Here is a 115343-nt window from a genome sequence, read left to right as displayed (position 1 = left end):
CGCGCGGGACGGGCTGACGAGCGGCATCCAGCGGGCGCGCAGACCCGGCTCCTGCCACCCGGGTTGCGCTCAACGACGACCGCGGATGCAGGCCGCCGTCAATAACTCGCCTCGATTCGTGCCATGGCGTCGATCAGGATCGGCGAGGGTTGGCACTGCCCACCGGCCGCTCGCGGCTCGACAAGGGGGGCCCCTGGGGGGGGGGGGCCTGGGGCGGGGGGCCGGGCGGGTACCACCGGACTCCCTGCCCGTTGCTGCCCAGGTCGGCCGGCCGGCAAGGCCTGCTCGTGCAGCGCCCTGCCGCCGGATCCCGACCCATGGTCGCCGCATGTCTTGCTGGCAGATGTCAGGGCGGACCCGCGCGGCCCGCGCCCCCCCCTCGCCCGACAACCGCATCGACAGCCCCTGTGCTAGCCTTCCCCCGCCGCGTGGGAGAGACCGGATTAGTCCGGCGCCGAAGGAGCAACCGCCCCGGAAACTCTCAGGCCAAAGGACCGCACGGCAGCGCAAGCATCTGGAAAGAGGCGTCGCCCGCGACGTCCGCCGAAGGGGTCACGCTCTCAGGCAACCGAGACAGATGGGGCACACGGGACACGCGCCGCGTTTCCCTGCCTCAGCCCGTCCTCGGAGTCCTGTATGAGCACCACGCCGTCTGTCGTTTCCGATTTCCAGCATCGCCACATTGGCCCCTCGCCCCAGGAAACCGCGGAAATGCTCGCGGCGGTGGGCGCGTCGTCGCTCGATGAGCTGATGGCACAGACGGTCCCGGGCTCGATCCGCCAGAAGGCTCCGCTGGATGTGGGCCCGGCATTGTCCGAACCTGAGGCGCTCGCACGCATGCGCCAGATCGCTGCGCGCAACCAGGTGATGACCTCGCTGATCGGCCAGGGCTACCACGGCACGCACACGCCGCTGGTCATCCTGCGCAACATCCTGGAAAACCCGGCCTGGTACACCGCGTACACGCCGTACCAGCCGGAGATCAGCCAGGGCCGGCTGGAGGCGCTGCTGAACTATCAGACCATGATCACCGAACTGACCGGCCTGGATGTCGCCAACGCCTCGCTGCTGGACGAAGGCACTGCCGCCGCCGAGGCGATGGCGGTGGCCCAGCGCAGCGTCAAGACCAAGCTGAATGCCTTCTTCGTCGATGCCGACTGCCACCCGCAGACCATCGCCGTGCTGCGCACCCGCGCCGAGCCGCTGGGCTGGACCGTGGTGGTGGGCGATCCGGAGAAGGACCTCGACCCGACGCTGGTATTCGGCGCGCTGCTGCAATACCCCGGCTCGCAGGGCGCGCTGCGCGACCATCGCGCGGTGATCGCGAAGCTCAAGGCGGCCGGCGCGCTGGCGATCATGGCGGCCGATCCGCTGGCGCTGTGCATGCTGACGCCGCCGGGCGAACTCGGTGCCGACATGGCGATCGGCTCCACCCAGCGCTTCGGCGTGCCGATGGGCTTTGGCGGCCCGCACGCTGCCTACATGGCGGTGCGCGATGCGCTCAAGCGCTCGATCCCCGGCCGCCTGATCGGCGTGTCGATCGACAGCCGCGGCAAGCCGGCCTACCGCCTGGCGCTGCAGACCCGCGAGCAGCATATCCGCCGCGAAAAGGCCACCTCCAACATCTGCACCGCGCAGGTGCTGCTGGCGGTGATCGCCTCGATGTACGCGGTCTACCACGGCCCCAAGGGGCTGCGCGCCATCGCGGAAGGCGTGCACCGGCGCGCCGCGACGCTGGCCGCCGGCCTGGCCAAGCTCGGCTTCGCTCCGCGCAGCGCGCAGTTCTTCGACTGCATCACGGTGGACGCCGGCGAGCGCCAGCAGGCCATCGTCGAGCACGCGCTGGCCGCGAAGATCAATCTGCGCGTCCTCGATGGCGGCGCGCTGGCGATCAATGTCGACGAGACCACCACGCCAGCCACCATCGAGGCCGTCTGGCAGGTCTTTGGCGGCGCGCTCGGCTATACGGACGTGGAAGCCGGCGCCGCCAGCGCCATCCCCGCCGCGCTGCTGCGCCAGGGCGATTGCCTGAAGCACCCGGTGTTCAGCCGCTACCACTCGGAAACCGAGATGCTGCGCTACCTGCGCAAGCTGGCGGACCGCGACCTGGCGCTGGACCGCGCGATGATCCCGCTGGGCTCCTGCACCATGAAGCTCAACGCCACCGCCGAGATGATCCCGGTCACCTGGCCCGGAGTTCGGCGCGCTGCACCCGTTCGCGCCGGCCGACCAGGCGCACGGTTACGCCGAGATGTTCGAGGACCTCAAGCGCTGGCTGTGCGCGATCACCGGCTACGACGCGGTCTCGCTGCAGCCCAACTCGGGCGCGCAAGGCGAGTACGCCGGCCTGCTGGCCATCCGCGGCTACCACCTGGCGCGCGGCGAAGGCCATCGCCGGGTCTGCCTGATCCCGTCCAGCGCGCACGGCACCAACCCGGCCTCGGCGCAGATGGTCGGCATGGACGTGGTGGTGGTCAACTGCGATGCGCACGGCAATGTCGACGTGGCCGACCTGCGCAGCAAGGCGGAGAAGCACTCGGCCAACCTGGCCGCGCTGATGGTCACCTACCCGTCCACCCACGGCGTGTTCGAGGAAGCGATCAGCGAGATCTGCGCCATCGTCCACCAGCACGGCGGCCAGGTGTACCTGGACGGCGCCAACATGAACGCGCAGGTCGGCCTGTCGCGCCCCGGCGACTACGGCGCGGACGTCAGCCACCTGAACCTGCACAAGACCTTCTGCATCCCGCACGGCGGCGGCGGCCCGGGCATGGGCCCGATCGGCGTCAAGGCGCACCTGGCGCCCTTCCTGCCCGGCCATCCGGTGCTGGACGGCGGCAGCGCACCGGTGGGCCCGGTGTCGGCCGCGCCCTATGGCTCGGCCTCGATCCTGCCGATCAGCTATGCCTACATCCTGATGATGGGCGGCGCCGGCCTGACGCGCGCCACCGAGATCGCGATCCTCAACGCGAACTACATCGCGGCGCGCCTGGATGCGCACTTCCCGGTGCTCTACAAGAACGACCGCGGCCGCGTCGCGCACGAATGCATCGTCGATCCGCGCCCGCTCAAGGACAAGGCCGGGGTGACCGTCGACGACATCGCCAAGCGCCTGATCGACTACGGCTTCCACGCGCCGACCATGAGCTTCCCGGTGCCCGGCACGCTGATGATCGAGCCGACTGAATCGGAAGCGAAGGTCGAACTCGACCGCTTCTGCGACGCGCTGATCGCGATCCGCCAGGAGATTGCGGCGGTCGAGGCCGGCAAGTACCCGGTCGAGCAATCGCCGCTGCGCCACGCGCCGCACACCGTGCATGACCTGGTGGACGACTGGCAGCGCCCGTACAGCCGCGAGGAAGGCGTGTTCCCGGCGGGCGTGGACCGGATGGACAAGTACTGGTGCCCGGTCGGCCGCGTCGACAACGTCTGGGGCGACCGCAACCTGGTGTGCATCTGCCCGACGCCGGACGAGTACCGCGACGAAGCGGCCTGAGCCGCGCGCCGCCCGGCGACAGCATTGCGGCAGAACCCGTGCGACGCGCTATAAAACGCGCGTCCCATCGATGGCTGCCCGTATGCGCTTGCTTGCCCTGCTGATCGCCGGTGCGTCATGCCTGTTCATTCCGGCGCTGGTGGCCGCAGCCGACCTGGAACCGCTGCTGGCGCGCAGCACCTTCGAGGCGATCAAGATCTCGCCGACGGGCGAGCACTACGCCGCCACGGTCCGCCTGCAGGACCGCACGGTCCTGGTGATCTTCCGGCGCAGCGACATGCAGCCGCAGGCACGCGTCAGCGGTGCCGAAGGGTCGGACATCGCCGGCTTCTGGTGGGTCAATGACCAGCGCGTGGTGGTCGCGATGGCCGACCGGCTGGGATCGCTCGAAACCCCGGTGCCGACCGGCGAACTGCACGCGATCAATGCCGATGGCAGCGGCGCACGCACACTCGTGGGCATCGGCAAGGACCCGGTCGGCAGCGAGCGGATCAACATCCTGGGCGATTTCAGCGGCGCCTACCTGGTCGACACCCTGGTCGACGACGACCGCCATGTGCTGATCGCGCGCACCGACTACGGCAGCGCCGACCCGCTGACCCGCGTCGAGCGGATGAACGTGGTCAGTGGCAAGCGGCGCCTGGTCGCCCGCGCGCCGGTGCGACGTGCGCATTTCGTGATGGACACCCGCGGGCAGATCCGCTTCGCCATCGGCGCCGGCAGCGACAACGCCACCCGTTTGTACCATCGCACCGCCGACGACGCCGACTGGCAGCTGCTGAATGACGAGAACAGCAGTGGCCGGGCGGAGTTCCCGCTCGGGTTTTCCGCCGACGACAGCATCGCCTACCTGCAAGTCGAGCAGGCGCAGGGACCGGACACCATCGAGGCCTGGAACATCGCGACCGGCGCGCGCCGCCCGCAGGTGCGCGATCCGCGGGTCGACCCCTACGAGATCGTGAGCGACGCCCAAGGCGCGGTGGTCGGCACGCGCTTCATGGACGACGGCATCCGCACGGTCCATTTCGACTCGGAATCCGTCCAGGCGGAGGCCCAGCGCCGGCTCGAACGGACGTTCCCGGGCGCCGTGGTGCGCATCGCATCGCGCACGCGCGACGACCGCCTCTGGGTCCTGCGGGTATCCAGCGACCGCGATCCCGGCCGTTTCTTCCTGTTCGACACCGAGGCACGCAAGGCCGAATTCATCTTTGCGCTGGGCAAGGCGGAAGCCGACGCGATGCGTCCGGCCCAGGCCGTCGACATCGAGGCGAGCGACGGCCTGGCCTTGCGCGGCTACCTCACGCGTCCGCAGGCGGCGGACCAGGCGGGACCCCTGGTGCTGCTGGTGCACGGCGGGCCGTTCGGCGTGTTCGACAGCTGGGAGTACGACCTGGATACCCAGGTGCTGGCGCTCGCGGGCTACAGCGTGCTGCGGGTCAATTACCGCGGATCCGGCAACTACGGCCGTGCGCACATGCGCGCCGGCGCCCGCGAGTGGGGCGGGCGCATGCAGCAGGACCTCGCGGACGCCGCGCGGTGGGCAATCGCTCGCGGCATCGCCGATCCGGAGCGGATCGCGCTCGTTGGCGGCAGTTACGGCGGGTACGCGGCGCTGATGGGCGCGGTCGCCGAGCCTGAGTTGTTCCACTGCGTGGCGGGCTACGTGGGCGTCTACGATCTGACCCTGGTGGCGCGCAAGAACGCGCGGACCGCCGGGTGGACCAAGCGCTGGACCGAGGACTGGGTGGGGTCGGGTGAGTTGCTGGAGCAACGCTCGCCCACCCGGCTGGCCGACCGCATCCGCGTGTCGGTGCTGCTGGTCGCGGGCGAGGAGGATCCGGTGGCGCCGGTGGTCCACACCCAGCGCATGGAGCGCGCGCTGAAAGCGGCCAAAGTGCCAGTGGAGACCCTTTACGTCCCCCGCGAGGGGCACGGCTTCTACCTCGAGGCGAACCAGCGCGCCTACTACGAGCGCCTGACCGCTTTCCTGGACCGGCACATCGGCCAGGAGAAGTAGGACTCATCAGCCTGGCGAAGCTGTCGCGCGCCATTGATTTGCGTTGCCGCGCGGCGGTTCTCCGGATGCGTGCGCAAGAACCCGGAACGCGTGCAGCCACCATGCGCCTTCGCGCCGCAGGCCGGGACGTCTCGAAGCGATCGCCACTCGACTCCTGCAAGTGCAATCAGTCAGTCGCGCCAAGCCCTTCGGATTCCCCGACGCCGGGTTATCTTGGACCTTCTGGAAACTCGTGGAGCAGGCATGCCGGTCAGGAACTCCACCGAGGTGGCGCAGCGCGTGCTGGCGCTGATGGCAATCATCGACGAAGCGCGTCGGGAGCAACTGGACGTGATGCACGTTTGGGTTGCCCGCCATGGTATCGCCCGCTACTTCACGCCCAACGAGGTCCAGTTCATGGCGGCGCGGGGGCACGCCGCCAAGGCAGTTCGGGTGGATTTCAGCTGGCGGGCCGAGGGCCTCATGGTGCTCATCTGGGCACTTGGGGGTCTGGACGAATGCCCGCCCCTGGACCAGCCGCTGACGAATATCGCCAGCCCGTTGATCGAACTGGCAGCGCGATCGCCCGAAGAATTCTTCGCGGGCGCGCGCCTGCGCCCGCTTCCCGAGCTAGAGACGCTGGATCGCACTCTGATGGATGCATCGGCGAAGCTGCGGGAGACGCGTATGCGTGGCCTTCCTGATCCGGCAGGCCTGGACTTCGTGGTGGTCTACGAACGCAGTAACGCAATCGCCTGGGTGCTCGACAGTCGCGAGGGGTGGGACTAGATTGCCGCCCGGGAACCCGGGCCGCGACCTTTTGGACAGCGGCCTCGCCCACGGGAAAGCCCACCCGCTGTCGCACCGCTGCAGTCGCTGATCCGCCCGCATTGGCGGGTGGGCCACGGCCTTATTCGAAGCCGTTGGCGAAGATCGCGTTGCCGGCCGGCAGAGCACCCGTCACCGCGAAGTTGCCGGTCGCGTAGGCGTCGACGGTATTCGCACCCGGTTCCTCGGTCCGATTGTCCGTGTAGATGCCGAGTGCCTGGGTCAGCACCATGTCCAGGCCGTTGTAATCGCCCCATTCGAAGCCATCGCTCGGCTTGGGCATGTTGATGCTGGTCAGGCGCGTCGGGGCGCTCCAGGTATCGCCGCCGTTTTCCGAATAGCTGTAGTAGAAGTCGACGCCGGTGCGATTGGCACTGTTTCGGGTGTCGTAGAAGACCACGTGCACACGGCCATTGTTGTCCACCTTGAGCCAGGGGTGGAAGCGATCCACCGTGTTGGCGTCGGCGGTGGCGTGCGGCGTGCGCACCTGCCAGGTGCTGCCGCCGTTGCGCGACCACGCCACCCGGATGCGCGCGTGGTTGTTGGCCGCGGTGCCGCTGGTGGCAGCAGTCGAATCGGTGAAGGCCACGTAGATCGTGTCGCGAAAAGCGCTGTTGCTGAGGTCCACGTCCGCCGAGGTGTAGATGAAGGCGTGGCGGGCCGTCATCGCGGGAATCGGGAAGTCGAAGGAGCCCTGGGTGTTGGCCACCACCACCGGGGCCGCGAAGCTGGCACCGCCGTCGGTGGATTTCAGCAGCACGATCTGCTTCACGCCATCAGCCGGATAGAAGTAATAGACGTTGCCGGCGGTGTCGGACGTCAGGTCGCAGCCGATGCCGGTCGGCGCGCTGTTGAAAGTGACCGGGGAACTGAAGCTCACGCCCATGTCGGTGGAGCGCGAGAACTTCTGCACGTTGTTGAGGTGCCAGCAGATGTAGACGTTCTCGTAGCGCGGCGACGCGGCATGCGTATCGACATGCAGGTATTCCTTGTCGACCTGCGAGTTGGTCGTGGGCACGACGACATTCGTGCTCCAGGTTTGGCCGTTGTCGGTCGAGCGGTACACGTAGACGCCGTTGCCGAGGGTGGCCGTGTACGCGCGCGTCCCGCTGCCGGACCAGGCCACCGTCGGGTCGCAGCAGATGTCGGCTCCCGGCAAATCGCCGGCGCGGGTCCAGGTGCTGCCCGAATCGGCCGAGTACCACATGGTCTGGCCCTGGTACGGACCATTGGAACCGGCGATGACCCGGCTGGTGTTGACCGGATTGATCGCGATGGCGGTTTCGGCGCCGCCATGGGCCGGGCCGCTGACGCGGATCTCGCTGGCGAGCGCGGCCTTGCGCCACTGCTGCTCGGTCTTGCCGCGGACCAGCGCCACCTCGAAGCTGCCATCCTCGGCCACGCGCACTTCGCGGTACAGGCGGCCGTCGATCAGATAGCCGTGGTACTTGCGTTCGAAGCGCTGCAGGGCGCTGCGCGGGTATTGCCCCGGACCCTGCGTGCGCATTTCCCGGTTGGCGCGGCGGAGTTCGACTCGGAAGAAGGCCGGGATCGGGTCCCGGGCGCTTCGCTCATCGTCCGACAGCAGGGCGACATCCGCGGCGGTCAGTTGGTAATTGCGGTCATCCCACGGGCCGATCAGGGCCAGCGCCGCATAGTCGACGCTCGCGTCGACGCCGCGGGTGGCATCGACCGGGTGCGCGGCGCCGACCGGCCCGGAGTGCAATGCGAGGCAACACGCAGCCAACAGGATGAGCGCGTGGGGCAGTGCACGAGAAATCGACATGGCGGAGGCTCGGGCGAATCCCGACCGGGATCTGAGGCGCAAAGCATACGCGACCGTCACAGTCTCCATCGTATGCGCGCGCCGCACTCCACCCGACTCGCGAGTTGCCCGCGCTACTCCGCCGCTTCGGCTTCCTCGCGCCCCTGCTGGCGGATCAGCGCCACTTGGCGCGCGTCCTCGATGGATTCCATCACCGCGTTCACGTCCGCGGTGTGCTCGTCGAACACGAAGCGGCCGGTGAGCTCGCTGTCCGGTTGCAAGTGGCCGCCCTCGAACAGCGCCCACATCTCCTCGCCGAAGTAGGTCTCCATCAGCTCCGGCGCAAAGCGCGCGAGGCTGGCGCGCAGGTTGTGCACATCGCGCAGGAGCATCGCGCGGGCATTGTTGTTGCCCGCGGCGCTGACCACCTGCGGCAGATCGATGATCACCGGACCGGTCGGCTCGACCAGCACGTTGAACTCGGACAGATCGCCATGGATCAGGCCGAGGCAGAGCATGCGTACGACATCGCGCACCAGTCGCGTGTGGTAGTCCACGGCCTGCGCAGGCGTGAGTTCAACCTCGCCCAGGCGCGGTGCGGGATCGCCGTGTTCGTCGGTGACCATCGCCATCAGCAGCACGCCGTTGAAATAGCCGTGCGGGCGCGGCACCGACACGCCGGCCTCGGCCAGCTTGTACAGCGCATCCACCTCGGTGTTTTTCCAGGCCACTTCCTGCTCGCGGCGGCCGAACTTGCTGCCGCGGTTGATCGCGCGTGCCTGGCGGCTGCCGCGGATCTGGCGCCCTTCCTGGTACTGCACGCGCGCCTGGAAGCTGCGCTGCGCCATGTCCTTGAAGACCTTGGCGCACAGGCGCTCGTCGCCGCGGCGGACGACGTAGACGGTCGCTTCCTTGCCGCTCTTCAGCGGCAGCAACACCTCGTCGATCAGGCCGTCGTCCAACAGCGGCTGCAGGCCCTTGGGGGTTTTCATTGATTGCGGCTCAAAGCGGTCAGCCGGCCATTATGACGCATGGGGCCGGCGGGAACGGCGCGCGGCCCGGTGTACGCGCAGCGCGCGTTCACCGGGTAGTGGCCGCGAGCGCCTGCTGAGCAGTGCAGTGCGTCACAGAACCCCGCTGATCAGTCCCACGCCGACGAAAACCAAGCCCACCGCCACGATGCGCTGCACCAGCGGCAGCTTGGCCTTTTTCAGCCAGCGCGTACCGAGCCAGGCCCCGGCGAATGCCGCGACGCAAGCAGTTCCGACCAACTGCAGCAGCCCTTCCGGTGCCGTCGCCAGCAGCGCGGCCTGGTTGCCGCCATACAGCGCAAGCCGGCTGAGGTCGATGGCGATGGCGATGACCACACCGGTGGCGACGAAGGAAGTCGCATCCAGTCCACACTTGACCAGGAACATCGAGCGCAATGCGCCCTGATGGCCGGACAATCCGCCGAAGAATCCACTGAGCAGCCCGCCCAGCGGCATCCAGCGCGGCGGCAACTGGGCGTGCTTGATCTTCGGATGTCCTTCGATCACCACGAAGGCGAGGATCAGGGCTCCGATCACCGCCTTGACCGGTTCGACCGCCAGCGCGTGGCCGGCCAACGCGTAATTGAACCACGGCGGCAGCTGCGACAACTGCCCCAGCAGCCAGGCGCCCGCGAAGGCCGCCGGCACCGCGGTGGGCAGGAACTGCAGCAACACGCGGCGATCAGCCGCGCGCGCCAGCAGTGCGCCCTTGAACAGGTTGTTGGCCAGGTGCACCAGCGCGGTGGCAGCGATTGCGACTGGCAGCGGCGCGAACAGCGCGAACGCCGGCAGCAACAGCGTGCCCAGGCCGAAACCGGAATACAGCGTCAGCAATGAAGCGCCGAAGGCAACGACGGCGATCAGGAGGTAGTCCATCGGGTGCTCGGTCGCGCAGCGCACAGAAGTGGGTCGCAGGATCCCGACTTGGAGGGCACGAGGGCAAGAGGGCACGAGGGCACGGAAAAGCGCAACTTCGCGTCGTCCTGCTTTTGCGTGCCCTCGTGCCCTCGTGCCTTCGTGCCCTCGTCTCTCAGCCGCGCATCCAGCGCGCCACACGCCCGGCCAGCGGCGCCGGTTGCTTGAGCCAGCCGAAGTGACCCGGCCTGCCATCGACCTCGAGCATTTCCCCTGCCTCCGCGTGGCCGACGATGTGCAGCAAGTGCTTGAGCGATTCGAATGGCGTGTAGGCATCGCCCGGCATCGCGATCCCGAGCACTGGCGTGCGCAGTCCACGCAGCGCATCTCGCCAGCCGCCATCCGGCCAGATCGATTCGGCAAAGCTGCCATGGCCTACCAGGTGCGCCCACTCGCGCATCAGCCGCGCACCCTGGCGCCCACCGAAGCGCAGCCAGTCGCCCGGGTAGTAGCCGCACCAGCGGCTGGAGCGATCCGCAGCCAGACCCAGCAGGCGCACCATCCAGCGGGCGCCGCCGCGGTAGTTGCGCCACCAGGGCGTGCCGCTGGCGACCAGCGCCACACCAGCCAGCGGCTGATCGATCCGGCGCGCCTGGTGCAGCAGCAGAGCATGCCCGCCGAGCGAGTGGCCCAGGCCGAAGATCGGCGCCTGCGGACAGTGCGCCCGCAGGGCCTGGACCGCATGCGCGATCTCGCCGTCGACCAGATCGGCGTAGCCCCAGTCGACGCCGCGCCGCGCACGCACCGGGCTGCGTCCCACGCCACGCAATTCCACCACCGCGGCCTGCAGCCCCTGCGCCGCCAGCGATTCCGCCAGCCGGCGATACACCCCGGCGGGTGTACCCAGCGCCGGCACCACCAGCACCACCGGCATGTCCGCACGCTCGCCCGGGTACCAGGTCAGCGGCGCCAAAGCCGCCGCGCCGCGGCCAGCGTCTGCATCCAGCGACAGGAGCTCGGGCCCGGCCATCAGGCGTACCCGTAGACCAGCGCCTGGGTGGACACCACGCGCTCACCGACCACCTCGCCGCGCAGGAAAGCGCGCCCGGCCGCGATCACGCCGTCGTCGTTGACGATCTTGTGGTGGCCCAGTCCCTGCACGCTCATGAGTCGCGCACCCGGCCAGAACCGGGCATAGCGCTCGCCCTCCTCCCACGGCACATCGACGTCTGCCAGATCGTGGACGATCAGCGCCGGCTGCGCCAGGTGCGGCGCCACGCGGTGGATCGCCAGCGCGTCCATCTCGCGCCCGGTCTGCTGCTCCAGGCGTCGCTGCATCGCCGCGCGCAGGTCTTCCGGCAAGGCGATCGCACGCGCAAAGCGACGCGAGGCCGCGGCACCATCTGCCGCCGGCGCAATCAGCACCGCACGCGAGGCCACCATCCCCTCGCGCATCGCCACCGCAATCGCCGCACCGCCCAGCGAATGGCCGATGGCCGCGGCGAATGGACCGTAGTGCCGCCCGACCGCGAGCACCGTGTCGGCGAATCCGGGCAGCGTGATCTTTGCCGGCCCGTTGCGCCCGTGCCCAGGCTGGTCGAAGGACAGCACCGCGTAGCCTTCCGCGCGCAGCATCTGCACCCACGGCAGGAAGCGCAGGCCGAAGCTCGACCAGCCGTGGCTCAGAAGCACCGTTGGCTGTTCGCCGACCTCGCCCCAGGCGTAGGTCGCAATCGCGTCGCCCGCGACCTTGATCCGCTGCATCCGCGCGCCGCCAAGGTCCGCCTGAGCCGCGCGGCTGCGCGAACTGCCCATCGGCGTGGTGAACAGGTCCAGCGCCCGCTCCGCGGTGTGCTGCGGCGCGAACACGCTGCCCAGGCTTACTGCGGCACGGATCGACCACGGCACCTGACTGGACCGAACGGTCGTGCTTTTTTGCGTCGAAACTGTGGCCATCTCTGTCGTCTCCTGGAGCACCCGGTGGGTGCGCTGCGCCGCCATCAGCGCGGTTCAATCGTGGTTGGAAGGGGTTTCGATCAGACTGTCGATCAGGCGGTTCACGCCCGCCTCGACGCGCGCCACCGCGCGCTCCACACCCGCCAGCTTGACCTCGAACTGGAAGGCGAGCATCAGCCCGTGGACTTCGAATGCGACCTGCTCGGGATCGGTGTCGGCGTGCAAATGTCCCTGCTCCACCGCGATCCGCACCGCGCGTGCGATCTCCCGCAGCAGGTGCGCGATATGCCCCATCACGCGCTCGCGCACCGGACCGGGCTGGTCGTCGAACTCCAGCAGCGCCGCACCGATCGGGCAGCCGCGGTTCTCGCCGTAGCGCAGGGTGCGCCGCTTCCAGCCATCGAGGATCGCGCGCAAACGCGGCAGCCCGCGCCGCTCGCGCACTGCCGGCACGAATACCTCGTCGGTGAAGATCTTCGCGGCCGCGTCCAGCACCGCCAGTTGCAGGTCTTCGCGCGATCCGAAATGCGCGAACACCCCGCTCTTGGACATGCCCGCCGCCTCGGCCAGGGTGCCGATGGTCAGCGCGTCCAGGCCACTGCGATCAGCCAGCTCCACCGCCCGCGCGAGGATCAGTTCGCGGGTGGCGGCGCCTTTGCTGGGGAGAACGGTAGCGTACATGACGAAACAATAGCACGACCGTTCGTGTTTATTTGCTGAACGATCGCAAAGGTCAGGACATGGACACCATGTCAACCGCGGTGGACAGTCCGGTGACTGCTACTTATCCTCCCCAGATGCTCACCATCGTCGAGAGCAGCACATTCAAGGTGTGGTTCGCTGCCCTGCGGGACCGCGGAGCACGTGCGCGGATCGCCGTGCGGATCCGTCGGCTCAGTATCGGCAATCCAGGTGACGCCAAGCCGGTCGGCGACGGCATCAGCGAGTTGCGGATCGACCATGGCCCGGGTTACCGGGTCTACTTCGTGCGTCGCGGCGCACTGCTGGCCATCCTGCTCTGCGGCGGCGACAAGTCCACGCAGGACTCAGACATCGCAAAAGCAAAGCGGATCGCTCAGGACTGGGAGAGTGACCAATGACTGAATCCTTCACCCGTTGGGACGCCGCAGAACATCTGCAGTCCGAAGACGACATTTCCGCCTATCTGGATGCAGCGATGGAATCCGGCGATCCTGCGCTGATTGCCGCCGCCTTGGGCGACGTCGCCCGCGCACGCAACATGATGCAGTTGGCGCGGGATACCGGCCTGACCCGCGCCGGTCTTTACAAGGCCCTTTCCGGCGACGGCAACCCCAGCTTCGCCACGGTCATGAAGGTCGCCAAGGCATTGGGACTGCGGCTGAAGTTCGCGCCTGCGCCGGCGCCCGACCGTGCCGCCTGACACCGCCGGCAGCCCCGGCCAACGCCCCAGGAGTATTCGATGCATCGGCTCAGCGACTGGATCCGCCACCTCTGCCGCCGCCCGCTGCCGCGCGATCCGCTCGCACGCCGGCGTTTCCTGCAGCAGGCCGCGTGGAGCACCGCCGGACTGGCCATGGCCCCGGCCTTGCTGACGCCCGCCGGCGCGCAGGCGCCGCCGCGCGCGCGCTTCGTCGCCGAGCCCTTCTCGCTCGGCGTGGCCAGCGGCTATCCGCACCCGCATGGCTTCTCGCTATGGACGCGCCTGGCACCGGCGCCGCTGCTGCCGGACGGCGGGATCCCGGGTGACGACCGCATCTCGGTGCGCTGCGAGATCGCCGACGACGAGGGCTTCAAGACCATCCGCCGGACCATCGCCTTCGAAACCTCGACCGATGTCGGCCACAGCGCGCACCTGGATGTGGACGGACTGGAGCCCGGGCGCACCTACTTTTACCGCTTCCTGTGCGAGGACGCGGTCAGCCCGGTCGGCCGCACGCACACCCTGCCGGCGGCCGGAAGCCGCCTGGACCGCTACCGCATCGCCTTCGCCACCTGCCAGAACTACGAGCACGGCTACTTCAGCGCCTACCGCCAGATGCAACGCGACCAGCCGGACCTGGTGCTCTTCCTCGGCGACTACATCTACGAAAGCCAGTGGGGCAACCCGATCCGCCGCCACCACGGCGGCGAGGCCAACACCCTGGCCGGCTACCGCATGCGCCACGCGCAATACAAGCTGGATCCGGACCTGCAGGCGATGCACCGCCAAGGGCCGTGGGCCTTCGCCTGGGACGATCACGAAGTCGACAACGACTACGCCGGCGAGCAGTCGGAGAACCTGGATCCGGGCTTCCTGCTGCGCCGCGCAGCCGCGTACCAGGCCTACTTCGAACACATGCCGGTGCCGCGCCGGATGTTCCCGCGCGCCAGCGAAATGCGCATCTACTCGCACCTCGACATCGGCGATCTGCTGCGGATCTACCTGCTCGACGACCGCCAGTACCGCACGCCGCAGCCTTGCCCGCGGATCAACCGGCACGCCTCGCAGGTGCTGCCCAACTGCAGCGAGCTGCGCGACCCCGCGCAGACCCTGCTCGGCCGCGCGCAGGAGGAATGGCTGGCCGCGCGCTTCAAGGAAAGCCGCGCGCACTGGAACCTGATCGGCCAGCAGACCCTTTTCGCACCGATGGACGAACTGCCCGGCGCCGAACTCGGCACCTGGACTGACGGCTGGGACGGCTACCCGCTGTCGCGCCAGAAGGTGCTGCAGCAGATGCAGGCCGCCAGGCTCAGCAACCCGGTGTTCGCCGGTGGCGACCTGCACTGCGCGATCGTGGCCGATGTGCCCGGAGATCCGACACGTTTCGACTCGGCGACGGTAGCGAGCGAGTTCGTCGGCACCTCGCTCAGCGCCGACGCCCGCCCCCAGGACTACTACACCGCGCTGCAGCCGGAGAACCCGCACCTGCACCAGCTCCGCTCGGACCAGCGCGGCTACACCCTGCTCGACTTCGGCCGCGAGCGGCTGGAAGCCACCCTGCAGGTGGTCAGGGACGTCCACGTGCGCGAGGCGGAGTTCGAGGTGCAGGCGCGCTATGTGGTCGAGGACGGGAGGCCGGGGCCGCGCAGGGTTTGATCTTGGGGGATGTTGACCTGATCTGATGGCGGGTGGGCGCTGGTCGCCTTCGCATCTGTGGAGGCGGGCTCCGCTCGAGATCTTCTGGCTGCTGGCTGCTGGCTGCTGGCTGCTGGCTGCTGGCTGCTGGCTTCTGGCTTCTGGCTTCAGAAAGCGAAAGCGTTTCGGCCTGGCGGCCGAGTAACTTTTCTTTGAAGTGGCCAAAGAAAAGTCACCAAAAGAAAGGCCACCCCGCGTCCGCGCCCCGTGTGCGTCGTGCACACGGGGTCCCTGGGGTGCTCAGGAAGCGCAGGCCGCTGCGCAACTCGCACATCCCTGCGCTCGGACATGCTCGCTGTCCCCTGCGCTTCGCTCCGCTCCTCGGCGCTCCCGAGGGGCCCCATTGTTCCTTCGACCCGGCTTCCTGCCTGGTTCTTGAGGTGTGGCGGGTCAACCGGCTTGCGGGTCTTGAGCAGAAGGAAGCCTGGTTCTTGTCGCTGTCGCTTGGCTGCGAGCTCCTGGCTGTCGCTGTCGCTGTCACCGTCGCGGTCGCGGCTGCTTGCTGTTTGTGGGAGCGGGCTCCGCCCGCGATCTTCTTGCTTTTCGTTTTTCGCCTTTGGCCTTTGGCATCGAGAGCAAGAGCGTTTCGGCCTGACGGCCGAGTGTCTTTTCTTTGAGTGGCCAAAGAAAAGTCACCAAGAGAAAGGCCACCCCGCGTCCGCGCTTGCCGCGCGTCGTGCGCGGCAAGTCCCCTGCGGTGCTCACGAAGCGCAGGCCGCTGCGCAACTCGCACGTCCATGTGCTCGGACATGCTCGCTCCTGATTCGTACCAATCCTCATCGCCGATGGACCGGCGATGCGAAAAGCGTTCGGACAAGGTCCGAACCCACAGATGCCGCGAGCTTGCTGTGCGTGGGATTGGACCTTGTCCAAACGCTGTTGCTCTTGGGGCGCTTCCGCGATGAGGATTGGTACGAATCAGGTGCTCGCTTTCCCCTGCGCTTCGCTCCGCTCCTCGGCGCTCCCGAGGGGCCCCATTGTTCCTTCGACCCGGCTTCCTGCCTGGTCCTCGAGGCCAGCTTCTTGATCGATTTGCTCGACGGGGGTCGAGAGCGAAGCGTTATCAGCCGAGCAGAGCTGCTGGCTCTGCTGCTGGCTCTGGCTTCCTTCCGCACAAGACCCGCAAGCCGGCCGACCCGCCACACCTCAAGAACCAGGCAGGAAGCCGGGTCGAAGAAACCCGGGGCCCCTCGGGAGCGCCGAGGAGCGGAGCTGGATCAAGGGGAAAGCGAGCATGTCCGAGCACAGGGATGTGCGAGTTGCGCAGCGGCCTTGATCCGGCGAGCACCGCAGGGGACCCCGTGTGCACGACGCACACGGGGCGCGGACGCGGGGTGCCCTCTTTCTTGGTCACCTTCTTTCTGGGCAAGCAGAAAGAAGTGACTCGGCCGCCAGGCCGAAACGCTCTGGCCTTTGATCTTGAAGCAACAGCGACGGCGACAGCCAAAAGATCGCGGGCGGAGCCCGCTCCCACAAACAGCAAAGCAGCAGCGACAGCAAAGCAACAGCGACAGCCAGAAGCTCGCGGGCGGAGCCCGCTCCCACAAACAGCAAAGCAGCAGCGACAGCAAAGCAGCGGCGACAGCCAAAAGCTCGCGGGCGGAGCCCGCTCCCACAAACAGCAAAGCAGCAGCGACAGCAACAGCGACAGCGACAGCGACGGCGACAGCCAAGAGCTTGCGGGCGGAGCCCGCTCCCACAAACAGCAAAGCAGCAGCGACGGCAACAGCGACAGCGACGGCGACAGCCAAGAGCTCGCGAGCGGGGCCCGCTCCCACAAACCGGAAGTGCCACAAGCGAAAAGACCGCGCGCGCAGCCCGCAACCCCTGACCGCGGCGCGGACGCGGAGTGCCGCTCCCACAGACGCCTGGGCGACGGCGCCAATCACAGGGCGAAACGCGTTTTCCCCTGAAGTGGCAGGGATTCGCGACGCGCGTGAGGAACTACTCAAAACCGCTTGCAAACCACTCCGGCACCACCTGCACTGAGCCCAGCATCCCCTGCGCAAAGTGGAAGTCGCAGTAGTACGGGAACTCGCCCGCGGCGGGGAAGACCACGGCCCGTTCGGGGCCGCTGGTGATGCTGCCGATGGGGCTGGTCGGGTCATGCGTGGCAGTGCCGCCGGTGACCGTGCCCGCAAACAGCGGGTGGTTGCCGAAGTCCGGCACGGCGCGGAACAGCACGCGCGCCCCGGCGCTGACGGTGAGACAGCGCGGGCGGTAGAGGAAGGGGTTGCCCGGCTGGTCGTTGGCGATGACCACATCGTCCTGTCCGCGGCGGTCCACGAAGTTGCCGGGCAGGCAGTTGTTCAGCGCCAACGTTGATGGCGGCGCCAGGGCCGCCGCGCAGCAAACGACGAGGACAGCGCGGCGCATCAGAGCATGAAGCCCAGGTTCGGCGTTGCGAAGCGGCCAAGATTAGGGAACACCAGGGTGCGGTCCTCGTTGGACAATCCGTACCAGCTCGCCAGCGTGGCCGCGTACTGGTCGACCGCCAGCGTCGGGATCACCTGTCCCCAGTCGGCGTCGTCCGGGCCGCCCACCGTGAGGTTGGGCGGCGTGCCGAAGATGCGCCCGCCGCGCACTGCGTCGCCGATCACCAAGTGGTGCGATCCCCAGCCATGGTCGGTGCCGTCGCCGTTGATCGACAGGGTGCGTCCGAAATCGCTGGCGGTGAACGTGGTGACGTCGCTGCCCAGGTTCATGCTGGTCATCGCCGCATAGAAGGCGCTGATGGCAGCCGACAGCTCGCCGAGCAAGGGTCCATGATCGGCAAGCTGGCTGGCGTGCGTGTCGTAGCCGCCCTGACCGACGAAAAAGATCTGGCGGTTCATCTGCAGCGCGCCGCGGGCGCTGATCAGGCGCGCGACCATGCGCAACTGGCGGCCCAGGCTGGTGTCGGGGAAGGTCACGTTCAGGGGCGGCGCGCCGGCCAGCGCCGCGGTCACCATTTCCTCGTTGTCCATCGCACGGCGCATGCGGTTGGCGTACTCGCGCTGCATCGCATGGCCGTGGTTGAGGTCGCGCAGGGCCTCGAATGCGGCGCGGCGCGGCGCATTCCACGGTTCCTGGTTGACGAAGTAGATCCCTTCCACGCCATTCTGGCCGACAAAGTAGGGCACCACGTTGTTGCCGGCCTGGAACACGTTCTCGCCGTCGATGGAAATGTTCATCGACAACTGCTGGTTGGGATTGCTGGCGAAGAACAAATCGGCCAGGCGGCCGCCCCAGCCGCGCCGATTCGCGGTTTCCGCAGCGGGGGTCTGCCACAGCACCTGTTGGTCGCTGTGCGAGAACAGCTGCGCCGGCACCGGCACGCTGCCGGCCTGGAACTGGGTCTTGTTGATCGGATACAGCAGCGGGCCGACATTGCTGACGATGGCCGCCTTGCCGGTGTTGAACAGGTTCTGCAGGCCGCCCATCGACGGATGCAGGCCGAAGTTGCCACCGCCGGCCGGCGGCACGCTGGGGGTGAGTTGCAGCAGTTGGGCGCTTGGGATTGCGAGCGCCGCGCGCGATGCGCTGTACTGCGCGTAGCCGGCGCCATCGCGCGGCACCAGCATGTTGAAGGCGTCATTGCCGCCGTACTGGAACACACAGACCAGCGCGCGGTAACCGCCACCCAGCAGGGTGCGGCTGCCGGCAGGCACGGCGGCCTGGGCCAGCGACAGCTTGCCGGCCAGCGAGGTGAACAGAGCGCTGGATGCGGTGGCGCACAGCAGGTGCCGAAGAGCGTCTCGACGATTCATGCGGATCACCTCTCGATGACGTATTCGGGCGAGGTCTGGATCAGCCAGACGGTGTCCATCACGCGCTCGCGGCCCTGGTCCTGGGCGGGATCGATGCTGGCGATGTGGTTGACCAGGATGTTGAACATGGCCTGCGACATCGTGCGGTTCATCAGCACCAGGTCGAAATGGTCGACCAGCGCAGCGGGACTGGCCACCGCGAGTGGCTGGTAGGGCCGCAGGTCGACGACGACATCCTCCGGGGTCTGCCACTCGTTGCCGCGCCAGGCCCAGTAGGTGCGCCCACCCAGCGCCATCGAGCTGCTGGCGATCTGCGGATCGGTGGTGATCTGGAACTCCGGGGCATCCAGGCCCAGGGTGGACAACTCGCCGGTGGGGCGGAAGTCCGGCAGGAAGAAGTTGAACACTGTCGGCGCCCGCAGCGCCGCCTGACCGTAGCTGAACTCCGCGTTCCACTCCTGGTAGCGGCCGTTGTCCGCATAGGCGTTGAGCACGCGCCACAGGTGGGTCTGCCGCAGCAGCGGCTCGCGCAGCTTGCCGCGGTGGCTGGCGAGCGTGGGCAGGGTGCGTGCCTCGCTGTCCATCAGGATCGCGCGGACGGTGGCCCGCAGGTCGCCGCGTATGCCCTGGCCATTGTTGCCGAACACCGCGGCCACCCGCGCCACATAGGCCGGCGAAGGATTGCTCGACACCAGCCGCTGGATCAGCCGACGGGCCAGGAAGGGACCGACATTCGGATGGCGGAACACATTGTCCAGAGCGCTTTCGAGATTGGCCCGCGCGGTGCCGCCGGCCGGGAGCACGCCGCCGGCCAGGGTCACGCCCGGATAACTCAGCAGGGTCTTGGGGCCATCCACCGCATGGTACTGCTCCCATTCCTGCATCGGCAGCAGCCAACCCGCGCCGGGGTTGCCCTCCGGCCCGGACGGACACCATTCCCACTCCCACCACTGGCCGCCGTCGGTGCGCGGGCAGTTCGCCCAGTTCCAGCCGGTGAACACATGCGCGAAGCCGCGGATCTGGTCCTGGCCATAGGTGGGCACCGGCGCGCCGCCCTGGGTCACCGGCACGCCATCCGGCCCCAGTTGCACCAGGCCGATCGAGAACAACTGCATGATTTCGCGCGCGTAGTTCTCATCCGGGCGGATGTTCGCCGCGACGTCCGGCTTGCGGTTCTTGAACATCGACAGGTAGTGGCCCATCACCGGGTGCAGGGTCACCCGTTCGAGCAACTCGCGGTAATTGCCGAAAGCCTCCTGCTGCAGCACGTCGTAGTAGTGCGCCATGCCGAAAGGCGTGCCCTCGATGGCGCCGCTGCGGTCCGACACCACCAGGATCTCGCTCAGGGCGAAGGCCACCCGCTGGCGCAACTGGTCCGGAGAGCGCATCGCGCGGTCCCACCAGGCTTCCTGACGCGAGTTCTGGTAGACGCTGATGCCGGCTGCCTGCTGCGCGTCCATGTATGGCCGGTGCAGGTTCAATGGCAGCGCGAACTGCTCGTTGAGCCAGGCGTTGTAGCCCATGGCACGCAGCCTGCGGATCTCCGGCAACGTGGCGCCGAAGGTCGCCTGGGTCAGGAAGCGTGCCGCCTCCGCATCGCTCAGCGGGCCTTCCGGTGATTCGTTGAAGCCGGCATCAAAGAGGTGATCGCCCGCCCTGGCGGGTTGCCAGGCGACGGTCAGCAGCAAGGCAAGCAGGCAGAACAGGCGCATCGGGCCGGGCTCGGTGGCGTGGTGAGGAGAGCCTAGGCTAGCGCAGCACGCACGATGTGTGACGGCGCGCGGGAAAGCGCAGCTTGGTCGCCACCCAGACCCTGCCCTGCGCCGCTTCCGGCCAGCTTCAATCCTGGTTGATGCGCACCTGCATCCCGCGCTGACCGGTGAAGTTTCCTTCAAAGAAGATGTCCACGCGTTCGAGCGCATGCAGGGACTCAGTCAGCGCCGAGTACACCGCCATCAGTGCGGCCTCCGAATAGTGCGCGCGCGTGTCGAGGGGGCAGTTGGGACTCGTCGGGCCGGTCGAACAGAAGTAGGTGACCTGCGGCGTGCGCATTTCGTCGCTGCATTCTGCGTAGGTCTGCTTGGTAGAGACGACCAGCCCGCCCGATCTGCCCATGCCCTCCAGTTGACCGGGCGACAAGCGGACATTGCACACCGCCTGGTCGACCAGAACTCCCGCCTGCGCCGGCAGGTGCAGGCACGCAAGGACAGCTCCGATGAAAGACAAGCGCCATGGTGCGGACATGATCAGGCTCCTTGAGGTTGGGGGTGCGCCGCCGCGGCTTTAAGGCCCATGGCGCAGCGCCAGTCTGGCCGCACCCCCGCCGCGCCGTTGCACCCCAGGTTGCCCGTGCTTGTCGCGGGGTTGCGCATTCGGGCCGGGGCTGCGATGGCCGGCAGGAAGGATTGCCTTTGCTCCCGCGATCTTGCCCTCGGCCCAGCCACCCACCGGCCCAACGACGGGCCATGCCCGACTGTCTCACAAGGCATTCGCGCGCTTGCCGGAAGCCGCCGTTCGTTGGCGGAGTCCCGCGACGCGGCCACCGGAATCGGTGGCCGTAGCAATTACGCAGAGTCAGAAGTCCAGTGCGACCAGCCAGCGGTGTTCGACCCGGCGCTCATGGACAAGTTCCAAACCCACGCACCGCAAGCTCGCGGCATCTGTGGGTTCGGACCTTGTCCGAACGCTTTTCGCATCGCCGGTCCATCGGCGATGAGGATTGGTACGAATCAGGTCCTTGGATCAGTCTCGGGGCGGTCACGCGCCCCGCGCGGACGGATATGCTCATCGAATAGCCGGCGCTCTGGTCAAACGGGCGCGCCACAACAGGCGAGGTGTTCCGCATGGATCGCGTCTTCGAACTGCTCGCTGCGCGCGGCTGGAAAGTCGTTGTTCACCCGGAACCGGCCTTGCGTCTGCCCGCAGACGTGACGTCGCGTTATCCGAGGCTTCCCGATGAGGTCCAAGACTTCATCGGGAGAATCGAGTGCTGCCTGAGTCCGCAGGAAGACGCCTGGCTGCTCGGCGCACCCGACTACGTAAAGACCCCCGCGCCCGCTTTTCCCTGGGACGCCATCGAGCAACTGGCACTGGAGACCTGCGACAGCGCGGCGGAACGTGCCGAGCAAGCCAGGTTCTGGGACAAGCACTTTCCAATCGCGATGTCCGTCCGCGCCGATGACGACTATCTCGCCGTCTGCCTGTCCGCAGACGCCTTCGGCAGCGTGGTGCACGGCTACGCGCCCGAGTGGGAGAACCCCAGCATCGTCTCGCACTCATTCAGCGAATTTCTGCACGCGTTCGAACACGCCCTGTCCCAGCCATCCCCTCCCTACCCCTTCAGTGTCTTCCTGTAGCGCGCCGACGCCCCTGCCGGCAGCGCCGCAGACTCAGTTCATCGTGTGAGAAGCGCCAGACCCCATCCACGATCAGCGACCGCGCCCTTCCGTCGCCGTCCGATCCCTGCCCCGATCCTCGCAAGAACACAACGAAGCAGCCCAGGACCCTGCACGAAAGCCCGTCCTGCCGCTCCGATGACTGCCGCGCAGTATCGCGACACATCGCCCGACGTCTCCGAAGACGTCTGCAAAGCGTCGCGAGACGTCATCGCACGACTCCGAAGACCTCTGAGCGATATCGCGAACTTCGTTCTCAGTCTCCGCAGACCTCCGCGTAGTGTCGCGAGACCTCGTTCCACGTCTCCAAAGACCGGCGCGGAGTCTTCAGAAGCCACCTCGGAGTTTCGCGAAACATGGTTCCAAGCCTTCGAAGTCCATCGCGAAGATTCCGAAAAGATCGTTCCAAGTCTCCAAAGATTTCCGTGAAGTATCAGGAGACGTCGTTTCGAGTTTCGAAAAACCGATCTGAAGGCTCAGGAGACGTCGTTTCGAGGCTCCAAAGACCGATACCCAGTCACGGGAAACATCGCTTCGTATCTTGAAAGAGTGCCGCGAAGGATCGAGAGACTTCATTCCGACGTTTCGAGAAGCCTGCGGCCCGTCGCGAGAGGTGAATCGACCGCCGGCCGTCACTTCCAGCGTGATGCGAGTCGTGCAGCCACTCACTCAATCCTTCCCCCGACCACCGCAAGAAGCCATCGCGGCGAGCAAGGCCAGTCGGCGCCGCCGGCTTGACCTGACGAGACTCGTCGCGCACCGAACTCGTGGGGCGCATGCAGACACTTCGTTCACACAACGTTGCGGTCGGCGTAGAGTCGGTCGCAGCGCCGCCTCAGGAACATCGCATGGCTTCAGACGTATCAGGGCACCCTTGCCAGCCCGGCGGAACCACAGCCGCATCAAGCAACTTTTCTTCTGGCGTAGGTGCGAGAAGTTGCGCCTGCGTGGGACAACGGTTGGAGCGGAGCCGGCGACGATGCTGCTTCAGGCCTGCGGCGGCGACTGATGGGATAAAGGCGGGCGGGGTCGCTGAACTGAGGGGGGGATATGCGATACCGCAGCATTGATGCGATGAGCAACGCTTATCACCACAGGATGCACCCGGTATCTGATATCCAGTCAATGTTGGCTTGGGCGACGTGCAAAATCAGGCGCTTGCCGAACGTCGCATAGAGGAGATGGGTCCGGTGTGACGTATAGATGCAGTTAGGCATCATTTGATAGCTATTGGAGTGGGGGAATGGCAACCACAAAAAGTAGTTGGACGTTTCTCTTTCGCCGACCTTTCGTCAGCATGGTTTTGGATTGCGCTCGCCGCCTAAAAGCTGCGCTCGAATGGCCTGAACGATCCGAGTGCGTAGTCACACTAAGCGGCACGGAACGGGTAATGGGCGCTCCCGACGATCTTTCGCGCCATATTCAAGATAATCCAAATCGCGAATACTACCATGCTACAGTGACTGTCAAGGGTTATCACGACGACGCCCCTGCTTCAAAGGTCGTGCTCAAAGCAAGTTTGGTTCATTTGGAACTTATTCTACAATTTCAAAACCTGGAACCATCATTCCAAGCTTCATTGACAAGCATTGTTGAAAACCACTTTCCCAAGGCTAGTTCACAGTTCTCCCAGAGGCCAGAAGAAAAGAGAGTGAGGGAAACGAGGGAGCTCCAGCCGGGAATGGAGATTGATTGCTATCGTCTGTTGCAACGCCTCGGAAGTGGAATGTCAGGGGAGGTCTGGAAGGCGAGAGTAGAAAGGACACCACCAGGTGTAGGGCTCCGTCCGAGCGAATCAGTGGCTATGAAACACTATTTTGAGAGTCCGCTTCGAGGAGCGGAACTTATTCGGGTCCACCGCGAATTCTTGGTTGCATCAAAGCTGAGGCACCCTAATCTGGTACGCGTCTTTGACTTGCTCTTGTCGCCGAGCCGCCCATTTCATTCTTTCCTTGTCATGGAACACGTTGAAGGGCGTACGCTAAAAGCCCAAATTCCCAATCAGGGCTTCGACGTAAAGAAGGTAATTGATATTGGTGTCCAAATTGTTTGGGGCCATCGAGGAACTGCATGGGCAAAGTGCACTACACAGAGATATAAAAGCGGGCAACATCATGATGCTCCCTACGAATGAACTGAAACTGTTGGATCTTGGCATTGTCGTTGCGACTGGAGAGTCGTCGCTGACTGCCACAAGTGTTTTCATCGGTAGTAAGCATTCTGCCCCCATAGAACAGCTCAGCGGAGAAGAGCTAGATGAGCGAACTGACATTTATGCCGCAGGCACGGTACTGTTCCATTCCTACACCGGACGGCCGATATATCACAAGGTCGGTCCTGAAGGGGCAATTGTGAAGCGAATGCTTACTCGGCCCGAAAAGCTCGAACCTAAGTCAGAAATGGATAGTCGATTTGTGGAATTTGTGAACTCGTGCATTTCGGTGGAAGCTGCTGACCGTCCAAATTCGGCCAGAGATTGCAAAGAAATTCTCCTTGAACTCTTAAGGCCGCGCTGATGCCTAACTATGCATTCAAGCCGATTGCGGAACAGGCTCTTGGCTCAAACCAAACATTGTCGTGCCGCAACGGCTTAATGCGGCGTTAGACTTATTCGGAGGAGGAGAAGCGTGGAATTCCCGAGAAAACTGGTTGCAAAAGAGCTTGGAAGCAACCGTGAATTTGAGTTTATAGACTCCGTCGAGTTCTTGAAGTGGGCAAGGGCCGAATCCGAGTATTGGCGAGTTGAAGAAAGAACTCTATATCAAGCATTAGATGCCATTATTGGTGGACAAGTTTCCTTTTATAATAACCTCATAAGCAATGTGGAATCCTTTGAGTCCAATCCAAGCGATCCGTTGTTCGCGAAAATCCAGCACAGATTCAACGAGCCGCTGGAAAAGGGGCAAGTGCTCACATCCTCCCATCCACAAGCGGGCGTGATTGTTGAGACATTGAAAGTTGATCCAACGTCCGGCGCACTTAGACTTCTGGCTAACTTGCCGTTTCAGAAACAAATTGAGATTTTGACTAACCACACGGTTCCAATTTGTGCAGCGCTACTTCGCACATTTTCCACGACGCAAGGCAGCCTTGGATGTAATTCAACGCTAGATAACGCAAGGCGTGAAATAAGTGCTGTACTATCGAAGTTAGACAAAGATCACAACTCTGCCATAGAGTTCCTGAAGAATGAAAGATCTAAGTTCGATGAATTGGCGACGGATCAGCTGGCCGCCCTGAAAACTTGGGGAGAAGAGCAAAAGCAGTCTTTAGCTCGCCTTGACGCGAACTGGAGTGAATTGAAGGACTTTGTTAAAAACGAGCTTGCCACTTCTGCTCCCGTTGACTATTGGAAGAATAGAGCTACGAGGTGCAAGAACGCTGCACGCATGTGGGGAGTCGTATTCCTTGTTCTCTGCGCTGCGGCTCTGGGAATGTTCTGGAAATGGGGCGTTCCGCTCATCGGCACAGACGATTCAAAAGCCACTTTTGTTGCTTTGCTTCCCATCGTGCTACCCGCGTTCATTTTTATTTGGTTGCTTCGCCTCGTTGCGCGCTTGATCTCGGACAACATTTCGTTGATGAGAGACGGGGAAGAACGCGCCACGATGATCAATGCATTCTTGGCCCTCGCCAGGGAAAAAGGTGCGGAAAAGCCTCTGATTCGTGCGGATGACCAATTGCTAATACTCAATGCTCTCTTCAGGCCATCGGCCGTTTCCGGCGTTGATGACAGTCCCCCTGTGGGGATCCTGGAGCACTTGCTGAGGACCACAAAGAAGCCTTAAGAGGTGGAGGATAAGCTAACTATGCAATCAAGGCGATCACGGAATGGGCTCTTCGTTCTAGGTAAACTACCGTGCCGCAATGGCCTATTTCGACTTTATATCTCACTACTCAACTGTTGAAGGATGGCCGTCGGCCTTGAACCAGGTGATGCCTAGCTATGCATTCAAGCCGATTGCGGTATTGGCTCTTGGCTCAAGATAGACTATCGTGCCGCCGCGAATAATTGCGACGTTTGGCTTTCTTGAAAACCCACGACCATCCGGTCGAGGGAAACATCGGTGACATAACAATCGGGAGAGGAGTCATGCCAATCGTTGGAGAGGTCCGTTCCTTTGCGAGTGATGATATTTGGTTTGAGCGAGAGCTGCTGCGTTACGGGTGGCTGCCCTGCAATGGCCGCTCGCTTTCCTGCGCCACTTATCGTCTTCTCTATAAGGTGATCGGTGCACGTTGGGGGTCTCGTGACCCAAATCTTACGTTTCTGCTGCCTGACCTTGAGGGTTACTTCCTTCGAGGAAGAGTGAGGGAGCCGTCGGATATCGATCCGGATCCTCGGGTAAGTAGGAACCCGCTTCCGCCGGTTAACATGCGTTCCGTTGGCAGTTATCAATCGGACGCAATGCGTGGGCATGGTCACGGCCTTGGACTGCAGCGCTACGGGGGGCGGATAGAATACGCTGAAGGAGCACAAACGTATATGGGAACTGGCGTCCCGATACCAGCGACGGATTCCACGTCGAATCCATTGGGACAGGGATTCGGTGCGGAAACGCACCCCATAAACGCATATGTCGCGTTTTACATTTTCGCCGGCACGCTAACTCAGCAGTTGGAGCACACTATCTCTCTGCCCGAAAAGGCGTGTGGCGACCAAGAGGTTGAAGAGATTATTCACGCCCTGTCTGATGGAGGGAACGCCTAAGCACCAAGGGAGTTCCCCCGGCTCTACCGGCGTGGTAGTAAAATTTTGACATTTGCTGGAGTCCATCGCGGCGGAAAGCAGGGACACCCAGCGATTCGTTCACAGCATGAAGCCCCGGAGCATGATTTCGCCGCCGATAAGCACCGAAAAAGCGGGGACACCCAGCGATTCGTTCACAGCATGAGGCCCCGGAGCATGATTTCGCCGCCGAAAAGCATCTGGATTCAATGCCTTGGAACTAGCGGCAGCAACACGCCCAGGCGCCCGCGGCGCCGAAAGTGGCTGGGTGTCGCCGATCAGTTCGCGAGCGAGCGAGCCACGCCCAAGCCGCGCAGCCAACGCTGGCCTATCTCCGCAGCCTTGTCGATCAGTGCGCCCTCGCTGCCGATGACACGACAGAATCCTTGCTCTGGTTTGACTGCGCGTACGCGGTCGGTCCACTCAGAGGCATCCATTCCCAGGCGCCGAAGGACGGCGGGCGGTTGCCCAGTGATGCGCCCGCGCTTGGTGGGGTGCCACTGGCGGCCGGTGATGTCGACCAGTTCGATGTACTCGGTGCTGGAGAGTGCCGTCACCGACAGTCCGCGAATACCCAGTATTGGCGCGAGAACCGGACCGCGCGGGTTCTTGGCGGGTGGACCTGGGGAATCGCACTCAGCCAAGGGCCGCGGTGACTCCGAAAGATACTCGGATTCGATGACCCGGATGCGCTTGAGGATGCTGGTGTGAACGGAACCCTCAAGGTCTGCGGTCATGCCGGCGCGGATCGGATTCAAGTCGACATAGGCCATAGCCGACAGCACGGCGGTCTCGTCGAGGAGGACCTGGGATCGGAAGCGTCCTTCCCAGAACCGGCCCTTGCAGTGATCTTCGACGTTTGCCCGCCGGGCGATGGGCTCGCTCAGCGACTTCATGAACCACGAAAGGCTGCAGAGCCGCGAACGCAGCACGCCCAAGCGGTCACTGTTACCAACGATCTGCGCCTTCGCCGCTTCGAACTGACCGTCCTCCGGCGGATACAGTCCCAGCCAGCGGGCGGCGATCTCGTCGGGGCTCCAGGTCCTGGCGATGTCGGCATGCATCTCGATCACCACATGCAGGTGATTGCTCATCACCGCGTGGGCCCAGATCGAGACGGCATACAGCGCCGCCAACTGCGCCAGGCGGTCTTCGACCCACTGCCGGCGATGCTCGTGATCGGCGCCGGTGAGAGGATCCTGCCCGCAGAGCCAAGCGCGGCGTAAACAGCGGGACACGCAGTGATAGACACCATGGGCGTTGGCAGGGACCAACAGGGAGCGGGCTTGCGTCATGGGGAGTAGCATTGCCCAGACGGCCGGCTCGCGCAGTCGGAAAGTTCTGACGGCGGTGTCGGAAAGTTACCAATTTGCGCGTGTCCTCGCCTCTGTAACTATGCAATCAAGCCGATTGCGGGACAGACTCTTGGCTCAATCCGGATATTTTCGTGCCGCAACGGCTTATTGCGGCGTTAGAACTCAGGTGGAGGGATTATGGCAGTTGACATCAAAGCATCGCTAAATTCGATCACGGAGACCCTGCGAGAAGCCGAGAGCGCGGCACTCCATTCTTATTACTGCGACATAGATAGCAACGAGCGATCCGAATCTGAAGAAGTTGGGCGCTATCTCGTCGAGCGTGCATTCATTGAACTGATGGTCCTGTCCGAAGCTCTCGGTTTGGAGAAGACACGATCAGAAATCTTAAGGACTCTCGATCAGGCTAAGACTGGCGATTTGATCTTGAGCAAAATGGGGTCAGAAGAGCCCTTTCTTGTCTGGTGCTCAAAGGCCAGTCAGTTTGTACAGTCTATCGCGTCCGTGCACGGAATTGATGAGTCAAATTTCTCGGCAACCATCGATCTTAAGGCAGTACTTAGGCGTACGGAGTATGTAATATGCGATCGATCATTATTCGGGTCCGTGCCTACCAAGGAAGCAGACGTGCATGACCGCATCGAAGCAATTCTCAAGTGTCAGTATCCGGACCTTAAGCGAAAGCCAACACTTTCGAAGCCGATTAAGAATTTTGAGCCAGATAGTGGCATTCCTTCTATCAGAACTTTGATTGAATATAAGTTCGTAACTTCGAAAGCTGAGGCGAAGCGCGTGGTTGAGGAGATATTGGCCGATACAAGGGGATACCGCTCGCCTTCGTGGTCGTCCATTCTGTTTGTTATTTACGAATCCACCCGTGTATTTCCAGAAGATGAATGGAAATCTCTGCTAAAAGAGTGTGAGCTGACGCCTTCGAATGATGTTATTGTACTGTCCGGACATGCGTAGTCTGAGTTCCCAAAGGCAGGGACACCCGGATGCGCTTGAGGATGCTGGTGTGAGCCGAGCCCTCAAGGTCTGCGGTCATGCCGGCGCGGATCGGGTTGAGGTCCACGTAGGCCATGGCCGACAGCACGGCGGTCTCGTCGAGCAGTACCTGGGATCGGAAGCGTCCTCCCCAGAACCGGCCCTTGCAGTCGTTCTCGCTACGGAGATTCTGTAGAGAAGTTCCACGCCAAGATACGGGCTGGATTAACAGGAGGCCGTTGGTCTATCGCTTGTCCATTTCAGCCCGACGCATTCAACCATATGCCGGACGTTGTAGATTCGGTGAAAGCATTTATCGCTTGCTTCAAGCCTGAACGCACGAGAGTTGTATTTCTTTCTGCAAACCGCCACGGTATTCAAATTGATCAATTCTTGCCGGGCCGGGACCTCATCTTGGAAACGCGGGCAACGGGCGCAGAAGTGATATGTGTGGATGCTAGGAACCGCACGGCGAACGGTCTCCATTTCAGCCCGGTGCTTGCTGACTTTTTTGACTTTACGTAGTTTAGGGAAGCGGGGACACCGAGCGAGGGAAGCGGGGAGACCCAGCCACTAGCTGGGCGTGAGGAAGTCTGGGACAATAGATTCGATCTTGGAAAGCATCTCGATTCAAAGTCTCGGAGCTAGCGGCCATCGAATCCGCCGCCGAGGAACGCAGGCACACGCGCTAGCCAGCACAAGAGATCGTCGCCGAGGCGCTGAAGAATTTCAAGGTTCGGTTTTGAAAATCAAAATTATCGGTTAGGCCAATGATAAGTCATACGGCAAGACGCATCCTGAAGCGGTCCCTGGTCGCTGGATCGATTGGTTTTGCGTTTGGTTTCCCGGTCGCGTGGACAGCGTCCCGGCATACAATATTTCTAGAGTGGTCGGTGCAATGGCTTTGCGCTTCAGTTTGCGCATTTGCCGTGATAATAAGCGCCTGGCGCAATAGCTGGAAGCACGCGCTTTCCAGATCTGACAATTTTCTGATTCTTGCGATAGTGGCGGCTATATTCGGCCAGTTTATTGGATCGGCGCATTATTTTTTGTACAATTTGACTCCTGACGATTACGAGATCGAGCAGTCTTTCGGCCAGCGACTTCGGAGTGATCTCGAGGCTACTCTCAGTGATGCTTTGGCGGGTGCAAGGCCCTGGCGGGAGTTGCTCGTTGAGCTCAGTGTCGATAAAGAACTCCAGGCGACTTGTGTCCAATTGGTTCTTGGTTACGGACATAGTTGCCTCATTAGTGTAGGTGGCCGAGATTTGAAAATTGTGGAGCAGATAGCGCAACAGCAGCGACCCTTGGGGGAAGGGGATCGTTACAATTTCAAGATTGAGATCATGGAGGGTGGCCGCTCTGTTGCTGTTGCGAGCCATCGCACTGGTCACTCCAGTGAGTTCTTCAAAAGACTTCGGTCGAATGCGGGTGCAAGGTCGTCAGATATTGCGGATTATATTTCGGGCCTATTTCCAAAGACCGTGATGCGTTACGATGATTTGGCAGAGCAGAACGTTCAGTTGCGTGCCAAGCCATACGTCCCAATGAAGTACTTCATGCTTCAGTGGGCTCTTGGTGGTCTTGGCAAATCTGCAGGCTGGATTAAGCCGATTTATGGTTTGGGGCTTTTGCTGTCGGTGTTTGAGATTGCGATAGTGTTTCTCTATTACAGTCTATTTGTTAGTCTCATAGTGATGGGTCAAGTGAGGGACGGGAGCGGGGAAAGGAGGAATGGGAGGAGCCTCCCGAATCGCCAGGACGATCTGGTTGAAAAGTAGTACAAAAGCGGGGACACCCAGCGATTCGTTCGGAAAAGCGGGGACACCCAGCGATTCGTTCGCAAAAGCAGGGACACCCAGCGATTCGTTCGGAGTCATGAAGCCCAGAAGGATGATTTCGCCGCCGAAAAGCACCCGGATTCAAGGCAAAAGCGGGGACACCCAGCGATTCGTTCGTAAAAGCGGGGACACCCAGCGATTCGAAAGCGGGGACACCCAGCGATTCGTTCACAGTCATGAAGCCCAGGAGCATGATTTCGCCGCCAAAAAGCACCTGGATTCAACGCCTTGGAACTGGCGGCAGCAACACGCCCAGGCGCCCGCGGCGCCGAAAGTGGCTGGGTGTCGCCGCTCAGTTCGCGAGCGAACGAGCCACGCCCAGGCCGCGCAGCCAGCGCTGGCCGATCTCGCCGGCTTTGTCGAGGAGCGCACTTTCGCTGCCGATGACGCGACAGAATCCTTGCTCTGGTTTGACTGCGCGTACGCGGTCGGTCCACTCAGAGGCATTCATTCCCAGGCGCCGAAGGACGGCGGGCGGTTGCCCAGTGATCCGACCGCGCTTGGTGGAGTGCCATTGGCGGCCGGTGATGTCGACCAGTTCGATGTACTCGGTGCTGGAGAGTGCCGTCACCGACAGTCCGCGAATACCCAGTACCGGCGCGAGCACCGGACCGCGCGGGCTCTTGGCAGGCGCACGTAGGGAATCGCCCTCGGCCGCGGGCCGCGGTGACTCCAAAAGGGATACGGACTCGATGACCCGGATGCGCTTGAGGATGCTGGTGTGAACGGAGCCCTCAAGGTCTGCGGTCATGCCGGCGCGGATCGGGTTCAGGTCCACGTAGGTCATCGCCGACAGCACGGCGGTCTCGTCGACCAGCACCTGGGACCGAAAGCGACCCTCCCAGAACCGGCCCTTGCAGTGGTCCTCGACGTTTGCCCGCCGGGCGATGGGCTCGCTCAGCGACTTCATGAACCAGGAAAGGCTGCAGAGCCGCGAACGCAGCACGCCCAAGCGGTCGTTGTTACCGACGATCTGCGCCTTTGCCGCTTCGAATTGGCCTTCCTCCGGCGGATAGAGCCCCAGCCAGCGGACGGCGACGTCGTCCGGGCTCCAGTCCCGCGCGACGTCGGCATGCATCTCGATCACCACATGCAGGTGATTGCTCATCACCGCGTAGCCCCAGATGGAAACGGCATAGAGGTCCGCGAGTTGCGCCAGGCGGTCTTCGACCCACTGCCGGCGATGCTCGTGATCCGCGCCCGTGAGCGGATCACGCCCGCACAGCCACGCCCGACGCACGCAACGCTAGACGCAGTGATAGACACCGTGTGCGTTGGCGGGGACCAGCAGGGAGCGGGCTTGCGTCATGGGAAGTAGCGTTGCCGAGACGGCGAGCGCGCGCTGTCGGAAAGTACTGACGTCCGTGTTGGAAAGCCGCCAATTTGCGCGTGTCCTCGCTTTTTCTGCTCTCCTTTCTGCGTGTGCGCGTGTCCTCGCTTTTTCCGTGTCCTCGCTTTTCTGGTGCGAGAAGTCGCTCCTTGACGAGACATAGAGATCAGGCACTACCGGGAGTACAAAATGACGACTTTGGTGTTCGGTTCGTGCATGATGCACGACGGCAAAAATGGAATGTCGGTGTGGGCCGATGCTCTCGCCCACCGCCCCGACTGGTTGCTGCTCGGTGGCGACAATGTCTACCTCGACTACTTCCCGACTCTGGGTGCGCCGGCGGGTTGGACCGTCGAAAAATTCGCGACAGAATTGTTCGAACGCTATCGGGAGCAGTTCCATACTCGCAGTCTACGTGCCTTGGCAAATTCGATCCCCGCAGGACAGGTCATTGGCACCTGGGATGACCACGACTTCTGCTGGAACAACTGCTACGGCGCGGACACGAAGCACGATGTCCCCAAGAAGCGCCGCATTGCACGGGTGTTGTTTCATCACTACTTTCAAGCCTTGAATTTACGACCTCTTCCTGCCGCCCTGCCCGCGATCCCGCTCGGAGTTCAATCGCTTCTCGACCACCCGTTCGCCGATCAGGAAACGTACAACGCTTTTGACCTGGACCCGTTTCGAGTGCTTGTTTGCGATGGGCGCTACTACCGGGAACGATGGGATGGGTCAGGCGCAACCAATACCGCGAGTCTCCTCGGAGCTACACAGGAGGCGTGGTTGTTGAACGAGATCAAGCAAGCGCAGCGCCCCATACTGATAATTTCTGGTTCGACCCTCTCTGGCGCTAGTGACCAGGCTTGGGACTATTACACCGACTTCTACATCAAACGCCTCCAGCCCGCGTTGAAGAACAAGGTGGCGCTATATCTCGGTGGGGACATTCATAAGAATCGGCTGCATCAGCATCCCAACACAAAGACGACTGAAGTTGTCTCGTCCGCTGTGCGAGTGCCCTTTAGTTCACGCCGCTACGGAGTGATCGACTTCAACACCAAGGAAGCGAAGATATTTTTGTATCGCCGAGGCGAGGTCGACACATCAGGAATCCTGGACTTTGGCACGGGAAAACTGGCCATGGCCATGGCAGAAGTGCAGTCACTTTCCACATCGCGCGCGGCTGCTCAGAGGCGCGCCGCAGTGATGAGGATTCGTGGGAAGAAATGATTCTGATAACCACTTGATTTCTTGATAACCCTTTTCATGAGGCGATTGACGATTTTTCCATCGGCCGCCAACTTGAGTATGCCAGAGTTAGACAGATCCAATGAAATCTTCATCTCGCGCGTGTCCAACAGGTTCCGAAAGACTGGCGTCGCGCGGGTTTGCGAGAGCGGTTGCGCGGCTACGCTCCCACCCGCTGCAAGACGCGAGTGCAGGAAGACTTTCCGCAGGTGGCAGCTGAACCCGTCTAGAGGCGTAGTAAGTCGCCGAGAAGCACATCGAAGCCGCCTTAGTTCACGAGGTTAAGTGAGCGATCGCGGTATTCGTAGGCCGCCATGGAAAACTTAACATTTGGAGAATGAAAAATGGACAGCGGACTCTTGCTTGTGATTGCGTTCGTCGCCACTGTAGTTTCGGAAGTGGTTTTACTCAGCAAGAGCGGAAGTAAGTACGGTGCAGGAGGGATCCAGATGGTTGGATTTACAGTCGTAGCCTTCTTGGGTGATTTCTCAGCATTAGTCGTAAGCAGCCCAAATAACGCTTCTGCGGTGTTTGGGCTATTGGGAGCAGTTGCAGGGTTTCTTGTCGGAAAGGGTGCACCAGGTAAAGATAATTGACTGTGCGTTCAAGCCGCCCGCGAAACAGGTTGTCCCGCGCTATTTGAGTGCAGGAAGCAACTGGCGAGCTTAACAGGCCGTGTTTTAAGGCGGAAAAATAGCGGAGGACACCCAGCAATTCGTTCTCAGTCATGAAGCCCAGGAGGACGATTGCGCCGCCAATAAGCACCCGGATTCAACGCCTTGGAACTGGCGGCAGCAACACGCCCAGGCGCCCGCGGCGCCGAGTATGGCTGGGTGTTGCCGATCAGTTCGCGAGCGAGCGAGCCACGCTTAGGCCGCGCAGCCAACGCTGGCCGATCTCCGCAGCCTTGTCGACCAGCGCTCCCTTGCTGCCGATGACACGACAGAATCCTTGCTCCGGCTCGACCGCGCGTACGAGGTCGGTCCACTGGGGCGTCCATTCCCAGGCGCCGGAGAACGGCGGGCGGTTGCCCCCTGATGCGCCCGTGCTTGGTGCGGACACTCTCGGGGAATCGCCCTCGGCTGGAGCCTTGGCGCGCGGTGATGGCTGTCCCAGACTTTGCCTGGACCTGCTTTCCCGGAGACGCCGATGACCCTGCTGCGCGCTGTCCAGGCGGATATCACCACGCTGGCGGTGGACGCCATCGTCAATGCGGCCAATTCGTCTTTGCTGGGTGGCGGCGGGGTGGATGGGGCGATCCACCGGGCGGCGGGGCCGGAGTTGGTGCAGCAGTGCCGGCTGCTCGGCGGTTGCGACACCGGGGATGCCAAGCTGACGCGCGGCTATCGCCTCCCGGCGCGTTGGGTGATTCATACCGTGGGGCCGGTGTGGCGCGGCGGTGGTCATGGGGAGGCGGACTTGCTGGCGTCCTGCTACCGGCGTTCGCTCGCGATCGCGCAGTCGCGCGGGATGCACTGCGTGGCCTTTCCGTGCATCAGCACCGGGGTTTACGGCTACCCGCGGGAACCGGCGGCTGACGTGGCGCTGGCGGCCGTGCGCGCAGCCGTGGCCGCGGGCGGCAGCGTGCGCGAGGTGATCTTCTGCTGCCATTCGGCGGCGGACCTGGCCCTGTACGAGGGCCTGCTCGCGGACGGCTGACGCACCGGATGTCAGGCGGCGCGGCGCGACAGCGTATGTGCGGGATCGATCATCACCCGCGGAGCCTGCATGCGCATCCTGTTCTCACTGCTGCTGATCGCCGGCAGCGCGCACGCCCTGCAGGATGGGGACGTGGACACGAGTTTCGGCGCGAACGGCTTTCGCTATCTGGACACCGTCCCGATCGGCGGGGTGCCGACCAATGAGCGTGGCCAGTACGCCGCGCGTTTGTCGGATGGGCGGCTGCTGGTCGCTCTGCAGGGGCAGCAGTCGGGAGCACAAAGGGCGATCACGGCGGTGTTCTCGGCCGACGGCAACACGCTGCTGGCGTCGCAGGAGTTCGCCCTCGATTTCAGCAACGGCGTCATCGATCCACCGACGCGCGGCTTTGGCATGGACGACGCGGGCGCGCTCTACATCGGTGGCACCTCCAGCGCCAGCGGGGTCGCCCAGGCTTATGTGCTGAAGGTCTTGCCGCCCGACTATGCGGGGCTGGATGAGACCTGGGGCAACGCGGGCGTGGCCACGTTGGCGCCATTGACCACCACCAGCTTCCTCAATGCCATGCATGTAGAGGCCGATGGCGACGTGGTGATCTGCGGCGACGGCCGGCTGCCGGATGGCCCCTTGATCGGCTTCTGCTCGCGCTTCCTCAGCAACGGCACGCTCGACGAGAACTTCGGCGAGGGTTACTTCGTCATCAACGAGGCCGCCGTTCGGCTGAACCTGATCCAGAGCGTGGCGCCCACCGAGGACGGTGGCTACCTGATCGCCGGGCAGGCCACACTGACGGATGGGCTGCGCTACAACCTGATCGCGCGCCTGACTCCCTTCGGCACCCTGGATCCGACTTTCTGCGCCGCCTGCACCGGCGCGAACGTAGTGCTCAGCGCGCCTGGCTTTCGCGTCGACCCCGGCGAGGTGCTGTTTTCCTGCCCGCGCATCGCGCTGCGGCCGGATGGCGAGATCGCGCATGTCAGCATCGATTACCGCAGCGGCGGCAGCACGCTCGCCTATCGCAGGTACAGCGCGAACGGAGCCCTGACCGGCGGCGTATCGGAAACCTATCCCGGGGTGTTCGCGCACCAGGGCTGCGACAACCTGCTCAGCGTGCAGCTGGACAACAAGGTGGTGTTGGCCTACAGCCTGCGCCTGGACGGCATCCAGTACGGCGCGCTGATCCGCTATCCGGCCGCGCCCTCGCTGGCGCAGCCGCGCGATCCGATGTTCAGCGCCGCCGCCGAGTTTATCCGCGCGCCGCTGCCAGGCGCTGTCCTGGGCGGCAGCAACGAGTGCAACTACGCGCTGGTCGAGGCCGATGGCATCCTGTGCGTGGGACTGACGCGCGTCAGCGACGGCCCGACCAACATCGACCTGATGCTGGCGCGAGTGGTCAACAGCGTGCCGGATGCATTGCTTGCGGACGGGTTCGAAACACCGCCCTGAGGTCGCGTTGCCGGGCCTGCGGGTGCCCGCAATGTCCGCATCCGCTGCCCGCAATCGTTTCCGGCACCAGGGCAGACGGAACAACCGGCCATGAGCAGCAGGGCAGAGCGCGCGCGGCGCAGCGGTGCGGTGAAGATCACGCCGCAGGACATCGACAAGGTGCGCCGGCGCGGTCCGGCGGCGCTGGCCTATTACCGGGAGATCGGGCTGGCGGAGGTGCGCGCGCGGGCGACCGCGCTCACCGTGGCGGGCGCGATGCCGATCTTCGGCGCATTGGCACTCGGGTGGTCGCCGGCCTCGATGATGGTGTTCATGATCTTCGATGCGGCAGTGACGCTGGCGCTGGACTGGGTGCGGCTGCCGCTGGCGCGGCGCTGGATGGAAGCCAGCCATGCGCGCGACGGCGAAGCCGGCGAGATCGTCGGGATCGTCGATGGCCTGGAGGACGGCACCGGCATGCGCACCCCGCGCGCCGGCACGCTCGGGCCGCTCGGCGTCATGGGCATGGGACTGGTGGTCAGCGTGTTCATGGTCCCTGCCACCGCAGCGGCAATCGAGCCGATCGGCCTGAGTTCGCTGGCGGCAGTGCTCGCCGAGCCCTGGTTCCTGCATCTGCTGGCCGGCGACGCTGCCCTGCGGTTGCTCAACGCCCTCCACGGCGTGTGGCGCGCGCGCTCGCGTCCGCCGGGCGAGGTGATGATCGTGGCCGAGTCCGGCAACGTGGTGATGTTCTACCTCGGCCTGCTGGTCCTCGTGTGGCTGCCGCTCAGCTTCGGCCACGCCGGCCTGCTCATGCTGTTTGCCGCGATCTACCTGTTCCGCATCGGTTTCGGGCTGTTCTCGCTGTGGTGGATGCCGCGCGCCGTGGCGGCGCTGCAGCGTCGCCTGGACAGCGGCGACTTCTCAGTGGCGCGGGTGGTGTCGGAGAAACTCAGAGGGTAACTGCCAGCCGCGTGCCCTGGTCGATGGCGCGCTTGGCGTCGAGTTCGCCCGCGGTGTGCGCGCCGCCGATCAGGTGAACCTTGATCCCCGCGGCGACCAGTTCGTCGTGCAGAGTGCGGTTCGGCTCCTGGCCGGCGCAGATCACCACGTTGTCGACCTCCAGCGTGCGCACATCCTCGCCGGTGCGGATCTTCAGGCCGCGCTCGTCCACACCCTCGTAGCTCACGCCGCCGATCATCTCGACCCGCGCCATCTTCAGCGTGGCGCGATGGACCCAGCCCGAGGTCTTGTTGAGCCGCTCGCCGAACTTGCCGGCCGAGCGCTGCAGCAGGTAGACCTGCCGCGCCGGCTTGGCCGGCTGCGGCTTGGCCAGTCCGCCGCGGCTGGACAGCGTCGCATCGATGCCCCACTGGCGGTACCACTCGGGCGGATCGATGGTCGGCGAATGCCCTTCGTGCGTCAGGTACTCGGCGACATCGAAGCCGATGCCGCCCGCACCGACGATGGCCACACGGGCGCCCACCGCCGCCTTGCCGGCGAGCACATCGACATAGCTCAGCACCTTGGGATGATCCTCGCCCGGGAACCCGGGGCGGCGCGGGGTGACGCCGGTGGCCACGATCACTTCGTCGAAGCCCTTGAGCGCGGCCACGTCCGCGCGCGTGCCGAGCTTCAGATCGATGCCGAGTGACGCGATGCGCACGCGGAAATAGCGCAGGGTTTCGTGGAACTCCTCCTTGCCGGGGATCTGCTTGGCCATGTTGAACTGGCCGCCGATCTCGCTGGCGGACTCGAAGATCGTCACCGCGTGGCCGCGCTCGGCCAGCGTGGTGGCGGCCGACAGCCCGGCCGGGCCGGCGCCAACCACCGCGATGTGCTTCTTCTGCGTCGCCGGCTTCACCACGATCTCGGTCTCGTGGCAGGCGCGCGGGTTCACCAGGCAGGAGGCGCGGCGGTTCTCGAACACATGGTCCAGGCAAGCCTGGTTGCAGGCGATGCAGGTGTTGATCTCCTGCGCCTTGTTGGCGGCGGCCTTGTTGACCCAGGCGGCGTCGGCCAGCAACGGGCGCGCCATCGACACCATGTCGGCCTGGCCGCTGGCGATGATCTTCTCGGCCACGTCCGGCATGTTGATGCGGTTGGTGGTCACCAGCGGGATGCGTCACCTCGCGCTTCATCTTCTCGGTGACGAAGGCGAAAGCCGCGCGCGGTACGCTGGTGACGATGGTCGGCACCCGCGCCTCGTGCCAGCCGATGCCGGTGTTGATCAGGGTGGCGCCGGCGGCCTCGATGGCCTTGGCCAGTTGCACGATCTCTTCCCAAGTCTGGCCGTCTTCGACCAGGTCCAGCATCGACAGGCGGTAGACGATGATGAAGTCGCGCCCGACCTTGGCGCGGATGCGGCGCACGATCTCGGTGGGAAAACGCATGCGGTTCTCGTAGGAGCCGCCCCATTCGTCAGTGCGCTGGTTGGTGCGTTTCACCAGGAACTGGTTGATCAGATAGCCCTCGGAGCCCATCACCTCGACCCCGTCGTAGCCCGCATCCCGGGCGTAGGCGGCGGTGCGCACGAAGTCCTCGATGGTGTTTTCGATCCCGCTGCGGCTCAGCTCGCGCGGGCGGAACGGGGTGATCGGCGATTTGATCGGGGAGGCCGACACCGACAGCGGGTGGTAGCCATAGCGCCCGGCGTGCAGGATCTGCATCGCGATCTTGCCGCCGTGTTCGTGCACCGCGGCGGTGACCTTGCGGTGGCGCTTGACCTCCCACGGCCACGACAGCTTGGACGCGAACGGTGCCAGCCAGCCGTTGATCGACGGCGCGATGCCGCCGGTCACGATCAGCGCCACGCCCCCCGCCGCGCGCTCACCGAAATAGGCCGCGAGCTTGTCGTAGTCCTTCGCCCGGTCCTCCAGGCCCGTGTGCATCGACCCCATCAGCACCCGGTTGCGGAGCTGAGTGAAGCCGAGGTCCAGCGGCGACAGCAGGTGCGGGTAGGGGGAAGTCATCGGGCCGGTGTCCGTACGCCAGGGTATGGCGGAGGCTGCACCGGATTGGGCGAGCAGGCAAGCGCCCGGACTTTGCTCGGGGGGAATCGCCTTGGGTGGAGCGTCAGGCGCACCGCTGTCGCGGGGCGGCTCCGCCCACGAATACCAGAGCCGCCGGCGACGAGTCGACACGCGACAAGCAAAGACCCGGAAACATCAAGCCAGCGACACGGAGAAAGGTGTGCAAGCCCCCTACTTCAACCGGTGCAACTTCACCCCCGGCAAGCTGCTCAACGGCTCACTGCCCAGCAACTGCGCCGGCGTAGTGAACCCCTCCGGCACATGCCCGGTCAGGGCGCGCTCGGTGGCTGCAAGGGCCGCGTGGACGGTGAAATCGTAGGGATCGGGGCACTCGACCACGGCGCGCAGACGGTTGCCGATCTCGTTCACCACCTCGCCATAGACCCAGCTCTTGCGCTTGGCGCGCGCTGCTTCGGTGGGACCATCCGGGGTGCGGGCCACCCAGTTTTCCAGCAGCTTGCGCAGCGGGCCGTGCTCGAACCAGCCGCGCTTCTTGAGCACGAAGCGCATCACCGCAGGCACCGCGGCGTAGCTCTGGATGTGCGGGATATTGGTCGACAATCCGGCGCTGAGGACATCCGCGCGCCAGGGGAACAGCACGGCGCGCTGTTCCTTGCCGGGACCGAAATCGATCGTGCGCGATTCGCTGGCGGGCTCGGCGGCGACCAGTTGCCCGGTGCGGCGCACGAACCCGCTCTGCTGCAGGCTTTCGAGGAAGGTGGCGAGCGTGCCATGCGAGGCACTGGCACCCGCCGAGAAGGCCAGGGTCAGCGTGACCGCACCCGCGAGATTCTCGTTCAGCCAGTAGGCCAGGCAATCACTGGCCAGGACCCCGAAGCCCACGCCGGGCAGCAGCATGACGCCGGCCTCGCGCGCGCGCTCGTCCAGGCGCTGGACGACGCGGTGGTCGGCGATTTCGCTGGCAATGTCGAGGTAGTGCGCACCGGTGCGCAGGCAGGCCTGCGCCAGGGTGGACGCGGTCAGCGAGAACGGACCCGCGCAGTTGAGCACCAGGCGCACCCCGGCCAAGCCGCGGTCGATGACATCGCGGTGGCTGCTCATGTCGAACACGCGGTGGGCGCCGCCGATCTTCGCCGCCAATGCCTCGATCCTGGCCGCATCGCGACCTGCGAGGATCACATTGTGGCCGCGCGCCTTGGCCGCCTGTGCGATCAAGCGGCCGCTGAAACCGGTTGCGCCGTACAACAACCAGCTTGGCTTGAATGTGGCCATGGCCTTCTCCGTCCTTGGATTTTCGCGCTCAGCCGGCCGCGGCCGCGGCATCCGCCTCGGCCTGGGTGCCGCCGCGATTCACGTAGTGCTCGTGGATCACCTTGGCCATGCTGGCGGTCAGCTTCTTGCCGGTGGGGATGTGCAGGAACTCGTTGGGGCCATGCGCGTTGGACTTCGGGCCGAGCAGCCCGGTGACCACGAACTGGGCCGCCGGGAAGCGCTCCTGCAGCATGTTCATGAACGGGATCGTGCCGCCCTCGCCCATCGCCGCGGCGCGTGGGCCGAAATACTGGCGCGAGGCCTCGTTGACCGATTCGCGCAGCCAGCTGGCGGTGGCCGGTGCGGCCCAGCCGGTCGCCGATTTCTCCACCTCGAATTCGACCCGGGCGCCATAGGGCGGATCCTTTTCCAGCGCCTCCTTGAGCAATCGCGAGGCGCGCTCGCCGTCCATCGTCGGCGGCAGGCGCACCGAGAGCTTGACCGAGGTGTACGGGCGCAGCACATTGCCGGCATCGGTCAGCGACGGCAGGCCGTCGGCACCGGTGACGGACAATGTTGGCCGCCAGGTACGGTTGAGCACCAGGTCGGACAGGTCCTGGCCCATCGGATGCATGCCGGGCAGGAACGGGAACTTGTCGTAGATCGCCGTGCCGAGCACCTGCGAGGCTTCCTTGGCCTGGTCGACGCGTTCGCCCGGGATGTCCACATACAACGGGTCGATCAGGATGCGGCCGGTGGCCGGATCCTCGATGCGGTCGAGCAGCTGCCGCAGCACGCGGAAGGAACTCGGCACCACGCCGCTGGCATCGCCCGAATGCACGCCCTCTTCGAGCACGCGCACGCGCAGGGTGCCGCCGGCCAGGCCGCGCAGGCTGGTGGTGAGCCACAGCTGGTCGTAATTGCCGCAGCCAGAATCGAGGCAGACCACCAGGCTGGGCGTGCCGATCCGGCTGGCGAGGTGGTTGATGTAGAAGGGCAGATCGTAGCTGCCCGATTCCTCGCAGCCCTCGATCAGCACCACGCAGCGCGAGTGATCCAGCCCGCGTTCCTTCAACGCCATGATCGCGGTCAGCGAGGCATAGGTGGCGTAGCCGTCGTCAGCGCCGCCGCGGCCATAGAGCTTGTCGCCGGAGAGTACCGGGGTCCAGGGCGCGAGGTCCACGTTCCAGCCGACCATTTCCGGCTGCTTGTCCATGTGCCCGTACAGCAGCACGGTCTCGTCGCCCTTGCCGGGGATCTCGATGAACAGCAGCGGGGTGCGCCCGGGAAGCTGGATGCGCTCGACCTGCATGCCGCTGATCGGCTGCTCGCGCACCCAGGTTTCCAGCAGGCTCATCGCCTCGTCCATGTAGCCGCGCTCCACCCAGTTCGGGTCGAACATCGGCGACTTGTTGGGGATCTTGATGTAGGTGGAAAGCTGCGGAACGATCTCCCGATCCCACTTCTCGGACACGAAGTCCATGACCTTCTGCGTCTGCGACACGAGTTGCTCCTGAAACTTGGGTCGCGCGATGCGGCGCAACCGTTGGTAACGCCGAGTCTACCTGCTGTCGGATTTTTCCTACACCTCGTCGTGTCCTTTTCGCTCGTGCCGATGCGGGATTCGCTGGACGCGGCGCGCCCGCTGGCTGCGTAGCTTGTGCATCAGCCGGACGACGACCGACCGGCAACCACCACCGCACAAGGAGCACTCCGATGAACATCTTCAAGAACCTGCTGCTGGCGCTCGCGCTGTCGCTGCCGCTGTACGTGTCCGCCGGCGAGCCGGTCAACATCAACACCGCCGACGCCGCGGCGATCGCCGACAACCTCAACGGCATCGGCGAGGCCAAGGCCCGCGCGATCGTCGAGTACCGCCAGAAGAACGGACCGTTCAAGAGCGCCGACGAACTGGTCAACGTCAAGGGCATCGGCCTGAAGACGGTCGAGAAGAACCGCGATCTGATCCGCACCGGCGGCGCGGCCCCGGCCAAGCCCGCCACTCCCTGATTCCCGCCGCCCGCTGCATCGCCGACTCCCCAGGGCGGTGCAGCGGGCACGGGGATGCCCCGGAGACCGCTCAGGCAGCGGCGTCATGGATGACACGGCCGGGCTCCCAGGAGTCCGGCCGAACTGCGTGCGTCATCCGCTGGCCAGCGCGGCGCGCACACGCTCGGCGTAGTCCTCGCGCTCGGCCTCGGTGGAGCGCGGGAGGGGCCCCGGATAGACCCGCAGGAAGCCATCCCCGACCAGGCGCGGATGCACGTGGATGTGCAAATGCGGCACTTCCTGGTGGCCGCCCGGGCCGATCGAATGCCACAGGCTCAGCCCGTGATTCGGAAAGGCCTGCGAGACCGCGCGGGTGATGCGCGAGGTGGTGGCCATCAGCGCCGCGCCGGTGGCCTCGTCGAGTTCGCGCACATCGTTCAGGTGCGCGCGCGGAATCACCAGCACATGGCCGGGATGGAACTGGCGCAAGTCGATGAAGGCCAGCGTCAGCGCGTCGGCGTGCACGATGCTGGCCGGCGCGCGGCCAGCGACGATCTCGCAGAAGATGCAGGGTTCGGACATGGGCACCTCGGCCAGTGCGGGACGCCAGTCTAAGGCGCCGTGTCTGCAATACTCCCCGCCCCTGCCACCGATCCGACCACCATGATCCTGCCCCGCTACCGTGTCGATGCCTCGCCGATCGCCGGCGCCGGCAAGGGATTGTTCGTCGACGAGCCGGTCGCCGCCGGCAACATCATCGTCGCCCCGGATGCGATCCCGCAGGTCTACACCATGGACCAGCTGATGGCCCTGCCGGATGGCGTGTCCTTGCTCCCCGCCACTGTGCGCTGGTTCGAGGATCGCTACACGGCCACGCCCGAGTGGCCGGACGAGTGCTACATCAACCACAGCTTCGCGCCGACCGCCCTGTGGCACCTGGGATTCGTGTTCGCGCGGCGCGACCTGGCCGCCGGCAGCGAGATCACGGTGGACTATCGCCATTTACTGGGCGACGGGCAGGAAGAAGCCTTCCGCGACAGCGAAACCGGCGCGGCGATCATTGGCCTGCCGTGGCGCGAGAGCCTGCTGATGACCGCCACCGAATTGGCGCAGATCCTGGCGCGGCGCTGATGCGCATCACGCCGATCCCGCCCGAGCAGCAGGCGGTGGTGCGCTGGCGCAACGGCGGCGGCAGCACGCGCGAGATCGCGCGCATCGGCCCGCCGGACGGCTACTTCTGGCGTGCAAGCCTGGCAAGAGTGGAGGCCAGCGGCCCGTTTTCGGCATTCCCGGGTTACCGTCGCTGGTCCTGCCTGGTTGACGGCGGGCCACTCCGCCTGCAATGGGAAGACGGCCGGCGCCTGGATCTGGCGCCGCGCCTGCGCGCACACGCCTATGCCGGCGTCCCGGCGCCGGTCGGCCATCTCGAAGGCGAGGCCGCGTGGGTGTTCAACCTGATCGCGGCCGAAATCCTGGACGAGGTGCAGCTGATTCCGCGCACCCTGGTCGGCAGCATGTTGTTCTTCGACCAGGCCGGTTGCGACTGGCTGGTCTACCTGCTCGGAGGGGAGGCCCAGCTGCGCTTGGGCGACACCCACCATTGGCTGGGAAGCGGACATGCCGTGCTGCTGCACGGCGATGGAGGCGGACAGCGCGCGGTGCTGGAAGGCGGTGGTGAGGTGGTGCTGGTGAAGGTGGTCGGCCACCGAGCCTAGGCCGCAATACCGCGCAGAGGTTCTGCGGCGCTCTGCCGTTGAAGCGCTGCGCGCTGCAATGGCCTACGACACTGGGGAGCGATCAATCGCCGAAGCGGCAACCACGGCGGTTGCGGCCTACGCCGGACAGCGTCGCCAATTCGCCCTTGGTGCTGAGCTGGATGCCATTCGCACGGTACTCGGTACCGGATCCGGATGGCACCTGTGGCAGCACGTGCACATTGCCATCGACGAGCACGGCAGCACTGGCAGCACCGAAAGCCGCGGCGAAGGCGCCGCCTTCCTCGCACTGGTAACCGTGCAGGCGCAGCGCGGGGTCGCGCGCATACAGCATCACGCCACCTTCGCCGCCGAGCGCCAGCTGCAGCCAGTCGCCATCGAAGGACAAACGGCGCGCCTGCGCCAGCTGGCCGATGAATTCACGGTCATGGCTGGCATCGCCGCAGCCCATCTTGGTCAGACCGGGCGGGCCCGCCTGAAACAGGCCATCGGCCGACAGGGTGTACCCGGCGCTGCCGCGGTTGCAGTCCACCTGCAGCTGCAGCTGACTGTCGCCGGCGAATTCCATGCGGTAGCGCGTGGGCTCGTCGATCACCCACAGCGCCGCGCCCACCTGGGTACCCAGCCAATGCCAGGCGCCGTCTGGCGCAGCGGTGGGTGCGGAGGTATTCCGGCGCGGATCGGCGTCCGCATCGTCCTCGATGACCGGCGACATCGGCGCATTGCTGCAGCCGGCCGCCAGGCCCGCGATGAACATCGCAATAAGTTTGAACGAGCCTTGCATGGTTCGCTCCGAACACGCGGTGCGCCGATTGTGGCAGCTGCGCCGATCAGCGTCGACGCTGCTTCAGCTCGCTCTTCAGCCCGACTTTAAGCGCCTCGCCCTCGACGGTGGAACCGTTCAGCGCGGCAATCGCCTTGCGCGCCTCGTGGCCTTCCATGTCGAGTTCGGCGAAGCCGCGGCACTCGCCGGAAAACAGGTCACGCGACATCTTCAGATTGCGCACGCGGCCGTGCGCGGTGAACATTTCGGTCAGCAGTTGTTCGGTCATCTTGCGCGGCAGGCCGCGCACACTCAACGTCAGCATCAGGAGGTCTCCGGATGGGTGGCGGGGCCACGATGTTCCGCGACAGCGCCTGGATGGACGGCAGAAACGACTCGGGCAGGCCTTGGCCTGCCCGAGCGCTTACAACGGGCGTACTGCGATCAGCCAGCGGCCGACCGCGGTTGCCTGATTACAGCGGCTGCACCTGGTCAGCCTGCAGGCCCTTCGGGCCCTTGGTGACGAGGAAGCTGACCTTCTGGCCTTCCTGCAGCGACTTGAAGCCGCTGCCCTGGATGGCGCGGAAATGGACGAACACGTCGTCCCCATCCGGACGGCTCAGGAAGCCGAAGCCCTTGGCGTCATTGAACCACTTCACGGTACCGATCTGACGATCCGACATTTTTGTATCTCCAAAGCAAGGTGAGGGGCGACGCACCCAATGCGGGGCGCCGATGCGTTCATCTGCGGGGGAACCAGAACACTAGAGAAGCAACAGCGGCAGATCGCAAGACTCACCGTGCGGCCTCGTCACGTTGTACCGTGCCGAGCTGAAAGCCCGTGCACCTTAGGCGACTTCGGCCGGAAAAGATAGTGCGGGATGCACAACCGTTCAGAATCCTCCACCGCTGTCGCTCATCGGATACCTGGACACCTGGCACGAACCGCGACAACAGTTCGCGCCGCGCGCTGACTCGCGAAGGAGACCCTGGCCCGGACGGCGCTACAGCCGCGGCCGCAGCAGCGTGCCGAAGTTCAGGTACAGGGAGGCGTCGCCCGTGCTGGCGCGCCCGTAGCCCAGGAAGATCGGCCCGAAGGGCGAATCGATGCCGAGGAAGATGCTGCCGGACCAGATCAGGTTCTCCAGGCTGATCAGGGCATCGCGGGACTCGTAGACGTTGCCGGTCTCGATGCTGCCGCCGACGAATGCCGGCACCGAGAACAGCTGGCCCGAATCGCCCAGGCGCCGGTAGTAGACCGAGCGCAGCAGCAGCAGGTTCTCGCCGAGCAGCTCGCGCTCGGTGAAGCCCGAGAGATTGAGAAAGCCGCCGAGCGGTGCCAGGGTTTCCAGCGGATTGGGTTCGCCCCAGCCCAGGTGCAAACGGCTGCCGAACAGGATGCGGTTGGCGCCGCGGCTGAGTGCCTTGTCCCAGTTCAGGTCCAGGGTCTCGCCATCGCCGCTGGAGCCGAGCGCCGCCAGCTCCGACACCAGCAGGACCTCGCCGCGGCTGCCGTTGCCGGGAAAGTTGCCGTCGTCCAGGGTGTCGCGCACATACCCGAACCGGACGGCGCCCGTGTTGGCGGACAAATCCGGCAGCAGCGTGCTGTCGCCCACGCTGACGCTGGCGCTGGCGTGGCCACGGTAGATGCCGGCATAGATCTGGTCCGACTGCCTGAGGTCCCAGCCGATGTCCAGGCCGAGCACCGCGCGCCGCAGGCGGTAAGTGGAGAGCACGAAATCGCCGGCACTCAGCGGCTGGTCGAAGGCGCGATACTCGATGTAGGGCTGCGCGAAATACTGGCCGCGATCGCCCGCCGGCTGGAAGAACTCGCTGCGCAGCCCGGTGATGCGGCCGATTTCCCCGCGCGAGCGCCACTCGCCGCCGTAACGGTTGAGACCGGTGCGGGTGTACTCGGCGCCAAGCTGGTAGTCGCTGCGGCCTTCGAAATCGTCGCTGATCTGCAGCCCGAAGGTCAGGAAGTCGGGGCCCCAGCCCTTGTCGACCGGCGTCACCTCGACGCCCACGCGCCCGTCGCGCTCCACCGGCTTCCACGCGATGCGCTCGTAGTTGCCCTGGGCGTAGGCGCCGCTGAGCGCGCGCTCCAGCGTGGTCACATCGAGCGGCGCGCCGGCGATACCATCCAGCTCGCGCTCGACGTACCCTGCGGTGCGGCTGCGGCTCTTGAGCACGTCGAGGAAGGCCACCAACGGCGGGTCGAAGCCCGGCTGGCGGTGGCGCGCACGCCAGGCGGCGAATTCCTCGGGCGAGACCGACAGCGTGCGCAGGCGCTCGATCTGTGCCTCCGCCGCCGCCGCGCCGAGCGGGATTGCTTCCGGCGAGCGGATGAAATCGGCGCTCGACAAAGTCCCGAGCTGCGGCAGGATCTTGATGTCTTCTGGCGCCATCGCCGAGAGCACCTGCGCGGTGCGCTGCTTCATCAGCACATCGAGCATCTGCATGGTGATCGCGATCGGCGAGTTCAGCTCCTCGTCGCTGGCCAGCGGCGCACCGACATCGACCACGATCAGGCGGTCCGCACCCATCTGCTGCACGATGTCGACCGGCACGTTGTTGACGATGCCGCCATCGACCAGCAATCGCCCGTCGACGCGCAGCGGCGCGAACGCGGCCGGCACCGACATGCTGGAGCGGATCGCCAACGCCAGGTCGCCCTCGCGGAACACCACCGGCTCGCCGCGGGCAATGTCGGTGGCCACCGCGCGGAAGGGGATCGGGAACTGGTCAAAGTCCGGCGTGCGCCAGGTGTGCAGGGTCAGCCGGCGCAGCAGCATCAGCAGCTTTTGCCCCTGGATCACGCCACGCGGCAACTGGATCGCACCGTCACGCAGGCCGAAGCGGAAGTCCATCAGATAGCGCAGGGTGTCGTTCTTGCGCCGCATCGGGTAGTCGGTGCGCGGCGGATCGTCGTCGAGCACATCTCTCCAGTCCACCGAGACCAGGATCGCTTCGATCTCGCCCGGCGAGTAGCCGGAGGCGTACAGGCCGCCGACGATGGCGCCCATGCTGGTGCCGGCGATGCGGCAGACCGGCACGCGCTCGCGCTCGAGCACCTTGAGCACGCCGATGTGCGCGGCGCCGCGCGCACCTCCGCCGCCGAGCACCAGGCCGATGCACTTGGCCGCCAGGCTTGCGCCCGACAGCAGCAGCAGGGCGAGCGCCACGAGGGCCCGCCAGGTCGCGCGATTCATACCGGTACCTGCCAGATCGAGGCCGGCAGTCTATCCCGGTGTCGCCAGCGGACCTGAACCGCAGGCCATCCGCGCGGCGCCGTCAGCGCAACTGACTGTCCTTGCTGCCGCGGCGGTTGTAGCCGGTGAAGCCCGTCGTCTCGCTTTCCTGCGCTTGCTGGCAGGCCACGCACAGGCGCACACCGGGAACCGCGTCGCGCCGCGCCTGCGGAATTGGCGCCTCGCATTCTTCGCAATGGCGGAGGCCCGGGCCGCGCGGCACCTGCGCCCGTGCGCGGGCAATCGCGTCCTTGATCGTGGCGTCGATCTGGTCCTGCACTGCGCCATCGCCTGCCCAACCTGTGGCCATGGTGGACTCCGGTCCTGTGATTGTCGGGATTCCTTCACTTGCCCGCGATGATATCGCCTGGCGGCCGGTCGTCGGTTGTTGGCAGCGGAAGCGTGGCGCCGCCCCTGCCGTTGCGCCACCGAACAACCAACAACCGGGAAGCAGGCCGCGACCGCTTCCGGGTCATCCGGTTTTTTCCCCCCCCCCCCCCCCCCCCCCCCCCCCCCCCCCCCCCCCCCCCCCCCCCCCCCCCCCCCCCCCCCCCCCCCCCCCCCCCCCCCCCCCCCGGGGCCGGGGCCCGCCGCCCCCCGGCCCGGGCCCCCCCGCCGCCCCCCCCCCCCCGGCCCCCCCCCCCCCCCCCGCCCCCCCCGCCCCCCCCCCCCCCCCCCCCCCCCCCCCCGCCCCCCCCCCCCCCCCCCCCCCCCCCCCCCCCGCCCCCCCCCCCCCCCCCCCCCCCCCCGGGCGCCCCCGCGGGCCCCCCCCCCCCCCCCCCCCCCCCCCCCCCCCCCCCCCCCCCCCCCCCCCCCCCCCCGGCCCCCCCCGCCCCCGCCGCCCCCCCCCCCTGCCCCCCCCCCCCCCCCCCCCCCCCCCCCGCCGCCGCCCCCCCCCCCCCGCCCCCCCGCCGCCCCCCCCCCCCCCCCCCCCCCCCCCCCCCCCCCCCCCCCCCCCCCCCCCCCCCCCCCCCCCCCCCCCCCCCCCCCCCCCCCCCCCCCCCCCCCCCCCCCCCCCCCCCCCCCCCCCCCCCCCCCCCCCCCCCCCCCCCCCCCCCCGCCCCGCCCCCCCCCCCCCCCCCCCCCCCCCCCCCCCCCCCCCCCCCCCCCCCCCCCCCCCCCTCCCCCCCCCCCCCCCCCCCCCCCCGCCCCCCCCCCCCCCCCCCCCCCCCCCCCCCCCCCCCCCCCCCCCCCCCCCCCCCCCCCCCCCCCGCGCCCCCCCCCCCCCCCCCCCCCCCCCCCCCCCCCCCCCCCCCCCCCCCCCCCCCCGCCCCCCCCCCCCCCCCCCCCCCCCCCCCCCCCCCCCCCCCCCCCCCCCCCCCCCCCCCCCCCCCCCCCCCCCCCCCCCCCCCCCCCCCCCCCCCCCCCCCCCCCCCCCCCCCCCCCCCCCCGCCCCCCCCCCCCCCCCCCCCCCCCCCCCCCCCCCCCCCCCCCCCCTCCCCCCCCCCCCCCCCCCCCCCCCCCCCCCCCCCCCCCCCCCCCCCCCCCCCCCCCCCCCCCCCCCCCCCCCCGCCCCCCCCCCCCCCCCCCCCCCCCCCCCCCCCCCCCCGCCCCCCCCCCCCCCCCCCCCCCCCCCCCCCCCCCCCCCCCCCCCCCCCCCCCACGCCCCCCCCCCCCCCCCCCCCCCCCGGCCGCCGGCGCCCCCCCGGCGGCCCCCCGGCCCCCCCCCCCCCGCCCCCCCCCCCCGCCCCCCCCCCCCCCCCCCCCCCCCCCCCCCCCCCCCCCCCCCCCCCCCCCCCCCCCCCCCCCCCCCCCCCCCCCCCCCCCCCCCCCCCCCCCCGGCCCCCCCCCGCCCCCGCGGCGGCCCCCGCCCCCCCCCCCCCCCCCCCCCCCCCCCCCCCCCCCCCCCCCCCCCCCCCCCCCCCCCCCCCCCCCCCCCCCCCCCCCCCCCCCCCCCCCCCCCCCCCCCCCCCCCCCCCCCCCCCCCCCCCCCCCCCCCCCCCCCCCCCCCCCCCCCCCCCCCCCCCCCCCCTCCCCCCCCCCTCCCCCCCCCCCCCCCCCCCCCCCCCCCCCCCCCCCCCCCCCCCCCCCCCTCCCCCCCCCCCCCCCCCCCCCCCCCCCCCCCCCCCCCCCCCCCCCCCCCGCCCCCCCCCCCCCCCGCCCCCCCCCCCCCCCCCCCCCCCCCCCCCCCCCCCCCCCCCCCCCCCCCCCCCCCCCCCCCCCCCCCCCCCCCCCCCCCCCCCCCCCCCCCCCCCCCCCCCCCCGCCCCCCCCCCCCCCCCCGGGGCCCGGCTCCCGGGGGGGCCCCCGCCCCCCCCCCCGGGCCCCCCCCCCCCCCCCCCCCCCCCCCCCCCCCCCCCCCCCCCCCCCCCCCCCCGGCCCCCGGGGGGGTTTGGTTCCTCCCCTTCTCTCCCGGGGGGCCCCCCCCCCTTACGCTTTGCCGGTTTGCGCCGGCGCACCTACTCGAAGCCGTTCCCGAACAGCGGCAATTCGAAGGCCGGGCCGCCCTGGAACAGGATGCGTCCACTGTCACTGCGCGCGTCGCCGGGCTGGTTGTCGCTGAGCGTGAAGCTGATCGTGCTGCCGGCCACGGTCGCGTCCAGGGTGTTCCAGCCCAGGCTGAGCGGGTCGCCCTGCACGCGCGCGCCGAAGGCTCGCACGAGGCTGCGCGCGGCGAAGCTGCCGCCGTGGATGGTCAGGTGGACGCGCACGCTGCTGCAGTTGGCGATCTCGAAGCGAAAGGCACCATCCGGCTTCTGCACCTGCGGGTCCGCCGCAAAGGTATCCGCCGGAACTGCGATCACGTCGTACAGGCGCGTGCAGTTCCCGGAGAGCGGCGTCAGGCTGACCGTGAATGGACGGCTGACGCGCTGCGCCGCGGAAGCCGTCCCCGGCAGGCTGGCCACATTGCTCTGCTGGCTGTCCGGCTGGCCGTCGCCGTTGCCATCGCCGCCGTTCGGCGCCGCACTCTCGGGCGCGGTCGGCGCGCCGTCGCCATCCGGATCGGGCACGCGGGTGTAGGCGTACACGCCAGTGCGGCTGCCCGCATACAACGTGGGTGTCGCCGGCGTGCTGTTGTCCAGCGCCAGCGCGGTCGCGGAGGTCAGCGGCAAGCCGGCGCTGATCGAATTCCAGGTAGCGCCGCCGTCTTCGGAGACGAACACGCCGCCCGGATTCAGCGAACTGCCGCCGCTGGCGGCATACACGCGCAGCGAGTTGCTCGGGTCGACCAGCAACGCGCGGATATCCTGCCCGGCCAGGCCCGTCCCTGCGACCGTCCAACTGGCGCCGCCATTGGTGGTCTTGTAGACATTGCCCACAAACGAGGAATTGTCGAAGAACGGATTCGCGGCGGCGTACAGCACGTTGCGGTTGGTCGGATCCATCGCCAGCGCGAGCACCGCATGGTGCGAAGTGGCCGAGCCGGTGTACAGCGGCAGGCCGGTCGAGGCAGCGGTCCAGGTGGCGCCGCCATCAGTGCTCTTGAACACGCCATTCGGCGCGCCGGGCACATAGCTCGAGCTGGAGCTGAATAGTCGCAGGTAGGTGCCGACATACAGGGTGTTCGGGTCAGCGTGGTCGACCACTAGAGGCACCGGGATCGGGTAATCGGCCACCGGGATCGGTTCGGCGGGGGTATTGCCGTTGACGCACTCGCCGGTCGACAAGCCATCGCTGCCCACCGTGGACCCGCTGCCGGGCGACGCGATCGTATTCCAGTTGTTGCCGGCGTCGAGCGTGCGCCACAGACGCGGCGTGGAGATCGTGACTGGCCCGCCGATCATGCTGCAACTGCCGTTGCCGGTTGCGGTCAGGTAAAGTTTGTTCCAGGTGGTGCCCATCATCGAGCTGGGATCGGCGACGATCGCGCGCACGGTCCCGAGGGTCGCCAGCGGAATCGGCGAGCCGAGTCCGCCGAAGCCGGTCAGCTCAGTCCAGGTCGCGCCGCCATCGGTGCTCTTGACCACGCCGCTGGAGCGCAGCGCGGTGGGAACCGCTGGCGCGATGTCGCGTCCGCCCGCGTAAATCACCGTCGCGGCCGGGTTCAAGGCGGTGTTGCTGTCGACCAGCAGGGTGCGGAACCAGTCGGTCCGGAGACTGCTGCCGGTCTGGGCCCAGCTCCCGCCGCCGTCGTTGCTGCGGAAGAAGGGCCAAGTGATCGCGGTGCTTTCGGACTCCGCCTGACCGGCGTAGATCACATTGGGATTCGACGGGTTGATCGCCAGCGCGCGAATGTTGGCCGCGCCGATGCCGGTGTTCTGCTGGGTCCAAGTGGCGCCCGAATCGGTGGAGCGATAGAAGCCGGCGCCGCGCGAGATGAAATAACGCGTGGCCGGATCGCCCGGCTTGGTCGTCACCAGCTGGCTCTCCAGCGCGGGACTGGGGCCCGGCAGGGTCGGCGTCGGTGCCACTGCAAAACTGGCGCCGCCGTCGGTGCTGCGCAGGATCGCGCCGCGCGCATTACCGGCCAGCACCTCTCCAGGAGAGGGGCCGACGAAGTTGTAGCTGGCAGGCAGCGTGGTGTTGCCCGGGCCGGCAGAGAACCGGCTGAACGTCAGCCCGGCGTCGGTACTGCGCAGCACCGTGTTGAAAGGCGCAAAGGGGCCGACGCCATCGCTGCCCAGCACCAGGCCGGACGTGACCGGACTGAAAGCCAGCGCCGCGGTGCAGGTTGCCGTTCCCGGGTCCATGCCGCTCACATTGAGCCCGGAAAAACTGGCGCCGCCGTCGGCACTGCGATAGAGGTGGGCACCGGTGTACGCCGAACCGTCTTCCGGCGCGCACGGGCTGACCAGCAGGACCGCTGGATTGCCCGGGTCGAATGCGACCTGGGACAAGCGGACCGGCAGCGTTCCGGTGCCGATCGCTGACCAATTGGCGCCGCCATCCGTACTGCGGAATGCGCCGTGCGAGGACGAAGTCAGCACCAGCGTGGACGGAGTGCCAGGGCGCATCGCCAGATCGCGGGCGAAGAAGCCGGTCGTCGGCAGGCCAGTCGATGCCGGTGCGAAGCTGGCGCCCCCGTCGATCGACTTCATGACCCCGCTGGTGGTCAGCAGGTAAACCAGGTTGGCGTCACTGGCGGCGACTTCCAGATCCACGATGAAGCCCAAATCCTGCCCGACCGCCCGCCGGGCCCAGGTCAGGCCACTGTCGCCGCTGCGGAAAATGGCGAAACCGATGGCCACATAGACCACCGCGGGATCGGCAGCGCTGGTCGCCAGGTGACTGAGGCCACCGCCGTTGGGGCCGGTGGTCGTCCACAGCGCCGGACCGGCGAACGCAGGACTGGTGAGCATGGCAACAACGAGCAGCAGACGGCGCACGGTAATTCCCCTTCAATGGATAGATCCAGGCCAGCCGTGGCGTCGCCGACGCGCGCACAGCCACGCATCAGAAACTAGCGCAACGGAGGTGCGCGAACTGTCACCCTGAACGCATCCAGGTGCGCGCAGGTGCCAGGCCCCCTGGCCGCTCTCCGCGACCGCGCGCCGCTGGGGGTCAGTCGTCGGCAAGGACCACGATCATGTCGTCCTTCGAGAACTGCACCTTCTCGCTCTTCTTCGGATTCAGGCGGACGCCAAAGCCCTGCTCGGCGTCGTTGCTGCGGGCGATGATGCGATAGCCGATCGCCGTCTCGCCACGCCGCGCCGCCGCCTCCAGCAGGGTATGGAAGTCCACCGGGCGGTCGACCTTGACGTAGTCGGCGACCGGGCGGATGTAGATCTCCGAGCCCTCGGCGCTGAACAGGATGCCGAGCACCTTGTCGAGGGCCTTGTTCTCGCTGAGCTGGGAGATCATCAGCGACACCAGCTTGTCGCTGACGATGAAGTCGTCGGCCTTGGCCACCTGCGCCAGCGTGCGGTTGCGGATGTCCATCATCTCGCTGACGATGTTCAGGTCCACGCTGTGCTGCTCGGCGATGTTGCGCAGGTGCAGCAGCGTGATCAGGGTCTGCGCATCTGCCTGCTGGATCGGCAGGTCGCTGTAGCTCAGCAGGATGATGTGGTCATAGCGATACACCTGCAGCGCATCGAGCACCGCGCGGCTGGCAATGTCCCCAGGTGCATGGCGCAGACGCTGGCGCTTCAGCGACTTGGACATCGCGACCAGTTTTTCGCGCACGCCATCGCGCTGCGCCACTACCACCAGCTCGGAGCCAGCCGCGACATAGTTGTCGAGCTCGCGAACGATCGCCTCGGCCTTCGGGTTCCAGCCGAGCACCAAGGTGCGCTCGGGATCGGAGCGTCGCGGCGGCTTCTCCGACAGCGTCGATACATCCGGAGCCGACGGCGGCGCCTTGGCCAGGACCACGGTGTCGTCGTCCTCGCTGATCGCGATGACACTGTCGTCGGCCGCCAGGCGGGTGTCCATCGGCGGATTCACCAGCACCTCACCGTTGCCGCGCATGATTCCGATCACTGCAGACTCGGCGTACGCAGAGATCGCCTCGCGATAGCTGCGCCCAGCCAGCGCCGGCTCCGGCTTGATGTAGATCTCGGCGCCGTCGAAGTCGAGCAGCTCGGTGTAGACCACCGACAGCCCGGACTGGCGGCAGGTCTGCGCGGTCACGCGCGCGATCAATTCCTCGCCGCGGACGTAGATCGCCTCACTGCCGCCGACCAGTTCGCCGGCTTCGAGATTGGCCTCGTCGCGGATCTCGGCGACGATATGGTATGGCTCCGCCCGCCGCGCCGGGTTGTTGGTCAGCGCCAGCACCGACTTGATCACGTGGATGTCCGGGTTCTCGTCCTCCGGCGCGAGGATGATGATCGCGCGCGCGGCATTCGGCGTCACCACGGCAAGGTCGTCGAGGTCCAGCGGATCTCCGCTGCGGCAGATCACGCGGGTGTTCTTCGTGCTCGGGAACTTGCCGCGGATCTCGTCTTCCATCTCGGTCTTCTCGCGCGGCGAGAGGATCACGATGCGCGGCTTCTTCTGGTTGGCGTTGGCAATGATCAGTTCGCCGATGATCGAATAGACCTTGCTCGACCAGCCCAGGATCAAAGTGAAATCCTGCTCGATCACCCGTGAGCGCCCCTTGCGCAACTCCTGCAGCCGCGCATCCAGGCCGGCGGTGATCGTGCCAATCAGGCTGCCGATGATGAAGATGCCGCCAATCGTCACCACCAGCATCACCATGCGCAGCGGCCAGCCCGCATCCCCGGCCAGGTTGCCCGCGTCCATCGCGTGCATCAGGCTCTGCCAGCCGCCCTCGATGAAGCCGAGTTCGCTGGCAGGATCGGCAGGATCGCTGCCGAGCCCGGTCACCCCGAGCACCAGCGCCGCAAGCACCACGATGAGCAGCGACACCAGCGCCAGCCAGCCGATGATCGCCACCGTGCCGCGCGAGAGCGTGTTCTCGAAGCGGTAGCGCAGGCGGTCGCGCAAGGTCACATTGCTGAGCGGCATCGGCGAGCCCCTGCGTGAAGGTGGTGTCAATGCGCGACTCTAGCGAATGTTGGGCCGGGTGGATGAGGGTTGTTGGTTGTGGGTTGTTGGTTGTTGGTTGTGGGTTGTGGGTTGTGGGTTGTGGGTTGTGGGCGACGAAGCCGGAATACCTCAGGCCTGTGGGAGCCGACTCTGTCGGCGATCTTTCAAGCAGCCGGCGGGAAGTTCGCGGCTGAAACCTGCTCCCACCGGCCTGCGGTGGACCAGTTCTTGCCGCCCACAACCTGCACCGGGACCCATGACCCACATTGCCCCTGCCCTTTCGTACGCTGTCGACCGCCGCTCCGATCGCACAGACTCGAAGCCTGCTTGATGGCTACCTGGATCCCATGGACCTGCTGATCGTCCTTGCTGCGCTGATCTTCCTGATGGTGGTGGCCTATCGCGGCTACAGCGTGATCCTGTTCGCGCCGGTGGCCGCGCTCGGGGCGGTGCTGCTGACCGACCCGGCGCTGGTGGCGCCGATGTTCACCGGCTTGTTCATGGACAAGATGGTGGGCTTCCTCAAGCTCTACTTCCCGGTGTTCCTGCTGGGCGCGGTGTTCGGCAAGCTGATCGAAGTCTCCGGCTTCTCCAAGTCCATTGTGGCGGCGACCATCCGCGTGGTCGGCGCGCAGCGCGCGATGCTGTCGATCGTGCTGGTGTGCGCCATCCTGACCTACGGCGGCGTGTCGCTGTTCGTCGTGGTGTTCGCGGTCTATCCCTTCGCCGCCGAATTGTTCCGCCAGAGCAACATCCCGAAGCGGCTGATTCCGGGCACCATCGCGCTTGGCGCCTTCACCTTCACGATGGACGCGCTGCCGGGCACGCCGCAGATCCAGAACATCATCCCGACCTCGTTCTTCGGCACCAACACCTGGGCCGCACCGTGGCTGGGCGTGATCGGGGCGATCTTCATCCTGATCTGCGGCATGAGCTACCTGGAATGGCGCCGGCGCGCAGCGGTGGCGGCTGGGGAAGGCTATGGCGACAACCTCGTCAACGAACCCGCACCCTTCACCGGTGGCCAGCTTGCGCACCCGCTGGTGGCGATCCTGCCGCTGGTGCTGGTGGGGGTGAGCAACAAGCTGTTCACCACCTGGATCCCGCAGGCCTACGGCAAGACCCACGAGTTCATCCCCGCGGTGATGGGCAATGCCGCACCGGTGGTGCAGGAAGTGCCGAAGGTCGCCGCGATCTGGGCAGTCCAGGGCGCGCTGCTGGCCGGCATCGCGTGTGTGCTCGCCTTTGCCTGGGGTCCGGTGATGCGCAGTTTCGCCGAAGGCAGCAAGCAGGCGATCTCGGGCGCCATGCTGGCGGCGATGAACACAGCCAGTGAGTACGGCTTCGGCGCGGTGATCGCAGCCCTGCCCGGCTTCCTGGTCGTCGCCAATGCGCTCGGCGCGATCCCCAACCCGCTGGTCAACGAGGCGATCACGGTGACCTCGCTGGCGGGCATTACCGGCTCCGCCTCGGGGGGCATGAGCATCGCGCTGGCGGCGATGAGCGAGACCTTCATCGCCAACGCCAACGCCGCCGGCATCCCCATGGAGGTCCTGCACCGGGTCGCTTCGATGGCCTCCGGCGGCATGGACACCCTGCCGCACAACGGCGCTGTGATCACCCTGCTTGCGGTCACCGGCCTGACCCACCGCCAGTCCTACAAGGACATCTTCGCGATCACCGTGATCAAGACCCTGGCGGTGTTCGTAATCATCGCAGCCTACTACCTGACCGGCTGGGTCTGACGGCGATCCGAGCCGGTCGCAGGCTGCAGAACGAAGACCCTGTGATTGAGTACGCGAAGGACGCAAGGACAAGTGCCGGCGCTGACCCAGCGCTGTATCACGGTTGATTTTCTTCGCGTCCTTTGCGTCCAGGAGCACAGTCCGCGATCTAGCGAGAGTCACCGTTCGATGCGCGAACATGCGCACCGCCAGGAGCGAGCGGAATTCCCAAAAGCGGGACCCCGGCGGTCGCCGCCGCCCGGGCATCGACGCCATGCGGACAACGTACTAACGCACCATCACATTGCTGCAGTACAAGTTGACCTTGGTTTGCACTGGCCGCATCTTGCGTGCGCCCCGGACGGGGCCGGCGGGCGGATGGGGATCCGCGTGGTGCGCCGGCGTCGTCTGACGGGGCTCAACCACACCTGGGGAGTCACCTGATGAAGTTCGTCGCCTCTGGCCAGCGCCTGTCGCTGGCGCTTGCGCTTGCCCTGTTGTCCAGCCAGACCCTCGCTGCGCCGTTCGCGCAGCTGGGCCGCGCCCCGATCGACGCCGCCAATCCGGTGGTTGCCGCCCTGCGCGCGGAACGCAGCACCGCTGCCCTGAACCTGATGCAGATCGACAGTTCCGTGCTGTCGGCCGACAGCGACCGCCTCGAGATCCGGCTGGCCGGCAACCGCACGGTGGTCGCGCGGCGCAGCGGCTCACGCTTCTCGGAGGACGGCACTCTGGTCTGGGAGGGCTACATCGAGGGCAAGACAAACCCGGCCGGCGCGGATGGTCGCGCGCAGCCGGACGACCTGCTGAATACGGTGACGCTGGTGAAGAGCGGCGACGAGGTCGCGGGCACCCTGCGCATCGATGGCCGGTTGCATCGATTGAGTTCGCTTGGCCGTGGCCAGCACGTCCTGGCCGCCATCGATGAGTCGAAATTGCCGCCCGACCACCCGGAGGAATACAAGTCCTTGCCGGTGGCGAACATCGGCACCGAGGATCACGGCAACAAGGCTGCCGGCACCAAGGCGATCTCGACCATCCGGGTGATGGTGGTGATCACCGATCGCGCGAAGACCAAGATCGGCAACATCACCAACTTCGTCAACCTCGCGATCAGCGAAACCAACGCCGGCTACACCAATTCCGGTGTGGAGATCACCGCGCAACTGGCGGGCACCTACACCACGTCCTATGTCGAATCCGGAAGCATGTCGACCGACCTGGCGCGCATCCGCGGCACCACCGACGGCTACATGGACAGCGTGCATTCGCTGCGCAACACCAATGCCGCCGACATCGTCATGTTCGTGATCGACAACGCCGCATCCTGCGGGCTGGCTTCGGGAATCGGCGCCACGGCCAGCACTGCGTTCGCCGCGGTGCACTACAGCTGCGCCACCGGCTACTACTCCTTCGGCCACGAAATGGGCCATTTGCAGAGCGCCCGCCACGATCCGGCCAACGATCCGACGACGACGCCGTATGCGTATGGCCATGGCTACCAGTACGCCGCGGGCGGTTGGCGCACGATCATGGCCTATGCCTGCAGCACCGGCACCTGCAACCGCATCAACTACTGGTCCAACCCGGCCAAGCTGCGCAGCGGTGTGCCGATGGGCACCACCAGCACGCACCACAACCAGCGCGTGCTGAACAACACCAAGGCGACCATCGCCGCGTTCCGCTGACCGCGTCGTGGAGGGCGCTGCTGCGGCAGCGCCCTCCCGCCAGCGTCCGTGTCAGTCTGCAGTGGCGAGCACAAAGTTGTCGAAGGCCGCATTGGTGGCCGCCACCACCGGCGACACCGACAACAGGCCGGCACCGACGGCAGCCGCAAGTTCGCTGTCGCTGGCCTCGCCGAGCAACTCGTGATTGGCGTGGAAGCTCAGGTTCACGCCGCGGCAGACGGCCTTGAGATGCACGCCCTCGGACGGGTCGAAGCCGATCGCGCCGGAGGCCAGCACCTCGCCCTTGCCGCCGCGCACGCGCACGATCTCATAGCTGCCGCTGGCGATCAGGTTAAAGGCATAGAAGCTGCCATCGCCGCCGACGCGGCAGGCGATGCCGGCGCGGGACTGTGCCTGCGAAGCCGACAGACGCACGTCGGCTTCCACCACCATGTCCGCCGACGGGCTTGCGGCCGGCGCGGGCGCCAGCGCATAGGCCATGTTCTTCAGCGGATTGATCAGGTACTCGCTGCCGACCACGGTATAGACCGCGGTCAGGTCGCCCGAAACATCCGAATCCGGCCAGCCGCCGATACTGTCGAAATCGTGCGTGTAAACGGCCTGCTGCGCAGACGCGGCGGACGCGAACGCGAGGGCAAGGGCGAAGACGGTGGCGATGCGGGTGGACTGGCGCGACATGACGGATCTCCTGTGGGGTTCGGGCGCCGGGTTCGACGTCCTTCGCCTGGCTCATGCGCAATCCCGCGGCAGATTCTCCGCCGTCGGTTGACACCGGGCCCGGAGGAAAGCTCCGGAGAAAACCGCACCGGACTGCGCATGAGCGGACAACCCCATTGCGGACGCTGACGCCATGTACCGTGCCCTGCTGCAGACCATTGCCTTGATCACCCTGATCGCTGGCCGAGCGCCGGCCGAGGCAGGCCCTTTGCTGGACCCCTCCTGGGGCACCGGCGGCGTGCGCACGCTGGCCACACTCGGCGGGTATGTCGAAGGAATCGGTTCCTGTCCCCACGCCAACGGCAGCATCAGCCTCATCGGCTACCGCGCGACGACTGCCACGCTGGTGATCGTGCGCCTGACCGCGAGCGGACAGTTCGACACCGCATTCTCCGGCGACGGCGTCGCCGAATTGCCGATCGGCCAGGCCTTCGACATCTCGCGCTCGGCCGTGTCCTGTTCCGGCGTCGGCAACAGCGTCCCGGAAGACGACCGTGCGATGGTGGTCGGTGTCGCGCCCGGGGCCTACGACCTGACAGTCGCAGCGCTCCTCGACCTGCACGCGGGCAGCTTCGACAGCCAGTTCTACCTTGGCGGTCCTGGTCTGTATGACCTCGGGGGCGTGCTGTTCCCGCCGCAGAACCAGGTCAGGCCTTATCCGATTACCCGCGTCCAGGGGGTTTTCCCCGGGCCGGCCGGAGGCTGGTTGGTCGCCGGCCAGTTCGACGGGCACGCGAGCGGCGTTCCGGCGGGCTTCATTGCGCGGTTGACGGCCGGCGGCGCCGTGGATGCCATCACGCAACCCATCGTCGCCGGCTTCACCAGCCGCAACCTCAGCACTGCGCGCGTGGGGGCCGATGGCGACATCCGCGTGCTCGGCGACGGCACTTACGAGGGCGGCTACACCTGGGGCCTGCTGCGGCTGGACCCCGCCTCGCTGCAACCCATCGCGCTCTCCGACCATGGCGTTGCCGACATCTTTCCGCTCGCCTTCTACAAGGGCCGCCAGATCGGCGGCGGCCTGATGGTCGCCGCGGCGCTGCAGTTCGACGCCAGCCCCTTCGGAGCGAGTCCCTGGCTGATGGTGGTGCGCGGCGACGAGGTCAGCGAGGTCGCGCTGCCGGCTGCACCGATGGCCGACGGAGTGCCGCTGGGGCCGAGCGGGCTGCCGGGCAGCGCTGCCGCCACTGGCGCCGCGGGGAACCGGGCCGTGTTTGCGATGGGCCTGCGTTCGCTCGACCAGGCGATCGCCGGCTATTACGTCGCCATGGTTCAGCTTGGCGATGGCGCCGGGACACCGGACGTGGTCGACACACGCTTCGCTCGTGACGGCGCGGGCAGCTTCCGCTACCGCGTGTCGCCGACCAGTTGCGCCCCGACGGCGACGCCCCCGCAACGCTTCGCGAACCTCAGTTCCTGGGGCGATCGCACCCTGCTCGTCGGCAGTGTCGCGCCGGACTGCGCGCCCACCGGCGACGGCTGGATGCTGTCCGCGCGCTTGCTGACTGACGGAGAGACGCTGCACCGGGACGGGTTCGAATGACGCAATGCGAGTGGAAGCTGCAGAACCATCCCGCCGCGAGCTTCTTGCCTCGTTCCAGGCACTTTGTCATTGTCTTCCCGGCAACCCGTCAGCGGCAGGTTTGCGCCAGCTGCCGGTAAAGATCGCCCAGTGCCGGGAGCAACTGCGGGTCGGCCAACACCCGGGTGAGGAGTTCGGACGAGTGCTGCTTCCCGGGAGCGTCGCTGCGCGCACGGCAATCGAGCGCGTGGATGATCAGCTCGGACTGCGCGATCGCTGCATCCTCGTCGCCGCCTTCACGGCGCGCCGCGAGCGCACTCTCGCCGCGCGCGCGCGCATCGCCGGCGTCGCCTGACAAGGCCAACACCAGAGCGAGGTCGTTGTCGACCGTCGCACGGCTGGGATGGCCGGCCGGGAACAGCTTGTCGCTTTCGTCGGCAACTGCGCGCATTACCCGCAGGGCGTCGTCCAGCCGGTCCTGGATCGCCAGCGCCAGCGCCAGCGGATGGCCCAGCAGCACGCGTACCGTGTGCGGCGCGGTGAACACCCGCTGGGCGCGTTCCCAGCCCAGCTCGAAGTGCGCCAGTGCCTCGCCGTGCGCGCCGCGCCGCTGGGCATTGCGCCCGAGCATGCGCAACAGGCGGATGCTGTCCGGGTGATCCGGCCCATACAGGGACTGGGTCAGCTTCTGCGCTTCCAGCAGGGCGAGATGTCCACCCGCGATATCGCCCTGCGCGGTGCGGATATCGCCGAGGTTACGCAGCGTGTGTGCCAGTTGCCCCTGGTCTGGCAGTTCCATCGCGCGCAGGATTGCCAGCGCCTGGTCGAACTCGGCCAGCGCCTGATCCGGGCGCCGCTGGTACTGGTGCAAATTGGCAAGGGAGGAATGCAACTCGGCCTCGAACGCATCTCCACGCAGGCCCTGGGCGGTGCGCATCCGGAGCACGCCTTCGATGGCCGCCTGGGCCTCCGGGTAGCGACCCAGATCCTGCATGGCGATCGCCTGTCCGTGCAACGCGCGCTGCTGGCCGTCGTATTCCGCGGCGCGCGCGTAGGCGTCCGCAGCCTCGCCCAGCAGTGGGATCGCCTGTGCCTGGCGGGAGAGTTCGAGGAAGGTGGCGCCCACCGATTCGAGCACGCGTGCGCGCACCAGCGGCGGCTGGTCCGGCATCTGGCGCAGACGGCCGACAGCCTGGTCGAGCGCCTCGCTCAGGGTCAGTTCCTGGCCCTGCGCGCGCGAGGGATCGGCGCTGCCGAAGACATTGGTGATCAGCTCGGTGGCCTGCTCGGCCACCGCGCGCTCGCGCTCGCTGCGTCGCAGCTCCTGGTTCAGGCGCCAGATGAATCCGCCCGTCAGCACCACCAGCAGCACCACCACGCCCAGCGAACGCCAGTGCCGGCGCAGGAACTTGCGCCCGCGGTAGGCCAAGCCACCGGCGTGCGCCTGGACCGGCTCGCCGCTGCGCCAGCGCGCCAGGTCTGCCAGCACGGCATCCACGCTGGGATAGCGCTGCGCCGGTTCCTTGCGCAACGCACGCAGGCAGATCGCGTCCAGGTCCGTATCGATGCGCCGCGGATCCGCCACACCCGCGGTGCGTGCGGCGCGACCCGGCGGCGGCGGGTCCTGCTCCAGCACGGCCCGGAGCAGTGCGGCACCGTCCAGCTCAACGAACGGCGGCGCGCCTGCCAGCAACTCGTAGAGCAGCACCCCGAGCTGGTAGACATCCAGGGTGGCGCTGCCAGGCGTGCCCGCCACCTGTTCCGGCGCGGCATAGCGCGGCGTCAGGGCGCGCGTGCCGGTGGCGGTGGCGGTCTGTTGCGACAGCAACCGGGCGATGCCGAAATCGAGCAGGTGCGGCACGCCGTCGCGGTCGACCAGGATGTTCCCAGGCTTGATGTCGCGATGCGCGACCAGCATCTGGTGCGCGTGCGATACCGCGGCGGCGACCTGCTCGAACAGCGCGATCCGCTGCTCCAGCGTGAGCGGGTGGGCGCGCAGGTAGCGGTCCAGCGGCTCGCCGTCCACGTACTCCATGACCAGGTAGGGGATGCCGCCGGCGCTCTCGCCAGCATCCAGCAGTCGCGCGATGTTCGGATGGACCAGCCGCGCCAGGATCTCGCGCTCGGCGACGAAGCGACGGCGCCAGTCGGCATCCTGGCGCGAGCCATCGATGACCTTGATCGCCACCTGGCGCTCGAAGCGGCCATCCGCGCGCTCGGCCAGCAGCACGCGCACCATGCCGCCGCGGCCGATCTCGCGCAGCACCCGGTAGCCGCGCTCGCCGCCAAGGTCATCCGGCAGCACATCGGCTGGTGCGGCCACGGCATCGAGCCCCGGGCCCGCACTGGCCGCGAGCATTTCCAGCAGCTCATCGACCAGGTCGGGATCGCTCGCGCGCAGTGCATCCAGTGTCTGCGCGCGGCCCGCGCCGTCGAGTGGATGCACCCGGTCGAAGGCCGCGCAAAGGCGGCGGTAGCGTGCGGCCTCGGCTGCCGCAGGCGCTAGCGTTGCAGCGTCTTCAGCAGCCATGCGCGTGCGCTCTCCCACTTGCGGTTGACCGCGCTGGGATGCAGCTCGAGCGCCGCGGCGGTCTGCTCGATGGTCAGCCCGAGGAAATAGCGCAGTTCGACGATCCGCGCCTGCTCGGCGTCCAGCGCCTCCAACCGGCGCAACGCGTCGTCGAGTTCGATCAGATCCACGTCCGGTCGGCTCGGCAGGTCCAGCAGCTCATCGAACTGCACCCGCTCCAGCCCGGATCCGCGCTTGTCCGCGGCGCGCCGGCGCGAACGGTCGATCAGCGCCTGGCGCATCGCGCGCGCGGCGCAGCCGAAGAAGTGCCGCCGGTTGTCGAAGTCCGGCTCGGCGTCGCCGACCAGGCGGAACCAGGCTTCGTGCACCAGCTCGGTGGCCTGGATCGACTGGCGCGACCACTCGCGCCCCAGTTGCGCCGCGGCGAGACCGCGCAACTCGTCGTAGAAACGGCGCAGAACCGCGTCGCCGGCGTCCGCCTGGCCACGACGCCACAGGGCAAGCAGGGATTCGGTGTCGTTGGAAGCAGCCATGGCGGGATATTACGCGGGCGGCCGCCCGCAAAAATGCACCGACGACGCTCACCTGACCTTTGCCACTGGCCGCACACGCCGGCGGCTCTATGCTGGCGTCCTTTCGCGCCACCGATCCGGAGCCCCGATGCGCATCCTTCTGCTGGCCCTGCTGATGCTCGCTTCACCCGCGTGGGCAGCCGCACCCGAGTCGGCCATCGATCCCGCCGACCTGACCATCCCCAGCGAGACCTTCACGCTGGACAACGGCCTGACCGTGGTGGTGCACGAGGATCGCAGCGTGCCGATCGTCGCGGTGCACGTGTGGTACCAGGTCGGATCGCGCAACGAGCGCCGCGGGCGCACCGGCTTCGCGCACCTGTTCGAGCACTTCTTCTTCAACGGCTCGGAGAACCATCCGCACGGCTTCCGCGAGGCGATGGACGACCTCGGCGCCAGCAATCGCAACGGCACCACCAGCACCGATCGCACCAACTTCTTCGAGGATGTGCCGAAGTCCGCACTGGAACGCACGCTATACCTGGAGGCGGACCGCATGGGCTTTCTCGCCGGAAATTTGTCGCCGGAGATGCTCGAGCGCGAACGCGGGGTGGTGAAGAACGAGAAGCGCCAGGGTGAGAACCGCCCATACGGTCGGGTGTGGACGCGCATGGCGAACAACTCTATCCGTACACCCACCCTTACAGCTGGTCGCCGATCGGCAGCATGGAGGACTTGGACGCCGCGACCCTGGACGATGTGCGCGAGTGGTACCAGACCTGGTACGGCCCGAACAACGCGATTCTGGTGCTGGCGGGCGACATCGATGTCGCCGAGGCAAAGGCGCTGGCGGGCAAGTACTTCGGCAGCATCGCGCCGGGCGCGCCGACCACCCGGCTGTCGGCCTGGGTGCCCACGCTGGACGCCGACATCCGCGACAGCATGCAGGACCGCGTGCCGCAGGCGCGCATCTACCGCATCTGGCACATGCCCGGCGCCGGCGAGCGCGCAGCCCACGCGCTGGAGCTGTACGCCGACCTGCTCGCCGGCAGCGACAGCGCGCCGCTGCAGCGTGCGCTTGTGTTCGAGCAGAAGCTCGCCACCGATGTCGGCGCTTTCGCCTGGACCAACCAGCTCTCCGGACAACTGATGGTGTACGCCAGCGTGAAGCCCGGCAGCGACGTGGCTGCCACCGAACGCGCGCTGGACGCCGTGATCGCGGAATCGCTGGAGCAGCCTGCCAAGTCCGATGCGCTGGCACGCGCGCGCATGCGCACGCTGGCGCCGATGGTGCGCGGGCTGGAGCGCCTAAGCGCGCGCGCGGCCCTGCTGGCCGAGAGCCAGGCCACGCTCGGGCGCGCCGACGGCTACCTGGACCGCCTGGCCGATTTGCAAACGATCGATCCCGACGAGATCCGCGCGATCGCGAAGGACTGGCTGTCGCGGCATCACTACACCATGGTGGTCGAACCTTTCCCGACGCTGGCGGCGCAGCCCAGCGACCTCGACCGCAAGCGCCTGCCGCCGCTCGCAGCGCCGCCGGCGCTGGCCTTCCCCGAGGTCCAGCGCGAGCGGCTGGCCAATGGCCTCGACCTCGTGCTGATGCGGCGCCCGTCGGTGCCGGTGGTGCAGATGGCGCTGAGCGTCGGCGCCGGAATCTCGGTGGACCCGCAGGCGCAGCGCGGCCTCGGCCAGATGGCCAGCGATCTGTTGCTGAAGGGCACCCGCAGCCAGGATGCCTATGCGCTGGCGGACGCGCGCGACGCGCTCGGCGCCGCGATCTGGACCGAGCACGCGCAGGACGAGACCGTGGTGGCGATGACTGCGCTGAAATCGCAACTGCAGGGCAGCCTGGCGCTGTACGCGGACATCGTGCGCAATCCGGCCTTTCCCGCCGACATGATCGAGGTCCAGCGCAAGCAGCAGCTCGCCGGCATCGCGCAGCAGCAGGCCAATCCCAACGGCATGGCGATGCGCGCGGCCATGCCGCTGCTGTTCGGCGCCGGGCACCCGTACGCGCAGGCAGGCGGGCTGGGCGATGCCGCGTCGGTCGCGGCGATCGACCGCGAGGCGATCGCGGGCTGGCACGCGCGCTGGTTCGTGCCCGCCAACGCCACGCTGATCGTCGCCGGCGACATCGGCATGGCCGAGCTGAAGGCGCTCGCGCAGTCCAGTTTCGGCGACTGGCAAGGCGCCCTCGCCCCCACCCGGCCGATGCCGCCCGCGGAATTCAGCGGCGCCGGCCGGATCTACCTGATCGACAAGCCGGAGGCGCCGCAGTCGGTAATCCTTGCCGGCCACCCGGTCGCGGCCGGTGCGCGCGCCGACGAACTGGCATTGGAAACGGTGATGCGCAATTTCGGCGGCATGGCCACCGCGCGCCTCAATCGCAATCTCAGGCTGGACAAGCACTGGTCCTATGGCAGCTGGGGTGGCGTCAGCAACGCGCGCGGACCGCGCGCGTTCAGCGTCGTGGCGCCGGTACAGACTGACCGCACGCGCGATGCGATGGTCGAGGTGCGCAAGGAGATCGAGGGGCTGGCAGGCGCGCGTCCGCTCGTTGGCGAAGAACTGGAAAGTATCCTGCGCAGCCAGGTCGCGCGGCTGCCGGCGCGCTTCGAGAGCCTGGGTGCACTGGTCGGCGCCGGACGCGAGATCGTCACGCTCAGCCGGGATCCCGCCTGGTACTCGGGTTATGCCAGCGCAATGCAGGCGCTCGACGGCGAGGCGCTGAACGCATCAGCCGCCAGTGTGGTCAAGCCCGATCAGCTGATGTGGCTGGTGGTCGGCGACTTGAAGAAGATCGAGGCCGATGTGCGCGCGCTCGGCTGGGGCGAGGTGGTCGTACTGCAACCCTGAGGTCAGCAGGTGGCGCGTAGGCCGGGGTGGCGCGCAGCGGCTCCCCGGCGCCGTTTGCCGGTGAAGCGCTTGCGCGCCACACCGGCCTAAGCCCGGAAAGCTCAGGCGATGCCGACCACATAGGCCACCCATACCGGCGCATCGAGCAACTGGCGCACCGGCCGCAGCCAGCCGCGCGGACCCTCGCGGGTCGGCCGGATGGTGTGCCGCCAGACCTGCGCGCGGCGGAAGCCCGCCTCGCGCAGGGCCTCGGTCAGCTCCGGCAAGGACCACAACCGCCAGCGGTAGCTGAAAGCATCGTCGATACGCCGACGCGCGCCGTCCGGGTCGCTCCATTCGAAATGGATGCGGCAGTCGATGCGCGCCGTCGCCGCGTCGTACTGGCGCGTCTCCCAGATGTAGTCGAAGGGTGCCAGGGCGCCGGCGCCCCGCTCGCACCCGGGGACGATCGCGTGCCGGTCGCAGCGCGGACGCAGCGCATCCGGCCCGCCGAAAGTGTTCAGTACCAGCACACCGCCTTCTGCCAGACCGCCACGTGCGTGCCTCAGGTAGCGCAGCAGCGCGGCGCGGCTGTGCAGGTAGCCAATGCTGAAGTTCAGCACCGAACACACATCGGCGCGCGGCGCCTGCGGGGGCGCCACCGCGTGCACGTCGTCGGCAAACCATTCGATGCGTTCCGCCCGCCTGCCGAGCAGGCGCAGGGCGCGCGCGCGCCCGTGTTCGACCGTGGCCGGATCGGCATCGACCGCCACCGCACGGCGCCCGCGCCCCTCCGCGACCCAGGCGACCGAGTCGGCGCCGTTGCCGGCAAAATCCTCGCGCAGGATCAGCGCCTCGCGGCCGCCGCGCACGCGGCGATGGATCTCGGCCAGCACCGCCGCCTGCGCGGCGGGATCCTGGGTCGCCCAGCGGTAGCGATCGAGAACTGCGTCACGATTTTCGCGCATCGATGATCTCCGCACCCGCGATTGTCCGTATCGGAGGGATGAGGCAACGGGAACCGGCTGCAATGCAAGCCGCCACCGCAGGCCCACCCCCACATCGGAGACCATGTCATGAGCAAGCAAGCCACCTCGCAGAAGCCGTCGAAACCGGAGGCCAAGGACCTGAAGCCGAACAAGGACGCCAAGGGCGGCCTGTTGCTGCCAGCGGTGCAGAAGGTCCGCGAGGCCGCCGCTCGCGGTGGTTGAATCTGGGCCATCAGTCATGGGCCCACGGCGCCAGCCGCCGACGTTCCTGCTTCGATGAGATACCCAACGGAGATCACGACATGAAGACCAAGACTCCTGCCAAGTCGCCCACCAAGGTGAGCACCAAGCCAAAGGACCTGAAGCCGAAGAAGGAGGCCAAGGGTGGCATCGGCATGCTGCTCCCGGCGGTGCAGAAGATCCGCGGCGGTTGAGACTTCGCCCGGGGAAGCAACCCAAGCCCACACCAACGAGGACCAGACAATGACCAGCAAGAGCAGCAAGACCCCGGCAAAGGCGCCTGCCAAAGTGAACACCAAGGCCAAGGACCTGAAGCCGAAGAAGGACGCCAAGGGCGGCCTGCCGGCGGTGCAGAAAGTGCGCGAAGCAGCCTCCCGCTGATAGGTCGACAGCGGGAGACGCGGCATGCCCTCGCTTCCCGCGGACGCCCGCCGAGCGCTGGTGGTGTTCAGCGCTGGCGGGCAGGAATTTCGGGTCGCCGAGGTACTGGCGACCCTGGCGCCGGACCCGACGGCAAGTGCCCTGGCACCCGGCGCCGATGTCGATGCGGCGCTGGCCGCCTGGCGCTACCAGCGCGACCTGGTCAGTGCCGAGGAGTGCGAGGCCTGGCTGGCGCAGCGCGGCCTCGAATATGCCGACCTCGCCGAATGGATGGCGCGGCGTAGCGCCGGCATCGCACCCGATCCGGAGAGCGACGACATCGACGCGCTGCTGGGCGAGCGCTTCGACCCGCATGCGCGCGAATTGGCTGCCCACGCCGCCATCTGCTCTGAAGTGGGCAACGGCCTCCTGGACCCGCTGCCGGATGCATGGCCGCGCTGGCAGGCTGAGGCGAGCGAGTTTCTCGCGCGCAGCCTCAACGCCACCCTGCGCGAGCGCACGCTGGCCCAGCATTCGGCTGCCCTGACCCGCATGGATTTCACCCTGGTCGAGTTCGACAGCCTGGCCGCCGCGCGCGAGGCGCGCATGTGCGCGGAGCACGATGGCCTGCCGCTGGCTCAGGTTGCCGCCGAGCATGGGTTTCCCGAGCGTCGGATTGACGCGCTCGCGGAGACGCTCGCGCCGGCGATGACCAGCGCGCTGCAGCACGCCCTGCCCGGCCAGGTCTGCCTGGCCACGCTCGCCGATGAGTGCATCGGACTGATGCAGCTGCACGCGCGGTCCGCGCCCTCGCTGGACGATCCGCAGGTCGCCGCGCGCATCGAGGCGATCCTGCGTACGCGGGTGTTCGACGCGCTAATCTCGCGCCATGTGCGCTGGAACTGGCCGCTGCATCGAAGCTGATGACTCACGCTGACGACCTGGCGAGACGCTCGTCGCTGCTGCGCTTCGTCCCCGAGGCGCAGCAGGACGCCGTGCTCGCGCTGTTCGATCGCGTGGACTACGTCTTCGGCGACGAGATCGTGGCCGAGGGTGATTCCGCCGACGCCTGGTACATCGTGGTCAGCGGTCGCGCGCGGGTGCTCCGGCGCCAGCCGGATGGCAGCGAGCTGATGCTCGGGAGACTGCTGCCGGGCGACGAGTTCGGCGAGGCCGCGCTGCACGCGGGCGGTACGCGCAATGCCACGGTGCGCGCCAGCACCAGCGTGGAGGTACTGCGCCTGGCGCGCGAGCGCTTCGCCGAGTTGCTGCGCCAGCAACCGGCGCTGCAACAGGCGCTGGAGCTGCAGTCGCGCTGGCGCACGCTGCACGGTTTCCTCTACCAGTTCAGCGACTTCGGCCGCTTGCCGGCGCCCGCACTGCAGGCGCTGATGGCGGCGCTGGCGCCGCGCCAGGCGGCGCGCGGCGAACTGATCGTGCGCGGGGGCGAAGCCAGCGCGGACCTGCTGATTCTGCGCAGCGGCCGCGCGGTGGCCTGGCGCGGCGACGGCGCGGCGCGCCAGCGCCTGGCGCTGTACCGCGCGGGCGACTGGTTCGGCGAGCGTTCGCTGGTCACCGGCGAGCCGCGCGCGGCGAGCGTGGAAGCGCTGGACGACTGCGAGCTGCTGCAACTCTCCGCCGACGCCGCACGCGAGCTGTGCGTGCGCCACCCCGAGTTTGCCCAACGCCTGGCCGAGCGCCAGGCGCTCTACCTGCAACCGGCCGCGACCCGCGTGCCGCTGGATTTCGCCGCGGAACTGCTGCCGGCCGACGCCACCCGCAGCGCCACCGAGGGCGCGCAGGCGCTGGACGACGATGCGCCCTTCGCCGAAGGTGGGATGTTTCGCCGCAGCAGCGCGCGAATCCGCGGCTTCCCCTTCGTCGCGCAGATCGACCAGATGGACTGCGGCGCCGCTTGCCTGGGCATGGTCGCGCGCCACTTCTCGCGCGAGGTCTCGCTCACCCGGCTGCGCGCGCTGTGCCACACGGGCTTTGATGGCACCAGCCTGTCCGGCCTGTGCGCGGCGGCCGGCGAGATCGGGCTCGCCGCGCGCGCGCTCAAGGTGTCGCCGCGGCATCTGGACGACCTGCCGGTGCCCGCCATCGCGCACTGGCAGGGCCACCACTGGGTGGTCGTGCACGGCGTGGACGCACATCACGTCTGGATCAGCGATCCGGGCCTCGGGCCGCGGCGGCTGCCGCGCGCCGACTTTCTCGCCGGCTGGTCCGGCTACACCGCGCTGTTCGACCACGCGGCAGACCTGTCGCCGACGCTGGAGCCGCCCGCGGCGGGCTTCGCCTGGCTGCGCGATCTGCTTTCGCCCCTGCGCGGCTCGCTGCTGCTGGCGACCGGCCTGGCGCTGCTCGCCAGCCTGCTGACCCTGCTGTTCCCGGTGGCCACCCAGTTCGTGGTCGACCAGGTAATCGTCGATGCCGATGTCGACCTCCTCGCCGCGGTACTCGCGGCGATCGGTGCGGCACTCGTGGGCCTGATCCTGGCGCAGGGCATCCAGCAGTATCTGTTCGCCTTCGTGGCACTGCGGGTGGACAGCGCGGCACTCGATTTGCTGACCCGCCGCCTGCTGGCACTGCCGATGAGCTATTTCCACACCCGGCGCACCGGCGACATCCAGCGCCGCCTCGACGGCGCGCGCCAGGTGCGCCAGTTCCTGGTGCACCAGGGCATCGGCGGCGCGCTGGCGCTGCTGCAACTCGGCGCCGCGCTCGCGCTGATGCTGGCCTACTCGGCTCGCTTGGCGCTGGTGTTCGCCGCCACCCTCCCGCTGTATGGCGCACTGATGTGGCTGTCGCGGCGCTGGCTGCGGCCGCTGTACGCCGACATCGAGGAAGCGCACGGGCGCTATGCCTCGCAGCAGATCGACGCGATCCGCGGCATCGAGGCGGTCAAGGCCGGTGCCGGCGAACTCGGCTTCCGCGACGCGATGCTCGCGGCCTTCCTCCAGGTTTCGCGACAGCAGTTCCGCGGCCAGTTCCTGGTCCTCGCCTACGACAGCCTGCTGCAGGCGCTGGGCCTGGCCACCCTGCTCGCCTTCCTCTGGTTCGGCGCGCAGCAGGTGATCGCGGGCGAGCTGAGCGTCGGTGCGCTGGTGGCCTTCAACAGCCTGCTCGCGCTGGCCAGCGCGGCGCTGCTGAAGGCCCTGGGCGCCTGGGATGAACTGCAGTACGTTTCGGTGCTGCTGAACCGCTTGCGCGATGTGTTCGAGCACGCGCCCGAGCAGGGCCATGACCGCGCGCGCCTGCAGCCGGTGCGCACGCTGGAGGGCCGCATCCACCTGGAAGACGTCGGCTTCCGCTACGGCGGCCCCGGCGCGGCGGAGATCCTGGCAGGCATCCACCTCGAGTTCGCGCCTGGCCGCACCTATGCCCTGGTCGGGCGCAGCGGCAGTGGCAAGACCACCCTGGTCAAGCTGATCGCCGGACTGATCGAACCTACCCAGGGTTCGATCCGCTTCGACCACGTCGACAGCCGCCAGTTGAACCATCGCGATCTGCGCCGGCAGATCGGCTTCGTGCTGCAGGAAAACCATCTGTTCGACGGCAACGTGCTCGCCAATATCGCGTTCGGGGACAGTGAGCCGGATGTCGAACGCGCCCTGCGCGCGGCGCAACTGGCGCACGCGCATGAATTCATTGCGCGCCTGCCGCAGGGCTACGAGACACGCGTGGGCGACGGCGGGCTCGCGCTGTCCGGCGGCCAGCGCCAGCGCATCGCGATCGCCCGCGCGCTCTACCGCGACCCGCCGGTGCTGATCTTCGACGAAGCCACCAGCGCCCTCGACAGCGAGAGCGAGCGCGCTATCCAGGCCAGCCTGGGCGAGATCGCGCGCGGACGCACCTGCATCGTCATCGCGCACCGGCTGAGCACCATCCGCGAGGCGGACGAGATCGTGGTTCTGGAACAGGGGCGGATCGTCGAACGCGGCAACCACGACGCGCTGCTCGCGCGTCGCGGCCTGTATTTTCACCTGCACAGCCAGCAACTCGCCGGCGCATGAACACCGCGCCCGAGTTCGACCGTCCATCCGGCCTGCTGCCGACCGCGCCGCCGTCCCGCGCTGCGCGCGCGGCCGGCGTGCTGCTGCTGGCGCTGGCCGGTGGATTCGCGTTGTTCGCCACCCTGGTGCCGCTGCCGCAGGTGGCGCTGGCGCCGTTCGAACTGGTCAGCGACCAGCCTGCAGACGCCTTGCAGGCGCCGCTCGCTGGCGAGCTGGTGCGGGTGGCGGTGGCCGAGGGCGAGCAGGTCGAAGCCGGCGCAGTGCTGTTCGAACTGACCCATGCGGATCTGCGCGCGGCGCAGTCGCAGCTGCGCCAGTTGCGCGAGCAGCGCAGCGCCGCTGCCGAACGTACCGCGGCGGCCGACCGCGCGCACGCGCAGTTGATGCAGATCCAGCAGACCGAGATCGCCAGTGCGGAGCGTGAGCTCGGCTTCCGTCGCGGCCAGGTCGCCACCCAGAAGGAGCTGCTGCAACGTGCGGAAACGCTCGGGCGCAATGGCGTGGTGGCGGACGTGGAACTGCTGAAATACCGCCTGGCGCTGGCCGAGGCGGAAAAGGACCGCACGCTGGGCGAGCGCGAACTGGACCGGCTGCGCCTGGCGCTGAAACAACGCGAATCCGAGCGCGACCGCGCGCGCGGCGACGAAGCCAGCGAAGCGCGCCTGCTCGACGAGCGCATCGCGACTCTCGAGGCCGAACTCGGCGACAACGACGAGCGACTGCGCCGGGTGCGCGCGCCCTATCCCGCCATCGTCGTGCGCCTGCCCGCGCGCACACCGGGCAGCGTGGTCGCGCAGGGCGAGGTGCTGGCGCAACTCGCGCGGGTCGACGCCACCCTCCAGGCACGCCTGCAACTGCCCGAGGAAGCGGTGCCGCAACTGCGCATCGGCCAGGCCGCCCGGCTGCAGCTCGACGCCTGGCCCTACCACCGGCACGGCAGCGTGCCCGCCAGCCTGCGCTGGATCAGCCCGACGCCGGTGGAGCAAGCCACCGGCCGCGGCTTCATCGCCGATGCGCGCATCGGCGCCACACCGCTCGCCCTGCGCGCCGGCATGCGCGGCGTGGCGCGGGTGGAAATCAGCCGGCGCACCCTCGCCGAGCGCGCCCTGGAGCCGCTGCGCGCGGCACACGAGCGGATGCGCTGAAGGGCGCCGCCAGTCCGGCAACCGTCGGTTCATCCCTCCGACGATCTGTGATCGAATGCAACATCCCTTGCCGACCAACCCTGACCTTGAATCGCGCCCTGTTCCCCGTTCTCGCTTCACGCCTGCTTGCGCCGGTGTCCTGCCTCCTTGCGCTGGGCTGCACCGTCCTGGGGTCTGCATTGAGCACTCCCGCGCACGCCTGGGACAGCGTGGACCCGGTGATCCTCGGCGACTCGCCGCCAGCGATCGCGCGCCAGGTTGCGGTGGCGGGCGACGGCAGCTACTGGCTGGTCGCCGGGCACCAGGACGAGCTCACCAGCATCGACCACTACGCCACGGATGGCCGGCTGCTCTCGCGCCAATTCATGCCCGAAAGGGAGGAATGGGTGGACAGCGTCGCGGTTCCGACGCTGCATCCGCAGGCCGACGGGACGCTGCTCGGTACCGGTTTCTTCTGCGATATCTGGCGGTTCTCCGCCAGCGACGGCCTGCGCTTCCGCAGCAACGACCTGTACCCTTCCGGTTCAAGCTATTGCGACAGCCACGCGCCGACGCCTGCCGGCGCAACCTGGCTCGCGCAGACAGACCTGCTTTCCGGGCGGGTGGACTTGCGTCGCCGGGACGCGGCAGGACGCGACCTTGGCATCGTCCAGCCTGCACTTGCGGACTTCGTCGGCACCTCGACGGTGCTCGCCGTTCCCGGCAGCGAATCGGTGACCATCGCCGGGTACGCCAGCAGCGACAACCCACGCCTCGCGCGGGTGCTGGAGGTCAGGGTCGACGGCGGCTTGGCGCGCCAGTGGGCATCGCCGTCCGACTGGGAGCGCGTGGAGATCGAACAACTCGCCCGCACGGCGAGCGGCGCGATCATCGCGGTGGGCGACTCGTCTTCCACGCCCGGCATCTGGCTGGGCTTGATCGACACCAGCGGCAATTCGCAGTGGCGCCAGATCGACCAGGAGTTCGACGGGGTCAAGTCGGACGGGTTGCTGGTGTCCGACGCCGGCTGGACCGTGGTCGCCGGATCCGGCTGGCAGGACGTCGGGGACGGCTTGCTGCTGCTCGATTCCGGTTTCGCCCTGCGCGGGCGCTACCGGCTGCGCGACCAGCTGCGTTGCATTTCGGGAGCACGCGCCTGCGGCGTGTCGGTCGCCGCTGACGGCCACATGCAGCTGATCGTGCGCGACGAGTCGAATCCGGACGCGCCCTTGCGCCTGCTCACGCTGTCGGCCAGCGGCACGCCCGTCGAGGAGCGTACGCTGAGCCTTGCCCGGGCCGACGAGATCGATGCCCTGCCGGGCGGTGGTTGGCTGCTGCGCAGCAACGGCGCAGCGTACCGGGTCGATGGCAACGGCGCGATTGCGGCCCTGCCGATCACTCGCGGCGCACCTTCGCAGTCATCGAACCTGCTCGGCGAGTACCCCCTCCAGGGCGAGCGCTACGCCGGCTTCGCCAGCGGCGAGGATCACCTGTTCGCGCGCATGGATGAGCACGGACAGGTGCTGTGGCAGCGCAAGCTGGAAGCCGCGGCAGATCGCGACCTGGCCTGGTCCGCGCAGGCGGTGCAGCTCGTCGGCGCCCTGGTCTGTGTTTTCGATGAGCGCCCGGCATGGGAACGGCCACCGCTGCGCTGCCTCGACCGGACCACCGGCGAGACGCGATTCGAACACGTTTTCCCGAGGGAGTTTCCAGCGGCATGGGGCGGCTACGCCAATGGCGAGCTTGCGCTGCTGGATCGCGATGCCGCGGGCACGCTGTTCCTGCGCAAGCTGGACCCCGCGACCGGCCGGGAACAGCCACCCGTCGCGCTCCCCGCATTCTCGGTCACCAGTGCAATCCCGCGCCTGCGCAGCGATCTCTTGCGCGGCGAGTCGATCGTGGTGGTGGGCAGCGTGGCGCCGGGCGGAGGAGTCGTGGCGGCATGGCTAGGCGCCAGCGATGCGCAGGCGCGTGTCCGCAATCTGCCGGCCAATCCCGAAGAATTCTGGCCACTCGACGGGCGCATCTTCCGCGTCGAATCCAGCGGAATCGACTCCGTGACTCGTGCCCTCGACCTGCGCGTGCTCGACATCGGCACCGGCGGCGAGGTGCTGGCAGGCAGGCTCGGCATCGGTTCCAACTTCGTGGAGTGGACCTTGCACCAGACACTCTCCGGCCAACGCCTGATGCTGGCCTTGGGCAACCTCGCCGCCGCCGCCGGGAGCACGTTCATGGCCGCGCGCCTGGTGGCTCTGCCATTGGACGGCCAGCGGATCGACTGGCAACAGGACCTGGCACTGGACATCGATCAGCTGTCCGATGTCGCCGTGGTGCCCGCGCGTGGCGCTGTGCTGCTGACCAGCCGCGCCACCGGCGCACTGCAGTTGCAACTTTTCGACGAGGCCACCGGCGCACCGATCGAGCAACGCACCCTGCCCTGCGGCGGCAGCCAGTGCTGGACGCGGCCGCACAGCCTGGCCGCACCGGCCAACGACTACCGCGTGCTGGCGAGTGTCTATACCCAGCCCGCGGGGCGCCGGCTGGATGCGCTGCACGTCGACCTCCGCGATGCCGCCGATCTTCCGCCCGGCCAGCTGGGCATCACGGGCACCTGGTATGCACCGGCGACCAGCGGCGAAGGCCTGGTCCTGACCTGGCTGCCCGAATCGCGCACGCTGTTCGCGCCCTGGTTCACCTTCGCCAGCGGGGGTGCGCTGCACGACCAGTCCGCGGCGCGCTGGTACTCGCTGCAGGGCACGACCAGCCCCGATTCGCCATCGGTGCAGCTGCAGATCCTGCGCAACCGCGGCGGCCGGTTTGCGCTGCCGCCGGTTACCGAGGCGGAGACGGTGGGCACGGCGCAATTGCGATGGCGCGACTGCGAAAACGCGACCCTGAGCTATCACTTCAGCGCCGGCATCGAGCGGGGCCGCGTCGGCAGCATGCCGCTGGTGCGCCTGGGCCCGCGCGTGCGCGGCTGTCGCGATGCGGGCGGAACAGCGCAACCGCCCGCCCTGGCGGCGCCGGACGCGGGCGGATTCAGCATCCGCCAGTCAGGGGCGTGGTTCGATCCGGCGAGTTCCGGCCAGGGGCTGATGCTGGAAGTGGTCCCGACGGACAGCGCCCAGCCCGGGCTGCTGTTCGCCGCCTGGTTCAGCTACGACCCGATGAGCCCACCCAACGACGCCGACGCACAGGACTGGCTGGTACTGCAGGGCACATTGGCCGATGCCCGCGACGGCACGGTCAGCCTGCCTATCCTGCGTGTGATCGGCGGCGAACTCGACCATGCCGCGACCAGCAACCTGTTTCCGATCGGGCACGCCGAGTTCCGTTTCCAGGGCTGCGACCGGCTCCGCGTCGACTACCGCTTCGATCAGGGCGAACTGGCGGCAGAACATGCGGGGCGTGGCGGAGTCCTCGAGTTGCAGCGCATCGGCGGCTGCGGCGCGGAGTGAATGGCGTCGGCGATCGACTCTCGCGCGTCACGCGGGCTTGCTCGCCCGCTTGGCAGCCGGCCATGTGCGGGATTAGCCTTGGTGCAACCCGGACCATCGACCCGGGCATCGGGGGAAATATGCTTCGCCATCGTCTCGCAGCTGCGGCTTCCTTGATCTTCCTGGCCATTGGGGCCGCCCAGGCAGGCAACCTGACCTTCCAGTTCCGCAGCAATCACGAATACTCGGTGGCGATCGAGTTCACCTCGCAGGACCGCAACCACCAGTGGCCCGGCAACGGCAAGGCCTACAAGATCGCGGACTACAAGGTCCACAGTTACAAGCTCAGCTGCCAGAACGGCGAAACCATCTGCTACGGCGCCTGGCTGGAAGGCGACTCGACCCAGTACTGGGGCGTGGGCATGGACAACGAGAACTACTGCACCGACTGCTGCTATGTCTGCGACGGCTCGCGGGTGCAACTGATCAACCTGAACGAGTAGCCCGACGCGAGCGGGGACGCGCCGGGCGCGGCGCGTCTCCATGGCTTCTCCACAGTGCTGTGGACAATGGAACCCGACCGCCGACGGGATGCTTCCATGCGTCGATTCTCCACCGCGTTGTGCCTGGCCCTGCTGGCGACGATCGCGCGCGCCCACGACGATCCAGCGGCACTGATCGCGGCCGCGGAGGCGCTGCCAGCGGAGCGCAGCGCGCAGGCCAGCGAACTCTACGACCGCGCACTCGCCGGGCTCGACCCGGCACGCGATGGTGCCCGGTGGTTGCATGCGGCGTCAGGCAAGTGCTGGCTGATCGTGCACGCGCAACCTGCGGCTGCGCTGGAACTCAGGGACCGCGCGGCCACCCTGTCCGGCACTCTGGGCGATACCCTGGACTGGCACCAGTTGGGTGTGTGTGCCGGCTATGCGCACCAGCGCCTGGAGCAACCGGAGGCGGCTCTCACTGCCTTCAATGCCGGCGTCGCGGCCGCACTGACCGCCAATGACCTGGAACTGCTGTCGCGCGCCCGCGTGCTGCGCGGCGAACTGCATTACGAACGCGGCGCCTGGAGCGACGCATTGGCCGATCTCAAGGCCGCCTTCGACGCCAGCGAGACGCTCGGCGACGCCACTGGGCGCACCTATGCGCTGACCGCGATCGCGAACCTCTATGGCAGCGCTGGCGAGCACGCCAAGGCACTCGACTACTACCAGCAAACCCTCGCGCTGGCCCGCGAGACCGGACGCCGCGACAACGAAGCCACCGCGCTGTACAACTTAGGCGTGACCCAGGACAAGCTCGGGAACCCCGCGGCAGCGCTCGAGCACTATCGCGCGGCACTGGCGGTCCAGCGGGCCGCGGGGCTCGCCGGGGAGATTCCGGACAGCCTGCGCTCGATGGCCATCAGCCTGATCAAGCTGGATCGCGCGGGTGAGGCGCTCGGCTTGCTCGACGAGGCCGGCGCATTGCCCGCCGTGCGTGACGACCCCGGCATGGTCGCGGCCCTCAAGCTGACCCGAGGCGCTGCGTTGCGCACACTCGGGCGGCCCGGTGAAGCCCTTCCCCTGCTCGACTCGGCGCGCGACTGGTTCGCCGCCACGCAGGCCGCACCCTTCCTGGAGAAGATCGAGGACGAGCGCGCGCGCGTGCTCAAGGCGCTCGGCCGGCCGGCCGAGGCGCTGGCCGCGCGCGAACGTCAGATCGAGATCAAGGACGGCCTGCACCAGGCCTGGCGAGCGGAGCAGACCGCACGCCTGCGGGTGGAGTTCGACACCGATCGCTTCGAGCAGCAGAACATCGCGCTGGCCACCGAGAACGCCTTGCGCGCCGCGGCGCTGCGCGATGCCGAACGCATCCGCACGCTGCAGAGCGGGGTGATCGCCAGCGCCGGCCTGACCCTGCTGGCGCTCATCGGCCTGATCCTGCTGCAAGTGCGGCATGCGCGCCGGTTGCGCCGCATCGCCCTGACCGATGAGCTGACCGGGTTGCCGAACCGGCGCGCCACGCTCGACTACGCCCGCCGCCAGGTCGAGCGGCGCGCGCGCGAGCGCACGCCGGTCAGCGTGGTCGCCCTCGACATCGATCACTTCAAGCGGATCAACGACAGCTTCGGACACGATGCCGGCGATGTGGTCCTGCGGCGCGTCGCGGCCGCGCTCAGGCATTTCGACCGCGGTCTGGTCGGTCGCGTCGGCGGCGAGGAGTTCCTGGCTGTCCTGCCCGACTGCGACCGCAGCCGCAGCGCGCAGGTGGCCGAAACGGTGCGCAGGATCATCGAGGACATCGACCTCAGCGATGTCGACCCGTCCCTCCGCGTGAGTTCCTCCTTTGGCATTGCCGAGGTCGAAGCCGGCCAGGGATGGGAAGCGGCAGCGCGGCGCGCCGACGAGGCGCTGTACCGCGCCAAGCATGCGGGACGCAACCGGGTGGAGGTCTGCGCCGACTGAGACGGGGCGCTGCGACCTTTCGAAACGCTGAGGCATCCTCTGAGCGGGCAGGTCCCCGGCCGGACCCTCGCTCGCCGAACACACCGCCCCGGAGTCCGTCCCATGAGAACTGTCTGGCGCCACGTCGGCGCATTCCTTGCAGCCTGGCTGGCCTGCGCTCCGCTGCATACCGCAACACCGGAGCGCGCGGACCTGGTGACTGCGCTCGATGCGCGCATGGCGAAGGCGGTCGCCGACGGCTTCAACGGCAGCGTGCTCATCGCCGATGGGGCTCAGATCGTGTTCGAGCGCCAATACGGCATCACCGATCCGGGCGATCCGTTGCCGATCACGCCAGAGACCGCCTTCAACCTCGCGTCCAGCGGCAAGCTCTACACCGTGGTCGCGGTGATGCAACTGGTGCAGCAAGGCAAGCTCGACCTGGACGCGCCAGTTGGCCGCTACCGGACTGGCCGGTGGCCGCGGTGCGTGACCGGGTCACGGCGCGGCAACTGCTGCTGCACACCTCAGGGCTGGGCTCATTCTGGGGCGAGGAGTTCAATGCGAAGCGCGCGCAACTGCAGACGTTGCGCGACTACCTGCCATTGCTCGACCAGGAGCCCGAATTCGAACCCGGCAGCCAATGGGGATACAGCAACAGCGGCTTCATGCTGCTCGGGCTGCTGGTGGAGGCCATCAGCGGCGTCGACTTCTACGACTATGTTCAGGTGCATGTGTTCGACACCGCGGGTATGCGCGGTGCTGGCTATTTCGCAATCGACGGGAAAGCCAACGGCGTCGCCGTGCCCTACGTCATCGAGGACGACTCCTTTTCGCGCTTGCCGATGCCGGAGCCGCGCGGCGGCCCCGCCGGCGGCGGCTACGCGCAGCCGCGCGACTGGCTGGCCTTCCACCGCGCGCTGACCAGCGGCCAGTTGCTCGACGCCAAGGCGCTCGACCTGCTGTTCGCGCCGGTGCAACTTCCACCCGGCACCCGCGCACCGCCGCATGGCCTGGGCATCCTGCGCTGGGACGTTGGCGATGATGTCGCCTACGGCCATCCGGGCGGCGCCCCAGGGGTGGCGGTCGACTTCCGCGCCACGCGCCGCTCCGGCTGGGCCATTGTGCTGATGAGCAATCGCGACCGCGCGCCGCTGATGCCGCTGACGTCGGAACTGGCAGCAATCATCGCGGGGCATGGTGGGCCGGACCTGCGCCCGCCCATGCCGAAGCGATGAACGGCACCTTCGGCACGCGAACCCGGGAGCTGCTGGCCCGCCATCGCCCAGAGCAAGCCGCCCTTCAACCGCCGCCGCGGCGCCAGGCATGGAAGCGCTCCAGCCAGCGCAACGCGCCGGCCGGCGCATGCGCGCGAGCCCAGTTGCCGGCGGCGTATTTGTTGGCTTCCATCATCGTCGGATAGCTGTGGATGGTGCCCAGGATCTTGCGCAGGCCCAGGCCATGGCGCATCGCCAGCACGAACTCAGCCAACAGGTCGCCGGCGTGCGCGCCGACGATGCAGGCACCCAGGATGGTGTCCTTGCCGGGCACGGTCAGCACCTTGACGTAGCCTTCGTCGTGCCCGTCGGCGATCGCGCGGTCGAGGTCGTCCAGCCCGTAACGGGTGACCTCGTAAGCGATGCCCTGGGCGGTCGCCTCGGTCTCCGAGAGCCCTACCCGCGCTACTTCCGGATCGGTGAAGGTGCACCACGGGATCACGCGGTAATCGACCTTGAAGGTCCAGAAGGGGCCGAACAGCGCGTTCACCGCGGCATACCAGGCCTGGTGCGCGGCCACATGGGTGAACTGGAAGGGCCCGGTCACATCGCCGCAGACCAGGATGTTCGGCAGGCTGGTACGCATCAGCGCATCGGCCTCGACCGTGCCGTATGCGCCGACGCGCACGCCGAGTTCCTCGAGGCCGAAGCCGCTGACATTCGCGGTGCGCCCGAGCGCCAGCAGCAGGCGGTCGAACTCGATCGCGCGCTCGGCGCCGCCCTGGCGCACGATCAGCCGGCCGCCCTCGCCCACCCGTTCCACGCGCAGCGCTTCGGCGCCGAGCGCCAGTTCGATGCCCTCGTGCGTCAGCGCCGCGCGCACCGCCTCGCTGGCATCCGGGTCTTCCTTCGGCAACAGGCGCGCGTTGCGCTGGACGATGGTGACCGCGCAGCCCAGCCGCGCGAAGCACTGGCCCAGTTCGCAGCCGATCGGCCCGCCGCCGAGCACCACGAGGCGCCGCGGCTGGACGCGCAGACTCCACACGCTGTCCGAGCTCAGGTAATCGATGGTCTCCAAACCCGGCAGCGCGGGCACGGTGGGCCGCGCACCGGTGGCGATGACGATGTTGCGCGCGGTGATCCGGCGCCCGGCCACCTCGATGGTCCAGGGATCGACCAGCCGCGCGTCGCCAGCGATGCAATCGACCCCGAGGCCGGTGTAGCGCGCCACCGAATCGTGCGGCTCCACCTTGGCGATCACCTGCTGCACGCGCTCCATCGCGGCGGCAAAGTCGAAATCCGCATGCATCGCGCGCACCCCGAAGCGCTCGGCGCGGCGCGCATCCGCGAGCAGGCGCGCGGTGCGGATCAGGGCCTTGCTCGGCACGCAGCCGGTGTTGAGGCAGTCGCCGCCCATGCGGTGGCGCTCGATCAGCGCGACCTTCGCCTTGACCGCGGCGCCGATGTAGCTGGTGACCAGACCCGCCGAGCCAGCGCCGATCGCGACCAGGTTGTAGTCGAACTTCGGCGGGCGGCGGAAGCCGGCATACACCCTCCGCGCACGCAGTGCGTCGAGGATCTTCTTGGTGATCAGCGGCAGCACGCCGAGCAGGGCGAAGGCCGCCAGCAGGCCCGGCGACAGCAGGCCGCGCAGCGAGCTGAGCTGGCCGATTTCGGTGCCGGCGTAGACGAACACGGCGGTGGCCGGGAGCATGCCGAGCTGGCTGACCCAGAAATAGGTGAGCGTCGGCAGCCGCGTCAGGCCCATCGCCAGGTTGACCAGGAAAAACGGGAAGGCCGGGACCAGGCGCAGCGCGAACAGATAGAAGGCACCCTCGCGCGCGAGGCCCTCGTCGATGGCCTTCAGCCGCGGCCCGAAGCGCGCCTGCACCGCATCGCGCAACAGATACCGCGCCAGCAGCATCGCCAGGGTAGCGCCCAGCGTGCTCGCGAATGACACCAGCAGCAGCCCGGTGGCGAAACCGAACAGCGCACCACCGGCCAGGGTCAGCAGCGCCGCCGCCGGTAGCGACAGCGCGGTGACCAGCACATAGGCCAGGAAGTAGATCGCCGCGCTCGCCAGCGGGTGCGCGGCGATGCCCGCCGCGAGTGCACTGCGCTGCGCGCGCAATTCGTCCAGCGTCAGCCTGTGGTGCAAATCGAGCGCGAAGAAGGCGACGATCGCCGCGGCGATCAGCGCCAGCAGCAGCCAGCGGCGGGTGGATGCGGACATCGGCAGCGGTTCCGTGGCGGGCGATGCCGGATCAGACCGGCGGCGCCCCGATCATCTCGCAAACCGTGTTGCGCAGGTGTACTCCGCGCGGCGCCCGGTCAACGCTCGAAGCCGCCGTTGGCGATCACATCGGCACTTGCACCCGGGATCCCCAGGCTTTCCAGGCGCGCGCGACGGGCATCCGCCCCCTTGCTTTCACCCACCACCAGCGCTTCCCAGGAGCCGTACATCGGATTCGGCAGCACGATCCAGCGGGTGCCCAGCCAGCTCACTCGCTTCTCGACCGCCGCATCGCGCTTCTCGCGATCCGCGTCCGGCACGTCGATGAAATCGTAGAGATTGTCGCCGGCCAGCATCACGATGCGGTGGGTCTTCGCAATCTCGGCGCGGCGCGGACCTTTTTCCTTCCACCCGCGGCTGGCGTCGCGGAACAGGAAGGTCGTGGTGTCGGCGGTGTTGGGAAAGCCGAACTGCGCCAGGTTGCGCCGCGTCGGCCCCACCTCGTCCTTGAGCTCGGGAACGCTGGGCACACCCTCACGGTTGGAGACGTAGAACACGGTCACGCCCTTGCTGGCCGCGTACTTGAGAAAGTCCAGCGCGCCCGGCAGCGGCGGCGCATTCGCCCGCTGGACGTATTCGTTCCAGTCCTTCTTCGAGAAGGGATGGCCGTTGCGCAGGCGCTCGACCATGTAGTCCGAGGTGTCGAGCACCGTTTCGTCGACATCCACGATCACTGCCGGTGGCAGCTGCGCAAAGTTGCCAGTCTGTTCGACCGCCGCCGTCCAGGTCGGATCCGCCAGCGCCAGGTCGAGCGAGCGCTTCGCCATGCCATAGGCCTGCAGGTACAGCGCCTCGGCCTCGGTCGAGGTGCGCGACCAGACGATCGCGCCCAGGCCATCGAGCTCGTAGTTGTCGACCGGCCGCGACGCCTCGACGACCGGCGCTGCGGGCGTCGGCACGACCGGCGCTCGCGAGGTCGCGCACGCGGCGAGCATCAGCGATCCGGCCAGGATCAGGATGCGGGATGGTTGCATCGGGTCACTCCGCCACTGCAAAGCGCGCAAGGCTAGCGGTTTCAGCGTGGCAGTGGTGTTGCGATGGTGTTGCCGCGACGGATGCGGTTGTGGGCTGTGGGCGGCGAAGCCCGCACGCCGCAGGTCTGTGGGTCCTGGACGCCCCTGCGAATGCTCATATTCGCGCATCGAACTGGAGGGCGCGAGGGCACGAGGCCACGAAGGCACGCAAGAGCCGGTTCGGTGCGAAGGAGCGCCTTTGCGTGCCCTCGTGCCCTCTTGCCCTCGTGCCCTCCGAATTTGTCATCTCCAAATCAATGCCTTGCGACACGTTCGGCGGTAGCCGACCCTGTTGGCGATCTTCTGCTCGCGGGCGCCGGCAAGCGAGATCGCGGCTGAAGCCCCACAAGCTGTCGCCGCGCCGGGCTCTTGCCCGCAACCGGCAAGATCCGTCGCTTCCACCTGCGTACCGTAAGGCGCCAAGTGGCAGACTGCACACCTTCGCCATCGCGCGCCTGCCATTGCCCGCATGTCCCGCCTGCTGCCCTCGCTGCCGCGCTTGAAACCTTCGGTGGGCCTGTTGCTGGTGCTCGCACTGACGCTGGTGCTGTACCCCTTTGCCGACGACAACCGCGGCCTGCGCACACTGGCGCAGTTGCTGGACATCGCGGTGGTGCTGAGCGTGATGCGGGTGCTGCGGGTGCACGAACTGTGGTTGCGCAGCGGCTGGGCGATCTCCATCCCGTTGGTGCTGCTGCAGCTGCTGCACCTGGTGTTCCCGAATTGGTCCGCAGTGCAGTTGCCGATGCTGGTAGCGCAGATCGCCTTCCACGCCTACGCGGTCATGCTGCTGCTCGGATACGTGCTGCGCGACGACGTGGTCACGATCGATGAGCTATATGCGCTGGCCTGCATCTACGTGCTGCTCGCACTGCTGTGGGCCAGCGCCTACGCGATCCTCGTGCACTACGACCCAGCAGCGATCTTCATCAACCCGAGCAATGACGCGGACGGCCGCACTGGCTGGTCGGACCTGGTCTACTACAGCATGACCACATTGACATCGACGGGCTACGGCGAGATCACCCCGGTGACGCCCGCGGCTCGCGCGATGGCGATGCTGCAGCAGGTGGTCGGCGTGCTGTTCGTGGCGATCCTGATCGCGCGCCTGACCGGGATGGCGCGCAATCGCCGTGGAGAATCCGCATGAATCCCCGGGCTCGAAGGCTGCGCCCGCTGGCCTGCGCCGGCAGGTAGCCGCTGCGCGAGGTGGTCGACGGCACGCCCGCCCTCGGGCGGTCCCGGTCGCAGCCTGCCGCGACGCGCTGTAGTCCTTGAGCACCCGCCGGCAGACGACGCCACGCGCACGGCCTCAGCCTATACTTTTCCGCCCTCCCTTCCTGCCCGAGGTTCCGCCATGTCGCAGACAATGAAAGCCCTGGTCAAGCGCGAGGCCACCAAGGGCATCTGGATGGAGCAGGTGCCGCTGCCCGAGATCGGGCCCAACGATGTGCTGGTCAAGCTGGAGAAGACCGCGATCTGCGGCACCGATCTGCACATCTACAAATGGGACGAGTGGAGCCAGCGCACGATCAAGCCGGGCCTGGTGATCGGCCATGAGTTCGTCGGGCGCATCGTCGACATGGGCCCGGGCGTGCGCGGCTACCAGCTCGGCCAGCGCGTCTCGGCCGAAGGCCATATCGTCTGCGGCTACTGCCGCAACTGCCGCGCCGGCAAGCAGCACCTGTGCCCGCATACGGTCGGCATCGGCGTGAACCGCCACGGCGCGTTCGCCGAGTACATCTCGATGCCGGCCTCCAACCTGTGGCCGATCCCGGACCAGATCCCCTCCGAGCTGGCCGCGTTCTTCGATCCCTATGGCAACGCCGCGCACTGCGCGCTGGAGTTCGACGTGATCGGCGAGGACGTGCTGATCACCGGCGCCGGCCCGATCGGCATCATCGCCGCCGGCATCTGCAAGCACGTGGGCGCGCGCAACGTGGTGGTCACCGACGTCAATGACTACCGCCTGAAACTGGCGGCCGACATGGGTGCCACCCGCGTGGTCAATGTCTCCAAGCAGTCGGTCAAGGAAGTCATGAGCGATCTGCACATGGAGGGATTCGACGTCGGCCTGGAGATGAGCGGCAACCAGCGCGCCTTCCAGGACATGCTCGACTGCATGTACCACGGCGGCAAGATCGCGCTGCTCGGCATCCTGCCCAAGGGCGCCGGCATCGACTGGGACAAGGTGATCTTCAAGGGGCTCACGCTGCACGGCATCTATGGCCGGCGGATGTACGAGACCTGGTACAAGATGACCCAGATGGTGCTGACCGGATTCCCGCTGCAGAAAGTACTGACCCACCAGATCCACATCGACGATTTCCAGCGCGGTTTCGACCTGATGGAAGCGGGCACCTGCGGCAAGGTGGTGTGCAGCTGGAACTGAGAGGCGCAGGACCGATACGTAGCACTCCGCAATACCCGACGCTCGCCAGGATGTCGCATGATCGCGGCTCCGGAACGAGCGCCTGCGGAGTGCCATGATTCGCCGATCCCCTGCCCGCCTCTCCAGTCTGGCGGCAGCGCTGGCCATCCTGTCAGGTTGCGTCACCACTCACCGGGCGCAGATGCAGGCGGATGCCCCGCCTGCGCCCGCACTGCGCGGCGCGCTCGCGTACGAGGCCTATGTCGGGCCCTACTGGCATGACCGCTTCACCTACCCGACCGGCCAGTACCAGCAGCGCTGGGCGCTCGACGCCGGCCGCGACGCCGCCCGGATTCCCGCGGCGGTGCCCGATGGGGCGCGCGCCCGCCGCAGTGCCAACGGCCTGGATGGAAACAACTTCACCCTGCTCGGGCCGCAGCCTTTGCTTCCGAGCGGCGATGCGGGCCGGACCAATGTCATCGTCTCGCATCCCGCCAATCCTGCCGTGGCTTGGCTGGCATCCGACGGCGGCGGCATCTGGAAGACCAGCAACTGCTGCAGCGCGAACACCACCTGGCAGATCAAGACCGACCTGCCGGAAATCGCCTCCAGTGCCATCAGCGACCTGACCCTGGATCCGTCCAATCCAGATGTGTTGTATGCCGGCACCGGCGACCTGCGCTACGGCTCCTTTTCCTTCGGCGCTTCCGGCGTGCTCAAGAGCGCCGATGGCGGCGAGACCTGGACGGTGCTCGGCGCCGACGTGTTCACGCCCTTCTATCCGCCATCGGCCAACGGTTTCCCGCAGTACCAGGCGATCGGCCAGGTGGAGGTTGACCCGAACGATTCGAACAAGGTTGTCGTCGGCACCAAGACCGGCCTCTACCTGTCCTACGATGCCGGCGCGAGCTGGACCGGCCCATGCCTGACCAATGCGTTCACCACCCAGCGCCAGGACATCACGGCGATCGTGCTGCGCGACCTCGGCGCCACCACGCAGATCGTTGCCGGCGTGGGCACCCGCGGTTTCAACACCACGGTGCAGCCCGACCTCAACCAGAACGGCGCGAACGGCATCTATCGCACGAATCTCCCGGCCAGCGGCTGCCCGGCGGCCTGGACCCTGATCTCGCGTCCCGACAACGGCTGGCCCGCGGGTACCGGCGGCGGCACACCCGGCAGCAACACCCTCGGCCGCGTTGAACTGGCCCAGGCGCCCAGCGACGTCGATACGCTGTACGCGAAGGTCGCATCCGGCTCCGACGCCTCCGCGATCCTCGGCATCTGGCGCAGCACTGACGGTGGCGATACCTGGAGCCAGCGCGCCAGCAACAGCAACTTCACCGGCTGCTCCAACGCGACGGCCCAGAGCTGGTACAACATCGGCATCACCGTGCATCCGAGCAATGCGAACATCGTGTTCAGCAGCCTGGTGGACGCCTTCCGCTCCTCCGACGGCGGCGCGACCTGGTCCAACATCACCTGCGGCTACGGCGGTGGCAATGTGCATGTGGACCACCATGCACGCAGCTTCGTCGCCAACCCGGGCAACCCGGCGCAGCCGAATGTGCTGCTCGGCAGCGACGGCGGCGCCTGGTACAGCAGCAACCCCTACTTCAGCGGCGGCCGTCCCAGCTTCATCTCGCTCAACAACACCTTGCCGACTGTCGAGTTCTACACCGGCGACATCACCGCGAACTTCGCCACCGCGCAGAACCGCGGCGCGGTCGGCGGCGCCCAGGACAACGGCTGTTCAGTGGCCTTCTGGAACAACGGGGCGCCGGTGGGTCCCACCGCGTGGACCCGCCGCAACGGTGGCGATGGCATGTACGTGCGGATCGAACCGGTGATCGGCAACTGCTGGTACATGTCGAGCCAGAACGGCGCGCTGGTGGTGTTCTCGAACCTGCCCGGCGGCGGCGGCTCGACCAACGCCTCGCCGAGTGCGGCGGGCTATTCGAGCGACACCAAGAGCTTCGTCACGCCTTTCGAGATCTACCGGAACGGCACCGATGCCAGCCCGTCCTGCGGCGGCACCGCGGGCAACACCCGGCTGATCCTTGGCACCAACCGGGTATGGGAAACCATCCAGGGCGCTATCCCGCGCTCCAGCTGGTACAGCAACAGCCCGGTTCTGACGCGCCCATCCAGCCCGCTGGCTGACCGCGCCTTCATCAATCAGCTCGCCTACGCGGTGAACACGCCGGCGAACGCGATTGCCGGCACCAATGACGGCAAGGTCTGGATGGGCTTCAACCTCGGTGCCGGCACCACCAACTCGGCCAACTGGGTCGATGTCACTGGCGGCAACGGCACGCTGCCGAACCGCCCGATCCTGGACGTCGCCACCGATCCACTGGATCCGTTGATCGGCTATGCGGCGGTGGGTGGCTTCGACCAGAACACGCCGGCCACGCCCGGCCATGTCTATCGGGTCGAGTGCACCGCGGCCTGCGCCAGCTTCACCTGGCGCGATGTCAGCGGCAACCTGCCGAACATCCCTGCCAACAGCATCATCGTCAACCCGCACCGTCCGAACCAGGTGTTCGTCGGCACTGACTGGGGCCTGTACTTCACCGACGACGTCAGCGCGCCCTCGCCGGTGTGGCAACTGCACGCCGGACTGCCGCGGGTGATGATCTGGGACATGACCATCGACCGCGGATTCACCACGCTCGCGGTGTGGACGCGCTCGCGCGGCGGCTGGGTGTGGCCGCTGCCGACCGCCGACGACCTGTTCGCCAACGGCTTCGAATGACGCCGGTGCAGCCATTGGCGCGCCTGGGCCGCAGCTTGCTGCTGCTCGGCACCTTGCTGCTCGCGGCTTGCGCGCAAACCCGCCACCACCGCGCCGATGGGGTCGCCGCCGAGGCGGCCCTGGGGCGCGGCGCCGAGGTGCTGATCGTCGAGTCGGATATCGAATTGAGCGAACTGCTCGGCAGCGGCGTGCAGCAGCCACGCGCCGACTGGACCGAGGGCGCGCGCCGGCTGGTCGACGATGCCATCGCCGATGAACTCCAACGCCGCGGCGCGCGCCTGACGCACTACCGGGCGCCCCAGGATCCGCAGCTGGCCCAACGCCAACGCCAGGCCATCCTGCTGCACGAGGCGGTAGGCACAAGCATCCTGATTCATCGCCACTTCGGTGTGCCGCTGCCGCACAAGGGCAAGGCCTTCGACTGGACCCTCGGCCCCGGCGTGCGCGCCCTCGATCCCGACGCCCGCTACGCGCTGTTCGTGTTCATCCGCGACAGCTACGCCAGCGGTGGGCGCAAGGCGATGATGGCCGTGGGCCTGCTGCTCGGCGTCGGTGTGTCGCTGGGCCAGCAGGTCGGTTTCGCCTCACTGGTCGACCTCGAAGACGGCCGCGTGGTCTGGTTCAACCTGCTGAGCTCGCAGACCGGCGATCTGCGCGACGCGGAAGGCGCGAAGGCGTCGGTGGCGAAGTTGCTCGATGGGGTGCCTTTGTGAGAAACGGGGGAAAGGGGAAGGGGGAAAGGGGTGATGGTCCGCAGCGCGAACGAGCTCTCCCGTGGGCTGCGACTGCGTTCATTCAAGCAGGAGTCCAATTCCCCCGCCCCCTTCCCCCTGCCCCACTTTTGCTGTTGCTGTTCGCCCTGCTCCTCTCCGCCTGCGCCGCCCCACGGGTGGACCGGGTGACGCCGGCGGCGCCGGCACCGGCGGTGGAGACCGACGAGGCGGGGCTGATCATGCAGATGGACCGCTTCGAGGCGGACCTGCGCAATTCCTCTGCGCTGGTGCGCGATCCGGCGCTGAATCGCTATCTCGCGGAACTGACGTGCAAGGTCGCCGGCAACTACTGCAACGACATCCGCGTCTACCTGGTGCGCCAGCCCTATTTCAATGCGCAGATGGCGCCGAACGGCATGCTGATCGTCTGGACCGGCCTCTTGCTGCGGGTCGAGGACGAGGCGCAACTGGCTTTCGTGCTCGGCCATGAGGTGGGTCATTACGTGGAGCGCCATTCGCTGGCACGCTGGCGCCAGCTCAAGTCGACCAGCAACCTGGCGCTGGCGCTGCAGGTGCTTGGCGGTGGCGGCCTGGTCGGCGCGGTGGCGAGCCTGGGCGCCTACGGCACGCTGTTCGCTTTCAGCCGCGACCAGGAACGCGCCGCGGACGCCTACGGCCTGGCGCGACTGCGCGAGATGGGCTACCGCGATCGCCGCGCCGGCGAGCTGTGGGCCGCGGTGTGGGAAGAGGAGAAGGTGCGCGATCGCGAGTTGCTGTCGTCGATCTTCGCCACCCATCCGGCGAGCGAGGAAAGGCGCGACGAACTGCTGGCCAGGGCCACGGATGCGCCCGGCACGACAGCCGCCGAGGCCTTCTGGTCGTCCATTGCAGTGCAGCGCAGCACCTGGCTGGAGGACGAAGTCGCGCGCCGCCACTACACCCAGTCCGAGGTGCTGCTGGGGCGCCTGCGCACCCTGCCTCCGGGACACGCCCAGAGCCTGCATTTCAGCGCCGAGATGGCGCGTCGTCGCGCGCGCGCTGGCGACCAGGAGCGCGCGATCGCCTGGTACCGCGAGGCGATTGCCACCGGCCAGGCTCCGGCGCAGAGCTGGCGCGGGCTGGGACTTTCGCTGCGGCAGCTCGGGCGTGAGGACGAATCGCGCGCGGCCTTGCGCGAGTACCTTCAACGCGCCCCGGATGCCGAAGACCGCGCACTGATCGAGGGCTGGCTGCAATGACCCCACGGTACCGCCAGTGGCTGTTGCTTGCGCTTGCCAGCGCCCTCGCCGGCTGCGGGTCACCGCTGGTGCAGCCCGGGCCGCGGGACGTCGATGGGCTCCGGCTGTCCACCCCGGTGGCCTGGAGCGATCTCGGCCATCGCGGCGAGCGCCTGTGGACGCGCGACGGGATCCCGCTGAATGCGCTGCGCATTTACGCCGACATCAAGCCCGGCGAGCACGTGTTCCGCGCGCGCCTGCGGGGCGAGCGCGACGAGGGCGCGCGCTTCCGCACCGGCCTGAGCGAGATCGAGATCGCGGAACTGATCGTCGAAGGCCTGCGCGGCTCCGGGCTGCAGAACGTCGAGGCGCGCGCGCTCGCGCCGGCGAAGATCGGCGGCGACGCGGGTTTCCGCGCGGAGCTCAGCTTCGACAACAGCGCCGGCCTGCACTACCGCGGCCTGCTGCTCGGCGAAGGCGCCGACGGCACCCTCAGCTTCCTGATGTACACCGCGCCGGCCGAACACTACTTCGAGCGCGACCGGGCCGCGGTGGAATCGATCTTCGCCAGTCTGCAGGAGTGATGTGCCGCAGCAAGGCGCCTGTTTCGCACCACCGACCAGTTGTTTTTGTCCGCAAAGGACGCAAAAGACGCGAAGAGAATCAACCGCTTTTCTTTGCGTCCTTTGCGTCCTTTGCGGACACAATGTCTTTTCCTCTCTGCGATGCGGCTCGCCGTCTACAGATCCCCAAAGCGCGCCTGCAGCGCCGCAATCGCCGCCAGGCCCGCGGTTTCGGTGCGCAGGATCCGCGGCCCCAGGCGCAATCCGCCGAAGCCCGCACGCTGCATCAGCGCGACCTCGGCCTCGCTGAAGCCGCCCTCCGGTCCAACGGCCAGCGTCATGGATTCGGCCGGCGTCAGCTCGCGCAGATCCAGCGCGCCGCCGGGATCGAGGACCAGTCTGGTGTCACCCGCGCCGTCCACGCCGCGTAAAGCCGCCAGCCAGTTCGGCAGCGCCATTGGCGCATCCAGCCGTGGCAGCGTCGCCCGCCCGCATTGCTCGCAGGCCGATGCGATCACCTGGCGCCAGTGGGCCATGCGTTTGGCCTCGCGCTCCGCATCCAGGCGGACCTCGGTGCGCTCGGTCAGCAGCGGCAGGATCGCGTGCACGCCCAGTTCGGTGGCCTTCTGCAACACGAGGTCCATCTTTTCGCCGCGGCAGATACCCTGCGCGAGGGTCAGGCGCAACGGCGATTCGGCCACCGGTGCAATGTCAGCCTCGACCCGCGCAGTGGTGCGCTTGCGGTCGAGCACCGCGAGCACCGCGCGCACTTCGCGCCCGCGCCCACCGAACAACTGCACCGTATCGCCCGCGCGCAGGCGCAGCACGCGGGTCAGGTGATTGGCGAGCGTCTCGCCGAGGACGATCTCGGCGCCTGGCGTGAGGTCGCCGTCATGGTAACCACGGGGAATTCGCATGCCGCGATCCTACGACAGCGCGCGCCGCCGCAGCATCCAGTTGACCAGCCAGCGCCCCGCCAGGAAGCGCTCGGCCAGCCGTCGCGCGAGGTGGCGCGTAGTCGGCGGCGCGTTCAGGGTGTGCGAAGCCTTGACCTCGTCAATGATCGCTGCCGGCGACAGCGCCGCACGCATCGACTGCTGGCGCGCGCGTGCATCGCGGTAGGCCTGGTCGAGCGCCTGCTGACGGCGCTCGGCGACGTCTGGCCGGGCCGGCACGCGGTAAAGGCTGGTGGTCTTGTCGACCAGCACGAAGCGATCCTCCAGGGTGTAGCGGGTCCACAGGTTCCAGTCCTCCAACTGGTCCATGTCCTCGGCGAAGCCGCCGTGGCGCTCGTACAGCCGGCGGTGGAACAGCACGCACTGGATCGGCATGAAGTTCTCCACCCACAAGGTGGCGTGGTTGAACGGCATCTGGAAGCGCAGCAGCCAGTCGGTCTCGCGGTAGCGCAGCGGCACTTCGCTCTCCACCTCGGTAGGCACTTCCCAGCCGATGCCATAGACGCCCGGCACCCCTTCCTGCTGCGCCACCGCCAACAGGTTCTCGACATGGTCGGCGTACAGAAGGTCGTCGTCGTCGAGGAAGTTCAGCCACTCGCCGCGCGCCAGCGACAGCGCGAGGTTGCCGGCCCGCGCGCGCCCGACCGGCGTGCCGGTGGCGACATAGCGCAGGCGCGGCTTGAGGTGCGCGAACTCGATGTCGAGCATGCGCCGGCACAGGTCCGGGCCATCCTCGACGATCACGATCTCGATGTTCGCCCAGGTCTGCTGCTCCACCGAGCGCAGCGCCTCGCGCAGCCACAGCGGGCGCTTGTGGGTGCGGATCAGGATCGACACCAGCGGCTGGCCGGACACCGGCGGCGCGCTGAAGAAGGCGCCCTTGCGCCGCCGCTCGAAGTCCCATCCGGCAAAGCGCGGCGCGAAGTGTTCGCTGGGCCGCACGCGCGTGCGCCGGAAGTGCGGCAACAGCCGCAGGCTCTTGCGCAAATTGCCGATCAGCGCGCGACGGCGACCGGGAAAGCTGTCGCCAACGCGGATCTCGCTCAGCAACTGGCGGTAACCCTCGCGCACATCGCGCCAGCTGCCGTAACGCATGCGCAGCAGCAGGTTGGCAAGCGTGCCGCCGGCCACCTGCGCCGGCTTGACCTCGCCGGCGTGGCGGTAGCTGTCGTGCACCACCCGCGCAGCCGGCAGGTAGCGCAGTTTCCAGCCCGCCGCACGCAGGCGCCAGCTGAGGTCGACATCTTCGCCGTACAGGAACAGTTGCTCGTCGAATCCACCCACCGCCTCGAATGCGCACCGGCGCAGCAGCAGCGCGGCGCCACTGCACCACTCGGTTTCCAGTGTCAACGGATGGTAGTTCTTCGGATGCTCGTAGGGTTGCTGGCGGCATTCGAAGGCCGCCGCCGGCGCGTCCTCGGACGCCTGCGCCAGAAGTGCGTGCAGTGCCCCGGGCAACAAGGCCGAATCCGGGTTCAGCAACAGCAGCCAGGGCGTGCGCGCATCCCGCGCCAGCGCATTGTGGGCGCGTCCAAAGCCGAGGTTCTGCTCGTTGGCGAGCACCCTCAGGGACGCAAAGTGCTGCGCATACCCGCCGGCCAGATCACGCACCACGGCCGCCACGGCCGGATCGACGCTGTTGTCGGCGATCGCCACATGCAGCGCGGTGCCGGCGCCCTCCGCGACCAGGCTGTCGAGCAGCCGGCGCAGTTGCGCGGCGTCGCTGTGCCAGGTCACCACCTGGACGTCGATGGCCTCGATCGCGCTCATGCCCGCGCCTCCGCCCGGCGCCGGCGCCACCCGAGCAGGCCACGCAAGCCAGCGCGCAGCGGCGCCGGCAGCCAGCCGGCCAGGCGATCGTAGCGCGCGCCCTTGACCCGCAGCGGCAGCAACTCTGACTCCAATGCATTAATGCGCTGATGCATGATGGCGATCTCCATGGCGCGCGCCTCGCTGGACTGCTGCAGCGCGGCGGCGCGCGCGCGCTCCTGGTTGAGTTGCGCGGTGAGAGAGTCGTTGCGCGCGGATAGTTCCGCGAGCGTCGCATCGCGCTGCGCGAGCGATTCGCCGAGCGTCCCGAGCTGGCGCTGCAGCTGCGCGGCGTCCGCCTCGACAGCCAGGTTGCGCGCGTTCAGCGCCGCGGCCATCGATTCGACGTCGGCATTGCGCGTGCGCAACGCCGCCACATCGCATTCGCGCTGCGCCAGCTCCGCGTCCAGGCGCGCGCGCACGCTGGCAAGCAGGTCCAGGTCCGCGGTCAGCCGCTGCACATCGGCCGCTTGCTTGTCGGCCCATGCACGCACCTGTGCGTAGTCGCGCGCCAGGCGGATGTTCTCGTGGCGGAAAACCACGTCGTCCAGCTGCGTGCGCAGCCAGGGTTGCAACTGCTCGATGGCAGCGGTCGCGCAGCCGGCCATCGCCGCCGGGAGCTTCGCGTACTGCGCGTCCATCGCCTCGATCATGTTCCGCCTCGCTGGCGCCATCGCTGGCCTCCTCTCACGAACCTGAGTACGCCACACGGCGGTGGCATCGCTCGCGCAAAGTGCGCCGAGCTGTCGCATCAGGGTGTCCGCATCGTCCGGATCAACCAGCAGTGCGCCGCCGCCGTGCAAGCGCACGCGCTCACCCAGCGCACCGCAATCGGGCACCAGCACCGGCAAGCCCGCCGCCCAGACGTCCGACAAGGCGTAGCTGAAGCTCTCGGCCAACTGGTTCGGGAACAGCACCAGGTCGACCGCGTAGTGCCGCAGCCAGTGCGCGGTCCGCGCGGCATCGAAGGGCCCATGCACCCACATCCGCCCGTCGCCGATCCAGCCCGGCTGCAACTGGTCCTCGGTGTATCCGATCAGGGTCCAGCGATATGCCGCGGCGCCGGGATGCGCGAGCCAGCGCAGCAATCGCTGCTTGCCCTTGTGAGCGCCAAGCGCTCCGACCACGGCAAGCGATCGCAGCGGCCGGTCGCATGGGACGTCGATGGGATCCGGCCACTCGACGCCCGGCTCGACCACCGCGGCGTGCAACCCCTCGCAGGCCCGCGCGAAGGCGTCAGCAAGGAAGCGCGACGGCGCCGTGATCGCGCCGGCGCGCGCGAGCACTGCACGCCAGCGCCCGGCCCACGCAGCGTCCGCGGGCGGCAGGCTCGCCGCGCCGCCGAAAGCATCCGCACGCAAGAAGCCGACATCGTGCAGGCTGGCCAGCCACGGCCGCCCGCGCCCGCTCCAGGCCTGCATCAGGGCCAGCGTGGCGGCGTCGAGATGGTGCAGGTGCACGGCACCCAGCGCGTGCGCGTCGAGCACAGCATCCAGCCAATCTGCCGCATCGGCGGGCATCGGCGGCAGTCGGTAAGGCAGGAAGCGGGCGAGCCTTCCGGCCGCAGCATGCTCCAGCACCCAGGTGTCTCCGCCGACATGCAGCAGCGCGTCGCCCGGCGCGAGCAGATCGCGCGCGAAGCGACACATCCCGCCTCCGCGCGCGGACACCAGGTGGAGAACGCGCGGCCGGGTCATCGCGCGGCCTCACACGGGGATTTGCCAGAGCTTGCCCAGATGCGAGGGCACGATGGCACAAGGGCACGAGGGCAGGCGAGCGCGGCAGTTCGCGCCGGGGGCGCTATTGCCGGCGATCCCGCACGCCCTCGATCAAGGGTGCGAGTTCCCTGGAGGGCACCCGCGCGCACAAGCGCGAGGCCGCGCAGGATCTGCTCTCCCGTGCCCTCGTGCCCTCGTGCCCCCGTGCCCTCGTCTCCGGCCGCCTCACTCCGCCAGACGCTGCAGCAGCGCCGGACCACCCAACTGCTCCATCTGGCGCACGATCCACGTCGCGCGCTGGTGCAGGTAGGGCGTGGGCTGGTCAGCGCGGCGCCGACGCGGATCCGGCAGGGTCGCGACCATGAGCGCGAGCTGGTAAGGCGCCAGCGCATTGCAGGGTTTGCCGAAGCGGCGTTGGCAGGCGACACAGAAGCCGAACATCCCATCGCCGGTCTCGGCAATATTCAGGTAGGTCTCCAGCAGACGCCGTTTCGGCCACGAGAGTTCCAGCAGCGCGGTGAACCAGACTTCCAGACCCTTGCGCACCCAACTGCGGCCGGACCACAGGAACAGGTTCTTCGCCACCTGCTGGCTGATGGTGCTGGCGCCGCGCATGCGCCCGCCGTCCTCGGCCTCGTCCAGCGCACGCTGGATCTCCACCGTGTCGAAACCGTGGTGTTCGAGGAAACGCTGGTCCTCCGATGCGATCACCGCGATCGGCAAGTAAGGGCCGTAGTCGTCCAGCGGGCACCAGCGGTGTTCGATGCGGAAGCCATCGATGCCGGCCCGGCGTGCCTCGAGAATTCGCTCGGCCATTACCCCGGTCAGCGGCGGCGTGGCGAAGCGGAACAGGAGAACCAGCAGAAGGCTGAGGACGACCGGCGCCAGCAACAGAAACCACAGCCAGCGCCGCCAGCGACGGCGCGGCTTGTCAGGTTTGGCGGCGGGTTTGCGGCGGGCCATCGTGGCTGGAGTCTAACGGGCCAGGCGCACTTGCGACCGCCCCTCATCCGGCCCTGCGGGCCACCTTCTCCCCGCGTGCGGGGAGAAGGAGCTATCCCCAAGTTCCTGGTCCCGAGTCCCCGGTCCCGGAACCGATCAGGCGCGCTTCGACAGCCACCCGTGGATGGTCGGCGCCACCTCACGCTGCGCGCGCCCGGAGACGTAGATGCCGATATGGCCGCCCTTGAACGCCAGCACGGTGTAGTCCTTGGTACCGACCTTGTCCTTCAGCGGGATCGACGCGCTCGGCGGCACCAGGTGGTCCTGCTCGGCGTAGATGTTGAGCACCGGCATCGTGATCTGCTTCAGGTCGACCGGCTTGTCGCCGATGCTGAGCCCGCCGTGCATCAGCTTGTTGCCCTGGTAGAAGTCGCGGATGAACTCGCGGAAGGCCTGGCCCGCCTGGTTCGGCGAATCGAAGATCCACTTCTCCATGCGCAGGAAGTTCTCCAATTCCGCCTTGTCGTCGAGGATGTCGACCAGGCCGACGTACTTCTGGTGGTTCAGGCGGAAGGGCTTGAGCGTCAGGTAGCACCAGTTCATCAGATCGCCCGGGACGTTGCCGAGGGTGTCGACGAAGAGGTCGATGTCCATGCCCTGGGTCCAGTGCGAGAGCATGTTGTCAGGCGTGTGGAAATCCACCGGCGTGACCATCGTGATCAGGTTCTTGACCTTCTCGGGGTAGATCGACGCGAAGCACAGCGAGAATGCGCCGCCCTGGCAGACGCCGAGGATGTTGATCGCCTTCAGGCCGTGGCGCTTGGCGACCACGTCCGCGCAGCGGCGGATGTAGCCGTTGATGTAGTCGTCCAGCGAGATGTAACGGTCGGCGGCGTCCGGATAACCCCAGTCGATCAGGTAGACGTCCTCGCCCTGCGCCAGCAGGTTGCGCACCAGCGAGCGATCGGCCTGCAGATCGGTCATGAACGGGCGGTTGACCAGCGCGTAGACGATCATGATCGGCGTCTTCGCGGTGGGCTTCTTGTCGCCCTTGAAGTGATACAGGACGACCTTGTCTTCGCGGTACACCGCTTCCTTCTCGGTGGCGCCGTAGTGGACGTCATCGAGCTTGCGCAGCACGTCGGCGCCAGCGGTCAACTTCTGGCTGTAGCGGGCCACTTCGTCCAGGGCCGCTTTCGGATCGATCTTCACAGGTCCCATGGCGCTCAGCTCCGGCTACGGCGGGTGGAGGATTTCGGCGTGCTGGCGGCGGCCGGCTTGGCGGCCTTGGCCTTCACCGGCTTGGGTGCCGCCGGCTTCTTCGCAGCAGCCGGCGCCTTCGGCTCGGCCACCACAGGCGCCGCAGCAACCACCGGCGGCGCCAGCTGGGCATCTTCCAGCCGCGCCAGGCGTTCTTCCAGGTCGGCGATCCGGCGGCGCATCTCGTGGTTGCGCTTGTGCACGCTGTCGAGTTCGGTACGGCCGGGAATGCCGAGCGCTGCGGTGCTGCGCTCGACCTCGCCCTGCACCAGCTGGCGCACGCGCATCTGAGAGTTCACCAGCGCGCCATAGGCCTCGCGGAACTCGTCGGACAGCGCGACTTCGGCGTAGCCCTCCTCGGCGGCGTCGACGAACACGTCGTACAGCCCGCGCAGGCTGGTGATCTCGCGGCCGGGCTCGCTGCGCTCGGCCAGCTTGGACTCGAACTTGTCGAGGCCCAGGCGACTGGCCTTGTACATCAGCGTGTTGTAGCGATTCATCTGGTCGTTGTAGTCGACCATGGCCTGCGCCAGGGCCTGCTGGCGCTCCTGCGACTCGCGGTTGTAGCCGAAGGCCGGCAGCGACAGCAGGCTGCGCGCATCAGCCTCCAGCGGCTTGGCCACTTTCATGAATTCGCGGAACAGGTCCTCGAAGCCCTTCGCACCCTCGGTGGTCACGCTGCGCAGCGCATCCATCACCGGGTTCTTGTGCACGTGCATGCCGCCGAAGGCCTTTTCGAGCGCCTCGCGCACGCCCGCCGCCGTAGAGAACTCCGGCTTGGTGGTGGCCAACTGGCCGATCACGCCCTGCATGAAATCGGCGAACTGCTTGGCGCTGCCGACCACCCGGTCGAGCACCTCGTTGCCGGAGTCGCGTCCGTTGAACAGCTTCAGCCAGACATCGAAACCTTCATGCACCGGCATCGACGGCGCGGCCCCGCCGCGCGCGGCGTCGGTCCAGGCAGAGAAGAACTGCTTTTGCATCGATTGCCAGTCCGGCAACCATGCAGCTTTGGGATCGGACACGGCTCGCGCTCCAGCTTGTGGGGTGCGCGGATGCTAGCAGGATGCTGCGGTGCAACAATACAAACCTTCGGCGAACCCGGGGCCAATTACCAGGCCCACAGCGGCGCCAGGTCGATCGCGACCGCATCGAAGGGTTCGGCGCGCATCGAATCGTCCTCGCCGAAGGTCTCCAGCAGCAGCCAATGCCCATCGGCGTGGCGCAGCACCTCGATGGTCTTCGCAGCCGGGTCCACCAGCCAGGCATGTGCCACGCCGAGCCTGCCGTACAGCGGAAGCTTGCGCGAGCGGTCCTTGCGCGCGGTGCCCGGCGAAAGGATCTCGCAGACCCAGTCCGGCACCACGTCGATGGGCCCGTCCGGGATCAGCGGCAGGCGCTCGCGGCGCCAGCCGGCAAGGTCGGGCACCAGCACGTGCGCGCCGAGGTGCAGTTCGGGTTCGACCAGAATCACCCAGCCACCGGGACCGCCCCTGCCCACTCCAAATGGACCGCTGACCTCGCGTGCAATGCCCGTTTCGATCTGCGCATGCCGAGAACTCGGCCGTGGCTGTGTGTGCAACTCGCCATCGATGATCTCGCCGGTGACGTGCTCCGGCAGTGCGAGGATGTCGTCGTAGCTGGCGAATCGGGGTACGGCGCTCATCGGACCATCCGCGGCGGCTTCGCGATCAGCTTACGCCGCCAGGCTCTGAAACGACAACGGGCCCCGCGGGGCCCGTTGCCTTGCAGCTCACGCGACCTGCGCCGCGCTCATTCGACTCAAGCCGAGGCGGCCGCCTCGTCTTCCAGCACGGCCTTGATCGACAGGCGGATGCGGCCCTGCTTGTCCACTTCGAGCACCTTGACGCGCACCGTGTCGCCTTCCTTGAGCTTGTCGGCGACACGCTCGACGCGCTCGTTGGAGATCTGCGAGACGTGCACCAGACCATCGCGGCCCGGCAGGATGGTCACGAAAGCGCCGAAATCCATCAGCTTGGCGACCTTGCCCTCGTAGATGCGACCCGGCTCGACGTCCGAGGTGATCTGCTCGATGCGCTTCTTCGCGGCATCGGCATTCGCCTGGTTGTTCGAGGCGATGGTGATCGTGCCATCGTCGGCGATGTCGATGATCGCGCCGGTTTCCTCGGTGATCGCGCGGATGGTCACGCCACCCTTGCCGATCACGTCGCGGATCTTGTCCGGGTGGATCTTCATGGTGAACAGGCGCGGCGCGTAGGAGCTCATCTCCGAACGCGGCGAGTCGATCACCTTGGCCATCTCGCCGAGGATGTGACGGCGGCCGTCGCGGGCCTGCGTCAGCGCGACCTTCATGATCTCCTCGGTGATGCCGTCGATCTTGATGTCCATCTGCAGGGCAGTGATGCCCTCCCAGGAACCGGCCACCTTGAAGTCCATGTCGCCGAGGTGATCTTCGTCGCCCAGGATGTCGCTGATCACGGCGAACTTGTCGCCTTCCTTGATCAGGCCCATCGCGATGCCGGCCACCGGCGCCTTCATCGGCACGCCGGCATCCATCAGCGCCAGCGAGGACCCGCAGACCGAAGCCATCGACGAGGAACCGTTGGACTCGGTGATTTCCGAGACCACGCGGATGGTGTAGGGGAACTCTTCCATCTTCGGCATCACCGCAGCCACGCCGCGCTTGGCGAGGCGGCCGTGGCCGATCTCGCGACGCTTCGGGGCGAGCATGAAGCTGATCTCACCCACCGAGAACGGCGGGAAGTTGTAATGCATCATGAAAGTTTCTTTCGACTCGCCCTCGGCGGCGTCGATGATCTGCGCGTCGCGGCTGGTGCCCAGCGTGACGGTGACGATCGCCTGGGTCTCGCCGCGGGTGAACAGCGCCGAGCCGTGGGTGCGCGGCAGCAGGCCGGCGCGCACGCTGATCGGGCGGATCGTGGTGCTGTCGCGGCCGTCGATGCGCGGACGGCCGGCGATGATGCGGTGACGCACCAGCGCGTACTCGAGGTTATCGAAGCTGCGCACCACGGCGGCGTCGGTCCAGCCGCTGGCCAGCGCCTTCTCACCGCCCAGGGCGGCGATGGTCGCGGCCTTGGCTGCGGAAACCGCGGTGCGGCGTTCCTGCTTCTCGCGGATGTCGTAGGCAGCGTTCAGCATGCCCTCGGCGACTTCCTTGACCGAGGCGTCGAGCGCCTGGTGGTCGGTCGGCGGGTTCCACGGGAACGGCGTCACGCCGACTTCCGCCACCAGCTCGCGGATCGCGTTGATGATCGCCTGCAGTTCGCGATGACCGAACATCACGGCGCCGAGCATCACTTCCTCGCTCAGCAGCTGCGCTTCGGATTCCACCATCAGCACCGCCTTGTCGGTACCGGCAACCACCAGCTCCAGCTGCGAAGTCTTGAGCTGCTCGGAGGTCGGGTTGAGGAGGTACTTGCCGTTGGCGTAGCCGACCTTGGCCGCACCGATCGGGCCCGCGAAAGGCAGGCCGGACAGCGACAGCGCCGCGGAGGCGCCGATCAGCGCCGGGATGTCGGCGTCGATCTCCGGGTTCATCGACAGCACCGTCGCCATCACCTGGACGTCATGGAAGAAGCCGTCCGGGAACAGCGGGCGGATCGGACGATCGATCAGGCGCGAGGTCAGGGTCTCGCGCTCGGTCGGACGCCCTTCGCGCTTGAAGAAGCCCCCAGGGATGCGGCCACCAGCGTAGAACTTCTCCTGGTAGTTGATCGTCAGCGGGAAGAAGTCGCGACCTTCCTTGGCCTTCTTGTCGCCAACCGCGGTGACCAGCACCACGGTGTCGCCCATGCTGACCATGACCGCTGCCGTTGCCTGGCGCGCGATCTCGCCGGTTTCCAGAGTAACCAGGTGATCGCCGTACTTGAATTGCTTGGTGACCTTCGCCACTGGGGGTGTCCTTGTACTGTGTTCGAAACGATTGGTTCGGGAAAGCAGGCCTTAGCGGCGCAGGCCCAGCTTCTCGATCAGCGCGCGGTAGCGGGCGTCATCCTTGCGCTTGAGGTAGGCAAGCAGCTGACGGCGCTGGTTGACCAGCTTGAGCAGGCCGCGACGCGAGTGGTGGTCTTTCTTGTGATCCGCAAAGTGGCCGGACAGCTGCTCGATACGCGCAGTCAGCAGGGCAACCTGCACTTCCGGGGAGCCGGTGTCGCCGGCGCTGCGGCCGTGGGCCTTGATGATTTCGCCGGTCTGGGTGGCATTCAGAGGCATGACAAACTCCTTGTCGTTGAGAGGACTGACGCCAAGCCCAGAAAGACGGCCGCCTGTGAGCCGATCCACCGAGCATGACGCGCGGACTCCGCGCCGCGGCATCATTGCGCGGGGCGACGGAGCAGCTGATCCGATCCGTGGGCGCCGGAAGCATGCGCATCGCTCGTGCGGGCATGTCGACCGGCCGGGACCGAAAAAGCCGCCCATTGTAGGCGCCGATGGCCCGAAAGAACAAGGAAGCCGCGCCCGGCCGAACGGCGTTGCAGTCGGGCACGTTGTGCAGCGCTTGATCGCCACGAACCCCGCCGCTATGGTCCGCCGCCGCGAACGGAGGGCTTTGCGCATGCGCCGCAGGATGGTCCTGGGTAACTGGAAGATGAACGGCACGCGCGCCGAAGCGAGCGCATGGTCGCGCGCCGCGGCGGAACTGGCCGTGAACCTGCCGCATGTCGATGTCGGCGTGCTCCCGGCCTTCGTGTTTCTCGCCGACGTCCAGCGCGACACCGCCGCAAGCCCTTTGTGGCTGGGCGCACAGGACGTCGCCGGCTACGACGACGGCGCGTACACCGGTGAGGTCTCCGCGAGCATGCTGGCGCAGTTCGGGGTTCGCGCGGTGCTCGTGGGACATTCAGAGCGGCGCCACGTGCTCGGTGAATCCGACGCCACCGTCGCGACCAAGTTCGAGCGCGCGCAGGCCGCCGGCCTGACGCCCGTGCTGTGCCTCGGCGAGACCCTGTCCGAGCGCGACGCCGGCACCACCGAGGCCGTCGTGCTGCGCCAACTCGATGCGGTGATCGAACGCTGCGGCGTCGCGTCGCTGCGCGCGCCGTGCTCGCCTATGAGCCGGTGTGGGCGATCGGCACCGGCCGCACCGCGTCGCCTGAACAGGCGCAGGCGGTCCATGCGTGCATCCGTAGCGCAATCGCAAAACGCGATGCTATGCTCGCCAGTCTTGTTCGGATCCTGTACGGCGGAAGCGTCAAGGGGTCCAATGCGGCGGAGCTGTTTGCCCAGGCCGATGTCGATGGCGGGTTGATCGGCGGCGCCTCCCTGGTCCCGAACGACTTTGCCGCGATCTGCCGCGCAGCCAACCAGGACGGTTGATTCCACTTATGAAGATTGCTTTCATCGTTGTCTATCTCGTGAACGCGATTGCGATGATCACGTTCATCATGCTGCAGCGCGGCTCCGGCGCAGCCGCAGGCTCCGGCTTCGGCTCGGGCGCCTCCGGCACGGTGTTCGGTGCACGCGGTTCCGCGAACTTCCTGTCGAAGGCCACCAAGTGGCTGGCGGTGGTGTTCTTCGCGATGAGCATGGGCATGGCGGTGTACGAAGCGCGCGTCGGCATCAAGCGCGACGCGGCAGCGGAACTGGGCGTCATGGGCGAGTTGCCGACGCCGGCCGCTCCGGCTGCCGGCAGCGAAGTACCGACCGCCGGCAGCGAGACACCTGCCGCGGGCGAGACCCCGGCAGCGCCGTCTGCCAGCACCGGCAGCGACACGCCGGCTGCCGCGGGCGAAGTCCCGGCAGCTTCGACGAATGTCGAAGTCCCGGCAGCGGAAACAAGCGAAACGGCGCCCGCGGAAGCGAGCAACGAGGGTGCAAAACCGCAATAATGCGGCGCGATTGATCCAGATCAGAAGGCCGACGTGGTGGAATTGGTAGACACGCTACTTTGAGGTGGTAGTGGGGCAACCCGTGACGGTTCGAGTCCGTCCGTCGGCACCAATGTGAAGCGCCCGAGGGCGCACCTGCAGCCCGGCCCCGCGCCGGGTTGCGGCTTCAAGGGGTCAGAAATCATCCGGAGCGGAGCGGTTCAGGCATGGATCTGCAGCAATATCTTCCCATTGCCCTGTTCCTGGGCGTATCCACGGTCATCGGCCTTGCGCTACTTGTCCTGGGCTCGCTCCTGGGTCCGCGCAAGCCGGACAGCGAGAAACTCTCGCCCTACGAGTGCGGCTTCGAGGCCTTCGAAGACGCGCGCATGAAGTTCGACGTGCGCTACTACCTCGTCGCCATCCTGTTCATCATCTTCGATCTCGAAATCGCGTTCATGTTCCCATGGGCGGTGGTACTCGACGAACTCGGCTGGGCCGCGGTCGCGTCGATGAGCCTGTTCCTCGGGTTGCTCGTGGTCGGCTTCATCTACGAATGGAAGAAGGGAGCGCTCGAATGGGAGTGAGCGACGTCATTGCGGATGCCTTCCACAATCCGACTCCGATCGGAACGGTCGACGACATCCTCCGCCCCGAAGCCGACAACCCGCTGATCCAGCGTGGCTTTGCGGTCACTTCCGCGGATGCGCTGATCAACTGGGCGCGCACCGGATCGATGTGGCCGATGACCTTCGGCCTCGCCTGCTGCGCGGTGGAGATGATGCACGCCGGCGCGGCGCGCCTGGACCTCGACCGCTTCGGCGTGGTGTTCCGCCCGAGCCCGCGCCAGTCCGACGTCATGATCGTGGCCGGCACCCTGGTCAACAAGATGGCCCCGGCGCTGCGCAAGGTCTACGACCAGATGCCGGATCCCAAGTGGGTCATCTCGATGGGCTCCTGCGCCAACGGCGGCGGCTACTACCACTACTCCTACTCGGTGGTGCGCGGCTGCGATCGCGTGGTGCCGGTCGACATCTACGTCCCGGGCTGCCCGCCGACCGCCGAAGCGCTGGTCTACGCCATCCTGCAGTTGCAGAAGAAGATTCGCCGCACCAACACGATCGCACGCTAATGACCGAAGCACGCACTACGCTGCTGGAGCAGATCCAGTCCCGGTTCGGCGAGGCGATCCTCTCCGCCCGCGAAGCCCTCGGCCAGTACACCATCGAAGTGGCGACCGATCGGGTACTCGAAGTGATGAAGGCGCTGCGCGACGAGAAGCCCTTCCGCTTCCAGCAACTGATCGACGTCTGCGGCGTCGATTACCTCTCCTACGGCGATGACGAGTGGGAAACCGACCTCGTCACCGACGAGGGCTTCAGCCGTGGTGTGCTCGGCGCTGGCGCCGGCCGCTTCGCCTGGGACAACCGTCCGCGCCCGGCCGGGATCCCGAACCGCTTCGCCGCGGTCACCCACCTGCTGTCGATCGAGCACAACCTGCGCCTGCGGGTGCGCTATTTCGCCCCGGACGACAGCCTGCCCGTCGTTCCCTCGGTGGTCGATATCTGGGGCGCAGCCAACTGGTTCGAGCGCGAGGCCTTCGACCTCTTCGGCATCGCCTTCGAGGGCCACCCGGACCTGCGCCGGATCCTCACCGACTACGGCTTCATCGGCCACCCCTTCCGCAAGGACTTCCCGCTGATCGGCAACGTGGAAGTGCGCTACGACCCGGACAAGGGCCGCGTGGTGTACGAACCAGTGTCGATCGAGCCGCGCGTCGGCGTGCCGCGCGTGGTGCGTACCGATTCGCGCTACCTGCAGGCGCAGAACGAAGCGCAGCAGACCAAGGCGAGCTGAACCATGGCCGAGATCCGCAACTACACGATGAACTTCGGGCCGCAGCATCCGGCCGCGCACGGCGTGCTGCGCCTGGTGCTGGAACTGGATGGCGAGACCGTGGTGCGCGCCGATCCGCATGTCGGCCTGCTCCACCGCGGCACCGAGAAGCTGGCCGAGAGCAAGCCCTACAACCAGTCGATCGGCTACATGGATCGCCTGGACTACATGTCGATGATGTGCAACGAGCACGCCTATGTGCGTGCGATCGAGCGCCTGCTCGGCGTCGAGGCGCCGATCCGCGCGCAGTACATCCGCACGCTGTTCGACGAAGTCACGCGCATCCTGAACCACCTGCTGTGGCTGGGCAGCAACGCGCTCGATCTTGGTGCGATGACCCTGTTCCTGTACGCCTTCCGCGAGCGCGAGGAACTGATGGATGCCTACGAGGCGGTGTCCGGCGCGCGCATGCACGCCTGCTACTACCGTCCGGGCGGCGTCTACCGCGATTTGCCCGAGCGCATGCCGCAGTACAAGGAGAGCCGCTGGACCAAGGGCGCGGATCTCAAGCGCCGCAACGAATGGCGCCAGGGCAGCATGCTCGATTTCTTCGATGCCTTCTGCGAGGACTTCTACAAGCGCATCGACGAGTACGAAACGCTGCTCACCGACAACCGCATCTGGAAGCAGCGCACCGTCAACATCGGCGTGGTGTCGCCTGAACTGGCGCTGCGCATGGGCATGAGCGGCCCGATGCTGCGCGGCTCCGGCATCGCCTGGGATCTGCGCAAGAAGCAACCCTATGCCGCCTACGACCAGGTCGAGTTCGACATCCCGGTCGGCGTCAACGGCGACTGCTACGATCGCTACGTCTGCCGCGTCGAGGAACTGCGCCAGTCGACCCGCATCATGCAGCAGTGCATCAAGTGGCTGCGCGCCAACCCGGGCGACGTGATGCTGCGCAACTACAAGGTGGCCCCGCCCTCCCGTGTCGAGATGAAGGAAGACATGGAAGCGCTGATCCATCACTTCAAGCTGTTCACCGAGGGCTACTCGGTGCCGCCGGGCGAGATTTACTGTGCAGTCGAGGCGCCGAAGGGCGAGTTCGGCGCGTACATCATCGCCGACGGCGCCAACAAGCCCTTCCGCGTCAAGCTGCGCGCCCCCGGCTTCGTGCACCTGTCGGCGATGGACGAGATCGTCCGCGGCCACATGCTGCCGGACGTGGTTGCGGTGATCGGCACGCTGGATATCGTGTTCGGAGAGATCGATCGATGAAGGCCCGCAACGAGCAGGCCGTGCCGGTCGCGGTCGATGCCCACCAGGCACTGACCGCCGACAGCCGCGCGCAACTGGATGCCTGGATCGCGAAGTACCCGGCGGACCGCAAACGCAGCGCCGTGCTGGCGGGCCTGCGTATCGCCCAGAAGCAGAACCTCGGCCACCTGACCGACGAATTGATCGCTGCGGTGGCCGCGTACCTCGGCATCCCGACGACCCAGGCTTACGAGGTCGCGACCTTTTATTCGCTGTTCCACATCGGGCCGTGCGGGCGCCACAAGGTGTCGATCTGCACCAACATTTCGTGCTGGCTCAACGGCGCCGACCAGTTGCTGGAGCACGTCGAGCACAAGCTCGGCATCCACGCCGGCGAGAGCACCCCGGACGGCCGCATTCACCTGATCCAGGAAGAGGAATGCCTGGCCGGCTGCGTGCGCGCGCCGATGATGTGGGTGAATGGCGAGTATCACGAGCATCTGACCACCGAAAAGGTCGATGCGATCCTGGATGCCCTGAAGTGACGACGATGATGAATCCGCTCGGCCTCGTCCCGCAGGCCCACAACGTCTGCTTCACCACGCTGCACTACGACCAGCCGTGGAGCTACGAGAACTACCTGAAATCGGGTGGCTACCAGGCGCTGCGCAAGGTGCTGACCGAAGGCTGGACCCGCGAGCAGGTGATCGACGCGGTCAAGGCCTCGGCGCTGCGCGGCCGCGGCGGCGCGGGCTTCCCCACCGGCCTGAAGTGGAGCTTCATGCCGCGCAATGCGCCGGGCACCAAGTACATCCTGTGCAATTCGGACGAGTCCGAGCCCGGCACCTGCCATGACCGCGACATCCTGCGCTTCAATCCGCATGCGGTGATCGAGGGCATGATCATCGGCGGCTGGGCGATGGGCGCCACCGCTGGCTACAACTACATGCGCGGCGAGTTCCAGGGCGAGTCCTTCGAGCGCTTCGACAACGCCGTGCGCGAGGCCTACCAGCACGGCTGGCTGGGCAAGAACATCCAGGGCTCAGGCTTCGACTACGACCTCTACGCCTCGCTCGGCGCCGGCGCCTACATCTGCGGCGAAGAAACCGCGCTGATGGAATCGCTGGAAGGCAAGAAGGGCCAGCCGCGCTTCAAGCCGCCCTTCCCCGCCAACTACGGCCTGTACGGCAAGCCGACCACGATCAACAACACCGAGACCTTCGCCTCGGTGCCGGCGATCATCCGCAACGGCGCCGAGTGGTTCCTCGCCATCGGCAAGCCGAACAACGGCGGCCCGAAGATCTTCTCGGTCTCCGGACACGTGCAGAAGCCCGGCAATTACGAGGTGCCGCTCGGCACCCCGTTCCGCGATTTGCTGGAAATGGCCGGCGGCCTGCGCCCTGGACGCAAGCTCAAGGGCGTGATCCCGGGCGGTTCGTCGATGCCGGTGCTGCCGGCCTCGGTGATGATGGACATCACGATGGACTTCGACAGCCTGCAGAAGGCGGGCTCGGGCCTCGGTTCCGGCGCGGTCATCGTGATGGACGACAGCACCTGCATGGTGCGCGCGCTGACCCGCATCTCGCGCTTCTACTACCACGAGTCCTGCGGCCAGTGCACCCCATGCCGCGAAGGCACCGGTTGGATGTACCGCGTGCTCAAGCGCATCAGCGAGGGCAAGGGCACGCTGGAAGACCTGCACCTGCTGAAGAGCGCCGCCGGGCAGATCGAGGGCCACACCATTTGCGCCTTCGGCGAGGCCGCCGCGTGGCCGGTGCAGGGCATGCTCAAGCAGTTCTGGCCCGAGTTCGAGTACTACGTGACCCACAAGAAATCGATCGTGGACGATGCGATGAGGAACGCGGCATGAGCGCGGCGCCCACCGGACAATCCGCCCCCGACCTCGTCAACATCGAGATCGACGGCCAGGCGCTGAAGGCGCCCAAGGGCGCGATGATCATCCAGGCCGCCGACAAGGCCGGCATCCAGATCCCGCGCTTCTGCTACCACGAGAAGCTGGCGATCGCGGCCAACTGCCGCATGTGCCTGGTCGACGTCGAGAAGGCGCCCAAGCCGATGCCGGCCTGCGCCACGCCGATCATGGAAGGCATGAAGGTCTACACGCGCAGCAAGCGCGCGCTGGACTCGCAGCGCAACGTCATGGAGTTCCTGCTGGTCAACCACCCGCTCGACTGCCCGGTCTGCGACCAGGGCGGCGAATGCGAGCTGCAGGACGTGGCGATGGGCTACGGCCGCTCGGTTTCGCGCTTCGCCGAGCGCAAGCGCGTGGTGGCCGACGAGGACCTCGGTCCGCTGGTCGCCACCGAGATGACCCGCTGCATCCATTGCACCCGCTGCGTGCGCTTCATGGACGACATCGCCGGCACCACCGAGCTTGGCGGCATGTTCCGCGGCGAGCACACCGAAATCGGCACCTACATCGGCCGTTCGCTGCGCTCCGAGCTGTCCGGCAACGTGATCGACCTGTGCCCGGTCGGCGCGCTGACCAACAAGGTGTTCCGCTTCCGCGCGCGTCCGTGGGAGCTGCTGGCGCGCGAGAGCATCGGCTACCACGATGCGCTCGGCTCCAACCTGTACCTGCACATCCGCCGCGGCGAAGTGCTGCGCTCGGTGCCGCGCGACAACGAAGCGATCAACGAGAACTGGCTGTCCGATCGCGACCGCTACAGCCACCAGGCGCTCACCCACGCCGATCGCGTGACCACGCCGCGCATCAAGCGCGACGGCAAGTGGGTGGATGCCAGCTGGGAAGAGGCGATCAAGGCGGCGGCGGAGGGCCTGCAAGCCGCGGTGTCACGCCACGGCGGCGATTCGCTGGCCGCGCTCGCCAGCTCTGGCGCCAGCGCCGAAGAACTGTACCTGTTCCAGGCGATGGCTCGCGGCCTGGGCAGCGCGAACATCGACCACCGTCTGCGCCAGTTGGACACCAGCGACGATGCCGCCGCCCCGATCGCGCCGGGTTTTGCCGCGCCGGTCGCCGGCTACTCCGATGCGCGCGCGATCCTGCTGGTCGGCAGCCATCCGCGCCACGATGCGCCGCTGCTCGGTCATCGGATCCGCCGCGCGTGGAAGCACGGCGCCGAGGTTCACGCGATCAATCCGCTGGCCTTCGACCACCATTTCTCGCTGGGACAGAACCTGGTCGGCAATCCGGAGCAGCAGGTCGCCGACCTCGCCGCGGTCGCCGCTGCGCTGGCCCAGTTGCGTACTCTGGCCTGCAGCGCCGAAATCAATGAATGGGCCGCGCGTTCGACCCGACAGGTGGAAGCCGCGGCCATCGCGCGCGGCCTGCACGAGCGCGAACCCAGCCGCGTGCTGTTCGGCGACCACGCCGTGCGCCACCCCGCTGCCTCGCTGCTGCGCCGCATCGCGCGCTTCATCGCGCAGGCCTGTGGTGGCAGCTTCGACGAAATGCCGCAGGGTGCCAACGGCGGCGCCGCCTGGCGCGTGGGCTGCGTGCCGCACCGCGGACCGGCCGGCGCGAGCGTGCGTGTGGGCCTGGCTGTGAACGCGGCGCTGCACGCGAAGCCGCGCGCGCTGGTGCTTTACGGCGCCGAGGTCCCGGAAGACTTCGCCAATGGCGCGGCTGCGCAGCAGGCACTGTCCGGAGCGGAATTCGTGCTCGCCTTCGCCGCATATGTCAATCCGGCGCTCGCCGCCCACGCCAACGTGCTGCTGCCGATCGGCCTGACGCCCGAGATCGACGGCAGCTACGTGAACGTCGATGGCACGGTGCAGACGGTCGCCGCCGGCGCCAAGCTGCCGGGTGAGGCGCGTGCCGGATGGCGCGTGCTGCGCGCGCTGGGTGCACAGCTCAACTTCGCCGGCTTCGATGCGATCGACTTCGCTGCGGTGCATGCCACGGTCCGTCCGCTGCTGGAAGGCGGCAACGTGGAGCCCGGCGCTGCCGCCGCCTCCCCTGCCCCGATGTCCGCGGGCGAAGGCTTCGTGGTCCAGCAGTACCTGCCGATCTATCGCGTCGACAGCGTGGTGCGACGCGCGCCAGCCTTGCAGGGCACCGTGCTCGGCGAGGACGGCAACCTGCGCGTCAATCCCGAGGATGCGCTGGCGCTGGGCATCGGCACGGGCGGCGACGTGGCCATCGGCGGCAAGCGCTACGCGTGCACCGCCTCAGCCGAGGTGCCGCGGGGCATGTGTCGCATTCCCACCGGATTCGCCGCCGCCGCCGACCTCCCGGTCAGCGGCCAGCGCATCGTGATCGAGCGGGTGAGCCATGGATGATCTGTTGCTGCTTGCGTGGACCCTGATCAAGATCCTTCTGATCGCGGTGCCGCTGATTGTCGCGGTGGCCTTCTACACCCTGGCCGAGCGCAAGGTGATCGGCTGGATGCAGGTGCGCCTGGGCCCCACTGAAATCGGCCCGCTGGCACTCGCACAGCCCTTTGCCGATACGGTGAAGGCGATCTTCAAGGAGATCGTGCTGCCGACCAACGCCGACAAGTTCCTGTACCTGCTCGCACCGGTGCTGACCCTGGCCCCCGCCTTCGCGGCATGGGCGGTGATCCCCTTCGACCAGGGCATGGCGCTGACCCAGATCGACGCCGGCCTGCTCTACCTGCTCTCGATGACCTCGCTCGGCGTCTACGGCGTGATCCTCGCCGGCTGGGCGTCGAACTCCAAGTACGCCTTCCTCGGCGCGATGCGCTCGGCGGCGCAGATCGTCTCCTACGAGATCGCGATGGGCTTCGCGCTGGTCGGCGTGATCGTCGCCTCCGGCAGCCTGAACATCGAGAAGATCGTGCTCGCGCAGGCAGGCAATGCCGGCTTCTTCGAGTGGTTCTGGCTGCCGCTGCTGCCGCTGTTCGTGATCTACGTGATCTCCGGCGTGGCCGAGACCAACCGCGCGCCCTTCGACGTCGCCGAGGGCGAGTCGGAAATCGTCGCCGGCTTCCACGTCGAGTACTCGGGCGCCGCCTTCGCGGTGTTCTTCCTCGCCGAATACGCGAACATGATCCTGATCAGCTTCCTCGCTGCGATCATGTTCCTGGGCGGCTGGCTGTCGCCGGTGCAGGGCTGGATCGGCGGTCCGCTGGGCGAGCCGAGCTTCATCTGGCTGTTCGCCAAGGCCGGCTTCTTCGCTTTCTGCTACCTGTGGTTCCGCGCCACCTTCCCGCGCTATCGCTATGACCAGATCATGCGCCTGGGCTGGAAGGTGTTCATCCCGATCACCATCGTCTGGATCGCCGTGATCGCGGTCCTGGTGGTCGGCAAGTTCGTCGAACGCGGCGTCTGAGGAGAGAGCCATGGGCGCCATTACGCACTACTTCAAGAGCTTGATGCTGAAGGAATTGCTGGTCGGCCTGTCGCTGACCGGACGCTATTTCTTCCGTCCCAAGTACACCCTGCGCTACCCCGAAGAGAAGTCGCCGAAGTCGCACCGATTCCGCGGTCTGCACGCCCTGCGCCGCTATCCCAATGGCGAGGAACGCTGCATCGCCTGCAAGCTGTGCGAGGCGGTGTGCCCGGCGCTGGCGATCACCATCGATTCGGAGCAGCGCGCGGACGGCACCCGCCGCACCACGCGCTACGAGATCGACCTCTTCAAGTGCATCTTCTGCGGATTCTGCGAGGAGTCCTGCCCGGTGGATTCGATCGTGGAGACCCACATCTCCGAATACCACTTCGAAACCCGCGGCGAGAGCGTGGTCGGCAAGCAGCAGTTGCTCGCCATCGGCGACCGCTTCGAGAAAGAGATCGCCCAGGCCCGGGCACTCGACGCCCCCTACCGTTAATGCGCCGCTGAAGACCCGACCATGAGCTTCGAGCCGATCATCTTCCTTGCCCTGGCGACGATGCTGGTCATCGCCGCCGGTGCGGTGGTCACCCTGCGCAATCCGGTGCATGCCGCGATGAGCCTGGTGCTGACCTTCTTCACCAGCGCGATGCTGTGGATCCTGCTGCGCGCCGAATTCCTCGGCATCACCCTGGTGCTGGTCTACGTCGGCGCGGTGATGGTGCTGTTCCTGTTCGTGGTCATGATGCTCGACATCAACGTCGCGCCGCTGCGCGAGGGCTTCGCGCGCTACCTGCCGGTCGGCATCCTGGTCGCGGCAATCATGGCCGCGGAAATGGTCGCGGTGCTCGGCAGCCGCCACTTCGGGCTCGACAAGTTCGCCGCGCCCGCGCCGGTGATCGAAGGCAGCAACACCGAGGCGCTCGGCCGGCTGCTCTACACCGATTACGTCTATCCCTTCGAGATCGCCGCGGTGATCCTGCTGGTGGCCATCATCGCCGCGATCGCGCTGACCCACCGCCGCCGCGAGGGCGTCAAGACGCAGGACCCTAGCAAGCAGACGATGGTGCGCAAGGCCGACCGCCTGCGCGTGGTGAAGATGCCGTCCGATTCCAAGGAGGGACACGGCGCATGAACGCGATTCCCCTGTCCTGGTGGCTGATCCTGGCCGGCCTGCTGTTCTGCATCAGCGTCGCCGGCATCTTCATCAACCGCAAGAACATCATCATCCTGCTGATGGCTATCGAGTTGATGCTGCTCAGCGTCAACATGAACTTCATCGCCTTCTCGCGCTACCTCGACGACATGGCGGGCCAGGTGTTCGTGTTCTTCATCCTGACCGTCGCCGCCGCCGAGGCCGCGATCGGCCTGGCCATCCTGGTGGTGGTGTTCCGCAACCGGCGCACGATCAACGTCGCCGAACTCGACACGATGCGCGGCTGACATGATCACGAAATCGCTACTGCTGACGACCGCCCTCGCGCCGCTGCTCGGAGCCATCCTTGCGGGCCTGTTCGGCCGCCAGATCGGCCGCGCCGGTGCGCACACGGTGACCATCCTCGGGGTCGCCGTCAGCGCGGGCTTGAGCGCATACGTGCTCAAGTTGATCGCGTTCGACGGCGCCGAACCGGTCAACATGACCATCTACAACTGGTTCCAGATCGGCTCGATCAAGGCCGAGGTCGGCTTCCTGGTCGACGCCCTGACCGCGACGATGATGGTGGTGGTCACCAGCGTGTCGCTGATGGTGCACATCTACACCATCGGCTACATGGAAGAGGATCCGGGCTACCAGCGCTTCTTCGGCTACATCTCGCTGTTCACCTTCTCGATGCTGATGCTCGTGATGAGCAACAACTTCATGCAGCTGTTCTTCGGCTGGGAAGCTGTGGGCCTCGTCTCCTACCTGCTGATCGGCTTCTGGTTCAAGCGCCCGACGGCGATCTTCGCCAACCTCAAGGCCTTCCTGGTCAACCGCGTGGGCGATTTCGGCTTCCTGCTCGGCATCGGCATGGTGCTGGCCTACCTCGGCAGCCTGGATTACGCCACCGTGTTCGCCGCGGCGCCGACGCTGGTCGGCCAGACCTTCAACCCTTATGGCGCGGTCGAGTGGGCGGTGCCGACGGTGATCTGCCTGCTGTTGTTCGTCGGCGCGATGGGCAAGAGCGCCC

The 115343-nt window shown here is 67.3% G+C and carries 90 protein-coding genes, 1 tRNA gene, 4 pseudogenes and 1 riboswitch (2 of these 96 cut by a window edge); of the genes and pseudogenes, 56 read left to right on the top strand and 39 right to left on the bottom strand.

Features of this window, described 5'->3' with window-relative positions; all coding sequences use genetic code 11:
* The 4 genes and pseudogenes from IPK27_06510 to IPK27_06495 form a co-directional block, all read left to right on the top strand.
* Positions 1-17, top strand: partial view of a DNA-3-methyladenine glycosylase I gene (locus IPK27_06510; protein ID MBK8067273.1) — the 3' portion only. Its footprint begins 553 nt before the window's first position; only the last 17 of its 570 coding nucleotides appear in the window; the start codon falls outside the window, past its left edge; it ends in the stop codon at positions 15-17.
* 402 nt (positions 18-419) lie between these two features.
* Positions 420-507, top strand: a riboswitch (glycine riboswitch).
* A gap of 129 nt (positions 508-636) precedes the next feature.
* Positions 637-3496: pseudogene (gene gcvP, locus IPK27_06505) on the top strand (aminomethyl-transferring glycine dehydrogenase).
* 139 nt (positions 3497-3635) lie between these two features.
* Positions 3636-5513 (top strand): S9 family peptidase, encoded by a 1878-nt coding sequence (locus IPK27_06500; protein ID MBK8067272.1) that lies wholly within the window; start codon positions 3636-3638, stop codon positions 5511-5513.
* Positions 5514-5756: 243 nt separating this feature from the next.
* Positions 5757-6281 carry a DUF4272 domain-containing protein gene (locus IPK27_06495; GenBank protein MBK8067271.1) on the top strand — a complete coding sequence of 175 codons (525 nt, stop codon included), beginning with the start codon at positions 5757-5759 and terminating at the stop codon, positions 6279-6281.
* Between the two features lie 121 nt (positions 6282-6402).
* Here the strand turns inward: IPK27_06495 and IPK27_06490 are convergent, their stop codons facing one another.
* From IPK27_06490 to IPK27_06465, 6 genes are all read right to left on the bottom strand, one after another.
* Positions 6403-8106 (bottom strand): exo-alpha-sialidase, encoded by a 1704-nt coding sequence (locus tag IPK27_06490; protein ID MBK8067270.1) that lies wholly within the window; start codon positions 8104-8106, stop codon positions 6403-6405.
* A gap of 113 nt (positions 8107-8219) precedes the next feature.
* Positions 8220-9077 carry a serine protein kinase RIO gene (locus tag IPK27_06485; GenBank protein ID MBK8067269.1) on the bottom strand — a complete coding sequence of 286 codons (858 nt, stop codon included), beginning with the start codon at positions 9075-9077 and terminating at the stop codon, positions 8220-8222.
* A gap of 132 nt (positions 9078-9209) precedes the next feature.
* Positions 9210-9992 (bottom strand): sulfite exporter TauE/SafE family protein, encoded by a 783-nt coding sequence (locus tag IPK27_06480; GenBank protein MBK8067268.1) that lies wholly within the window; start codon positions 9990-9992, stop codon positions 9210-9212.
* Positions 9993-10146: 154 nt separating this feature from the next.
* Positions 10147-11001, bottom strand: a complete 855-nt coding sequence (locus tag IPK27_06475) for an alpha/beta fold hydrolase (protein ID MBK8067267.1) — start codon at positions 10999-11001, stop codon at positions 10147-10149.
* Positions 11001-11927 carry an alpha/beta hydrolase gene (locus IPK27_06470; protein ID MBK8067266.1) on the bottom strand — a complete coding sequence of 309 codons (927 nt, stop codon included), beginning with the start codon at positions 11925-11927 and terminating at the stop codon, positions 11001-11003. Before IPK27_06470 ends, IPK27_06475 begins: the two co-directional genes overlap by 1 nt.
* 54 nt (positions 11928-11981) lie before the next feature.
* Positions 11982-12608 (bottom strand): TetR/AcrR family transcriptional regulator, encoded by a 627-nt coding sequence (locus IPK27_06465; GenBank protein ID MBK8067265.1) that lies wholly within the window; start codon positions 12606-12608, stop codon positions 11982-11984.
* A gap of 116 nt (positions 12609-12724) precedes the next feature.
* On the opposite strand from IPK27_06465, the gene IPK27_06460 reads away from it, so the two are divergent.
* Genes IPK27_06460 through IPK27_06450 form a run of 3 tightly spaced genes read left to right on the top strand, consistent with a single transcriptional unit; the run spans position 12725 to position 14985 of the window.
* Complete coding sequence (locus tag IPK27_06460) at positions 12725-13027, top strand: type II toxin-antitoxin system RelE/ParE family toxin (protein MBK8067264.1); 303 nt, start codon at positions 12725-12727, stop codon at positions 13025-13027.
* A complete protein-coding gene (locus tag IPK27_06455) occupies positions 13024-13329 on the top strand; it encodes a putative addiction module antidote protein (protein ID MBK8067263.1) in 306 nt (101 codons plus the stop codon). The genes IPK27_06460 and IPK27_06455 overlap by 4 nt, the downstream gene beginning before the upstream one ends.
* Positions 13330-13368: 39 nt before the next feature.
* Complete coding sequence (locus IPK27_06450) at positions 13369-14985, top strand: alkaline phosphatase D family protein (GenBank protein ID MBK8067262.1); 1617 nt, start codon at positions 13369-13371, stop codon at positions 14983-14985.
* A 1983-nt stretch (positions 14986-16968) separates the two neighbouring features.
* Here IPK27_06450 and IPK27_06445 read toward each other — a convergent pair.
* The 4 genes from IPK27_06445 to IPK27_06430 all read right to left on the bottom strand — a co-directional run bounded on the left by IPK27_06445 (position 16969) and on the right by IPK27_06430 (position 21017).
* On the bottom strand, positions 16969-17400 hold the full coding sequence (locus tag IPK27_06445) for a hypothetical protein (GenBank protein ID MBK8067261.1): 432 nt from the start codon (positions 17398-17400) through the stop codon (positions 16969-16971).
* Positions 17400-18773 carry a DUF1501 domain-containing protein gene (locus tag IPK27_06440; GenBank protein MBK8067260.1) on the bottom strand — a complete coding sequence of 458 codons (1374 nt, stop codon included), beginning with the start codon at positions 18771-18773 and terminating at the stop codon, positions 17400-17402. Before IPK27_06440 ends, IPK27_06445 begins: the two co-directional genes overlap by 1 nt.
* Before the next feature lie 5 nt (positions 18774-18778).
* Entirely contained in the window at positions 18779-20485 is a 1707-nt protein-coding gene (locus tag IPK27_06435; protein MBK8067259.1) for a DUF1800 domain-containing protein, read from the bottom strand.
* Positions 20486-20612: 127 nt separating this feature from the next.
* A complete protein-coding gene (locus IPK27_06430; protein ID MBK8067258.1) occupies positions 20613-21017 on the bottom strand; it encodes a hypothetical protein in 405 nt (134 codons plus the stop codon).
* Between the two features lie 599 nt (positions 21018-21616).
* Between IPK27_06430 and IPK27_06425 the strand changes: the two genes are divergently transcribed.
* From IPK27_06425 to IPK27_06405, 5 genes are all read left to right on the top strand, one after another.
* Complete coding sequence (locus IPK27_06425; protein MBK8067257.1) at positions 21617-22129, top strand: hypothetical protein; 513 nt, start codon at positions 21617-21619, stop codon at positions 22127-22129.
* 1429 nt (positions 22130-23558) lie between these two features.
* The gene (locus IPK27_06420; protein ID MBK8067256.1) at positions 23559-24302 is read left to right on the top strand and encodes a protein kinase; all 744 of its coding nucleotides are present in this window, start codon (positions 23559-23561) and stop codon (positions 24300-24302) included.
* Positions 24205-24684: a protein kinase gene (locus IPK27_06415; protein MBK8067255.1), complete on the top strand. Its 480-nt coding sequence runs from the start codon at positions 24205-24207 to the stop codon at positions 24682-24684. Before IPK27_06420 ends, IPK27_06415 begins: the two co-directional genes overlap by 98 nt.
* 111 nt (positions 24685-24795) lie before the next feature.
* Positions 24796-25956 (top strand): hypothetical protein, encoded by a 1161-nt coding sequence (locus tag IPK27_06410; GenBank protein ID MBK8067254.1) that lies wholly within the window; start codon positions 24796-24798, stop codon positions 25954-25956.
* 242 nt (positions 25957-26198) lie between these two features.
* Positions 26199-26879: a tail fiber protein gene (locus IPK27_06405; protein ID MBK8067253.1), complete on the top strand. Its 681-nt coding sequence runs from the start codon at positions 26199-26201 to the stop codon at positions 26877-26879.
* Between the two features lie 296 nt (positions 26880-27175).
* Here IPK27_06405 and IPK27_06400 read toward each other — a convergent pair whose 3' ends face one another.
* Positions 27176-28192, bottom strand: coding sequence for a transposase (locus IPK27_06400; protein MBK8067252.1), 1017 nt, complete (start codon positions 28190-28192; stop codon positions 27176-27178).
* A gap of 198 nt (positions 28193-28390) precedes the next feature.
* Between IPK27_06400 and IPK27_06395 the strand changes: the two genes are divergently transcribed.
* Positions 28391-29182 carry a hypothetical protein gene (locus tag IPK27_06395; GenBank protein MBK8067251.1) on the top strand — a complete coding sequence of 264 codons (792 nt, stop codon included), beginning with the start codon at positions 28391-28393 and terminating at the stop codon, positions 29180-29182.
* A gap of 911 nt (positions 29183-30093) precedes the next feature.
* Positions 30094-30981, top strand: coding sequence for a hypothetical protein (locus tag IPK27_06390; GenBank protein MBK8067250.1), 888 nt, complete (start codon positions 30094-30096; stop codon positions 30979-30981).
* Between the two features lie 352 nt (positions 30982-31333).
* Here the strand turns inward: IPK27_06390 and IPK27_06385 are convergent, their stop codons facing one another.
* Entirely contained in the window at positions 31334-32119 is a 786-nt protein-coding gene (locus IPK27_06385) for a hypothetical protein (GenBank protein MBK8067249.1), read from the bottom strand.
* Positions 32120-32560: 441 nt separating this feature from the next.
* Between IPK27_06385 and IPK27_06380 the strand changes: the two genes are divergently transcribed.
* Together IPK27_06380 and IPK27_06375 are read left to right on the top strand one after the other, a co-directional pair.
* A complete protein-coding gene (locus tag IPK27_06380) occupies positions 32561-33604 on the top strand; it encodes an alkaline phosphatase D family protein (GenBank protein MBK8067248.1) in 1044 nt (347 codons plus the stop codon).
* 362 nt (positions 33605-33966) lie between these two features.
* Complete coding sequence (locus IPK27_06375; protein MBK8067247.1) at positions 33967-34218, top strand: hypothetical protein; 252 nt, start codon at positions 33967-33969, stop codon at positions 34216-34218.
* Positions 34219-34465: 247 nt separating this feature from the next.
* Here the strand turns inward: IPK27_06375 and IPK27_06370 are convergent, their stop codons facing one another.
* Complete coding sequence (locus IPK27_06370) at positions 34466-34684, bottom strand: hypothetical protein (protein MBK8067246.1); 219 nt, start codon at positions 34682-34684, stop codon at positions 34466-34468.
* Between the two features lie 87 nt (positions 34685-34771).
* On the opposite strand from IPK27_06370, the gene IPK27_06365 reads away from it, so the two are divergent.
* The 3 genes from IPK27_06365 to IPK27_06355 all read left to right on the top strand — a co-directional run bounded on the left by IPK27_06365 (position 34772) and on the right by IPK27_06355 (position 37669).
* Positions 34772-35281 (top strand): O-acetyl-ADP-ribose deacetylase, encoded by a 510-nt coding sequence (locus tag IPK27_06365; protein MBK8067245.1) that lies wholly within the window; start codon positions 34772-34774, stop codon positions 35279-35281.
* A gap of 69 nt (positions 35282-35350) precedes the next feature.
* Positions 35351-36727: a delta-60 repeat domain-containing protein gene (locus IPK27_06360; GenBank protein ID MBK8067244.1), complete on the top strand. Its 1377-nt coding sequence runs from the start codon at positions 35351-35353 to the stop codon at positions 36725-36727.
* Between the two features lie 90 nt (positions 36728-36817).
* Positions 36818-37669 (top strand): hypothetical protein, encoded by an 852-nt coding sequence (locus IPK27_06355; protein ID MBK8067243.1) that lies wholly within the window; start codon positions 36818-36820, stop codon positions 37667-37669.
* Here IPK27_06355 and IPK27_06350 read toward each other — a convergent pair.
* From IPK27_06350 to IPK27_06340, 3 genes and pseudogenes are all read right to left on the bottom strand, one after another.
* A pseudogene (locus IPK27_06350) lies at positions 37659-39678 on the bottom strand (NADPH-dependent 2,4-dienoyl-CoA reductase). The gene IPK27_06355 and the pseudogene IPK27_06350 sit on opposite strands and share 11 nt — an antisense overlap.
* Before the next feature lie 231 nt (positions 39679-39909).
* A complete protein-coding gene (locus tag IPK27_06345) occupies positions 39910-40971 on the bottom strand; it encodes a saccharopine dehydrogenase NADP-binding domain-containing protein (GenBank protein ID MBK8067242.1) in 1062 nt (353 codons plus the stop codon).
* Positions 40972-40999: 28 nt separating this feature from the next.
* The gene (locus IPK27_06340; GenBank protein MBK8067241.1) at positions 41000-42433 is read right to left on the bottom strand and encodes a M20 family metallopeptidase; all 1434 of its coding nucleotides are present in this window, start codon (positions 42431-42433) and stop codon (positions 41000-41002) included.
* A 233-nt stretch (positions 42434-42666) separates the two neighbouring features.
* On the opposite strand from IPK27_06340, the gene IPK27_06335 reads away from it, so the two are divergent.
* Positions 42667-42960, top strand: coding sequence for a helix-hairpin-helix domain-containing protein (locus IPK27_06335; protein ID MBK8067240.1), 294 nt, complete (start codon positions 42667-42669; stop codon positions 42958-42960).
* Between the two features lie 132 nt (positions 42961-43092).
* Here the strand turns inward: IPK27_06335 and IPK27_06330 are convergent, their stop codons facing one another.
* Positions 43093-43521 (bottom strand): HIT family protein, encoded by a 429-nt coding sequence (locus tag IPK27_06330; protein ID MBK8067239.1) that lies wholly within the window; start codon positions 43519-43521, stop codon positions 43093-43095.
* Between the two features lie 81 nt (positions 43522-43602).
* Between IPK27_06330 and IPK27_06325 the strand changes: the two genes are divergently transcribed.
* A complete protein-coding gene (locus IPK27_06325) occupies positions 43603-44070 on the top strand; it encodes an SET domain-containing protein (GenBank protein ID MBK8067238.1) in 468 nt (155 codons plus the stop codon).
* Entirely contained in the window at positions 44070-44654 is a 585-nt protein-coding gene (locus tag IPK27_06320) for a HutD family protein (protein ID MBK8067237.1), read from the top strand. The genes IPK27_06325 and IPK27_06320 overlap by 1 nt, the downstream gene beginning before the upstream one ends.
* Positions 44655-44736: 82 nt before the next feature.
* Here IPK27_06320 and IPK27_06315 read toward each other — a convergent pair whose 3' ends face one another.
* The 7 genes from IPK27_06315 to IPK27_06285 all read right to left on the bottom strand — a co-directional run bounded on the left by IPK27_06315 (position 44737) and on the right by IPK27_06285 (position 56020).
* Entirely contained in the window at positions 44737-45438 is a 702-nt protein-coding gene (locus IPK27_06315; GenBank protein MBK8067236.1) for an META domain-containing protein, read from the bottom strand.
* 46 nt (positions 45439-45484) lie between these two features.
* A complete protein-coding gene (locus tag IPK27_06310) occupies positions 45485-45742 on the bottom strand; it encodes an RNA-binding protein (protein ID MBK8067235.1) in 258 nt (85 codons plus the stop codon).
* Positions 45743-45890: 148 nt separating this feature from the next.
* The gene (locus IPK27_06305) at positions 45891-46100 is read right to left on the bottom strand and encodes a cold-shock protein (protein ID MBK8067234.1); all 210 of its coding nucleotides are present in this window, start codon (positions 46098-46100) and stop codon (positions 45891-45893) included.
* Between the two features lie 321 nt (positions 46101-46421).
* Positions 46422-48629, bottom strand: a complete 2208-nt coding sequence (locus tag IPK27_06300) for a patatin-like phospholipase family protein (protein MBK8067233.1) — start codon at positions 48627-48629, stop codon at positions 46422-46424.
* An 82-nt stretch (positions 48630-48711) separates the two neighbouring features.
* The gene (locus tag IPK27_06295) at positions 48712-48978 is read right to left on the bottom strand and encodes a DksA/TraR family C4-type zinc finger protein (protein MBK8067232.1); all 267 of its coding nucleotides are present in this window, start codon (positions 48976-48978) and stop codon (positions 48712-48714) included.
* Between the two features lie 2088 nt (positions 48979-51066).
* On the bottom strand, positions 51067-53907 hold the full coding sequence (locus tag IPK27_06290; GenBank protein MBK8067231.1) for a hypothetical protein: 2841 nt from the start codon (positions 53905-53907) through the stop codon (positions 51067-51069).
* A gap of 202 nt (positions 53908-54109) precedes the next feature.
* On the bottom strand, positions 54110-56020 hold the full coding sequence (locus IPK27_06285) for a potassium transporter TrkA (protein ID MBK8067230.1): 1911 nt from the start codon (positions 56018-56020) through the stop codon (positions 54110-54112).
* Positions 56021-56388: 368 nt separating this feature from the next.
* On the opposite strand from IPK27_06285, the gene IPK27_06280 reads away from it, so the two are divergent.
* Entirely contained in the window at positions 56389-57786 is a 1398-nt protein-coding gene (locus IPK27_06280; GenBank protein MBK8067229.1) for a GntP family permease, read from the top strand.
* Between the two features lie 422 nt (positions 57787-58208).
* Positions 58209-59453 (top strand): peptidyl-Asp metalloendopeptidase, encoded by a 1245-nt coding sequence (locus IPK27_06275; protein MBK8067228.1) that lies wholly within the window; start codon positions 58209-58211, stop codon positions 59451-59453.
* Positions 59454-59504: 51 nt separating this feature from the next.
* On the opposite strand, the gene IPK27_06270 is transcribed toward IPK27_06275, so the two are convergent.
* Positions 59505-60131, bottom strand: coding sequence for a hypothetical protein (locus tag IPK27_06270; protein ID MBK8067227.1), 627 nt, complete (start codon positions 60129-60131; stop codon positions 59505-59507).
* Between the two features lie 172 nt (positions 60132-60303).
* Between IPK27_06270 and IPK27_06265 the strand changes: the two genes are divergently transcribed.
* Complete coding sequence (locus IPK27_06265) at positions 60304-61713, top strand: hypothetical protein (GenBank protein ID MBK8067226.1); 1410 nt, start codon at positions 60304-60306, stop codon at positions 61711-61713.
* Between the two features lie 88 nt (positions 61714-61801).
* On the opposite strand, the gene IPK27_06260 is transcribed toward IPK27_06265, so the two are convergent.
* Together IPK27_06260 and IPK27_06255 are read right to left on the bottom strand one after the other, a co-directional pair.
* Positions 61802-64222 (bottom strand): serine/threonine protein kinase, encoded by a 2421-nt coding sequence (locus tag IPK27_06260; protein ID MBK8067225.1) that lies wholly within the window; start codon positions 64220-64222, stop codon positions 61802-61804.
* Positions 64195-64755: a sigma-70 family RNA polymerase sigma factor gene (locus IPK27_06255; protein MBK8067224.1), complete on the bottom strand. Its 561-nt coding sequence runs from the start codon at positions 64753-64755 to the stop codon at positions 64195-64197. Before IPK27_06255 ends, IPK27_06260 begins: the two co-directional genes overlap by 28 nt.
* Positions 64756-65469: 714 nt before the next feature.
* Here IPK27_06255 and IPK27_06250 point away from each other — a divergent pair.
* Positions 65470-67593 carry an insulinase family protein gene (locus tag IPK27_06250; GenBank protein ID MBK8067223.1) on the top strand — a complete coding sequence of 708 codons (2124 nt, stop codon included), beginning with the start codon at positions 65470-65472 and terminating at the stop codon, positions 67591-67593.
* A 101-nt stretch (positions 67594-67694) separates the two neighbouring features.
* On the opposite strand, the gene IPK27_06245 is transcribed toward IPK27_06250, so the two are convergent.
* Positions 67695-68540, bottom strand: a complete 846-nt coding sequence (locus IPK27_06245; protein ID MBK8067222.1) for a class I SAM-dependent methyltransferase — start codon at positions 68538-68540, stop codon at positions 67695-67697.
* A gap of 504 nt (positions 68541-69044) precedes the next feature.
* Here IPK27_06245 and IPK27_06240 point away from each other — a divergent pair.
* The 9 genes and pseudogenes from IPK27_06240 to IPK27_06200 all read left to right on the top strand — a co-directional run bounded on the left by IPK27_06240 (position 69045) and on the right by IPK27_06200 (position 81402).
* Positions 69045-69182, top strand: coding sequence for a hypothetical protein (locus IPK27_06240; protein ID MBK8067221.1), 138 nt, complete (start codon positions 69045-69047; stop codon positions 69180-69182).
* Positions 69183-69206: 24 nt separating this feature from the next.
* Positions 69207-70085 carry a hypothetical protein gene (locus tag IPK27_06235; protein MBK8067220.1) on the top strand — a complete coding sequence of 293 codons (879 nt, stop codon included), beginning with the start codon at positions 69207-69209 and terminating at the stop codon, positions 70083-70085.
* Positions 70085-73177, top strand: a complete 3093-nt coding sequence (locus IPK27_06230) for a peptidase domain-containing ABC transporter (protein MBK8067219.1) — start codon at positions 70085-70087, stop codon at positions 73175-73177. The genes IPK27_06235 and IPK27_06230 overlap by 1 nt, the downstream gene beginning before the upstream one ends.
* Positions 73174-74322, top strand: coding sequence for an HlyD family efflux transporter periplasmic adaptor subunit (locus tag IPK27_06225; GenBank protein MBK8067218.1), 1149 nt, complete (start codon positions 73174-73176; stop codon positions 74320-74322). The genes IPK27_06230 and IPK27_06225 overlap by 4 nt, the downstream gene beginning before the upstream one ends.
* Before the next feature lie 134 nt (positions 74323-74456).
* Positions 74457-77759 carry a hypothetical protein gene (locus IPK27_06220; protein MBK8067217.1) on the top strand — a complete coding sequence of 1101 codons (3303 nt, stop codon included), beginning with the start codon at positions 74457-74459 and terminating at the stop codon, positions 77757-77759.
* 152 nt (positions 77760-77911) lie between these two features.
* Positions 77912-78241: a hypothetical protein gene (locus IPK27_06215; GenBank protein MBK8067216.1), complete on the top strand. Its 330-nt coding sequence runs from the start codon at positions 77912-77914 to the stop codon at positions 78239-78241.
* Positions 78242-78337: 96 nt separating this feature from the next.
* Positions 78338-80185, top strand: a complete 1848-nt coding sequence (locus IPK27_06210) for a GGDEF domain-containing protein (protein MBK8067215.1) — start codon at positions 78338-78340, stop codon at positions 80183-80185.
* 102 nt (positions 80186-80287) lie between these two features.
* Positions 80288-80629 (top strand): annotated as a pseudogene (locus IPK27_06205) (serine hydrolase).
* Positions 80630-80640: 11 nt separating this feature from the next.
* Positions 80641-81402 carry a beta-lactamase family protein gene (locus IPK27_06200; GenBank protein ID MBK8067214.1) on the top strand — a complete coding sequence of 254 codons (762 nt, stop codon included), beginning with the start codon at positions 80641-80643 and terminating at the stop codon, positions 81400-81402.
* Positions 81403-81466: 64 nt separating this feature from the next.
* On the opposite strand, the gene IPK27_06195 is transcribed toward IPK27_06200, so the two are convergent.
* Both IPK27_06195 and IPK27_06190 read right to left on the bottom strand, forming a co-directional pair.
* Positions 81467-83614, bottom strand: a complete 2148-nt coding sequence (locus tag IPK27_06195) for an FAD-dependent oxidoreductase (protein MBK8067213.1) — start codon at positions 83612-83614, stop codon at positions 81467-81469.
* A gap of 98 nt (positions 83615-83712) precedes the next feature.
* Positions 83713-84648 carry a hypothetical protein gene (locus IPK27_06190; GenBank protein ID MBK8067212.1) on the bottom strand — a complete coding sequence of 312 codons (936 nt, stop codon included), beginning with the start codon at positions 84646-84648 and terminating at the stop codon, positions 83713-83715.
* 508 nt (positions 84649-85156) lie between these two features.
* Here IPK27_06190 and IPK27_06185 point away from each other — a divergent pair.
* The 6 genes from IPK27_06185 (at position 85157) to IPK27_06160 (ending at position 92330) form a co-directional block, all read left to right on the top strand.
* Positions 85157-85837, top strand: a complete 681-nt coding sequence (locus IPK27_06185) for a two pore domain potassium channel family protein (protein MBK8067211.1) — start codon at positions 85157-85159, stop codon at positions 85835-85837.
* A gap of 219 nt (positions 85838-86056) precedes the next feature.
* Positions 86057-87079: an L-threonine 3-dehydrogenase gene (gene tdh / locus IPK27_06180; GenBank protein MBK8067210.1), complete on the top strand. Its 1023-nt coding sequence runs from the start codon at positions 86057-86059 to the stop codon at positions 87077-87079.
* Between the two features lie 94 nt (positions 87080-87173).
* Entirely contained in the window at positions 87174-89816 is a 2643-nt protein-coding gene (locus IPK27_06175; protein MBK8067209.1) for a hypothetical protein, read from the top strand.
* Positions 89817-89821: 5 nt separating this feature from the next.
* Positions 89822-90529, top strand: a complete 708-nt coding sequence (locus tag IPK27_06170) for a hypothetical protein (protein ID MBK8067208.1) — start codon at positions 89822-89824, stop codon at positions 90527-90529.
* 128 nt (positions 90530-90657) lie between these two features.
* Complete coding sequence (locus IPK27_06165; GenBank protein ID MBK8067207.1) at positions 90658-91767, top strand: tetratricopeptide repeat protein; 1110 nt, start codon at positions 90658-90660, stop codon at positions 91765-91767.
* Positions 91764-92330, top strand: coding sequence for a hypothetical protein (locus IPK27_06160; GenBank protein MBK8067206.1), 567 nt, complete (start codon positions 91764-91766; stop codon positions 92328-92330). The genes IPK27_06165 and IPK27_06160 overlap by 4 nt, the downstream gene beginning before the upstream one ends.
* Before the next feature lie 155 nt (positions 92331-92485).
* On the opposite strand, the gene IPK27_06155 is transcribed toward IPK27_06160, so the two are convergent.
* From IPK27_06155 to rpsO, 9 genes are all read right to left on the bottom strand, one after another.
* Positions 92486-93226, bottom strand: coding sequence for a 16S rRNA (uracil(1498)-N(3))-methyltransferase (locus IPK27_06155; GenBank protein MBK8067205.1), 741 nt, complete (start codon positions 93224-93226; stop codon positions 92486-92488).
* A gap of 9 nt (positions 93227-93235) precedes the next feature.
* Positions 93236-95035, bottom strand: coding sequence for a glycosyltransferase (locus IPK27_06150; GenBank protein MBK8067204.1), 1800 nt, complete (start codon positions 95033-95035; stop codon positions 93236-93238).
* On the bottom strand, positions 95032-96723 hold the full coding sequence (locus tag IPK27_06145; GenBank protein ID MBK8067203.1) for a glycosyltransferase: 1692 nt from the start codon (positions 96721-96723) through the stop codon (positions 95032-95034). Before IPK27_06145 ends, IPK27_06150 begins: the two co-directional genes overlap by 4 nt.
* A 294-nt stretch (positions 96724-97017) precedes the next feature.
* Positions 97018-97755 carry a monofunctional biosynthetic peptidoglycan transglycosylase gene (gene mtgA, locus IPK27_06140; GenBank protein MBK8067202.1) on the bottom strand — a complete coding sequence of 246 codons (738 nt, stop codon included), beginning with the start codon at positions 97753-97755 and terminating at the stop codon, positions 97018-97020.
* 135 nt (positions 97756-97890) lie between these two features.
* Positions 97891-98955 (bottom strand): class III poly(R)-hydroxyalkanoic acid synthase subunit PhaC, encoded by a 1065-nt coding sequence (locus IPK27_06135; protein ID MBK8067201.1) that lies wholly within the window; start codon positions 98953-98955, stop codon positions 97891-97893.
* A gap of 5 nt (positions 98956-98960) precedes the next feature.
* On the bottom strand, positions 98961-100019 hold the full coding sequence (locus IPK27_06130; protein MBK8067200.1) for a hypothetical protein: 1059 nt from the start codon (positions 100017-100019) through the stop codon (positions 98961-98963).
* An 86-nt stretch (positions 100020-100105) separates the two neighbouring features.
* Entirely contained in the window at positions 100106-100660 is a 555-nt protein-coding gene (locus IPK27_06125) for a Uma2 family endonuclease (GenBank protein MBK8067199.1), read from the bottom strand.
* A 116-nt stretch (positions 100661-100776) separates the two neighbouring features.
* Positions 100777-102888: a polyribonucleotide nucleotidyltransferase gene (gene pnp / locus IPK27_06120; GenBank protein MBK8067198.1), complete on the bottom strand. Its 2112-nt coding sequence runs from the start codon at positions 102886-102888 to the stop codon at positions 100777-100779.
* Between the two features lie 51 nt (positions 102889-102939).
* Positions 102940-103209 (bottom strand): 30S ribosomal protein S15, encoded by a 270-nt coding sequence (gene rpsO, locus IPK27_06115; GenBank protein ID MBK8067197.1) that lies wholly within the window; start codon positions 103207-103209, stop codon positions 102940-102942.
* Between the two features lie 343 nt (positions 103210-103552).
* Between rpsO and IPK27_06110 the strand changes: the two are divergent.
* From IPK27_06110 to nuoL, 15 genes and pseudogenes are all read left to right on the top strand, one after another.
* Positions 103553-104313 (top strand): annotated as a pseudogene (locus tag IPK27_06110) (triose-phosphate isomerase).
* Between the two features lie 8 nt (positions 104314-104321).
* Positions 104322-104825 (top strand): preprotein translocase subunit SecG, encoded by a 504-nt coding sequence (gene secG, locus IPK27_06105; protein ID MBK8067196.1) that lies wholly within the window; start codon positions 104322-104324, stop codon positions 104823-104825.
* A gap of 27 nt (positions 104826-104852) precedes the next feature.
* Positions 104853-104937: transfer RNA gene (locus IPK27_06100), tRNA-Leu, on the top strand.
* A 94-nt stretch (positions 104938-105031) separates the two neighbouring features.
* On the top strand, positions 105032-105391 hold the full coding sequence (locus tag IPK27_06095; protein MBK8067195.1) for an NADH-quinone oxidoreductase subunit A: 360 nt from the start codon (positions 105032-105034) through the stop codon (positions 105389-105391).
* Positions 105382-105936, top strand: coding sequence for an NADH-quinone oxidoreductase subunit B (locus IPK27_06090; protein ID MBK8067194.1), 555 nt, complete (start codon positions 105382-105384; stop codon positions 105934-105936). Before IPK27_06095 ends, IPK27_06090 begins: the two co-directional genes overlap by 10 nt.
* A complete protein-coding gene (locus IPK27_06085; protein ID MBK8067193.1) occupies positions 105936-106661 on the top strand; it encodes an NADH-quinone oxidoreductase subunit C in 726 nt (241 codons plus the stop codon). The genes IPK27_06090 and IPK27_06085 overlap by 1 nt, the downstream gene beginning before the upstream one ends.
* Positions 106662-106664: 3 nt before the next feature.
* Entirely contained in the window at positions 106665-107918 is a 1254-nt protein-coding gene (locus IPK27_06080; protein MBK8067192.1) for an NADH-quinone oxidoreductase subunit D, read from the top strand.
* Complete coding sequence (locus IPK27_06075; protein MBK8067191.1) at positions 107915-108442, top strand: NAD(P)H-dependent oxidoreductase subunit E; 528 nt, start codon at positions 107915-107917, stop codon at positions 108440-108442. Before IPK27_06080 ends, IPK27_06075 begins: the two co-directional genes overlap by 4 nt.
* Before the next feature lie 5 nt (positions 108443-108447).
* Positions 108448-109767 (top strand): NADH-quinone oxidoreductase subunit NuoF, encoded by a 1320-nt coding sequence (gene nuoF / locus IPK27_06070; GenBank protein MBK8067190.1) that lies wholly within the window; start codon positions 108448-108450, stop codon positions 109765-109767.
* Positions 109764-112160: an NADH-quinone oxidoreductase subunit G gene (locus IPK27_06065; GenBank protein ID MBK8067189.1), complete on the top strand. Its 2397-nt coding sequence runs from the start codon at positions 109764-109766 to the stop codon at positions 112158-112160. Before nuoF ends, IPK27_06065 begins: the two co-directional genes overlap by 4 nt.
* Entirely contained in the window at positions 112153-113172 is a 1020-nt protein-coding gene (gene nuoH, locus IPK27_06060) for an NADH-quinone oxidoreductase subunit NuoH (protein ID MBK8067188.1), read from the top strand. Before IPK27_06065 ends, nuoH begins: the two co-directional genes overlap by 8 nt.
* 10 nt (positions 113173-113182) lie before the next feature.
* Complete coding sequence (gene nuoI, locus IPK27_06055; protein MBK8067187.1) at positions 113183-113671, top strand: NADH-quinone oxidoreductase subunit NuoI; 489 nt, start codon at positions 113183-113185, stop codon at positions 113669-113671.
* A 21-nt stretch (positions 113672-113692) separates the two neighbouring features.
* Complete coding sequence (locus tag IPK27_06050) at positions 113693-114307, top strand: NADH-quinone oxidoreductase subunit J (protein MBK8067186.1); 615 nt, start codon at positions 113693-113695, stop codon at positions 114305-114307.
* A complete protein-coding gene (gene nuoK, locus IPK27_06045; GenBank protein ID MBK8067185.1) occupies positions 114304-114615 on the top strand; it encodes an NADH-quinone oxidoreductase subunit NuoK in 312 nt (103 codons plus the stop codon). Before IPK27_06050 ends, nuoK begins: the two co-directional genes overlap by 4 nt.
* A 1-nt stretch (position 114616) precedes the next feature.
* A protein-coding gene (nuoL, locus tag IPK27_06040) for an NADH-quinone oxidoreductase subunit L (protein ID MBK8067184.1) crosses the window boundary here: on the top strand, positions 114617-115343 show its 5' end (the start). The gene runs 1289 nt beyond the window's last position; the window shows 727 of its 2016 coding nt (coding positions 1-727); the start codon lies at positions 114617-114619; its stop codon lies off the right edge, out of view.

The sequence above is a fragment of the Rhodanobacteraceae bacterium genome (genome assembly GCA_016713135.1).
Taxonomy (GTDB): Bacteria; Pseudomonadota; Gammaproteobacteria; order Xanthomonadales; family SZUA-5; genus JADKFD01.
This window is presented reverse-complemented; position numbering and strand designations above follow the sequence as displayed.

What these genes read in the sequence shown, in the direction of transcription:
- IPK27_06495 (MBK8067271.1), top strand. Translation starts at nt 5,757, where the DNA reads ATGCCGGTCAGGAACTCCACCGAGGTGGCGCAGCGCGTGCTGGCGCTG.
- IPK27_06490 (MBK8067270.1), bottom strand. Translation starts at nt 8,106, where the DNA reads ATGTCGATTTCTCGTGCACTGCCCCACGCGCTCATCCTGTTGGCTGCG.
- IPK27_06485 (MBK8067269.1), bottom strand. Translation starts at nt 9,077, where the DNA reads ATGAAAACCCCCAAGGGCCTGCAGCCGCTGTTGGACGACGGCCTGATC.
- IPK27_06480 (MBK8067268.1), bottom strand. Translation starts at nt 9,992, where the DNA reads ATGGACTACCTCCTGATCGCCGTCGTTGCCTTCGGCGCTTCATTGCTG.
- IPK27_06475 (MBK8067267.1), bottom strand. Translation starts at nt 11,001, where the DNA reads ATGGCCGGGCCCGAGCTCCTGTCGCTGGATGCAGACGCTGGCCGCGGC.
- IPK27_06470 (MBK8067266.1), bottom strand. Translation starts at nt 11,927, where the DNA reads ATGGCCACAGTTTCGACGCAAAAAAGCACGACCGTTCGGTCCAGTCAG.
- IPK27_06465 (MBK8067265.1), bottom strand. Translation starts at nt 12,608, where the DNA reads ATGTACGCTACCGTTCTCCCCAGCAAAGGCGCCGCCACCCGCGAACTG.
- IPK27_06460 (MBK8067264.1), top strand. Translation starts at nt 12,725, where the DNA reads ATGCTCACCATCGTCGAGAGCAGCACATTCAAGGTGTGGTTCGCTGCC.
- IPK27_06455 (MBK8067263.1), top strand. Translation starts at nt 13,024, where the DNA reads ATGACTGAATCCTTCACCCGTTGGGACGCCGCAGAACATCTGCAGTCC.
- IPK27_06450 (MBK8067262.1), top strand. Translation starts at nt 13,369, where the DNA reads ATGCATCGGCTCAGCGACTGGATCCGCCACCTCTGCCGCCGCCCGCTG.
- IPK27_06445 (MBK8067261.1), bottom strand. Translation starts at nt 17,400, where the DNA reads ATGCGCCGCGCTGTCCTCGTCGTTTGCTGCGCGGCGGCCCTGGCGCCG.
- IPK27_06440 (MBK8067260.1), bottom strand. Translation starts at nt 18,773, where the DNA reads ATGAATCGTCGAGACGCTCTTCGGCACCTGCTGTGCGCCACCGCATCC.
- IPK27_06435 (MBK8067259.1), bottom strand. Translation starts at nt 20,485, where the DNA reads ATGCGCCTGTTCTGCCTGCTTGCCTTGCTGCTGACCGTCGCCTGGCAA.
- IPK27_06430 (MBK8067258.1), bottom strand. Translation starts at nt 21,017, where the DNA reads ATGTCCGCACCATGGCGCTTGTCTTTCATCGGAGCTGTCCTTGCGTGC.
- IPK27_06425 (MBK8067257.1), top strand. Translation starts at nt 21,617, where the DNA reads ATGGATCGCGTCTTCGAACTGCTCGCTGCGCGCGGCTGGAAAGTCGTT.
- IPK27_06420 (MBK8067256.1), top strand. Translation starts at nt 23,559, where the DNA reads ATGGGCGCTCCCGACGATCTTTCGCGCCATATTCAAGATAATCCAAAT.
- IPK27_06400 (MBK8067252.1), bottom strand. Translation starts at nt 28,192, where the DNA reads ATGACGCAAGCCCGCTCCCTGTTGGTCCCTGCCAACGCCCATGGTGTC.
- IPK27_06395 (MBK8067251.1), top strand. Translation starts at nt 28,391, where the DNA reads ATGGCAGTTGACATCAAAGCATCGCTAAATTCGATCACGGAGACCCTG.
- IPK27_06385 (MBK8067249.1), bottom strand. Translation starts at nt 32,119, where the DNA reads ATGCATGCCGACGTCGCGCGGGACTGGAGCCCGGACGACGTCGCCGTC.
- IPK27_06380 (MBK8067248.1), top strand. Translation starts at nt 32,561, where the DNA reads ATGACGACTTTGGTGTTCGGTTCGTGCATGATGCACGACGGCAAAAAT.
- IPK27_06375 (MBK8067247.1), top strand. Translation starts at nt 33,967, where the DNA reads ATGGACAGCGGACTCTTGCTTGTGATTGCGTTCGTCGCCACTGTAGTT.
- IPK27_06365 (MBK8067245.1), top strand. Translation starts at nt 34,772, where the DNA reads ATGACCCTGCTGCGCGCTGTCCAGGCGGATATCACCACGCTGGCGGTG.
- IPK27_06360 (MBK8067244.1), top strand. Translation starts at nt 35,351, where the DNA reads ATGCGCATCCTGTTCTCACTGCTGCTGATCGCCGGCAGCGCGCACGCC.
- IPK27_06355 (MBK8067243.1), top strand. Translation starts at nt 36,818, where the DNA reads ATGAGCAGCAGGGCAGAGCGCGCGCGGCGCAGCGGTGCGGTGAAGATC.
- IPK27_06345 (MBK8067242.1), bottom strand. Translation starts at nt 40,971, where the DNA reads ATGGCCACATTCAAGCCAAGCTGGTTGTTGTACGGCGCAACCGGTTTC.
- IPK27_06340 (MBK8067241.1), bottom strand. Translation starts at nt 42,433, where the DNA reads ATGGACTTCGTGTCCGAGAAGTGGGATCGGGAGATCGTTCCGCAGCTT.
- IPK27_06335 (MBK8067240.1), top strand. Translation starts at nt 42,667, where the DNA reads ATGAACATCTTCAAGAACCTGCTGCTGGCGCTCGCGCTGTCGCTGCCG.
- IPK27_06330 (MBK8067239.1), bottom strand. Translation starts at nt 43,521, where the DNA reads ATGTCCGAACCCTGCATCTTCTGCGAGATCGTCGCTGGCCGCGCGCCG.
- IPK27_06325 (MBK8067238.1), top strand. Translation starts at nt 43,603, where the DNA reads ATGATCCTGCCCCGCTACCGTGTCGATGCCTCGCCGATCGCCGGCGCC.
- IPK27_06320 (MBK8067237.1), top strand. Translation starts at nt 44,070, where the DNA reads ATGCGCATCACGCCGATCCCGCCCGAGCAGCAGGCGGTGGTGCGCTGG.
- IPK27_06315 (MBK8067236.1), bottom strand. Translation starts at nt 45,438, where the DNA reads ATGCAAGGCTCGTTCAAACTTATTGCGATGTTCATCGCGGGCCTGGCG.
- IPK27_06310 (MBK8067235.1), bottom strand. Translation starts at nt 45,742, where the DNA reads ATGCTGACGTTGAGTGTGCGCGGCCTGCCGCGCAAGATGACCGAACAA.
- IPK27_06305 (MBK8067234.1), bottom strand. Translation starts at nt 46,100, where the DNA reads ATGTCGGATCGTCAGATCGGTACCGTGAAGTGGTTCAATGACGCCAAG.
- IPK27_06300 (MBK8067233.1), bottom strand. Translation starts at nt 48,629, where the DNA reads ATGAATCGCGCGACCTGGCGGGCCCTCGTGGCGCTCGCCCTGCTGCTG.
- IPK27_06295 (MBK8067232.1), bottom strand. Translation starts at nt 48,978, where the DNA reads ATGGCCACAGGTTGGGCAGGCGATGGCGCAGTGCAGGACCAGATCGAC.
- IPK27_06290 (MBK8067231.1), bottom strand. Translation starts at nt 53,907, where the DNA reads ATGCTCACCAGTCCTGCGTTCGCCGGTCCGGCGCTGTGGACGACCACC.
- IPK27_06285 (MBK8067230.1), bottom strand. Translation starts at nt 56,020, where the DNA reads ATGCCGCTCAGCAATGTGACCTTGCGCGACCGCCTGCGCTACCGCTTC.
- IPK27_06280 (MBK8067229.1), top strand. Translation starts at nt 56,389, where the DNA reads ATGGACCTGCTGATCGTCCTTGCTGCGCTGATCTTCCTGATGGTGGTG.
- IPK27_06275 (MBK8067228.1), top strand. Translation starts at nt 58,209, where the DNA reads ATGAAGTTCGTCGCCTCTGGCCAGCGCCTGTCGCTGGCGCTTGCGCTT.
- IPK27_06270 (MBK8067227.1), bottom strand. Translation starts at nt 60,131, where the DNA reads ATGTCGCGCCAGTCCACCCGCATCGCCACCGTCTTCGCCCTTGCCCTC.
- IPK27_06265 (MBK8067226.1), top strand. Translation starts at nt 60,304, where the DNA reads ATGTACCGTGCCCTGCTGCAGACCATTGCCTTGATCACCCTGATCGCT.
- IPK27_06260 (MBK8067225.1), bottom strand. Translation starts at nt 64,222, where the DNA reads ATGGCTGCTGAAGACGCTGCAACGCTAGCGCCTGCGGCAGCCGAGGCC.
- IPK27_06255 (MBK8067224.1), bottom strand. Translation starts at nt 64,755, where the DNA reads ATGGCTGCTTCCAACGACACCGAATCCCTGCTTGCCCTGTGGCGTCGT.
- IPK27_06245 (MBK8067222.1), bottom strand. Translation starts at nt 68,540, where the DNA reads ATGCGCGAAAATCGTGACGCAGTTCTCGATCGCTACCGCTGGGCGACC.
- IPK27_06240 (MBK8067221.1), top strand. Translation starts at nt 69,045, where the DNA reads ATGACCAGCAAGAGCAGCAAGACCCCGGCAAAGGCGCCTGCCAAAGTG.
- IPK27_06235 (MBK8067220.1), top strand. Translation starts at nt 69,207, where the DNA reads ATGCCCTCGCTTCCCGCGGACGCCCGCCGAGCGCTGGTGGTGTTCAGC.
- IPK27_06230 (MBK8067219.1), top strand. Translation starts at nt 70,085, where the DNA reads ATGACTCACGCTGACGACCTGGCGAGACGCTCGTCGCTGCTGCGCTTC.
- IPK27_06225 (MBK8067218.1), top strand. Translation starts at nt 73,174, where the DNA reads ATGAACACCGCGCCCGAGTTCGACCGTCCATCCGGCCTGCTGCCGACC.
- IPK27_06210 (MBK8067215.1), top strand. Translation starts at nt 78,338, where the DNA reads ATGCGTCGATTCTCCACCGCGTTGTGCCTGGCCCTGCTGGCGACGATC.
- IPK27_06195 (MBK8067213.1), bottom strand. Translation starts at nt 83,614, where the DNA reads ATGTCCGCATCCACCCGCCGCTGGCTGCTGCTGGCGCTGATCGCCGCG.
- IPK27_06190 (MBK8067212.1), bottom strand. Translation starts at nt 84,648, where the DNA reads ATGCAACCATCCCGCATCCTGATCCTGGCCGGATCGCTGATGCTCGCC.
- IPK27_06185 (MBK8067211.1), top strand. Translation starts at nt 85,157, where the DNA reads ATGTCCCGCCTGCTGCCCTCGCTGCCGCGCTTGAAACCTTCGGTGGGC.
- tdh (MBK8067210.1), top strand. Translation starts at nt 86,057, where the DNA reads ATGAAAGCCCTGGTCAAGCGCGAGGCCACCAAGGGCATCTGGATGGAG.
- IPK27_06175 (MBK8067209.1), top strand. Translation starts at nt 87,174, where the DNA reads ATGATTCGCCGATCCCCTGCCCGCCTCTCCAGTCTGGCGGCAGCGCTG.
- IPK27_06160 (MBK8067206.1), top strand. Translation starts at nt 91,764, where the DNA reads ATGACCCCACGGTACCGCCAGTGGCTGTTGCTTGCGCTTGCCAGCGCC.
- IPK27_06155 (MBK8067205.1), bottom strand. Translation starts at nt 93,226, where the DNA reads ATGCGAATTCCCCGTGGTTACCATGACGGCGACCTCACGCCAGGCGCC.
- IPK27_06150 (MBK8067204.1), bottom strand. Translation starts at nt 95,035, where the DNA reads ATGAGCGCGATCGAGGCCATCGACGTCCAGGTGGTGACCTGGCACAGC.
- IPK27_06145 (MBK8067203.1), bottom strand. Translation starts at nt 96,723, where the DNA reads ATGTGTCGCTTCGCGCGCGATCTGCTCGCGCCGGGCGACGCGCTGCTG.
- mtgA (MBK8067202.1), bottom strand. Translation starts at nt 97,755, where the DNA reads ATGGCCCGCCGCAAACCCGCCGCCAAACCTGACAAGCCGCGCCGTCGC.
- IPK27_06135 (MBK8067201.1), bottom strand. Translation starts at nt 98,955, where the DNA reads ATGGGACCTGTGAAGATCGATCCGAAAGCGGCCCTGGACGAAGTGGCC.
- IPK27_06125 (MBK8067199.1), bottom strand. Translation starts at nt 100,660, where the DNA reads ATGAGCGCCGTACCCCGATTCGCCAGCTACGACGACATCCTCGCACTG.
- rpsO (MBK8067197.1), bottom strand. Translation starts at nt 103,209, where the DNA reads ATGCCTCTGAATGCCACCCAGACCGGCGAAATCATCAAGGCCCACGGC.
- secG (MBK8067196.1), top strand. Translation starts at nt 104,322, where the DNA reads ATGAAGATTGCTTTCATCGTTGTCTATCTCGTGAACGCGATTGCGATG.
- IPK27_06095 (MBK8067195.1), top strand. Translation starts at nt 105,032, where the DNA reads ATGGATCTGCAGCAATATCTTCCCATTGCCCTGTTCCTGGGCGTATCC.
- IPK27_06090 (MBK8067194.1), top strand. Translation starts at nt 105,382, where the DNA reads ATGGGAGTGAGCGACGTCATTGCGGATGCCTTCCACAATCCGACTCCG.
- IPK27_06085 (MBK8067193.1), top strand. Translation starts at nt 105,936, where the DNA reads ATGACCGAAGCACGCACTACGCTGCTGGAGCAGATCCAGTCCCGGTTC.
- IPK27_06080 (MBK8067192.1), top strand. Translation starts at nt 106,665, where the DNA reads ATGGCCGAGATCCGCAACTACACGATGAACTTCGGGCCGCAGCATCCG.
- IPK27_06075 (MBK8067191.1), top strand. Translation starts at nt 107,915, where the DNA reads ATGAAGGCCCGCAACGAGCAGGCCGTGCCGGTCGCGGTCGATGCCCAC.
- nuoF (MBK8067190.1), top strand. Translation starts at nt 108,448, where the DNA reads ATGATGAATCCGCTCGGCCTCGTCCCGCAGGCCCACAACGTCTGCTTC.
- IPK27_06065 (MBK8067189.1), top strand. Translation starts at nt 109,764, where the DNA reads ATGAGCGCGGCGCCCACCGGACAATCCGCCCCCGACCTCGTCAACATC.
- nuoH (MBK8067188.1), top strand. Translation starts at nt 112,153, where the DNA reads ATGGATGATCTGTTGCTGCTTGCGTGGACCCTGATCAAGATCCTTCTG.
- nuoI (MBK8067187.1), top strand. Translation starts at nt 113,183, where the DNA reads ATGGGCGCCATTACGCACTACTTCAAGAGCTTGATGCTGAAGGAATTG.
- IPK27_06050 (MBK8067186.1), top strand. Translation starts at nt 113,693, where the DNA reads ATGAGCTTCGAGCCGATCATCTTCCTTGCCCTGGCGACGATGCTGGTC.
- nuoK (MBK8067185.1), top strand. Translation starts at nt 114,304, where the DNA reads ATGAACGCGATTCCCCTGTCCTGGTGGCTGATCCTGGCCGGCCTGCTG.